The following is a 115,343-nucleotide window of genomic DNA, read 5'->3' on the forward strand; positions in this document are numbered from 1 at the left end:
AATATTTTTTACTCGATCATATTCTCCTTTATATTGTGCCTTTGAGTTTTCTAATACCCTCGGATCCATGTCTTTCAATGAGCTAATAGCTGCTTTCAATACATTATATATAGTTTGGGGTTTAGGACCCGGGGCAACTTTTATTTTTTGCCATGGTAATGGTTCAAGAAAATCACTTTCAATACCAGCAAAAAATAATCGTGAAAAGTTATCTATTTTTCCACGAGGTCGCGGCCCTTTTTCAAACCCCAAAGCATAAATAAGATTTTGAATATCTGTTATTAAAACATCATAAGCCTTCTTTTCTGTCTCAGTCAGAACGTTATAATTACTTTGGCGACTATTAGAAGTTGTTGATTGCCTCTGTTGGGTCCTTTGCTCTCTTTGCCGTTGTTGATGTAAAGCCTCCACTGACCGTATTAGACGCTGATGATTCTCAAATTCCTGAGTGCGTTGAAGTTTTGAAGAAGGGGGGCTTTCTTGCATTGCTCTTGCTAGAACAGTGTCCTCTGTAATTTGTTGAGAAATGTCAGGTTCTATTACTGAAGGTGATTGAACGTCATTATTTTGCTCAGAGTTATCAGAAGTTGCAGCTTTATTATCTTCAATTTTGTTATCTTCTCGCAGATATTGTCGGTTGCTTGCATTAGGATATAAATTTAAATAGTCTTCAACTGCTGATTCAATATTATATCCTTGCACATATTCTTTAATTGGAATTCCAGTTAAAGGACATAACAATGGTTTACCAACTTTAGCTGCTTCTTGCAAAAGCCTATCAATCACTTCTTTTTCATAACATTTGCCACTTGGAACAACAATTATCGGTTCTAAAAAAATTAATTTAGTTATAGGACAAACTAAATAATCTGGTACTTTTAAGTGTTCGTTTATAGGCTCTTGGTTTTTAACTTTATTTTCTTCAGGTTTACTAAGCATATACTTCCTTTAAATTATTATTTGCTCTTAATGCAGGAAATTTAATTAAATAGCAATAATATTTACCATTTTATAATTCAATGCGTATAAAATTTAGGCATAATATAGAAGGAAATTTATATTGTATATACTGTAGTCGCTAAGTTTACACACCTATAATCATAATATGCATTATTAAAATCGACCTCATAATACAATTAATCAGACTTTTTTATATTTTTATGCTATTTAATACCTTGCTCTCAATAATATGTGTTTTTGGGACACATGCCCTCCTTTATACTTCATCTATCAATATATTAGAAATTTGAAATAAACACTTATAATTGGCTCAACTATTTAGCAACTAAATTGTCTCTGCGTAATTATTCAGATTTTGTTGGGCCGCACTCTGTTTAGCCCAACCTACTTACTGCACGGGTGAGTCATAAACAAATTTAGAAGTATTTTGTTTCTATAAAAGAAATTAGAACAAAAATTGCGGATATCAATGATTTTTTTGCAAATATGCTCTTAGAACAAACAAATGGCGTGCTACAACTTGATGAAAATGCAAATCTACAGCTTGCTAAAAGTCGTAATAAAATAAGTCATGTTTTAGCAAAAAAAATTCTGCAAAATCCTGATGAATTCATAAAATCCATCCAAGAATTTATTGAGGAAGTTAGAAAAGATATTAACCGGTCCAAACAAATTACCCTTGATGAAAAGAAGAAACTAGATGATGTGGATCTAAAGCTTCTCAATAGCTCAACCATTCCTCTTAGCTTTCAAGGAAAATTCTTTGGTGGTAGTACAAATATTAATGAAAAAACATACCGCTCGAATCAATCTCTTTTTGCTAATAATGATTTTAAAAAACCAATTAATTCACCAGTACAAATCCAAGGTCAAGATGAATTATTAAATATAACAGCTATGTTACAACAATTTATTGATAGAATCTCTAGTTTAAATAATAAATTCGGATTTACACCTGAAGAGTCATTTACCAACACTTTTACTATATAAATTGCGATTAATTTACCAGGGAGGGTTATTAAATAACAGCAGCTATTTTCATTTTAACTAAGGATTTTCCTTAATGGATTTTTAAAAATTAAGTCGCCATTTTTTGGCATACATTGATGGTCTTTAAGGCGCACTAAATGTAGCAACTATATCACATTTAATTTCAATACAGTTGCTATATTTAGTCTTAAATAGATGTTTCCGAAAGTGGATTAATTCATTTTAGGTCTGACTGCTGATAACGCTTTCGGTGAGCCATCGCCGTACAAATAGGAATTAAGTAAGACTAAGGCGCTTTCAGTTAAAGCGAGTGCCGCTCCAGCCATTCCCAAAACCTTCAACAAAGGCCCGGCTTCGCCAGAATTGGTATATGTTTCAAATGCCTCAATTGACAACAACATAAATCCAGCAGTAAATTGCACCCCTCCCACTATTTGGCCCATATAAGTATAAGCTGAATCATCGCCTTTATTTCTAAAATACCGGTTACCAAAAAATCCAAAAGCACCAATAACCATACCTCCTATACCTGTAACGATATTACCTTTAGTTAAAGGTTCACTTGCTTTGCTTAAAGCATAAAGCACGGCAGGTCCTCTAGTAGCAATTTGAGTATTTAGCTTCCTTGCGTTTTCGTACACATCAGGACTTATTTTATTTGAATCAACTGAATTATCATCCAACTTTTCTTGCTCCATCGTCTCTTTTGGCATCACTTGCTCCTTGTTGACTTTTAGAAAGTACACGATAATATCGTTTTTGCAACACCGCTGTAAGTCTAACCATTATCACTTTACCCTATAAACATTTGATTACGAAGGGCACATATTTTACTGATATTGCTTTTGATCAACCCGAAATAAATAGATAACGTGGAAGAAATTACGGTTTTAGAGCAAACTTAGACGTCAAACCATAAATTCTGACATAGATGGGGTAGCCACCTCAACTTATAAAATTTATCAGATTTTTATATTTTTAATAGAAGTGTTTGTCAGGTTAAGTTTAGTTAAACGATTTTTCTATCTAGAACTGGTTACCATCCTTTTTGAAATTAAGTTTATCTTTCTCTCGGATAGATAATTTGTATGGGTTTTTTAGAACAATCTACTTTCGCAAAAGAAGTTAGAGTATAGGTACGAGCAGATGTAGGACTTAGAATGTCAAAGACAGCAATGCCACGAAGTTATAGATAATTTTTAATTTCACATTTGTAGTTTAGTGCGTAATATCTTTGAAGTCGATGTTTCTTTTTGATCTAATTTTTTTTCTGAGTTTGAAGGATGAAACAGGCTTTTCATTGGAAGAGGAGTTAACAATTGAAAAGTAAACAGCTTAGAGAAGTTTGGGTTATCTTTTGAAAAATGGTCTAGAGGTGTTTTCCCTCGTTTGGTTTTCATACTTAAAGTTGTACGAAGTGCTTTATCGATATCTTTGTTAATTTTTGCCAAGTTTAATAGAGACTCTATAGGGGATGACTGGGCTGCCATCATATGCATGGCATTCCACTGTTGGTCATTAGTTATGGTTAAAGCTTTAGCAATGGATAGGGCTAGTTGTGCATTTTCTCGTGCTAAAATAAATAATTTTTCTAATTCGTCAGGCGCATACCGGGCAACAACTAATAAACAATCCCTCTGAATTTGATTTTCTTGAGATAGCGCAACACTTAATGCTGTTGCCACATCATTGAAGTTAAAGGCTAGCTCGACAATTTTTTGCAGTTGTTTGGGCGCGTGATGAGCAATGACATATAGGCCGCCCCTTTCAAGGAGCTGGATAATATCTGGAATATTTAATTTATCAAAAAAATCAAATTTAACGGGTTTGGTAGCTCTAAAAGAAGCAAGCTCTAAAGCTACTGCTTCACTTTTTAAGCATAATTTAATTTCTTCTACACACTCCTCTGCCGTATCAAATGATTTAGTCATCGTCTCAATGGATTCATGTGAATAATTAGAATCATAAATCAGCCATTTCCCGTCATACTGCACGTTTATTACATGGTTTTCGGCATGTATTAAACAAATATTACCTGACAATTGTTTCTGCTGGCCTTGTAATAAGATGGCAAGCTTAGGTGTTGTAAAAAAACCACCAATAATATCTCGACTTTGAGCTTGTAAAAGCTCGCCATTAATCATCAATTCAAATAATTTTTTATCTGGCTCAAAGTAATGAACTTGTCTAATTTCTGCTGGTAAGAAAAATTCTATGGCTACCTTGACTTGAGCCTGCTCAGTAATAACGGCGTTTAAGACCAGTTCAAACAAATTTTCTAACGTTAATATTCGAACTGGAGCTTTATGGTTTGCAGGTAAAAGATGTTGTAAGTCTATCGTCTGGTCCAGAGCAGCAAAATTTTTAGGTGTCCATGTAGCTACTTGAGCCAGTATAGCTTTCCACCAATTGCCATACCCTGTGGCTGAAAAAGCCCCATCTGCGACTGATAAAGCAAAACATTTGCCTCCTGAGATAAGATAATCCCTTAAATGTTTCGCATGTGCTCTAATTTCATTTTGTTTAACGAGCGTTATATCCGGTGGAAGATTTTGGTTTGCAATGTCTTTGCACCACTGTTCAGCTTTATAATCGAGAAAAAGAGCAAGATTTTCTTTAATAATTCGTTGCGTCATCTTTTCATTTATGGTCATAATTTTATCTAATTATAGACCTTAAATTTAAACTTTCCTTCAAGAACAGGGTTAATTACTTTTGATGTAATCTTTAATTGTTACGCCAGATTATACGTTAAGGATTAGTTAGAAAATCGAAACTGAGCTTGATGCTCTTTTAATTTTTTTCTATCTAATTCTTTATTATTTGAAAAAAAACCTATTAATCTATTAAATTCAATTTTTGCAGAGGACCCAAAGATTATTTCATCATCAGTTCCTATAACTATAGGATCACTTAAATCATTATAAATTGTTGTCACAGGATGGGGCTGTGCTTCAAGATGCCAGTTCAATTTTTTATGACAAGAGGGACATACTTCAATAGGAAGTTCAAGATTAGCAATCTTTTCCTTTTGTTCTTTAGTCAAAAAAATACAATGACCTAAGCGCACTTTTCCATGTAAAGGATTTGGACTTTGCAGTAACTGCGAAGATTTCCACTGCTCAAGGGCAGATAAAATAATATCAGTATCTTGCTTCTCTATATGGCTTTCTGATTCTCCCATATGAATAGCAATAGGAATTTCACTGTTTAAGGCTAAGGTAATAACCTCAGCCAGCTCCCTCCCTGTTAAAGTTCGTTTTACCAGAGGATTTCCTGAAATGTCTAAGCCAATTAAGAGATTATGCGGACTTGTCAGTATTCTCTTAATAAAATGCTTAGCGTCTTTTAAGGTGTGTACTGTTCTATCCAAACTTAATAATCCAACAGCTTTTTTATTGCCAATTCTTTGCCGAGCTAACAATAAGCCAGATTCAAAAGCATCTATATAATCGTCTTCGGTTTTATTTTCCATTGACTTTGGTGTAGTTCTAATTTCAAGATATGTTGCTGTTGAACTTTGAACAACATCCAGCACGCCATTGGAGATGTCATCTAAATTTTTAATAATTTTATGAATTAGCCCAAATTGTTTCCAAATAAGGCCTATTAGATCATCAGAGTAACCATTTTCTGGTTGCAGCTGAGTACGCTCGAGATACTCCGCTTTGATACGTACCAGCTCTTCATAAACATCAAAACAGCCGTTTTTCTCAGCTAATTTTTTTAAAAAATCTAAACTAAAACTGCCGTTAAGATGATTATGTAAATCGCCTGTATGCTTTTTTGTCATTATATCTCTATGATTAAAATTTTTAATTAGCTTTTAAAGGCATTTTTTTGAGAAGAAAATTAATGGGGCGCATTATATGAATATTTAGTTTCTTGATCAAACATCCCTAAATAAAAGTTCATCATCAATAATCTCATTCATTTTTTTGGGGTTTTATTAAAAAAGATGCCTTTCTTTTCCTAGACCGCATTAAAATATATTGGAGATAATACATCAATTTTTTTAAACAACTAGAGCAATCAATACAAAAAGTGTTGCCCTGAATTTCATTTTATGTAAGTATTGCACCGCTATGAGTAAGAAATTGATTTACATAATAAGCGGCATTACTTGCATTATCTTTCTTTTTGCTGGGCTTTACGGTAAGGCAAAAGCGCAAACCAAACTGCTAAATGATAAAAATATAGTGTTTGAATCCCAAGTGATAGAGAATACTGCAAAGATGATTGCCAGCAAAATTTTGGCAAAAATTGATACAGATACCAAGAGAACCCCAGAAACAGTCGTTGTAAAAAAAAGCGTCTCACATAAGCCATCTCCTAAAAAGATTAGTGTAAATAATAAAAATCTTGTTTTAACTTATGTGTCTTTTAAAGACTTGCCAGGCTGGGATAAGGCTAATGTTCAAAAATCCTTATTAGCATTCCAAACATCATGCGAGATGTTCCTAAAAAAATCGCCAGTAGATTCAATTGGAACTCAAGACATTAAATTAAAAGCTCGTGACTGGTATCCAGCCTGTAAAGCTGCCTTGGAACTTGACTCTGTTTCAGAAAATTCTGCAAAAAAATTTTTTGAAGTATGGTTTCATCCTGTTGAATTTGAGCAGAAAAATGGTCCTGTTTCTAGCGTATTTACAGGTTATTACATGCCCAAAATAAAGGGTAGCTTAAAGAAGGAAGGTAAATACAATACCCCAATTTATGGTTTACCAAATCGGAAGTATTTAACCTTATATACTCGCGAGCAAATTGATAAAGGAGCACTTAGGACAAAAGCACCTGTGGTTGCCTGGATCCAAAGCCCGGCAGAACGGCTTTTTCTAGAAATAGAAGGTTCTGGTGTAATTGAATTACCGGACGGTAAAGACCTTTATCTAAATTATGCTGGTGAGAATGGTGCTCCTTATACTTCCATTGCCCAAGTGCTAATTAATAAAGGAATCCTGACACGACATAAAGCTTCTAAAAATGCTATCTTACATTATTTAGAAAATCACCCTGAAAAGGCGAAAAAAATTATTCATGCCAATAAATCTTTTGTTTTTTTCGAAAATGTCAACAGGCCTGCTGCGCTTGGCGTACAAAATATGACTCTTACACCAGGTTATTCTTTAGCTGTAGATAAAAAATGGATTCCAGTTGGTGCCCCTCTATGGTTAGATACAACACGACCTACTATAAAACAACCTAAGGAAAAAAAACTACAACGCTTGATGATTGCGCAAGATATTGGTGGCGCCATTCGTGGGTTCATGCGTGGGGATATTTTTTGGGGATCTGGAAAATTTGCAACATTTTTAGGTGAGCATATGAAAAGTAAGGGACATTACTGGCTTTTGCTGCCAAAACATATTATATAATAGATGTAGCGGCTCTGTTGCCAAAGAGGATGTCGAATAGCTTTTACTTGAGCAATAGGATTTAGGTTAATCAATTATTGTGAAAATATCTTTTTAGGCCTTTTAATCTATACTTATTAAAAATATTGGCCCATAAGTAGATAAAAAATTATATATTAATGAATAATTCGCTTAAGATAAAATAGTTATTAAAATTTCTAGTAAATAAAATTAAATTTTGTATTGATAAAGGATTATCAATGTTTAAATTTTTCTGGCTCCCTTTAGCTTTATTTTCATCAATTTGCTATGCGCAAGAGCGTGAAATTGCCATTACCATGGATGATTTGCCTTTGGTTGCTTCCCAAATGAATACGGAAGCTAACCAACAGCGCTCTAGAGAAAGATTTACTAATATAATAAATACTTTTACCAAATATCATGTTCCTGTTACAGGCTTTGTTATCGCAGGCTCCATAGAAAAAGGGCAATGGGATTTTCTTCAGCAATTTATTAACGCAGGTTTTATAATTGGTAACCATACTTATTCGCACCCTAACTTAAATAAGATAGGTGCCGAAAAATATATTAAAGACATGGACCGTGCTGATAAAATTTTAAGCCCTCTTTTCTCTACGCCTAAATATTTTCGCTATCCTTATTTAGCTGAAGGTAGTAAACAAACGAAACAAAAAATCCTTACTTACCTTAAGGAACATAATTATATTGTGGCACCTGTAACTATTGATAGTAAAGACTTTGAATTTAATGAGAAAGTATATAAAGTTCCATTTCGCTCTCGAGAAAAATTTATTCAAAAAATTAAGTCAAAGTACTTGGCTTATATTTGGCAACAAACGTTAAACGCTGAAAAAAGGTCCAATAAAACTGGGAACAAACAAATTCTCTTAATTCATGCTAATTTACTCAATAGCTATTTACTAGGTGATATCTTAGAGATGTATCAAAAAAATGGCTATAAATTTATAAGCCTTGCTGAAGCGTTAGAAAGTCCTGCGCCATCCCTTATTTTCCCCATAAAAGATAATGAAGTAGAAACACAACCAGAAGAGACCATAAAAATTAAGTTATAATACTTGTAAATTATTCAATAAGCTAGAAGCAAGATAATTGCTATAATTATTTAAGTAATTATCTTTGAATAAAGGGTATGAATCTATTATCTTGCTTAAAAAGTTTTATCACTACAGTAGACTGTGGCAGCTTCGCTGCAGGTGCGCGCAAGCTTTATATCTCTCCCTCGAAAATCAGCAAGCAAATTACCTGGCTTGAAGAGGATTTAAAAGTAAAACTATTTATCCGCTCAACGACTCGACTAACTTTAACTGAACAAGGACAGCTGTTATACCAAAAAACAATAAGGCTTTTTGATAAATTACAAGAAATCAAGTCTATCAGCCAACATAATATTGAGCCTAAAGGAACTATCCAAGTTTATTTTACTGTAACACCCCTTATTCCCTATCTAACTCATTTAAGTATTCAATTCATGAAAAAATATCCGCAAATCAATATCAATATTGTAGTTGGTTCAGAATCAATAGAAATATATAATTATCAATTTGATATTGCTTTTTCATTTGAAAATGTAAAACACCCAAAGCTAACCAATAAGGGTTTTTTTTCTATTCAGCGTCAGCTTTTTGCATCCCCTGCCTATCTCAAACAACATGGGCATCCACAAAATACAAATGATTTATCGAAACATAATTGTTTAATCAACACCTTGTATGGCTTAAATAATAATTGGTTGTTTAATAAAACTGTAGTTAAAGTTGAGGGCAATTTTTTAAGTAATAATGCAACTGTATTAAAACAAGCGGCTATTGATTCTCTAGGTATTATCTGGGCGCCCTTATTTTCAGTGCAGCAAGAAGTATCACAAGGCAAACTAGTTCCCATTTTACCAGAAAGTATTTCACCTCCTATTATGATCTACGCAATTTATCCCTCTGCCATGTTAAATAATAAGAATATTAATTTACTTTTAACTTATTACTATGAGCAAGCATTAAAAGATGGCATAGCTTTTAGCTAATTAAATTAGCAGCTACTATGTTAGACAGTTAAAATAGAAAGAAAATTAACGATTTTAATGTATTTTTTTCCAAAATGGACATTTTTAGTTTCTGAATTGCTATCTTCTCTAATAGTTATATTTTGTTTAAAATACAAACTAACTATTTAATTTTCTATCTGATAGTATGAAAAATTTATCTGAATTACAATTTGAATTTAACTCATTATCTTGGGAATTATATAAGGACGTAAGATATATTAAAAGTAAGGGCTCTAAAGTACCTTCTGAATCTACTATTTCTTCAGTCCTAACTACGTTTTATTCAGAATCATTAATAGTTAGAAATGAAGAAGAAACTATAAGTTACCTAGCGAGGTTAGAAACTAGAATTGATACTATTTTAACAGCACAACCTCAAAGTACTTCGGCAAACGATAGAGTATTTATAGGTTTTTTGTTAGAAAATAGAAATAAAGTGGATATTTTATTTTATAGATCAAGATTTGGCTGGATATATCATAATACTACGGACCAAGAAAATACTTTAGGTAATATATTAAATCCTGCTGAGAAAGGATCAATTGCAAAGGCTATAGGACAAAATTTTTGTAATGAAAATGATTGGTCTGATTTGGCCTTTACTATTCAACTTCGCCTATTTAAAGATGATCCGCGTGGTCCCAAGTTAGAAGCACTTAGAAACGTAGTATTAGAGGCTGATTCTATATCTGCAACTGAGTCACTTATAGCCTATCTTATCGATGTCGGGGCTAACTTAGACTTTCTAAATGAAGAAGGACTTGCCCTACTTCATATCGCAGCAAAAAATGGTTCTTTAGGGATTGTTAATCATTTAATTAGGGGCAGGGCAACAGTAGACTTAAGAGACGAAAAGGGGTTTACTCCACTTTTTTGGGCAGTGCGAAATAAAGAGTTAAGTGTAGTTGAAGCTTTAATGAACGCTGGCGCTGATTGTAATTGCTCAGTTCCAATGTCTATTAATGAATTACAGCGTTTAGTAGCAAATGAATCAAGTCAAGTTAAAGAGCGTATGGGTAACTTTATTAAGCGAAAATCGTCTTTAGTCGGGGCAGCACCTATCTCAATATCATCATGCGAGTTGGCAATTATTTTGGCACATAGCAAAATTATTATGACAGTTATATCGTTAAATTCAACTCCACGAGATCAATTGTTTAAATTACTACCATCATTACCAAATCAATTGCCTGAATTAGCACCATTATCAATAGCAACATATTCTTTTTTATCCCCATCACCAATATCAGGTAAAAGGAAAACGCTTGAGATTAAAGGAAAGGAAGTACCAACAGAACAGCAAAGGCGAAATGGAATGTTTTAAGTATGATAATAAAAATGGGACACTTACAAGTATCAGGAGCCTTTATAATTTTAGTTTTAGATAATCGAAATGGCGGTCAATAATTATAGACGCTTTGCCAAAAAAAGATGGCTCTATACTAAGCGAATTTAGGCAGAATAACTTTGCTATGCAGCTAACGGCCAAATTAAGTATGGTGAGTTAATTTCAAACCGATAATTGCAATAATAATGAGCAAAATGCAAGTAAGGCGGAGAAAGGTAGCAGGCTCGCCAAGAAAGAATAACCCATAAATTACTGTTCCCAAAGCGCCAATTCCTGTCCATATTGCATAAGCTGTACCAAGGGGTATCACTTTTAATGATTGCGAAAGTAGTAAAAAACTTAAAGTCATTGCACCAACTGTCACTAAAGATGGGTAAAGCCTAGTAAAACCTTCTGTATATTTTAAGCCTACTGCCCATACAACTTCGAAAGCACCCGCCAATACCAAATAAAACCATTCCATAATATCTGCCTTAACCGTAAGCACCAGTTTTATTTATAATAGTGCTATAAAAAAATAGCTAGTGTGATAAGTGGATTCCCTTGCTATCTAATTAACATCAAATATTTTGTACAAACCTAGCAATATTACTCTGTTTTACTCCCTTTAATGTAATAAGATGAGGTGCACAATGCCCCCCTTGATAATCTATAGTAGGGCCTATTTGTTTAAAAGGTAAATTATATTTATTTATCATTTTTTCAACCCGCTCAGGCTCCATTACAATTCCCCAAGCTTGTACGCCACGTAAACAACCATCAAGAAAGGTTAATGCCCACATTCTAAGCGCAGATCCGGATTTAATTCCTCGGTAGTCCACCGCAGCAGTACCAACTTCGTCAATAAAACCAGAATTAAATTGCTGTATTATTTTATTTTTTAATTCTTGGGAAAAAAATTCGAATCGTGCTAAAAATGGCGGCAAGCTTTTTCCTTTAATAAAAGAACATGTAACAGCATGGCAATCGCCATGCTCATCAAATCCGCCTATAAATTTTGTTTGATCGATTAAATCGCGATAACCTTCAGCCTCTAAATCGCCATACTGACATTGATTCCATATTTTTTGTTCAAATTGTAAAGCTTTTTTAAAAAAATATTGGTAATTGTTAACAAGGAAATATTGCATGGAAAATTTTTGATCATAAAAGAATAAATGACGTAGAAATTTAATTTGTTGTTGACTCAGTAAACTTTTTTCGAGTTGCTTAGCCATGATACCTCCTAACTAAGTTCCCAGTTAAATTGAACTTACAGATGAACAAAGTGTTCTTTAGCAAATTACTTGTAATAAAATGGATTGTTATCCCAATCAGAGACTTGGTAAATTGCAATTGCTAAAGCACAAGTGTAAGAGCCATCACATCTAGCACCTTGCAGGACAAATTGATCTTCATTGAAAACAATATGACTACGATGCTTCCTTAAAGCTGTCAAAGAGTCCTTTATATCAAGCTTAACTGAAGCCTCGCTTTTACCATGGTGTTCTACAAATAACCCTCTACCATCTTCAGCTTGAATCCAACCAATTCCAGCGTAAACTTCCTCATTAACTGAATTAGTTATTTCTCTGGCCATCACAACGTATAATCTATCACCCCAACTACCTAATCTTTCCGTTATAATACCTTCCTGTTTAATAATTTTTGATTTACTGGGGATTACAGAACTAAGACAAAGTAGATTGTAATTGTTAACTCCGGCGATTGATAAAGCGTGATCGAAAGCTGCAATTTCAGTTGGGCCTGTGCCAACTGCTGTAGTAATAACAATAAACATGCGTTTTTGTCTCCTTTTGATTAAATTTACTACTCAGTATAGTATAAATTTTGTACATTTTATGATTTATTAATCTTGTGGGAGCCCAATTTAAGAATTCGGATAAAGAAGTTCGCTAAAATGCAGCACAAAAATTAGTCTGGTTGGTTTGCATACTTCAGCCAAAAAGATACAAAAAATAATGAAATACGCGAAATACTCCAACTGATTAAACCTAGCGAACCATTATTCATACCTTTTTTAATAAATTTTAACTATCTTCCAGTCGAAGACATGCTACCTGAGAAAAGACTGGCTTCCCTCTTTTAAGAAATGCTCAATGACATCGATTTTTGAATAGATTGAATTTTTTAGTTGAAGTGAATTATTAAGGTTCTTTCGATAGTGAATTAGTGAAAGCTCTTAAAACAAAGGGCGCTGTTGAAAAACAATAAAACGATAAGTGGTTGATAATTTATTTATTCTCCTAAGCTTCAGTATGCCTATTGATTTTAAAGATTACCATGTTTAAAAAAGGACAATTCAATAGGTGGGTATACGGTAATCGAAATGAAGTATACTTCATCAATGAACAGTTTAATATTTACAGTTGAGCTCTATCTACAATTTAACTTTTATTATCTGTAATGGTATTTGCAACACCTCTACCTCTCTTGCCATTATGGAAAGTATCACTTTCCAAATTACTAGCTTCTAAACTAGCCTTTTTCAGTATAAAATTATTACTAAAAGTAATATTTATAATCAATTTACTATGACAACTCCCTTAAAATTATATCAAGCATTAAACCATAGTCCTGATACTGATGGCGTATGCGTAGGTTTTGCGCTACGAGCTATAGAAGCAGGTTTAATTGGGGAGCTTTCTCAATTTGATGAAAGGAATGATTATATTGATAATAAACTAGCTGAAACTTTGGTTGATGAAATCGACTTAGTTAGAAACAAAGTTAGCGCGCTAGCTAGAGCTGGTACTGAGGCGCTCTTCATGTTGAATGAGCAAGAACGCATGCGTCTTGACATTTTAGGTTTTTATGACAGTTTAAATATCTATCAAAATGTAAAAACTTGGTGCTTTTTAGTTGGGCAAACGAATCTAAATCAAAATTACTTTGAAGCAATGTCTGTCATTGCCTCGTCAGACGCTATTTTAGCCCGCGGTGGCCTAGTTACCCTTTATTCTGAAGCATTAATAAAAGATAAAGTAGAAATAATTACTTATTTAATTGAGTTAGAACATGAGCTTAAAAGGGCTTGTATAGACAATAAAGCGCCTCTCGGTTTTCTTCTCGAAAATGAAGATCACGCTGTTGCCTTAATTTATACGCCAAATATTGGCTGGTCCTATCGCGATGTTAGTCAAGACCCGCTCGATGTTGTTGTGGCTAATGATGATCCACTTGATCATGCTAATCATCTATTAGAAGTTGTCGAAGCTATAAGCATGGGATTTGTTCTTTCTGCTAATGCAGAGACTAATACTTATGCCGCTTTTAATATCAAGCTTGTTTTAACAAAAAAGGACTCGCGTTGTAATTTATTAAAAGAAACCCTTACAGCATTCAAACATACGCATGTCGTAACAAAACAACTTGCTTCTCGCCGTGCTAACTCAATTAATTTATTATGGCTTGCTGCGAGTTTTGGTCATGTATCCCTTGTTGAAGAGTTAATCGACCAAGGCACTGAAGTCAATATAGCTGATAGTGATGGTGATACTCCCCTTCTTATGGCTTTAAAAAATCATTATTTACAAGTTGCTAGCTATTTAATAGCTAGTAAGGCAAATGTAAATTTAGCAAATAATGATGGTATCACCCCGCTTCACATGGCTGCGAATTTTGGCCACTTACCCCTTATTAAACAGTTAACCGACGAAGGCGCTAAAGTCAATGTAGTTGATAATGATGGCCTAACTCCACTTCACACGGCTGCGAGAGAAGGACAGGTAGAAATTAGTAAATACTTAATTCAAGCAGGCGCAGACTTATTTTTAACAACTAAACTAGGTAATACACCACTTAGCATAGCAGCTGCAAACAATGATTTAGCAATAGTTAAACGTCTTATCAAGTACTTCATTAAAACCAAGAATGTAGCTGCTTTAAATTTAACGGCTAATGAATATAAAATTACATTACTTCATTTATCAGCAGCAAAGGGGCATTCGAAGGTTGCCCAAGGTCTGATTGAATTAGGAGCAGACGTAAATGTACAAGATTGCAATGGTGCTACCCCGCTGCTTATAGCCGCATTAAAAAACTATTTAGTGATTGTTAAGCACTTAATTAAAGCAGGGGCCAATCTAAATTTAGCAAGCAATAATGGCGCGACCTCACTTTATGTAGCGGCAGAGAGAGGGCATATAGATGTAGTTAAGGTATTGCTAGATGCAGGTGCTGATAGTCATAAGTCCTGTGCAATAAGTGTTGATACATTAGCCAAATTAGCAGAGACTAAACCTCAATACATTCAAACAAGAATAGCATTCCTGCTCAGAAAGTCATCTACGGCTAATACCGTAGCCGTAACACCTTATGAGATAGCAACTATTATGGGTCATACTGATGTTGCAAGTGAAATTGTAAGGAGAATTCACCAACTAAGACTAAATACGGCGCAGCCACCTAGCCTGGGTCTCTTCTTTCAGCCTAACAACGCTCATCCTAATGAATTTTCTAAAAAAAGAAAACAGACTGAGTCGGATATTAAGCAGCTTAGGTCAGGCTAAATTTTAGAGTAAATTAGGGTTAATTTTTAATTAGTGCAGACTATTTTTTTATAGTTATGGCTAACACCGGCCACGTTGCAAATACTATTACAGATAATAAAAGTTAAATTTTAGATAGATCTCAGCTGTGTATTTAACAAGTTGAAAGTCTCAAAAAAGGTCGTTTTGCGAGACTTTCCTAATTATAAAATAATAAGTCAATGATTTTACGATACCTGATTGTTTCTGAAAGTTTGTTCCTTTTACCTGTTTATTATTGAAGCAATTTTGACCAGCTGATTGTAATTGAGAGTTAATAAATAAGCTATGAGCTGCTAGTGCTGAGAGTTCTAGTCTTTTTATAGTAAATACGTCATGAAGAAGTTCAAAGTCAATCCTAACTATTTTGCTCATAAATATACTAAAAATACGCAACACGAAATAAAGTAGTTCCAATATTATTTTAAAATAAAGCTGTACTAAAAATATGCACCGTTAATATTTACTTAATCTTTTCGAATTATAATCATGCAAATTTATCAAAATAAACGCTTATTATGCTGCATCTTCTATTATTGGATTTATATAAGGCATTAATTTATAAAGATATTTCAAATACTCCTTTAGGTTTATGCCAAGGTTTTGCCTTACGCTGGTTAGAGGCTAATTTTCTAGGGGAGGAAGAACGACAGAGATTTGAAAAACGCCTTACATTCATTGAAGACACTCCTCGAGCTCAATTACTTGATAAGCTTAAGCAGGCACAAGCAAAAAAAGGTAAGGAGCTTACTGATGAAGATGAAAAAATGTTGGATATACTCGCTTTTTTCAATAGTTTAGACTTATTTCAATCTCCAACGGAACATAAGAATTTTTTTACTCAGCCTTCTTTTGTAAGTCAACAGGAAATTGAACTCATTTCAACAATAGCGTCTTCATCAATGATTGAAATGAAGGGAGGACTAAAGGAGATTTATTCAGAGTCTAATATTTTAACTAAGGAAGAAATTCATAATTACCTTCTTAACTTAAGTAAAGTACTGGATGAAACATTAAATGATGTTAATACGCCTGTAGGCCTTTTATTAGGGAGTCATTATCATGCTATGGCTTTAAGCTATAGCATTCGCAAAGGCTGGTTATTTCGAGACGTTAACCAGCCGCTGGAAGCAACCACTTTAGACCAAATAGCTGAGAAAATTAAACGAGGTTTTCTTGATACTCACTCATCACCCTATGTGGCTTTCAATACCAGTATTTTTCTTACAGGGGATAATAAGGATAAAGCTAAATTAGAAAAACTAACCCAATTAAGACAAAGCAAGGATATTATTAAGGAGCAGTCTCTACGTCAGTCAAAAGATAATGTAACGTTAGCTTTAATTGCTGCTCAATTTGGTCATTCTACTGTTATTACAACTTTAGCCGAGGCAGGCGTAAATTTAAACCTAGCTAAAGAAAATGGTGAAACACCCGTTTTCGTTGCTGCTCAAAATGGTAAGTCCGATGTAATTACAGCTTTAGCGCAAGCAGGGGCGAATTTAGATTTGGCTCGAGCAGATGGTATGCCCCCAATATTTATTGCTACCAAATGTGGTTGTACTGCGGTTATTAAAGCTTTGGCTAAGGGAGGTGCAAATTTAGATAAAATGACAAAATATAATGTAACTGCAGCCTTTACTGCTGTTGCCGATGGCAATCCTGAAGTGGTTGAAACGTTATTAAAGAATAATTGTAATTTTGAAATTCCATTTGAATCGACGGCACAAGAATTGATAAAACTTGCGATGGGACTAGCAAATATTAAAGAAAATTCACACATTATTCAGCGAATGAACTATTTTTTGCAAGCAAATAAATCAGAACGCGTCAAGTTACTACCATATGATCTTGCCAAGATAATAGGTGATGAGAAAATTAGTAAGCTAATTAAAGAACATTTTGAATTAACAAAAAAATGTGTAGATAAACAGCCTCAGGCTATTAACACTAATTGTTTCTCTACAAGCCCTACTTTTTTCGTTGAAAATAAGAAACCAATAGAAAAACCAGCACAGGAAGAGCATAAGTCTATTGCCAAAATAAGCGGTGGATGATTAAAAATTTATTAATCTTAATAAAAAAGACTCTGTTGCAGTTAATTAAAGAGCTTTATTGTAATTGTAAACAGAGTCAAACTATCAAAAAACGATCGTTTTTCGCTACCTTATGCTCTTTTGAGAAATCCTATTTTTTCCGTGCCATACTTTTTGATACAAACCCCTCTGCTACCCATCATTATACTTCTTCAGCAATATCACAATTTACCAGTTAGCTTGATAAAATAGAGTCTAGTTTCAATTTGCTCTATTAAGTTCTGGCCCATAGTACTGAACCCAGTGGTATTACTCCGACGTTGAATTATTATAATGTTGCTATATTACATTAACTAATATTTTAAAAAAAAGTATAGCTCTAGAGATAAGTAACAGAAAACTTTTACTAAAAGAGTTAGCGTTATTAAGACGACAGGCGGTTGAAAAGGAATTAAAAGGTTAATGCAGGCAAAATCAGCCAAAGAAAGAGCTCACTTATGCATAAAGTAATTATCATAATTTAACGCCAGAGTGATATCACCGTACACATTGCAAAATCGCTTCGCCATGAAAATGACGCCATTTGAAATCTAATGAGTTTTTAAAATCATAGAAAGAACTAGCTAACACTTAGAATATAACCATTATATTTTGCAATATCACCTTAATTAATTTAAGACCTCATGAAGGTTTATTACTTCTAGAAGATTTTTCTACCTGTTTGCAATTAGAACTCGTGTTCGTATCTGATGGAAGTTGAGAATTGGTAAATAGACTATGAGTTGCTAATGCTGAGAGCCTAGATCTTTTTACAGGCAGCTCGTCAGCGCTATTAGAGCTGGGTTGTTCTAATAAAGAAGAAGGTAGGCATGCTGAATTTTTTTGAAATAAGTTAGAATTAACATGATTAGGCATGCATGCCTGTATTACCCGTTTGTTTGTTTGGTTATTTGCGTAGTTAGTTGTTACGGATTGTGGTAAAGATGACCCAGCGTCTTCTTCAACATTTTGAAACCCCTTTAGTAAAGAATCGAACTCTTCATTATCATCCACGATAGGTGGTAATAACTCGTATATATTCATCAGTTCGGATAAGTTCTCTACTACGTTTGTAGGGCTATCTGTTTGTACAACAATATCGTCAAAATTTTCATCAACACCTGTTGTAAATGGCAATGCATAGTCATCTAGGTTTTGGGCTAACGTATCGTTCATATCCGTATGATTCTTGTCCAAAGCTGCTGATGGCTGAGTGGTTAGGTATAGGGCTGAATTTTCATAAATAATAGTGTTCTTACGTATTATCCAATATTTTCTATATATAGGGCCAAGAGCATTTTCTAGCTCGTCTTCTTCATATCTTTTTAAGTTTTGATAAGTTAAGTTAGGATTTATTGTGGCAATTTTTTTTAAATAGTATTGTAAGGTACTGTTGGCAACATTTAACTCTATAGCGGCCTGTATTATAGAACCAGTGTCTTTGATTGCTTTATGAATTTCATTAAAGGGACATTCGCGCGGATATTTTCTAGGTTTCTTGTTACTATTATCAGTTACTAAGGCTAAAGTACTACTAACATTAGTCTCATAGGTTGGGGTGGAAGATGGCTGGGTCAATGTATCTAGAGCAGTATTTTCATAAATAATAGTGTTTTCATACACTACCCAACAATGCTTATATAGAGGACCAAGATGATTTTCTAGCTCGTCTTCTTTATATCTTTTTAAGTTTTTATAACTTAAGTCAGGATTTATTCTAGCAATTTCCTTTAAATAATTTATTAACGTTGCGTGGCAAACATTTAAATCTGCAGCGACCTGTGTTAAAGAACGAGCTTTTTTAATCGCTTTATGAATATCATTAAAGGCGTATTCGCGAGGATGTTTATGCTTAGTATTTTTATTTGTTATCAAAGTTGGAGTATAAATGTCCATTAGTTTATCTAAGGTGTCAATCACATAGGAGTCGTCATAATATTTGATTGATGGGAATTGAGGAGGCATTTGTAAATCTGCATCTTGATAGATAACAGTGTTTTCAAGTATTATCCAAGATTGATTATATATCAGACCTAAAGCGGCTTCTAATTGTTGTTCTGAAAGTATTTTTAAATTTTCGTAATTTAAATCAGGGTTTAATTTAACGATTTTTATTAAATACTCTGACAAAGTGTTTTGGCGAATATTTAATTTTACTGCTGCTTCTGACACACAGTCAGTTTCTTTAATAGCTTTGTGAATTTCTTTAAATGAATATTGTTGAGGATAGTTTTTTTTAGGTAGTTTTAGTGGTTTATTATAGGCATCTTCTCCGCATATCTGAATTAATTCTGCTGGTGGCATATTTTTTAGCGTCCTATAGTCTACCTTATATTTATTTTCTCCATCAGTAATTGCATATTTTAGAAAGTCACTTAAAAATTGGGGTGTTATATTGCTTAACTTCCAACTAACATCAACAGCATACTCAGATTCTCTAATTGCTATATGTATATCGCAAAAATTAAAATCTCTCAATTTATGTGATTTCGGCATTATTATTACTTAAAATATAAATTGATATTTATATTAACATATTGATTAATAATTAGTCAAATATTTGTGCTCGATAAGTACTGTTTTGTGCTCTAAGCTAAAGAAAAGTTGTATTTGATGTAAAAAGCGTCGTTTCTTCATCAAGCTAAGAGCATGGATGCTGGTATTCTCTATAAATAGATGAAATAGTCTCAAAAAGGGTCATTTTTTGAGACTCTACAATTAAATTTATGGTAATAATCTCACTATTTCTTATTAAAAAGAACTTATCCTTAATTAATACTTAAGTTAGTTAATTATCGGCGAAGTAGAATGGAGTTTATCTTCACAATTTTCTTTTATTATTGGATTTGGATTGCCTAAAAATAGGTACCGATTATTAGCATGGCCGGTTTTATTCTCATTAGTTGGCGAGTCTTTAGCTTGCTGGGTAAGGTGTTTTTTTTCTTCTATAATCCAGCATTCAATTTGACTTTTTAGCATAGGAAGTGTCACTACACCATTTTTTAAAACCTGATTATGAAATTCTCGAATATTAAAAGCTTCTTTAAGATGCTCTTTGGCTAAATCTCTTAACCTTTCAATTTCAAATTTACCTAACATATAGGAGGTGGCCTGCCCAGGCAACATAATATATCTATCTACTTCTGCTCCAATAAGCACATCAGAGAGCGTGGTATGTTTTTTAAGGTATGAGATAGCTTCTTCCCTAGTCCAATTCATTACATGAATCCCGGTATCAACTACTAAACGTGCTGCACGCAGTGCTTCATTAGATAACAAACCTAAACGAGAAATATCATCAATAAATAGACCCATTTCATCTGCCAATCGCTCTACATAAAGTGCCCAGCCCTCACCATACCCGCTGTTCCATAAATATTGATTTAATTCAGGCATTCTTTCATCTTCAACTTGCAAGGCCATTTGAAAATGATGGCCTGGAATTAACTCATGAAACAGCGTGGATTCTTGATCAATTCGGTTTATTTTATTAGGCTCGTAAGTATTAATATAAAAAATACCTGGCTCTTTACCATCTTTACTTGGTGGCCTATACTCGCCAGGGGCGCCGGTTTGTGCCTTATAAAGTGGGTATGGGCGAATGACACCTTCGGATTTAGGCATCATATCAAACCAAGCAGATACCTTCTCTTTGACTCTATTAAGCGCTGACAGGTTATAGTCTAATATCTCTTGCTCAGTGGAAAAGGTATTTTTAGAGTCATTCATGACTGATTGAAAAATTTCAAACATAGTACCGTATTTACCAATTTTAGAACCAATATCTTTTGTTTCTTTTTTTAATTTCTCCATATAATTTAAGCCGAGCTCATGTATTTGCTGAAAGCCAATATCTAACGTAGCTTCCTGTTTGACCTTGACTTGGTAAGCTCTTTCTCCTGGAGGTAGAGCAGAAATACCAATTGCAGTTCTGGCCATAGGCAAATATTCATTTTGTAGAAAATCATTAAATTGTTGTAAGGAGGGATTAATTACTGAGTAAATCAGTCTTTTAATTTTTTCTTTAAACGCCCCATTATTACTGCGCTCAGCCATAGAATAAAAGGGAGACTTTTCAATTTCTTCAGTAATGATAAGGTTAATTTGATTTATTACTCTCTCAACGGCTGGCTTAGGCGCAGTAAAACCTTGACTAACGCCTTTCTGTAAGTTAATAATTTGAGCCTTGACAACTTCGGAAAAATTACACCAACGCTTTAAAGCTTTAGTTTGTTGCTCTTGCGTTTCGACTGGCTGAAGATCGGCAACATCAGTCATAAGGACATGCCAACCATCTAGTGGATTTACGTCCCAAAGGTATGTCTTACAAATACGGCTGTCTTTTTTTGCCTCTAAATGTTCCTTTAATAGGGAGTAGCTCACCTGCTCTTCATCATTTAATTGGCTAACATCTATTTGGTTAAGGGCCAATAAAACACGCTCTTCTTCTTGTTCCCATTGCAAAATGCCTGTAAGTGAAAAATCACAAAAGCTATCCAGCTTCGCATCATCTCGATAGTTTAAAAGTGCCTGCTCAGGGAAATGCCTGAAATAATTTGTCTCATATTCTTTAATAAGTGTAGAAAATAATGTCATTATTCTTTCCTTTGATAAATCATCACGCTAGCTTAGCTTATATATGCCTATTCTTCCTTACTAATTTATGGTAAAGGATAAGAAGCTGCCTTTGACTTTAAATTTTAATTAGTTAAAATAGCTCTGTTGCAAAAACACATTTGTTTATAATTTAATCTAACTTGGGTGAATAATAGAATTATAAATGTGTTTGACTAAATTTCTAATCTTCAAATGGTGTCACTTTCATGGCAAATTAATTCTGTGAAATGAAAAACTGTATGTAATGGATTGAAAAAATATTACTTTGAGCGCTTATAAAAATAGATGTTAAGTCTTATAAACGGTCGTTTTTTAAGAAACTATATTCTGTTAACTATTCATGCAAATTTCTATCAGTTTATTACCATTTTTTTAATCTATTGATTTTCTTATTTTTTTTATATGTGAAATTAATAAGTTTATCGTCGGATGATTAATAACAGTAGCCGCTGGCAACGGACAAGTTTCTTTAAGATAATCTTGTAAGCGTGCCTCTAACTCCACGGCCATTAGCGAATCTAAGCCAAATTCAGCAAAATTTTTATCATCATCAATAGAATCTACTTCTATATCTAATATATTACTTAACTCCTCATGTATTTTATCACGGAATTGTTTATCAAAAATGCTTAGACTACACTTTATTGCATTTTCTGTATTCTCTATGTCACTACTAATCTGATCTTGGTCTATTTTATTATCACGCCACAGTATTTTATACTCGAAATTTTTTTCTTCTAAATTTTTCTGTATAACTTTTCTTCTTATCTTGCCACTCGTTGTTTTGGGGAGCGATCGCTGTGGAATGAGGGCAATTTGATATACAGATAAAGAATGATCTTGCAAAACTTGCTCTCTTATGGCCTTTATCACATCATTTAAATCCTGTTCATAGTCCTGTTTATTAATTTCTGCAACAATGGCAAGCTATTCTTGACCGTCATCGTCATTAATTGTAATAGCTGCACAGGCACCATGTTTAATCGCAGAATGGCTAAGTTCAACTGAATGCTCAATATCTTGGATAGTAATTATAACCATGAATAATAATGAGATCTTTTATTCGACCCATAACAAAGAACAGCCCATAAACCAAGATCGCCTGTTCTCAAATAATTTTTTCCATCAGATATTTTAAGGCTTGCTTGAAAACAATCTTTAGTTGCTTGTTATTGATTCCAATACCCTTTTGCAATATTAGCGCTAGATAGCCATATTTCACCGATTTGCTTATCGGTACAAGGGATTTTGGTTTCTGGATTCACAATTAGTAAGTCCTGAACAGCTTGTTCACATGCAACAATAGCTGATACCTTCTCGTCATTAGGTTCTCGTTTATAGACTTGATTTTTTAGAAGTGCTTCCTTATCATAATGACGTACAATAACACCTGGGTGCCCACTAACCATAAGTGTACTTTCAGCTAAGCCGTAGCATGGCATAAACATGTTTTTTTTAAAGCCGCAGCTTGCAAATTACTGACTGAATTCATTGATAATATTCGCCTTAACTGGCTCTGCCCCATTAAGAAAAAAATGCATTGTGCTTAAATCAAGTTGTGTTTTCATTTCAGAGGAAATTTTTTTATTACAAAGCGCATAAGCAAAGTTATGCGCTGACGTGGTGGTTCCTTTAAAATCAGTGATAGCTTTTAACCAAGTAAATGGATTACGTAAAAAAGTAAGTGGAGACATTAGATAAACAGGTTTACCCACAAAGATTGGATATAGAATGCCACCAATTAATCCCATATCATGGTATGGTGGTAGCCAGATGATAATTACTGTGTCTGGTCGAGCCTGATGATATTGATTAATAAATTCTAAATTACTCAAGAGATTTAAGTGACTAATCATAACACCCTTTGAGTGGCCTGTTGAGCCAGAAGTATATTGAAAAAATGCGATACTTTCGGGTTTAATAATTATTTCTTTAAATTCATGTACTAGATTATCTGACAATTGCTCTGTATTAATCCATTTAAATTTATGAAAATCCCATTGAGTTAATTCGTTTGCATTTTTTAAAAAATTTCTCATTAAAGAATTAACAAAAGCAATATTTTTTAAGGCTTTTATGTACTTTAGCTTTTTTATTTGGTCGACAATCTCTCCTTTCGATAAAATAAGCTTAGGGCTTGAGTTTTCAATAACGGCTTGTAGTTTATCTACTAATTTTTTCTCTGCAGGTGGATAAACAGGAACAGCGATAACACCTGCATAAAGACAACCATAAAAGGCGGCAATAAACTCTATTCCCAGTTGATAAATTAATAAAAATCTATCGCCTGGGCTGGCAAATTGTTGAATTTCAAGCTGGGAATATTTAATTTTAGTCTGAATTAGGCAAAGAAAGGAGATTTAACTTTACTTGGCCTAGAGATCCTGAGCAATAAAGAAAGTATATAATACTATAATTACATCTGAGAGCGACGATTAGTCACTAGGAGATGAGGAAAGAATGAAATCTATTAATCCCAATATCGATATTTTGTGTGTAGAAGATGATGAAATTGATGTTCAATCTGTAAAACGTGCATTCAATAAATTGAATTCTAAGCTTAAAATCGCTATTGCCTCAAATGGTAAGCAGGCCCTAGACAAACTCTATGGACAAAATGGTGAAGAAAAAATTTACCCTAAAGTCATCTTATTAGATATCAACATGCCTAAAATGAATGGTATAGAATTTTTACAGGCATTGCGTGCTGACTTAGCTTTTATAGATATTCAAGTTTTCGTTTTGACAGGGTCTTATACCACCAAAGAAAAACTTGCTATGGAGTCATTAAACATACGGGGACATATTATTAAGCCTCTTGAATATAGTGATGCTCTTAATATATTCTGGGCGCTGGAATCTACCTAGAAATCCTTTAAACTCTTATGTTGAACTGTGATATTCATGAGTGAAGTACTGACAGATTATTTCTGACAAATTTAACAAAATTATCGAACTTAGGCGTTTATTAAAATTTTCGACTAATTAATTATCATTTTCTAATCAATTTGCCTATAATTTAACTAATCTATAGCCATAAATTAAAAATGACTCAGCGTATTATAAAAGAAAATCTTGCTCTTTTTCTCGATTACAGAGCAGAGCAGTTATGTAAAGAAATTGCAGCGCAAAATTTACCACGTGAAATTTCTATTGTGAAGCAAGTTGAAATTAGAAGGCATGTGGCCCAATTAAAAGATTTTCTCACCTCCGCAGGTAAATGCTTTGCTTTATCAGTCGCTGAAGCAGCTTTTTCAGAAACAGGATACGGGCCATGGTGGAAAACCATACTTGTACAAGTAGCTACTTGGAAACCAAAAGATTTTGAAGCATTAAACAAAACTGTAGAATTAGATCATCTTTTACCTAAAAATCATCAATCGCCATGCCGAACTTTAACGCTAGGCAATTTATTTGAAATGGTATTAAATGAAGTTGCAACAGAGCATGCTCAGGCTAATATATCTGTCAAAGCTTTTTTACCCGAAGGAATCCATCAAGTTCATTACTTTGATCCCAGTAAAAAAATCTTTGAACTCATGATTAATGGAGAGCTTTTATGGTCTCAGAGCCGAGATATTATTGGCGGTTATTTTCCGACAACAGAACTAGCTGCAATTTTAAAAAACCACCGACAACAATTTCCAGGTAATATTTGTCTTGGACATGGCGAAGATCATGCTATAAATGTAAGTTATAAAAATGGGAAATGGGTTGTATATAACCCTAATTATTCACATGAGACCATTAAGGCAATGACAAAATCTTTTGATACAGAAGAACAATGTGTGGGAGAAATCAAATTATGCTTAAGAAATGAAGCAGTAGCCTTACAATTCGTGTCATTTAGAGCAGATAACCAAGTTAAATTTGATTTTTTTGATAAGCTAAATACTGCAGGAATTATTCAGTTAATAGAAAATGGTGGTTTACATATTATTGCTCGCAACGCGCCCGCACAACTACAAAAAATTATTGAACTAGCTTTTAAAAATCCTGAACTAGCTACAGCTTTAAGCCACGCCATTTTTAAAGAAAATAAAACTCATTGGAGTGGATTATTAGTAATTGCTCGCTACGCACCAAACGAATTAGAAAATTTATTTAGTTTGGCACAAAAAGATGCCTCACTCGCTCTAGGTATTGCTAAGACTTTAACTATTTCAAATAATGAAAAATGGAATGCCTTACATATGATAGCTAGTCAAGCATCTAATGCTATAGAGCCTCTTTTAAATTTAGCAAAAAATAATAATAATATTAATAGAGCCTTACATAAGGCTTTAAGTATGAAAAATAAACAAGGCAATGTACCTATAGATCTTATTTCGAAAAATGACCCTAATTTATCAAAACTTCTTACCTTTCAATTATTAAGCTCCCTTCCAAAGAAAAGCTTTTATAGTTCATCTAATCATGAAAACAAGATAATTCAAAATGAACCACAAAAAGGGGAATTAAATAATCAATGGGATAGATAAGTTTAAAAATATTTAGAAAGCGTTTCGCAAGGAATAATTTTATTCTCTCATGCACGTCAATTTATAGAAATGTACAGACAACTTTATCTTATCACCTTTACCAATCGCCGTTAGCAACGATTGATTTAGTACAAACTTGGAGTGAAACAGATTTTCGTGATGATTTAACGCGTATTACTTGTCCTACGCTTTTCATACATGGAACAAATGATATTATCGTTCCTATTGAAAAATCAGCTAGAATAGCGCCTAAACTCATTCTAAACTCAACATTAATAGAATATGAAGGTGAATGGCATGGACTTATCAATATAGCAAGGCTGCGAGTTGGTGAAGATTTATTAAATTTTATTAATTAGAAAATTTAAGCATATATTTTCTTAGCGGCATGGCCCTAAGTTATTATCAGTTCTACAATATTTAGACACCATCTTTTAAATAAATTTCGAATTGATAATTCTAAAATCGAGGTAAGTCCGAATACCTCCTTCAAGCCTCTATTTCTTTTGCGAAGATTTATTTGAACTTCTTTTTAATTTATCTGAATTTTTATGCGCTTCATTAGGATGTACGGCATTGTGTTCATCTTTACGGCGAGCATCTTGCGATTCATTTTTAAAGCTTTCATTTTTTGACATTTTGATATTCCTTTTATAAATAATTTTTTTCAAGTCTAAACTTAAAGTTAGATGTATTTTTCCTAAAATACAAATTAGGCATCTATCATCCTCTGTAATTAATAACTCTTATGAATTTCACTCAAAAGGCGTTTGCTGCCCTTTTAGAATAGACTTATGCTAAACTCAATTAAATTGTTCATGGTAAGTAAGGAATTACACCCGAAACCGCTCTTAATTTGGCTGATGTCCTATGTATAGAGCCTGAATTTTGACTTAATTTACAGCAAGGCTGGGATCAACCTTTTCTAATGAAAAATTTGAGGCTTGTCAAGTTAATGTAAATAAAGCGCTTATGCTTTTATATAGTTAGGTAATGTACTTATATTTAATTGCTAAAACTGATTTTAATCCTCATTCTGAAAAAAATTACCCTATCTAGTTTGGTATATGCGAAAAGCAATGTTTGCTACCATTAATAAATTAATAATTAAATATATCGTTATTTTTAATATTTGATTGGCTGCTGAGGAGCCAACTATTGATAATGTATCCAATAGGGTTAGAACTATGCCATACTTATAACCAACCGTAAAAGAAAATGCAAAAAATTTGCTCACAAAATTCCTGCCTTTTGAAGCACCATTTGCTATAAATAGAATCAAAAGACCAACGCCTGTTATGATGAAATATCCCCATATATTAACTAAGTCTACAGGAGTTGCTTGTCTCCCGATCATTGATAAACACCGTTGGGTTAACCCTAACGCGTCATACATAACTATAAGGTAAAAATAGACAAAGAGTTGGCTTTCTGACAAAGACCCAGAAAGTATTTTTTCTTTTATAGATTCTGTACTAAAGAAATTTCTTATTTTTAATATCATTATATTTGTCTTTCCTTTGTTTTTTGGTGCTGTTGCAAAAGATATAAAGGCTACAAAAACACAACTTTAAAGCGCAATGCAACCCTACATATAGAATATCGCTTTTTATATCAATTTAGTCGCTTCTTTTGCTCTGTCTCATTGAATATCTAGAGTTAAAGGAGACATATTACTTGGCTCTATAATTTCAGGTATCATATATTTTTTATTTTTAAAAAGCGCATCACGTAAACATAGCGTAGTTTTAATCTTGAATCATGTATACTGCTAGGAACAGCATATGAAGGAACAGGAACGTTTACTTGCTGTATTCTTTTCTATTTTGCTTATTTTATTAGGCAGCACAGTCATTTTTGGCTGGCTCGCGCACATTCCAAAAATGGTACAATTGATTCCAGGTTTAGTTGGGATGGTTTTTAATACTGCTTTATGCTTTATTTTGACCGGACTTTTAATCATCAATTCTAATTATTTTTTTAAAAATCAAAGATTTACTCAAAATATTTTAAGCTCTATTATTTTTTTTATTGCCTTGATAACGTTGTCACAAGATTTGTTTCATTATAATTTAGGAACGGATCAAATAATCATCAAGCCTTGGTTAGAAGATCCTAACCCAACGCCTGGTCGTATGGCACCCAATACCTCTCTAGGTTTTCTACTCATTTCTATTATAGGTTTTATTATGCCTTATGGAAGACATAGGAAAGCTGCCATTATTATTCAATTATTAACTGTTTTAATTCTATTAATTGCCCTATTAGGTTTGCTTGTTTATAGCTTAAAACTTGAATTTATATTTAGGTGGTATAGTTATACTCGGATGGCCGTACATACAGCCATTGGATTTTTAATTGCAAGTTTTGCATGGTGGGCAACTTGGGCTAGCAGCAAGTGGTATAGAGATTTTTACCAGGGACAAGAAGATAAGAAAATCATTTTAATTACCGGCCTTATTTTACTAAGCATTAGTATGATTGCCGGATTAGGGGGTATTGCATGGCTAACATACATGAATATTGCCGCCGTAGAACAAGCCTTACAAGATAATCTGCAAGAGAAAACGAGTATTATCTCTAATGAGATTAACAGTGCCAAACAAACGTTAACGAAAATAGCATTTAATCCACTTTTATTAAATGAAATAAAGAAATCACCTATAAATATTACTCGTTTAGGTGAAGCTTTAAATTATTTAAAACCTAATAATTTAGTAAGGTTTCAATTGAAAGATAAGCAAGGAGAGATTATTTATTCGCAGGGACATTTAAGTAGCGAACCGCCTCTATCTATTCCTCTAAATTTCCCGGAAAAGATAAATTTAATTTGGAAGAATGGCTTTTGGCTCAAAGGGGAATTTATTTTAAATGCTGGTGTGCCTCAATCTAAACTGGCTACGTTTATTGGGGAGGTTCCTTTAACAGGGATTAATCGTATATTTAAAGATAATCAAGTCCCTAATACAAGCAGGGAACTAAGCATGTGTGTCGCGTCCTCTTCTAAATTAGCGACTTGTTTTCCTAATCGATTTACTCAAAAAGTTTTTACCGTCGATTTGTATACTAATTTTAAGCCCTTACCCATGAGTTATGCATTAGCAAGACTTAAAGGTGTTGTTCATGCCAGTGACTATCGGGGTCATCAGGTGATTGCCGTTTATAATTATATTCCTCATATGCCGCTAGGGCTCACCTTAAAAATTGATACGGCAGAAATTTATAAACCTATAGCGCAACAGTTAAAATACGTTCTGCCCGTTGCTATTTTATTTATTTGTGGCAGTTTAATTTTTCTTTATCTGCAGATTTTACCTTTAGTAAGAAAAGTAGTTTTTTCGGAAAAAGAAGCGAAAGAGGCTAGAGAAAGACTAGAGGAAAATGTCGCTTTATTAAAAAAGCGAAACAAAGAAATTTCATTACTCCGTGAATTAAGTGCTCATTTACTTAGCTGCCAAACCTTAAAAGAAGCTTATCGATTAATTGCGAACTGTGCGACGCACCTCTTACCTCATACTTCTGGCGTTTTATATTTATCTTATTCCTCTACTTCTCAAGAATTAATAAGCGTTCTCTGTTGGGGAGATATCAAGTTGAAAATCAAAGCGCTTAAAAAGGATTCTTGTTTTGCTCTAGCTCAACAAACTAGTCGTGTGATAACCAATATAACTGACATCCCAATTTGTGAGCATGTCTCACCTACTGACCTAAGCTATGAGCCTCTTTTTTGTATTCCCTTATCCATACAAGGAACAGTGCAAGGATTGCTTTATGTAAAACAAAATAATAAGCAAAAAATCAATCCCCATGAATGTGAAAATCAAAGAGTATTACTAGGTATATTAAGTGAGCAAATAGCGCTGGGTATTTCTAATATTAAGCTAAGGATTGAGCTACAAGAGCATTCCTTTCATGACCCCTTAACAGGATTATATAATAGACGTTATATGGAGAGCACTCTACAAGATGAGTTATTACATGCCAAACAACATGCCTTACCACTTAGTATCGTTTTATTAGATATTGATTATTTTAAGCGCGTTAATGATCATTTTGGCCATGACGTGGGTGATGCTGTCTTAGTTGCTTTAGCACAACTACTACGCAGCTCTATTCGCTCTCATGATTTTGCTTGCCGCTATGGCGGTGAAGAATTTTTCTTTTTTATGTCTAACTCTTCAAAAGAGGTTGCTATCGAACGCGCAGAACAATTACATAAAAAAGTAGCCAAGCTTAAGTTTCCCAGATACAATTTAGGACCTATTACAATATCAATAGGGATTGCTTCCTATCCTGCCGATGGCGATAACCTAATAGCTCTAATGAAAGCGGCTGACATAGCACTTTATTTTGCGAAGAGTACGGGTCGTAATAAAACAATTAGCTACTCCCCAAAATTACATGAGAAAAAGTTGACCAAATAAAATTTAATGGTATCAGCTATCTGAATGATACTGTTTTGAATAATTTATGTTAGGTAAATTTCAATAATTTACACATTGCCCTAATCTTAATTAAATTGTAGTTAACTCATCTAGTTAACTAATTGCTTAATAAGCACATCATGCTACCATTGCAGGCACAAAGAATTTATTTTAATCACTTAATAATACTGGAGATTTTAAATGCCAATAGCACGCGATATTGTTCAGGCAGCTAAGCGCGGGGATATAGAGACTGTACAAGATTATTTAAAAGCTGGAAATAATGTAAATGAACAGGATAGAAAAGGTAGAACATTACTTTTTTCTGCTGTAAAAAAAGACCAACAGGAAATGGTTAATTTTTTACTAAATAATAATGCAAACCCAACTATAGCAACCGAAGATAACGAAACCCCTTTACATCGCGCGTCTGTCAATGAATTCCTTAATATTATGACAATGCTTCTGAACAAAGGCGCAAATATCAATGCACAAGATGAAGATCAAAACACGCCTTTGCACTATGCTGTAGAAAGAAAAAAAGAAAAGGCAGTCGATTTATTAATTACACACAACGCTGATGCAACTATTCGTAATAACAAGGGACTTACACCATTACATAAAATTTTAGTTATAGAAGGAATGCAATATACACCTGAAGAAATTGGCATGACTTATATTTATGATAAAAAATTGGCTAAAATGTTAGAAGCTATTGATGGACCTGATCATATTTTTTCTAAAAAAACCAACATTGCTCAAACCCTTATTACCAAAGGGAATGCTAAATTAGATATGATAATACATCATGAAGATAGTGATTCATATTTAAACATTTATGAATATGCTAAAGCTCAAGAAGTACCTTATGAAATTCTAGATTTTATTAAAGAGGCTTGGGAGCGTTTTCAACAAGCACAGACTGTAACGCCAGCACTAACAGTATTCTTTCTAATTTAAGCAATATTCAATTAAATAATAAACAAATAGTTGATCGATTAACTAGCCAACAAGAATTTCTACAAACCGAGAATCAACAATTAAAGAATAAAATTACTGAGCTAGAAGATGAAGTGCTAGAATTAAAAGCTAAGCTTCTTTCTTTAGGTGTGGTTGAGAATGACAAGTCACAAAATACACCTGTATCACAATATAAAGGTTCTCTATTTAATTTAAATGCTACACCTAAATCCGATAAAAACTCAACTGATTTAACAGCTATAAGTTCAACCCAATTTCCTAATTAGGCCAATTCGTTGATAAATCTCTATTAAATTTTTTCAAACTTATTTTAAATAGTATTTTGAAATAAGTTTGAGTTTTTTAAATTAATGCTCTAGAAACTAAGGCTTAAAGTTAGACATGTGATTGTCATCCGCTGGAATAGCAAATTGCTTTAAAATGTCATCAACGTTACCGGTAAATGTAGAACCTTTAAAGGTTTGCTGTATTTTAACATCTTGATTGACCGTTCCTGAGATTAAAGGCTTAGACGTGTTATGCAAATTCAAATTTTTATTATTCTTAAGCGCTTCTTCAGAAACCTTTTTCTCATCTAATTCTACATTTGATTTATAAAATCCAGGTTTATACATTAGTACTCCTTTTTAAAAAATATAACATTATCATATCCTTAGATTAATTCCCTTGGTATTCTTAAAAGGTAATTTATTAATCACTTATGCTACCTGCCTTAAAATTTAAAAAATTTTAAGCCTATATTGTTATACCAGTCTTAAAAAAATGACCTTTTAGCAATCAAGCTGTGAATGAACCCTATTTTAATTATCTTCTAGAATAGTTATCTCCATCATATTATCCATTACTTTTTCAAAGTCTGCTTTATAAAAATAGTCTGGATAAGTATCTTTAATATAGAAATTAATCGGCTGATAACGATTATCATAATCAGCTCCATAAATTAATATAACGTGTAAATTATTGCTGTATATTACTGGACGATTATTCATTAGCGATTGGTTTATTTTATGAATTAATTTATCTCTTACTATAAAATGCGTTTGTTCACTGCGTCGCGCGTCTGGATCTAAACCGTTGCCAATATGTTCCTTTCCGTCTTTAGCTATTGCATAAGTGTTCCATGTGCCCTGAGGCAATATTTGTAATGCAAAATCCAATCTACTTAACGTTTGACCATTAAAATGCGTTGTCTCCGGTATATCGTAACCAAAGTATAAGGGTAATAAAGAATCAGTGAGGGCTCTTTTTTGTTTTGGTGTAGTATTATCCACAAAAATAGAATAATACAAATTAGTGTAATTAGGAGGTGAAATCACATCATGATATTCATCATAAGGTAATGCGCCATAATTTTTTAAAAGGTATGCAGCTGATAGTGGCGTGCCTCCTTCTGCCCAACATCTTTTATAAACTTCTGGATTTAAATGATCTTCAATTCCATCAATTTTTAAATCGATTCGATCTTGTAAATTAATGTATTGCATTGCACCACGCGAAATTTCCAACTTAAGATCAGGATGGTTAATTAAATATAATGTTTCTAGCGCATTAAAAAAAGCATAAGACCAACACAGGCAAGTTTCCTTTTGATCGAAACCTCGACTAACAGGGAGGATAATTGTTTTAGTGGTTGTTTTGTAGGTTAAGCGTTCATTATAAATAATCTTATTTTTTAGCTGCTCTGCATCTTTAACCGTACTATGAATAGCAAAACTTGTATTTAGAGTAAAAAAATTAATTGTGAACGCCATTAAAATTGTAATTTTATTTTTATTAATGAACATCCTCATCCTTACTCCTCTATTCCTTTTCATAAATATTTTGATTCGAACCAATTAACCATACTCAACCTAAACAGCCAGTTCTATACGGTATTTGTACCCTATTGTTGTCTATTTAAACTCGCTCCTCAAGTTTTTTAAGCAGAATTTTCCCTATGTTTATAACGCAAGTAAAGCCTATATAAGTTCAATACTTAATAGCCCACCATTACATATAATTAGCAACTAGCTTCGCTAAGAACGAAAATCAGCAACGACAAAGAGGTTTAAGTAAGGATATTAATATATTAAATAATCTTAGCAGCATTGCCAAAAAGGATTTCTTTACAACCCTATTATTAATCGAACTAGACAAATCTACGAAACGCATTTGCCGTCCTAGAGCTAGAATAATAATAGAGTCTAGAGACAATTTATCAAGTAGCTTTTTCTTAATTTAGTTACTATTAATGAGATATTAGTGTTTAAATATTGATCAAATAAGACTATTTATGATACAATTACTCTTATTAAAAGGCTTATATTTAGAAGGTAAGCGATGTCTTCATTACAGATTATAATTCAAAATTTTTATCATAAGAAACTGCGTAAACAAGCAATTGATCACCTTGATGAAAGTAATCAAGTTGTTGCACGGAATTTCAGGGGAGAATATTTAGCGGCTGGGCTAGGTAAATATAAAGACTTTTTAAATGAGCAGAAAAAAGTAGGTACATGGGGGACTTATATAGAAGCAATTGCTTTAGCAGAAAAGTATAATGTTAATCTTGTTGTAACTCCTGTAGCACATGGCATAAAGCAAGAGCCCATCTGTTTATATCGTTCGAATGATTCCGATGCTAAGACAATACATTTATATAATAATGACAACACACACTGGTATGTTGATTCTCAAACACAAGGGGATGGAAACTGTTTATATAATGCCTTTGCGCAGGCACTCTTTAATCTTAAACTTATAAAGCTAGAAGACAATGATAATACGGAGTCATTAAGCTCTATTAAATCAGTTGACGAAGGACCCATACGGGATCTAAGTATATTTAGCAGGAATTATCAAGAAGATGTAAGAGTACAGCAGGAAGCAATTCAATTAGCGATTAGCAAAGCGCCAAAGGCAACAGAAAGAGAACAAGATTTTGATCAAGAAAAGGCAAGAATTGGCAAGCTTTCACCTGAAGAGCAAAAGCAAATTGCAGATGATCATGCCTATGCATTACGAATTGCAAGAGAAGAGGGATTACAGATGGTAGCACCAGATAACTGTAGTTTAAAAACTAAGCTTTAACTATTACCCTAACACTAAATTGTAGTAAGCTTACTAAGCTATTTAGGTAACCTTTATGCTCTCGGAGCAACTAGAGTTTTATCAAATTAAAACTGATATCTTTAATTATAATAATTTACTACCTGGGTAATAACAAAAAGTTAACAACCAAAAAATTCAGAATAACCCTTTTTGGGCCTCTTCTATAGAGTCCCTACTCAAGAAATACTCCGTTATGAAAATTTAAAGTACTCATAAGTGTTTTTAACTCTTTAAGTGAGGAGATCTCAAAAAACGAACGTTTTTTAAGGCTTACATTTTATGTAACTCCCATTTTTAGGAAGCCTTGTAAAATGTAAATTTGGTTGCGTTGCAAAAATAAAGATTAAGTTATAATGGAGTCTAGCTAAGCGAGTCAAACACCACCAAATTAAATATCGTAATAACTACTTAGAAGCTGACTATGGCAAACTTAAATGGCTCATTAATCCAACCTTAGGCTTTCAATCGATGAAAACCGCCTATGCGACTAACAAAAGGTTTGAAATCTTGCGCATGTTTAGGAAAGGACAATTCAATTTCTGGTTAGGTGGCACTAGAATTGAAGTATCCTTTATTAATGAACAGTTCAGAATTTACAATTGAGATCTACCTAAAATTTAACTTTTCTTATCTTTAATAGTATTTGCAACACGGCCGACTTAAGGAAGCACAAATATATGCAAATATTTAAAAGGTATATATATTTATATGAAATTCTTTAAGCAGCAGAAATTTCAACATGCATGAGTATACTATGTTGCTGTAATGAGTCTTATAAGGATATTATCTCTTATAAACTCCAGGTAATTTCCATCCCGACATACCTTTTTAATTTAAACATTTATAGACTATTAAGTATGAAACCTTTAGCTCGAGGACATCTGCACCAAGCAACATTTTTTATCGCTCTTTGTGCATGCACTATACTCATTTTTTACAGTAATGGCGCTCGCGCTATATGCGCTAATATAATCTATAGTTTTAGTCTTATTGGGCTGTATGGTATAAGTGCGCTTTATCATACGCGCATGTGGAGCCGACAAAAATATTTATTACTGAGACGTATTGATCATGCTGCTATTTTTCTTTTAATAGCCGGAACAGCAACCCCTATTTGTTTGCTTAAGTTAACCAATACTTCTGGATTACATCTTTTATCTATCATCTGGTTAGTAGCGGTAATTGGTATATTTATAACGACCAGATGGTCTCACGTGCCCAAATGGACAAGATCGCTTCTTTATGTTGTTATGGGTTGGATTGGAATTTTCTATTATCCCGAAATTAAAGCGTCATTAGATACAACAAATATTCAACTATTAATAATAGGCGGTATTGTTTATACCTTAGGCGCTATAATTTATGCTTTTAAGTGGCCTGACCCTTTTCCTAGTGTCTTTGGATATCATGAAGTCTTTCATGTTTTAGTGGTCGTAGGAAGTGGGCTACATTTTTTTCTTAACTATAATTTAGCAACTTAATTTTATATCTTAATTTCTGGGCTCATTCGGTCTTAGCCTATTTGCTTAATTAATATTTGACTGGAAGGATACTTCCTTGTAATTGCCAACCATCCACATATTAAATTGATCGTTTAAATAGGATGTCAATTATTTAAAGTACTCCTAAACCGAGCTAAGGTTAATTTTTAATTTAGATGTTAATTCGCATTTCTACTTTCTATAACTTAACCCTAATTAGGTAGTAAATTACATAAATTAACAGTTTTTTGGGGGCAACTTATATCTAATCTTCCTAGCTTTTAGATGAAAAAAGAGTTAATTTGAGTTATCTCATAAATTCTACTTAAAATAAGGATAGTTAATGAAAGTATTTCAAAACCTAGTTTTTATTTTTAGTACAATAGCTACAAAATTTTCACTTGCTTGTCCAATTTGCCTGACTGAAACAGGGCAGCAAGTTCGAGATGGTATTTTTAATTCCAATTTTGTGCTTTATTTATTTTACTCACTACTACCCTTCATATGCTTTTTTTTGATCATCTATGCCGCTTATCACGGTAAGATTTCATTTATCAGGGATTAATTATGAATGATAAACAACCTTTATTTGCTGCGGGGCTTCTCCTAGGTATTGGCCTTGGTGGCTTTTTTGATGGAATTGTTTTTCATCAAATTTTGCAAGTTCATAATATGCTTTCAAATATATTTTTCCCAAACACGATCCGCAACCTTGAAATTAATATGTTCTGGGATGGATTATTTCATGCGTTTACTTGGATAAGTACTGTAATAGGTATTTTTTTATTATGGCAGGGATTAAATAATAAAGAAATTTATTCAGGAAAGCATTTCATTGGCCTGTTATTACTTGGTTGGGGGCTTTTTAACATCATTGAAGGAACAATTGATCATCTAATTTTAAAATTACACCATGTCATACAAAGAACTTCATTGGCAGGACAATTTTATTCGGATATAAGCTTCTTAGTTTCTGGTATTGTGCTTGGCTTAATTGGATTAATAATAATTCGTAGAAATAAACAAATTCCTTAAATTATTTTCAAGTTATGTTGAATTCCTAAATTGGTAGATTTAATTAAAGAAGTAATAAAATGAAATGAGCTCGCCTATATTAGAACAGGTGCAAAAAATGTAACTGGGTCGTTTGTAAATAATCTCAAGAAATGACCCGGCCTGTTGCAAAAGGTGAAAGAACTTTACACACTGAGATTGGTATGAGCTAATCAGCAGCTCTTAACTCAGCTGTAATAACTCATGCAAGGTGTATTTAGGAATGAATTAATTAATTCGAATAACTTCATGATAGATAACCTGATTGCGCCAACTCATTTATTAAAGAAAGTTAATCAGCTGTTGATTTTTCCTTTGTTAATGACTTAACTGCACCTTGCTATAGTGCCAATAATGGTAGGCCCTCTATCTCGCCAGAACTGTGTTTTCGTATGTTGCTTATCGGTTATTTTCAATACCTTCAAACCGACGCCTTATAGAAGAAGTAAAATGCAATGTCAGTTACCGTTGGTTTTGCGGGCTAGCGTTGGGCAGTCCCGTGCCGAGTCATTCTTCGCTTAGTCGTTTCTTTAAGCGGTTATCATTTACTATTTTTCAGTCCTTTTTTAATGCAATCCTAAGGCAATGTGAGCAAGCGGGTTTACTTAACAATAAAAGTGTGATGACGGATAGTACCTTGTTTCAAGCGAATGCGTCTCTTAATTCACTTATATCTAAATCAGGCAGTAAAGATGCGAGCCAAGGCGAGCGAGGTGTTAAACTTACTAAACGAACTGTCTCTAATAAAACTCATCAAAGTAAAACCGATCCTAATGCAAGTTTAGCCTTTAAAAAGGGCTCACCTCGCACCTTAAAATATAAAGCGCATGTCTGCACAACGAGCCAAAGTCGCGTTATTTTAGACATTAAAATAACCACAGGTGCTATTCATGACTCAAAGCCTTACCTTAAGCAGCTTGATACTATCAAATCAGGTTTAAACTATGACATTAGTGAAGCCATCGCTGATCGCGCCCATGGTTCATGGGCATATCATTTCAACACTCAAATCAATGGATATCACCACTTATATTCCTTTATTTAATACCCGTAGTGGTACAGCGCAAAGAACCATAACACCTGGCTTTTACTACGATGCAAACAACGATACCTATCGTTGTCCAGCCAATCATAAGCTTAACCCTGGAAAAATATTAGATAATGATTATGTGCTTTACCATTCTAGGGTAAAGCATTGTCGAGATTGCTCAATTAAAACAAGTTGCCAGGCATCTAAAAAGAAAAACCAAGACATTCGAGTAATCTCAAGACATACTCATTTTCACTTATTGCAACAGGTTACATTAGATATGCAGACAGCCTTATTCAAACAGAAACTAGTAGAAAGATTGGCGTAAATTGAAAATGTGATGAATGAGTTGAAAAACTACCATAGGCTTGCAAAAGCACATTTCCGTGGTATTCATAACGGGCAAATACAAGCTTATATGGCCGCTATTGCTATCAATATTAAACGGATAGTTTTTTTCATATGTCATTTCCATTTAATTACCTGCTACCTTTTGCAACAGGCCGGACCCTTTTTGAGATTCTTTTATTGAAAATTACAATATAGATTATGTCAATTTGCATTAAGTGAATTACAAAGGAATATAGAAATCAAAATAATGGAATAGGTTTTATTGAACGCTACAGGTTAGTACAGTATATGATGAAAATTGAGTAAATTATAACTACTATCAATTCTTCAACAGAGCAAAACTATTAATTAACCTATTAGATAATATTTTATACTTTTTGCTCTGGGGGGAATTTGGTAAATTCCATTTCTCACAGAAAGCTGAGATTGCAAGAGTAGCTTGCACTTGTATAGAATTTTTTAGAAAAGTAAGTAAAGTCTAAAATTCACGCGTTATATTTGATCTTATACGGGTATTTTCAAGAAGCAAAAATTTAATGCTTTTTTCTCGTTCCTCCTATGCGATTTGTTTTAACCTTTAATAATTTATAACTTACAAAATACAATCGTGGCTGAAAACAAATGGTTAAATTTGTGTCTTAAATCAATTCTATTTTATATGAAGCGCACTCAGCTGCATCTTTCATTTCAGTCTTAATTGGTGCACCAGGTGAAAACAATGAAAAAAAATTAAAACACGACTTACTTAAGGTAAAAAATTTCTTTGCTTTATCTATTATTGGGATATTAGAAGAAGACGAAGAAGCATGATTATCGTGTAAAGATAACGCCGGCTCTAGGCACGGCTTGTCATTAGGATCAATGAGTAACTCTTTTGTCGCACTTAAGCATAAATCATTAGAAAAGCGCTGTGGAGAAGTTCTTTTTACGAAAATATTTAAAGAACTTAAAAAATCAATTAATTCATTAGTATTACCATCCTCCCAGCTTAGACCATTTTGCTTTTTATTTGAATCGATATTAATTGCATCATGAATAAACACGACTTGATTGGGATGATGTGGGATAGCCATTTGTTCCATGACTGATAACCCCCCGCCCCGAATAACGATACAATTACTACGCACCATTATTGGAGCAATATTAGTATCATTTTGCTTTCCTAAACAAACAATGCGGCTTGCGACACTATCTCGCTCATGCGGCGGATAGCTGGCAATAATAGCTTGAATTTTTTGATAAATATGGTCTTGCAAGCCACCAAAGAGAAAAATTTTATCGTAATTATTTTTTAATAATTCTTGTACATAATCAATAGATGCCTCAGTAGCTACAGAGCTTAGCATGATTGAAGCTACTTTTGCATGAGGCGGTATAACAATGTTATCTATAATTGAATTTGATGTTTGGTTTAGCGAGCTGTTTTCACTATTCAATTCAATCTCTAAGTTAAATTTTTGAGATTTATCAAGATAGTTAATTAAAGATTTATTTTTAAATGCCGCTCGAATCATTGGATTTTGGTGTGGCTTAATATTGTGGATACCCTGAAAGTCTTTATCCTGACCAATAAAAGGCCAAACGGTGGGAAGGTGAAAATTCACGGCGTAGACATGCATTTGCGCCTTTTGATTAGGTGTTAATTTAGCCAATGTACTAAGGAAGTGTTCACAACCTGTCGTAGGTAAGTCGGTTAAATATTGGTGTATAGAAATTGGTGTAAGTAGATGAGTGCGATTTTTATTTTTTTCATTTATATACTTATTATAAGCAATCACTACATCACAAAGAAGACCTAGTTCTGTCGGTTGGGTTGAAATAATTTCGGTATAAGCTTGGCCTTGTTCAGCAGCTTGAATAAGTAAATTAAAAAAATAATTATAAATTTCTTTATAATAAAGTTGCGTGTTTAAATTTTTATGTTTAACTAACCATTTGATGTCATCAAACCTTTCCTGGCGGTGAAGCACATTAACGACAGCAACTGATTCATACCCTTGAGGATGTACATCTAACAAGAAGTCCACGTATGGACGCTGGCGCCCTTGCGTAGGGTTATTAGGATCCTTTTCATTCCTTTCAATTTTTTTCATTTCCTGCAAAAATTGTTTTTCATCAGGTAACTCAAGAACACCAAAAAAATGCAATAGCTTATTGATGAGATAACCAATTCCCGCAATTGAACTTAAATGGATCCATAAACGAACAAGCTTACTTTTAAAAGATTTTGGTTTTCGTCCAATTAATTTTGCTTGATATTGAGGAAACACTACAGGATTGTTAGATGCTTTTAGTGTATCGATAATACCCATCATTGCTGAAATATGCCCTGAGCCACCACTTGACGCAATACACAAAGGACGGCTTATTTTTAAAATCTGGCTATTTTTTGATTGATTAAGTAAAGAAGACGAAGTATAGCTATCAGGCTGTTTACTAATCAGATTAAGTATTTTTTTAAAGCTACTAATAATTATATGATCATGCATAGTTAATGGCTTCCTGCTTTTATTACTACCTTGTACAAAGTTTAGATGTGTGTGGAATGAGGTACTTTATCTGGTATATTTTTAGCTATGTGAAAATAATGCTTTTCACTTAAGCTATTAATCAACTGCTGCTCCTTAGCAGTTAAGGTATAGCCTTTTTTAATAATTCTAGATTTCTTTTTATCCATTAATAAGGCGATAACCACCCAACTATCTTCTACAATACCACCCTTCTGCCTGTAAATATGTATTTCTGGTGAATTTGTATTTAGAACTATATTACTATAAATAAGATACTAGAATTGCCTAAGATCAATAGGCATTTTATAGCTAGAGGTCTAAGGTCGCTCTACTACCTACAACGTACTTCAAGAAGTCAATGATTTCTTTGAACTTGGAGTAAGATTTTATAAATTTAAGGGTAATGTTTAATGGCATGAATGAGGAATAGAAAAACCACAAAGCCAAAACAACAGTAACGATCTTTTTTAAGATACAGGAGGCCCAACATTTATTAAGCTATGCTAATTTCCTTCCCAAAATTCTCTTTGGCAAATTTTATAATATTGTTTTGACACCGTCGTACTCTGATAGTAAGTTTAATTATTTGAAGAATAACAATATTTAGTCTTTATATTATCCTTCCTTTACCAATTCAATTATGAAAAGTAACACTTTATCTGCTTTACTGACTGCAATCAAAATGACCCTTGCAGGTATTATAGCCTGTATATTTTCATTTGTTATTCCCTGGCCCTACGGTTTTTGGGCTGTTATTACCGTGGCAGCAGTAACAAGGCCCGGATTGACTCATACTTCCCTTAAATCTATTGCCCGTGGAGTTGGTACATTGATTGGTGCCATCCTTGCTTATCTATCTGTTTTAATTGCAGGCAACAATATTTTGATATTAATTTTGTGTTTTTTTATCATTATTTCATTGAGCAGCTATCTTTCTCTTCAACGTACATTCATTAGTTATTTTGGGATTATTGTAGGAATTACGGTCATCATCATCTTGTCTATTAATAATAAATCTGAACCCATAATAACCATTATCACTCATCGAGTCTTGGATGTATTTGCTGGAATATTAGCTATATTATTAGTCAACGCCCTCCTTCGCCTTTTTTTCCAAAAAAAAGAACCCATCAAGAAAAATTTGACAGTAGAATTCGTCAGTAACTTAGAGCTGTTATTTAATTGGTCTAAGAATAAGTATTTAACTAAAACTGCTTTAGCAATTGGGCTTACCTCAAGCCTCACTTTTTTGCCTTGGTTATATTTTAAATACCCTGGAGGTTATTGGGTAACAATCTGCTGTTTATTTATTATGGAAGAAAATCTAATCAACGTGAAAGAAAAAATATGGCTAAGATTTATAGCCCATGTATTAGCAGCAATGATTGGTACAATTTCAGCACTTTTAATTGGAAAACATCTTTGGCTTACCCTAATTCCTGTCTCAATAACTTTTTTCTTTTGTGGGTATCTTATGGTTATTAATACTGTATATGGAAAAGCCGCAAATACTCTGGCCATTGCTGTTTGTATTATGCTTCTTACCGACCCACTCGAAGGTATCTCTTTTAAAATAATTGCTATGCGTTTTATTAATACAGTAATCGGTTTAGGCATAGGTTTTGTTTCCACTTGGTTTTTTATATCGAGAAATACAACGCCACCGCATCTTTTGGAACAAAATATAAAATTACGCTAATGTTGTCTCCGCATTCTGTGACGAGTAGTAGCATCTTTAATAATTAAAAAGGGTATTTTTCCCGATTGCGTTACATAAGTTCCTAAATTTTTATAATTTTTTATTCACAATTAATTGACGCTTACAAACGATAATATTTTAAAAATTACAAAGTAGCATAAACGACCATTTCTGATAAAATTTAATATCAATCTTATTATAAGGAGCCATTAATAAATGATACAAAGTCTAGGCTACAAGGTCTAAGAGATAATTTAGAATAAGCAACTATTTTAAAACGCACGTTATTTAAACTAAGAAGGTTAAGTCTTTAGAGGTAATTAAACTTGGTCCTTATAAGAAAGAGTTTCTTGAATGCTCCTCCCCAGTACTTATTGACAAAATGAATTTAAATAACTTAATAATTTCTTAATATTAGAGTGATAGTATGTGCAAAATTTATAGTACACGATTTATCTATGCCTAAATTTTTTGATAATACTACAACTAAACAGAATGATTCGAATAAAGTTGGTAAATCAGAAAATCGTCATGAAAGAGGTGAGACTTCAATCGTTAAACCATCTAAAAAGCAAAAAACGTCTCTGCTGAAGACTCCTTACCCAGACTCTGTTGTTTTCTTTGGAATATTAATGAATACTAATATTTCTTTAAAACCTGAATTTAAGCTCGAAAGAAAAGCAATGCGTTTATTGGAACTCTATCAGCTTCATAATGAATATATAGGAGCGGCGAGGCAGGAAGATTATTTAGTTGAACTCACCTCCCCTTTTGCTTTTAAAAATAGAAAAGATGAACTCTTAGATGGTGAATATAATTTTGTTTTAACATGTGAAAAAGTTCCTAAATTACTTTGTGACCAAACCTTACACCATTCTTATTTAGCTAATGGAAAAAAGGTATTAGCCACCGGTACCTTAGAATTTAAAGAAGGTACTTTAGTAGGAATTACAAATAATAGCGGACATTATCGCCCTTTAAATACAGATATATTCCCAATCATTAAAGCTCTTTACATAGCTAGTGGAAAAACATTAATAAAGTATACAAGTTTCTGCACAGAAAAACCTTTAGTCTATCCTGTAGACGAACTTATAAAAGCTCAAGATTTTTCTTCTGTTCAACCCCTGCAATTTAATGAAATCATTGATATTCACTATGGACAACGTATTACTTTATCAGGATATGATCAATTACCTAACCAAGAAATTATAAATCCACCGAGGAGATTTGGTAAAACCTTAAATAAAGAGCTTGTTAATAAATATAAAAAAATATTAAGCTTATTTGATTCTAGCATTAATAAAACTGAGTTTTTAAATCTGGAAGAAAGACAATTACTGTTAGCTAATATTAAATAAGACGAAACAACGCTGTTGCAAAAAATATAAAAAGCTATAAATATGAAATTATTGGTTAGTAAAAGATAGTTCATTATAAAGACCAATCATTCATTTATTAAATTAAATCTTTTTAAACTAAGCATGCTTTCAACCCCTCATAGCAAAAGCAGTTTTCATCAAGTGAAATTCAAGTTCAGGGTTGAGCATGTGTTTTAATTTTTCGTAGTCAGATTCTAGTTGATATAGTATGGTATTTAATTTGGTGATGTTCTCTATACGTAAGTAAACAACCTTCTGGTCTTAGTTCTCTCTTAGCTTCGGGCCGCTGCAAATGGTATTTTGGTCACCTTTCAAGGTTTATAACAATCAATCCTCTTAAGATTGTTTAGGATAATAGATCTAAAAGAACAGAAATATATAGAGATATTTATTAGGTTTATTTTTAAATTCATGTGTGAAAGGTGCCTAACGAGGCATACCTTCTTTTATATTATTTTTTAGTAACGAGTTTTTAAAATCATTTGTAATTAAAATGGAGATATTGTATTTACTTGAGAATATTGCAAAGAATTAATATTATGAGATGTAAAGAAAGCAAAAGGATTAGCCGTATTTTTGATAAACGGTTTACCTTTATTTTTTATAAATTGCTTAATAGCATTAGCATTACTATTTTCTATCACTTTCTGCTGAACTTGATCTAATTTTGCACCATATTTCATTAATAATTTAAAAATATCTATCCTATCATCTTTTAAAATTAACTTAAGTGAAGCACGCAATACTTTTGATAATAATTTAGAGCCCTTAGGGTGTTTTTGAACAATAGTAAAAAAAATTGATAAATGTTCGAGCGCAATATCTGCGACTCTCATCAAGCCACTTTCAAAAGGGAAAATTATTCTACAAAGTGCTCTTTGTAAAATAACAGCAGAATTTTTCTCCTCTCTTATCCTTTTTAAAATATATTCTACAAGGGGTGAATATGTAAAATATAAAGAATGTAATCCACTTCCATAAAGGAGCTTTAAATTATTTTTACTAAATAATTTTAAAAAATGGCTTTCTAAACTATTACTTTTTTTAGGTACATTGAATTTAACTAATCCTATAGTAATATCATGACCTAATATATTAATAATGGCATGAATAAATTTTCTTTTTGAAGAAAATTTTTGGTGTAATTTTCTGGACAGGCTATCTGGGTCGTATAAATACCATTGCTTTTTTTTTATACTATAACGAATACCAATTGCGTGAGAATGTGACGTCAAAATACAAATAGAATTTTTGACTAACGCAATATTAATGATACTTTTTAAATTTTGATGCGAAAAATGACAACCAATATTTTCATAATATTTAGGTGTTTGGATTACACCTTGATGGATGAACTCAAAGTGTCTAGCTTTTAAATTAAATAAATCAAATTGGGTAGCTAAAAATTTTTCTTTTTCAGATAAACCTTTGTAATCAATATATTCAGGAGTTATGTTATATATATTATGATGAAAAAGAATATAGTTTAAACACCGTTCAAATAATTTTTTTAAAATGACTGGCCCTTTTTCTTCTGAATTAGGTAATACAATTTTATTATTTAAAGATAATCTATTTTCATCCCATGTAGAGATAGCTCTCAATGCTGCTTTCCACCACTTTAATTTGCCTGTTAATGCCATGTATTCATAGCAAACTGACAAACCAAAACAACAACCATCATTTAAACTTTCATAATTATTATAAATACTTGATTCATCTAGGTATCCCAAGACAAGAAGAAACTTTTTAAGCTTATAGTTAATTCTAGATTGAACAAAAGGAGATTCTGGTTCATCTTCATAAAAAAAATGATAGACAGGATTATAAATATAATAATTATAATAAGTAATTAAATTTTCTGAAGTAATCATTCCAAAATGAATCATTGGCTTAACGAGGGCCTCTTTATAAGGAATCTTTAACATTAACTCTTCAGACAAGGATCTTAGACTCAAACGAGAGAAATAATCAAACATATTGTAAGTTTTACATTACCTTAAATTTTTTAAAAATTTATAAATTATTTTTCTACTTTTCATAAAATACGTCAATGAGGGAATTGAAAAAATTAAAAATTAGTAGAAAATTTAATCTGTGTAATCGATACATCCTTTTAATTATTTTCAATTATTAAAATCGATACAATGAACTCAGCTTGTTACTTAAGGTACAATGATAGAAAAATCACTGAGCACTTATCTTATACAGTTAATTAATACTATCTATAGAATGTCCTATTAAAAGAACCTTAATTATATTTAACCTCAACATATCGCCATTAATTAGACTTAACACTTACCTATACAATCGATTAAAGTAATCAAATATATTTTCTTTTTATAAAATTTGAGTGCTTGCAATAAAATTTAAATTAATTATAAGAGCTAATAGTTTGCTCATTCTTTTTTCTATTTGTTCGGCATAAAATTGTGTTAAGCAACTGAATTTATATTGATCAATTTGTATATAAAATATGGGATTGATAATATCTTTATTTTTATAAAATTACTTAGTATTTTCGGCCCTCTTACAAAAACAAGGCTGTAATATGCTATCTGAATTTTGGCATAGTAATCTAATGAATTCTAAAAATCCCATAGAGTTCAAATGGATTTTTAAAACTCATAGATAGAATTAGCTAAATCTACTTAGTATACAACCATCTTATTTTTACAACACTACTCTGGAGGTTGACTCCCCCGGTCTAGGTTTTTCATCAGGAAAAGCTAAATGCAATGCTTCAATACTTTTAGTTACTTTTTCACCTTTGTATTTTCTCGTTGAAAAAAAATAGCTGATAAAGTCTCTTGGCATATTCAGAAAAACTCCTAGGGCATTTTGTTGTGTATAAATTTTACTGAGAATTTCGTCTCCATCTTGCTTTGGTAATTCTTTAAGGTGCTTGATAAGTGCATCGGTCAATTGCTTTCGCCATAAATGCATAACATTAATTTTATATTCTACTAGCTGAAAATCTTGCGCTTTGGTATGCAGTAAAATTTGAATAATTCCTGTCATAGTTTGATGTCGATGTGAAAAAGCCAGATCAAATATAGACCGACAATCGTTATTAAAAAATTGTTCAGAATTAATATGAGGAGCTAGCATCCTGATTAAATTATCATCATTAGCTTGTATTGCTTGTTTAATTGCCAGAGGCAAATTCTGTTTTTTTGCAAGGAACTTAAGTAAATGTTCATCTCCCGTTTGGGCTGCTTCACTTAAGGAATGATTCTTATAAATATCGTTCATATCAAATTGCAATGATTCAAGTAAGGCCAGTAAGTCAGAACGTCCAGACTTAATTGCTATTTCCGCATAATCGCCAGTTGAAAATGCAAAGGTCTCCATTAGGATAGAATCACCACGAGGATTATTTTCTCTATTAAAAAGAATATTTGAATGCATTAATTCTTTTGCTAATTGCTTTGTACTATCCTCGCCCCTAAAAGCTACCCCTTCTATAGGAAGATTCAACCCTGCCAAAGTCCATTCATCTAATTGAGGATTATATTGGAGGCTAATTGAATGCATATTTGCTCCCAGAGTTAAAACAATTTCACGGGATAAGGTTTCATCGTTAGGATTAATGAGTTGAAGTACCTGTAATTTTTTACGAAGGTTAGTGAAATAATCTTGTAACTGAGTAATATTATATTGATTGGAAAGGTAATCTGTACCCAATCCTGGTAGGAGCTGGATGTTTCCTCTTGCTACTAATTCATGAGATGCAGCAATTTGGGCAACAGTGGCAATCGACTCAGTTTGATATAAGGGAGCACTATCATCACTAGTTAACCAACTTCGATTGTTTTGAGGCTCTTGATATAAAGCAACATTACCTAAGAAGGCAAAAATATCATCCATTATCTGTTTTTCTTGATTTGGGCCGCTATCAAATTTGATAAGTTGTGCTTCGAATTCTAAATGTTCTTGGCGTCGTTTTTGCTTCTGTTTATTAGCTGCTAACATGTTATATAGGTGTTGCATTCCTTCGTCATTTTCCCCCATTGCATACAAAGGCTGAATGGGGTGCATTTTTAGTTTTGGTTGTGGTTTTTGAAAAATATTTGTTTCAGATTTTACGACTTGTATATAAGTCTTTAGCCAATCTAAATTAATGGTTGCTAAGCGCTCCAATCGCTCATTAAAATCTTTCAATCTTCCAGTTAATACTGCCTGATGACGAGCTAACATATAGCCCCAGCATACTCCCCGCTCAGTAACTTTATAACCAAGCTCTATCATGATTTTCGTAATATTAACCATGGCCATAGGCGTTTCTACTTAAAAGTTAAATTATAATTAATAATTATAGGTAATAAATGTCTAAATATTAATCAGATTAATTTTTCTGTAGTAAAAATGAGGCCTCTTTACGAAAAGCTGAAGGCTATATTTGCAGATATGACTTTGCTTTAAATTACTGCTTGTTTTCCTGAGGCATCTTTCTTAAAGAAATCATGATTTTGGATTCATTATAAGCCTAAATAAGTCTTGCTAAAGAGTCTCACAAAACGACCGTATTTGAGACTTTTCTTGCTCAGAACATCCTGATTAATTATCGCAATAATAAGCTAGAATCTGATTACTAAAAGTTTAAAAATGTACCGCTTACTCTATTATTAAGGCTTTAAAATTATGCGCATGTTTAGAACAGGACAGCTTAATATCTGGATAGTTGGCAAGCAAAATGAAATTTCATTTATCACCAGTTATTTCACATTTACAGCTGAAATCAGCACTGAATTGATATTTATGCAACTTTTATAATTTCTGCAATATGTCCCATTATAATATTCCCTCCTTTTTATAATTAACTGTTATCACATAAATTAGCTTTTCTAACATCTAGTATGTTAATCTCAAGCCGTTTTTGTATTCTATCAAAAATACTTATTAGGAGCAGCAGAATGAATAATCAAAATAATAATCGTTTTACAACTGGTTTATTTGACACTCGTGAATCAGCGGAAAAAGCTTATGAAGAAGCCATTCAAAAAGGATATAAACCTGAAGAAATTACGGTATTGATGTCTGATGAGTCACGTAAAAAATACTACGACTCTGAATTAGTACAAATGCAAGATGGAAGTAAGGCGATGGAAGGTATGGCAGTTGGTGGTGCTACTGGTGCGGTTATAGGTGGTACACTTGCAGCTATCGCGGCTATGGGCACAAGTCTTATTCTTCCTGGTTTAGGGTTAATCGTTGCTGGCCCCTTAGCTGCAGGAATAGCTGGCGCTGGCGCAGGAAGTGTTACCGGTGGTTTAATTGGCTCCTTAGTTGGTTGGGGTATTCCTGAAGAGCGTGCCAAGTTTTATGAAAAAGGGATTAAATCAGGTGGTATTATTCTCGGAGTAGAAGATAAAGACCATTTAAATTTAGAAAATAGTTGGTCAAAATATCACACTAGTAATATTTAAGTGCAAACAATTTAAGAGAGGCATGCCTCTCTTAAATTAGCTCAAATATAATGAACTATCCTACCATTAAGTTAGCAATTTACTACTGGCTTAGTATTTAAATTGGCTCTGTTGCAAAAAGATTACAGGTAAAAAATCTTAAATTTTGAATAGACCTCAACTGTAAAGCCCAAATTGTCCGTTGATAAAAAAACTCTTTCATTCCATACATCCACTTATTAAATTGTCCTTTTCTACATATTCGCATTACTCAAATAAAGTATCGAAATAATCGCTTGGAAGCGGATCATGATAAGCTTAAATAGCTAATAAATCCTGTTCGAGGATTTCAATCTATGAAGAATACGTACATAACAATCAAAGGATTTGAAATCATATGCATGTTCAAAAAAGGACAATTTAATAAGCGGATGTATGTTATAAGTACCGAAGTCTCTTTTATTAGTGAACAATTCGGCTTATACAAGTTAGATCTGTATAAAATTTATGATTTTTTACCTGTAATCTTTTTTGCAACAGATCCGCCAATCTTTATTGATAATCAGCTTTGGATAAAGAGCTTGTTTAACTAAAATTGACTGAGAGATATTTATTCAAAGTGGGATACAAACGTGCTATTACGCAATTATAAGTAAGGGATATTATTATGCTACAAGAAGAAAAAATTTCCCCGCCAAATAAACTGGAGCAAAACAACACAACAATCTTAGTACCGTATGACGTTATCGAAGTAATAGCATCTAAATACCTTTTTTCAAAAAGGGCAATTCTATACGTAGCTATATGGAACACGGACTAAAATCTCTTTTATTAATGAACAATTCGTAATATACAGTTGAATTCTATCTAAAGTTAAACATGTTTGAAATCTAACTATTTTTGTAGCACTAGTTTATTGCTATATATGACATTTATCTGCCCCACGATCGCTTAATTGCTTAAGAAATTCATTTATAGGTGAACTTAAGGTAGTATACGTTAACGTTTCAAAAGTAATCCATGTATTTTTAGAAACATTTTGATCATTAATTAAATCAAAGTTTGCTGTGAGACTAAGAATTAGCTGAGTACAAAAATTATTAATTAATTCTTTATCCTGCCCATTAAACTGATCTAAAGGCATAGCAGAAAAGATAGCAGGATTTGCAAAAGTTACTCCAGAAAATAACAAAAAAACAGTCACAAGAAATTTATTATACATTATCGCCATCCAAATCAAAGTGGTTATAAATTATAACTATTGATCATAATTATGTCCATAAAATTACTGATTAAATAACATATATGGTAAATAAATCGTTTACTGTCGATTTAATTCTTTGCTCTTTTCACTAGAAAAAAAGAAAATACAATGGCAGTTGGATATATTTGCTTTCGTACCTAGAGGCTAGGTTTAGTCTAATAACTTAGTAAACCTATCAAATTTTACTAACTGAGATATACACAGCTCTCGCTGTTGATCTTAAAGTACAAAATCCATCGGTATGGCTCATAATAAGATAGAAACATAATTTATTTTTACACATTAAATCATGGCTATTAAGTTATAATTAAGCGAATAAAATAATGTCCTTTGACCCTTAAGAACATTACATTCCCTTTTTCTTAGCCTCATAGAGTGCTAGATTTGCTCTAGAAATTAAATCGTTAATACTTGTGTCTTGTTTATTTACTAATATTGCACCGATTTTATTCTTCTTTAATAAGCCATGCTTTTTAGATGATTTAAAATCAGCTCGGTATTTACTTTAAAACGAAGTAAAGGTAGTATCTTGAAAACTGAAACAAAAATCAAGAGAGTCTTTATGACGCATGGTGGTAAACGAGTGGGTGCTGGCCGTCCTAAAGGTAGTGGACGATATGGCGAAAGTACTTGTACGGTTCGTGTCCCCCGTTCGCGCTTAAATGCTGTGAAAGCCTCTTTGTCGACAAGCCCATTAAAGGTCGGTCTTCCTTTTTTCTCAACCACTATTCGTGCAGGGTGTCCTACACCGATTGATGACAGTAGAGAAGAATATATTGATCTAAATACCCATCTTGCTGCTCAACCCGAATCAACATTTTTAGTCACAGCCTCTGGTGACTCCATGATAGATGCAGATATCTATGAGGGTGACATGCTTGTTGTTGACAGCAAAGTAGAAGCTTGCTCAGGGGATATTGTTATTGCAGTCATTCATGGTGATGCAACGGTTAAACGCTTAGCTATTTTAGACCATGAAATTCAATTATTGCCTGAAAATCCTCATTATCAGCCTATTAAATTGAGTGCTGATATGGAATTTAAATTGTTAGGCGTGGTGACTCATATTATTCATCGTGTTAAGTAAAGGAGCCTTGTTATGAAAAGTTTATTTAATTCCCTCTTTAACGCAAAGCACAAGTTAAAAAGAAAAACACTTGCCATTGTTGCTCAAGATAGAAAGGTTATTAACCCTGCCATCGATTGTAAAAAAATAAAAAATCAGGGTAAACCTTAAAAAGTTTACATGAACCAAGAAGTAGCTAATTAAACTATGTAAAAAACAACCTCTTTCGTTTTGCCATAAGTATTAAGGGTAGATTGGCTATGTTTCAAACCAATCTATAATTAAAGACTGTAATCAATTACAAGCGCTCATGTTCGCCAATATTTGGGCGCTTTCCAGTTAAATAAGCGCTAGCATATTTAAAGAGTTGGGTTGCTCTACTTTCTTTTCCCTGCCAATATTCAGCTTGATAGGATTCTACTTTAATTAATGTGACAGAAGGGTCGTCTTTTCCCTGTGGAAACCAAGCTGCTACAAAAGGGTTCCACATTTGTTCGATTAGCTCTTTATCTCTAGCTAAGGAAGCTTTTCCTGAGATAGAGACATACGTTTGAGCTTTTGGGCAGCTAAAGGATAAACAGACGTCGTGATGCTTATCTATTTCGTCTGTCTTCTCCGTAGGATTTTCTGTGAAAAAATAAAAATTTCCGTCAAAGTTTTTTTGCACTAAATGCATGGGTCGAGCTTGTAATACCCCTTCTACATCCGTAACTAACATGGCAACTTCTAAGGGTTTAACTAAATCCCATAAGGTTTTTGCTTCTTCTGACGATAACATAGGTGCTCCGTTATTTATCTTGATTAGATAACTAAGATGGTAACAGATATTTCGTCAAAATAAATTAGTATATTATTTTATTTGTATTTGTGACATTTTATGTCAATAAAATTGACTCAAATATTTGTGTGTGCTAATTTAGATACACGCTTCTATAAAAAACTAACTAGGAAATAAATATGTCTGATTACAACAATACTTCAGAAATGGTTAAAAAAGGAAAAAACTACCTTCATGAAGAAGGGGGCAGATTATTAGAGCAAGGCGCACAAGAAGTAAAAGAGTCTGGTAAAGACTGGTGGGCTTATGTTGAAAGTCACCCTATCCAATCTATGTTTTTTGGGGTTATTGGTTATTTTGCCTTAAAAGGATTACTTAAAAATTAAATTTTAAATAGTCTGTTTATTAAATCTTAATTATTTTCTTATATTGTTAAGTTAAGGCTCAAATGGCTTTAGCTTAGCAATTTTATTTTCTCGTGTTTAATACTAAGCTTCTAAACTGATATTATAATGTTTAAACTAATTTCAAAGTTAAGTTAATAAGGCTTTCTAAAGTAATTAAGTTGCTCAGTCAATACAAAATCTTTAAAGCATTAATTAAAAAAGCTTGGCACCCTTGCCTGTATGGAAATACATGCAGCTAGTATTAGAGTAATTATTAATAAGACTGAATTTTTATAAGCTTATATAAAAAATTCTTAAGAATAGATTAATAAAATAAGGCTCTAACATTAAGAGTCACAGCCTTATAATTAATACTATTAATTGATATAAATAATAAATATCCATGTTCGATGACAGCAAAGTGCTGTCCATTTTTTATCTGATAAAACTAGGTTTTCGACAATCATTTCACAAAGAATCAATTAGTCAAATTTAGAGTAAAAAATTATTAATACATACCAGGCTGGTTATTCTCTTCATGCCCATGTCTATGGTTTTTATCTTCACCGGGAGTACCAAAAAATCTGTTGCGATCTATTATCACAGCTACGGGGGGCACGAGCTTATTGATTTTATCAAAACTAAGTTGACGAGCTTCAAAAACAGAAATTTTGTTGGCAAGAATTAATGGTGTGGCTCTGTACAGTTTATCAATAGATTCCATATTGTAATGACAAGCTTCAAAAACAGAAATCTTGTTAGCCAGAATTAATGGTGTAGCTCTGTGCAGTTTATCAATGGATTCCATATTGTAATGACGGGCTTCAAAAGGCGAGAGTTTATCAGCGAGAATGAGCTCAGCTACTTGACTCATTTTTTCTATTGCTTCAGTGTTTGTTTGACGAGCTTCAAAAACAGAAATCTTGTTGGCAAGAATTAATGGTGTAGCTCTGTACAGTTTATCAATGGATTCCATATTGTAATGACGAGCATCAAAAGGCGAAAGTTTATCAGCGAGAATGAGCTCAGCTACTTGACTCATTTTTTCTACTTCTTCAGTACTTGCTTGTCTAATATCATAAGTCGAAATTTTATTAGCTAAGATTAAATCGTTTACATTGGGTTGATACGATACTTTAAACATAGATACTCCGGTAATTGAAAAATTTACCTATTCTATATAGGGATACATCGAAAAAAGTATTATACAAACTGCTTATATAACTACCTTTTTCTTTTATTGCAAGGAAATTAAGTTTAATTTTCTCTCGGATAGGTAATTTGTATAGGTCTTTTAGTTCGATTTGCTTTTGTGAAGGAAGTTAGATTATGGGCCTGAGCAGATGTGGAATTTATAATATTGTGGACAGTTTAGTGCCGAGGTAATAGTTTCTTTTCCCCTTCTAAAACATGAAAGAAATAGGTTTGATAAAAAAGTATTAATTCAGTGATGTAATATTGCGTATTTTTTTGAGCTTGCTATGGCATAACTTGAGTCGATTGATTGGTAAAGAGATAGTTGCTCCTCATGGATGAGGATTAATCGATGTTAATTACATTTGTAAAATTTACTAGACTTAAGTTTTCCTACTTCTTAAATTTTTATCTATATCTATATTTCATTTTTTTATTAACTGGAGATTCTTCAAACTTATCATCAGTACTCGATTGTGAAGCTTGGAAGAAACCTAGTGTATAATGAGAGGAAACAAATGTATTGGGTGGTGATGTAGAAGTTGGTGTCTTGCTAATAGGTTCTGATTCTACGCTAGCAGGTGATGGGATATTTGAAAGGAAATTAGTGGGGTCTTTAAAATAGTCATACATTTCCATGGCATTAAAATCGACTTCCTCTCTTCTAATTGAATGCTCTAATTCGCTTGATTCCACCTGATGGGTATCAAAATCGTCTATTGCAGATAGCAAGTCGTTTTCAGCACTTTGCCCCTGGGCAGTCCGCGTAATACATTCTAAATTAATTAATTGATTTTCAGAATTGAGTAATTGCCCGCTTACTATTACACCTTTTTTTCGGGTAATATTTTGTAAAGCATTTTCTTCTATAGGAAATAGGTACTTTATGCCTGTGCCAGAATACACCCAAACCCTTTGGCGTTGCCACTGTTTAGCCTTGGTAATCGCTTCTAAAGTTACCCATTCACCTTTGGTATCTCGTAGTTGACCTTTAACTGCTACTCCGTTTACCTTAACGACATTATGCAAAAGACTTGTGTCTACGGGCCCTTTATATACCTGATCAGTCCGTGATAGTAGCCAAACTCTTTGTTTCTCTATAGGCTGGGTTGTTAATTCTAAATTAGCTGATTCTCTTTCATTGCTTTGCAGTTGGTTACTTATTATTGAGCCTTGCTTTTTCTGATTATTTTTTGAAGTTCTTGTATTTATTACAGGCTCTTGGTTTACCATTTCAGCCCTGTATTTGCACAAATACTTTGTTCTTGTAGTACACGGTTTGTAAGTAATTTTAAATTAATTAATTTACCTTCGTTATTTCGTAGTTGACCACTGGGAATTATACCTCTTTTTTTCTTAACATTTTCGGCAGTGTTGCAAAAAATAAGATAATTGTATACTAAGTGGATTTAGCTAATTACTTCTATGAGCTTAAAAAATCCTTCTGATTTCAAATGGCTTCATTTACACGGCGAAGTAACCCTGCAATATGTCCATTGGTATTGTAAATACGGCATCAGCTATAGAGATTTAGAAGAAATGATGGTGGAACGTGGCCTTGAACTAAATCATACGACCGTGTACCGCTGGATTCAGCATTACGTACCTAAGCTTAAAAAACGGCTTGAATGGCATAAGCAACGTTATGCCAGGCGGTGGCACTTGGATGAGACCTATCAGGGTTAAAGGCAAATAGAAATACTTGTATCGAGCCATTGATGAAAGTGGTAACACCATTGATTTTTACTTATCCTATCGGCGTAATGCCAAAGCGGCGAAACGGTTTCTCAAGAAATTGATAAAAAACAATCCTACCTGCGATGTTAGTGTCATTAATACCGAATATTCCCCCACGCATAGAGGAATTTAGTTCAAAAAAAATTCGCCGCTATGGTGAGCAAGACATTAGTCGTCTACAATTCATTCTTTCAGCAAAGAAGGCCGGTTTTACTTTAAAGGAGATAAAAGAGTTATTAGAGCTTGACGCCCAAAATGATCGGGAGCGTGTAAGAGGTATTGCTCAAAATCGGATTGCAAAAATCGATATCCAGATTCTTGAGCTTAAAGAAGCCCGAAATGCACTTTATCATTTAATTAAAGAATGTAAGAAGACTGATTCCAAACCCTGCCCCATCCTCACCGCTTTTGTGCAAAAATAAAGTTATAAAATTTTAGATTAATACTGCGGCATTAATCTATTTTAATTAGCTAGCCAAATTTTAAACAGGTAATTTAAGTCTCAAAAACGACCCTTCATGAGACTAACACTTTTTTATTTATACTAAAGCTCAATTAATTGCTTTTGTGTACTTTTAGTTAAAAGAGAGATTTTAATAAAATGAACCTAAGTTTATCCGTTTGATTTGAAATTATTATCTGGAACTTCTTCCTTCCCATCTACATGTTCATCCTGACTTGAAAATAGTAAATTTCCATTACAAGAATTTGCTCTGATTATAGATAATTTACGCATATCATCTTCCAAAGCATCCCAAGCTTCTGATTGGGTTGAGCGAATTGTATTCACCCTAGGAGAGGAAGGATTATATGGTGTTATAACTGCGCGATATGCTTTAGCAAATTTTATCGCAGCATTAACAACCGGTTGAAGGCTACTATAAGCATTTACTGTTACTTCAGAATCTTTAAAAATACTATGGATACTGTTATCTAGTAAAAAATTAGGGAAAATTGCTTTAGAAGGAAAGGTTAAATTAATGTCCCCATCGTAAATTACTGATTGAACATCTGGATAAGCCTGTTTTATGTCATCTAATATACTTTTAACAAATTTATCTAATTCTAGTAAATAAGTCTGTAATCCTACTGAAGAAGGGTAGTCTTCTTCTTTAAAATTAATATGGATAGTATTAGCATACTCAAAGTCTTTTACTTTAATTTCAGCTAACTTAGAATCAAAATCTGCTAAATTTGCTTTCTTAGCTGATACAACCTGAAGTTTTGCTTGACCAAGCAACTTTTTTTCATCAAGTTTAAGGTCGCTAAAGGCTTTTCCATGCGTTATAAGTATGCCCAATTTTTTTTCAGCTTTATTATAATAAGTTGCAACGATAATTTTCATAGTTAACTCTATCAATAAATATGATTAAATTATAACCATTATTTATTAATAAATTATTAACAAGTATTTGATTCAATAAAAAAAGCTTTAAAAATTAGAAGCTAACAATTTTAGACAAAAATTAAGGGACTCTTTTCTATCTCTAATTTTTTCCCTGCGACTTTACTTTCCAATTTGGGCGTTGCTCGATAAAAATTACATCTAGACGAACTCACAGCATTATTTTTTAAATGTGTTAAATCGTTATCTTCTTCTGGGTTCTCTATAGTTACATCAATATCCCATCTTGTATCAAGGATCCAATTTTGCTTAGAGATATAGGTTTTCAACGGCTTACCAGGTTTTAAATTTAATAGTCCTGTTGCTTTGTCAGCTTGGTATCTATCTATTATTTCTTGGAGTTCTAGGTCTGACAGATTAGAATCGTTCACTAATTGTATTATTGGCTTATATTGATTAGATAATGTTCCTTTTGTATTAAAATATATTGGTAAACTATTTAAATAAATAGTTGAACTAACTTTTAAGTCTTCATAAGAAATATTCCCTTTACATTCGCCAGTAACACCATAAACTTTGGGGTCTTTGATTTCTGTAATATTTAATTCTCTTAAAAAATTAGATAGTATTATTTTAATACCAGTATCATATAAAACACGGTGATTACTACAACCTCGTTCAAAAGCTCGAATAACAATAATATGAATATCTTTTTGATGCATTTTGGCTTCTAACTCAAGAAAAGCATGCGTAAAACTTTCTAGTTCATTAAATTGCAAGAAATGATCCGACTCACTTGAAAGTGCTTTTAAAAGCTGTCCTCTTTTGTTAATAAAAAGAAAAGAGTAACCATGTAACTTTGCTCTTAATTTATTTACAAAAATTGGGCTATTTGATAAAGACAAGGCTTCAATTTTTTTTTGCATAAGTAAAAATGAATGAATTATGAATAGCTTGATTTTACGCGCTGTATTTTTTATTGCAACATAGCCATAATAATTGGCTCTATTGCAATAAAATTTCCACTTTTTGAAAGTAGTATTTTAAAGTTAATTATTAGTTTTTTGGGCTGCGTTGCAAATACTATAACCAAAGGAACAAATACTCTACTTAATGTCAATTTTGAATGGATACTTTCTTTCTTATCATTATTGCACTATAAAATAGATGCTTAGGAAGCTTTTTAAATATTAATTTAAATTAATTATAATCTCCAAGGAAGAGAACAATGAAAATAAAGATAGCAATGCTTTCCACAATAGTTTTAGGATGTTCAACCGTTTTTGCAGATTCGACTCAACCAAAAGTTAGTATTCAACAAGCCCTATCAGCAGCCGAGAAAGCCGGCTATACCGATATTCGAAAAATTGAATATGAGCATGGTCGATGGGAAGTTAAAGGAAAAAATGCTCAAGGTAATAAATTTGAAGTAAAAATTGATGCAACGACTGGTGCTCTTACTAAAGAGGAAGATTAAATAAGATTACTCTAAATTAATCTGCTCGCATCAAATCTATTGATGCGAGACATCACTCAGCCGGGGCCTCAACAAACGAACGTTTTTTGAGGCCCTTTCAGAACCATTCATTACAATTTATTTTCAAAAATAACGGTTTGATTACGTCCTAAATGTTTCGCGTCATAAAGTGCTCGATCTGCTTGATCAATCATTTTTTTCATATCACTATCTTCATTCATTTGAGTAATCCCTGCACTAAAGGTAACAAAAACATTATTAGTATTATTAAAGGAGTTCTGTGAAAACTGCTGCCTTAATTCATCGATTAACTTTTTACTCTGTTTGACATTGGTTCGAGGTAATACAATAGCAAATTCTTCACCACCATATCTGCCAACAATATCTTGACTGCGTGAACGAAGCGTTAATAACGTGGCCAACCTTTTTATAACAACATCACCAAAAGGATGGCCATAGGTATCATTGACTTTCTTGAAGTGATCGATATCAATCATAATTAAAGATAATGAAGCTCCAATCTGTTTTGAATAATCAAGTTCAAGTTCTAGGCGCTTTAAAAAGCTTGAATGATTTAGGAGTCCTGTTAAGCTATTAGTAGACATATAATAATTTAAAACACCAGCACGCTGTGAGCGAGTTCTTACAGCTGAAATGAGATGAGCAGGCGTGATAGGCCTTGTAAGAAAATCATCGCTACCAACACATAAAGTATTTAACTGCTTGCGTTTATCATGTTTTGTAGATAGAAAAATGATTGGTATTTTATTATATTTATTTTCTTGACGTAATACTGATTCCAGCTCCAATCCTGTACATTCAGGCATATAAATGTCCATAAAAATTAAATCTGGTCGGAAACTTTCAAGGTAAGTAAAAATATCCATAGGGTCTGTAATAGATTGAGCGACCATGCCTGCTTGTTTCAAAATTAAAGAATAATATTCTCCAAGTGATTCAGAATCATCAACAATCAAAATTCGAAACGGAATATCGGTTGCAAAGTAACATTTTTGGTTAATCATTTGTATTAAATAAAACATATCCACCGGTTTTTGAAAAAGGCACCGCATGTTAGTCATTTGCAAATAAAATATCGTAATAATCGTTTGGAATCAGACCATGGTAAGCTTAAACGACTTATCAATCCCGTTTTAGGATTTCACTCTATGAAAACTGCTTATGCAACGATTAAAGGTTTTGAAGTCATGCGAATGTTTCGTAAAGGACAATTTAATAGGTGGATGTATGTATCTGACAATGAAAGCTCCTTTATCAACCAATGATTTTATATCTATAGCTGAACTACGCCCTAAACTCATATTTTTAACATCAATATATTTTTTGCAACACCGCCCTTAAGGGCTCGCTAGAAATAAGCATAGCTAAACAACTAAGCGCTGCTTCTCGTACATTATTTTCATTATCCAGTAGTTTCAACTGCGCTTGTTGAAGTAATGGATTGATCTCACTGGGTGGCAAGTTGGGGATAAGCACGCCTAAACTTTTTAGCGCTATCTGTCTTACATTCCTGTCATTATTTGCCAATTTTAATTGAACAGATTGAAACAATCTACTCACTTTACTGGGTGACAAATGGGGAACAAGTAAGGTTAAACCCTTGAGCGCCGCTTCCCGTATTTTCTCCTTATAATCTGCCAGTTTTAACTGAACGGCTTGAAGCAGCCTATCAAAATTGGTATTTGCGTTAAGATAAGGAATCAAGATAGTTAATAATTTAAACGCCTGATAAATTTCCTCATTATGTTGGCTCTTTAATTTAGACTCAATCTCATCCAAAGCGGCATCCATTAACACAAATTCTTGACCCTTTAATTTACCTAGTAGTTGTATTACCGCTAACTTATTTGTTAATTCAAATAAAGGATTTTTTATAAGCCGCAACAAAGTGTTTATGAGGCGATGATGATGGGACTTTGAGAAAATTATAATGGTTAGTGTCAAATGTGTTTGCGAATTCAATAAATTCATGACTAATCGTTGTTGATAATTAACCGCCGCTTTCTCTTGCTTATCTAGTAAGGCAATCGTCGCTAGAAAAGACTGTTGTTTATCTAACATGCCGCACTTTAAATATAACTCTTGAGCGGGCAGCTTTGAATAAATTAAAAGCAATGCATTAGTCGGTAGGGTTGAAAAAAAAGTTAAGGGGGGAAAGCATGATGCTCTTTAAATGACAAAAAAGTGTATTCTAGTAATTTTGAGACTTTTTAAAACAATTATTCTTTTTTTTTGCATTTATGAAAAATCTTTTTAAAACGACTATTTAAAAACCAATTATTATCTGACTATTAAAATAACCTAATCGAAAATATATGTTGCCGCCTAATAAAGAATTATTATTTCTTAACTTTGTATTGTTTAGGTGTATTATATCCTTTGCTTTATTGAAAGCTAACATTGGAATTGTTTTTAAGGATTAATTAATAATGAAGAAAATTGTTTTATCTTTACTCGCATTAAGTAGTGGCGTTGCTATTGCTGGTACCATGGGTCCTGTTTGTGTACCTGGAAATGTTACTGTACCTTGTGAATCTGTAGGGTTTGACGTAGGTATTCACGCTCTGTATCTAAGACCTGCTTTTAATGGCAACCAGTATGCTGATAATTTCTTAGGTTATAATACAAACGGAACATTCTTAGACAAACATGATGACTGGTTATGGGGCTTTAAACTTGAGGGTTCTTACCATTTTGGTACAGGCTCTGATATTACAGCAAGCTGGTATCATTTAAGAGATGATATTGTAACTTCGGGTAATACCTATGATAGCTTAGTCACAGGCAGCACTTTATCATTTGCTTATAATAGAGATACCTATACTTGGGATGCAGTTAACGTTGAATTTGGACAACATGCAGACTTTGGTATGTTTAAAGATGTGCGTTTTCATGCAGGTATTCAATATGTAAATATAAAGCTTCAAGAATATGCCCCAGTCACTATTACTACTACCGATGGTGATGTAATTCCAAACTACAATGATACTACTCAAAAATTTAAAGGTGTAGGTCCTCGTGTTGGTATGGACTTGGCTTATAATTTTAATGATGCATTCAATATTTATGGCAGACTTGCGGGTGCTTTATTAATTGGAGATGTTGATTCACTGGATAAATCGGGTGGCACGCTTCCTTTCTTTAATTCTTCTTCTACAACTATTGTTCCAGAGTTTGATGTTAAATTAGGTGTTGCCTACACTTACAATATGCCAACGAGTAAACTTATTGTTGATGGTGGATATATGGCCACTAACTATTTTGAAGCCTTAACTCTAGTTTCAGGTGGAGTAACACCTTCCACTAGTTATGGGTTTCATGGACCTTATTTTGGTGTTAAATATATCGGTATGATGATTTAAAACTACAATTAATTCTTACATCAATAGACTAAGAGCTGCTCTCCACTTCCTTAAACTTTTTTGATGTAAGATTAATAAATATTCATGATTGTTATTTCCTAGCAAAAACTTAATACAGTAGGATTCATGCTAGGAAAATACAAGCTTTTATAGCAGCTATAGCGTATAATAAGAGGTAAGTAATTCGCTGTTTATACCAATCTAATCATTTTTTAAGTTCAAACGCATAGCATAGCAGCCAACGATAAATGCTGATGTGATCAATTGATAATCTTCGCTCTGCCATCATTTCTTCTAGAACACTATAGCTGAGGCCATATTTATAATACCAACGCACACATTACAGAATGACCTCGCCATAAAAATGACGCCATTTGAAATCGGATGAATTTTTTAAATTCATAGAAATAGCCAGCTAAATTCGCTTAGTAACATCCATCTTATTTTTGTAACGCTCCCAAAAAAAAGACAATTCAATAAGTTAATTGTTGAAACACTATCCGAAGTGTCCTTTATTAGTGAACAATTTAGTTTACATAGTTTAATTAACCAACTCATTGGAAATAAATACAAATGGAGCGCTCCTAGGGGCTCATATCCCCGACACCTTGATCCAAAGCCAAGTAAGTATAAAGATAAAACTATAGCTAATTTTAATTAGTTGCAAAAAAATAATTTTTGTAGCTATAAATTATTTACCTTTTCTTGTGGTTTTAAAGTTACACTCGTCTGCTAATAGCTCTTCTGCTTGTTTTCTTTTAGAGAACAATGAGGAGCTTGCCAAAAAAAAATGGTCCTTATTTAAGCTATGTTGATGAAAATTATGATTTATCGATTTAAGATGGTCTGCAATAAGGTTAGCAATCTCATTATGGCCCATTATTTTAGCAATATCATAAGGCTTCATTTTAACCTGTGTTGAAGATTGGTTTTTTAAAAACTCATGCATACGTTGACTAATTTCAGGACTTTGTTGTCTTTCTGACTCATCAGCTGCAAATTTTACCAAATCATCTATGGTTGATTCAAAAGAAATTTCAACATCACACCTTTTACTTGCTAGTAGTAATTTAACTACATCAACATGGCCCCTTTGCGCTGCAATAAAAGTCGGTGTAGTACCATCTTTCGTGGCTTTATTAATATCAGCTCTTCCTTTAATTAAGGCTGTCATAACCGAAGCATCACCTATTGCCGCAGCAATCATAGCAGCGGTTACACCATCTTTATCGGCTTGGTCAAAATCAGCACCCTTTTCGGCTAAAATAGTAATGAATGATAGGTGACGTAACCTTGCAGCGGCCATCAGAGGAGTTACGCCCTTTATATCGGGCTTATTTAAATTGGCGCCTTTTTCTGCTAAAAAAATAAAGGTCGAAATATAACCAAGTTCTACGGCCAAAGAAATAGGCGTTACCTCGCTTGCATCACCCTTATTTAAATCAACCCCTTTTTCAACTAAAATTGTAAACATTTGAATAAAATTATTTTCTACAGCAATATAAAGGGGGGTTTGACCTTTCGGCGTTGTTCTATTTAAAAAATCTATATCAACAACATCAACTAAAGTTGCCATAAACGCAGTATCATTTTGTTGAGCAGCTAATAAAGCCAATGTAATACCATCCTCACCTTGCCGCAGAGTGAATTCCTTTAATACCTCAGTACTTGGCCCTACAGGAATTAAGTTTTTTAATTCAAAATTAGTAATATTATTGGTAGTTAAGATAAAACTTGTATTAAAAGCAACATAGGGGGATGAATCCTTAGGATTAAGAGCCTTAATGATATTATCAACCAAATTATAATCTATAGCTGTCCTTGTCATCGTTGTTAAAGGCTGATTTATATCACGAAATAACCAACCTAAACTGGCTATATAACTTAATGAAATAGCATGATCATAGCTTGATAGTAAAAAACCAATGGGTTTATTCTTATCCTTTAAATTATTATTTATTAAATAAGCTAATTCATGAAGATAGTTGTAAAGTTCATCTCGTGCTAGAATTTTAGGCTGTAAATAGATTTCTTTTAAATGGCCTTGTGCCTCAATCATAGCAGAAGATGCTATGGGTGAAATAAGGGAAACATCATTTTGATTTAAATTTTGCTCAAATAAGGTAGTATATTTCTCAGGTGAATGAAATAGTTCTAAGCTATCAAAAAAAGCAAGTATGCCGAGTAAGGCGTTATCTTCATCAGAAAGACTTTGCCCTTTTTTAGATTGTGTTTGCTGTATTTTCGCCAACAGTAAGTCAGGTGGTAGGACTTGAATAAGAGCCATACGTAATTCAAAACGTCGAAGCTCTTGCTCGCCTAAAAAAGTTGCTTCTAACCAGCGCAACGAAAAACCATGACACAAGCCTGCCGATTCCTTATAACCTAATAAGTTATGTAAATTTAATAATGCCCTATGCAATGCCATAAGATGATATATGATTAATATTATTGTTTAATTTTAGCACATATAAATTAAAAAATTACTAATGAAAAGCTAACAAGGTTTTCCCTTTTCTACTTTTCTAAATAAAATATTGTTACATTGGAAATTAAAGCTGTTATGGGGTATATTTTTTTAAATTCTTTTATGGAGAACAGCAAAACATTATCTTATGCCTATATTAGACTATGCTTGTAATTTAACTTCTCATAATTTTGATAATATTTGCGACACAACTTTATTGATTTTTAACTGCTCTATAACTGTAACGTGAAAGGGGGAAAACTTTTTCTAAAGAAGCTTATAAAGAACAATTCAACTTGCGATGTTAGCATTATCAATATCCATTAGAATTCAATTTATAATTAAGTTATTAAAAAATGAAAGTATAAAATTGGGGCTACAGGTTGACCGTTTGCAAATAAAATATTGTAATAACCGCTTAGATTATGAGCGCGGCAAGCTTAATTGAATTATCAACCAATAATTTAGAGGCTTTCAGTCTATCAAGACAGCATTTGCAACGATTAAAGGATTGGAAGTCATGCGAATGGTTAGAAAATGGTAATTTGATAAGTGGGTGTATGGCACCTATACAGAGATTTCCTTTATCAATGAACAATTTGACCTATATAGCTACGTTTAATATCTACTTAAAATTTATGACTTTGTAAATTTAATCTTGTTTGCAGCAGAAATAATATTACTGATTATAATACAATTTATTTAATTGACTTAAATATGATTTTATTGTACTATAATTAAACAGTTATTTATAGGTTCTTTATTATGCTCTTAAATAAAGTCCAAAGAAATAAAGCATCAACTACTCATAAGAAAGAACAAAAAAATAAAGTTTGGGTTTATACTAATACTTGTACCGCTTATGAAGGGTCATTGAGTCATATTCCATTTCTAGAAGAAAAAATAAAATGCCAATTTTATAATGAGAAACATGAATTGATTACATTAGAGAAGATTGGTACTACTGCTCATAACAATCGAAAGACAAAGGGGTTACATTTTAAACCTATGGTCGCTAGTACAAAAAGCTATTCATTAGAAGCCCCTATCTATACTAATTTAAGCACACCTTCAATTACTGCTTTACCGGCGATTTTTGTTGATTCTTTTGAAAATGAAAACGCTACTAATAACTATGGCTATTCATCAAATTATTCTACTCAAACACAGAATAATTTAACTCAAGAAATATTGGATATTTCTGAAACAGAACCAGTTTTGGCTGGAAATTATTACGCTGATTCGTTTAGTATTCCGCAAGAGTCAAACAGCACTATGCTTACAGTAAGGACCCGTAGACGACAAAAATTAAACACTGATAATCCTTGTTTTGACAATATAAATTTAAATAATTTGGTTACATCTATTAACGCAGAAGATGATGGAAATTGTTATTCATTCAATGCTTTCAACCAAACAAATAGAATTAACAATCAGCGCCTAGAGACCGCTGGACAACAACTAGAACATAGCTTAGATGTTCACAGTAAAAATTTAAGTGAACTTCAAAAAACTCTAACTTCGCTTAATCCTAATTTAACTTCTGAAAAATTCCAACCCATGTCAATAGAGGAGAATTATTTTTTAAATGTAACTTATTTACCACCAGGCTATCTTAATTATTTTAACGAACCCATTGAAGAATCACCCTATCCTGAATATGACACCGTCTCATATAACTCTACTGAAGAGGTTACGTTAGATGAAGAAACATCCTGTGAAGAAGACGTTAATTTGGAGGCGTTAACCTCCTGGCCAGATGATCTTGTTTTACAAGATTCAACTGATGTTTCTTTTGCAGAAGGAAGCCCAATAGTAGATTACAATAGCAGGCCTAACATTGAGCTTGAGGAAAGTGCTCGACAGTATAAAAACGTGTCTAGTTCATCTTCATTTTCTCAAAGCTTTTTTAATTCGACACATAAAAGATCTTCCCCGGAAGAAGAGACTGATGATAACTATAAGCACGCCTACATGTCTAAAGTAGCAAAATAAGACCTTAGTTAGAGTCTCAAGAAAGGACCCTTTTTGAGACTCTTTAAATGCTTAAAATGCAAGTAGCTTTCACTAAAGTTATTTACGCTAAAATAGTTAACCCTTTATCAGCTACTAAATTTAATAGTTTTAAGGAGGTGCCTCTTGGATGTTTTTCTCCCTGTTCCCATTGGCGAACAGTTGATGGCGATGTGTTTAAATATTTAGCAAAAACAACTTGACTGACTTGCTCTTTTAGACGCAAGGTTTTAATTTCTTGTGCTGTAAAAGATTTAATAGGCGGCAAACATAATACATCAAATTCATGCATTGTAGTAGCATCTACGATGCCAGCATCATAAAGACCTTTAGCAGAGCCATGCACAACATCTAAAATTGATTTTCTCATTTTTCACCTACTCTAATTAGATTGCCAGAATCTAATGCATTTATAATTTCTATATCGGATAAAGAAAGATAAAGTTTGGCTAATTTTTTAAAGCCTTAAGTTCCTTATCAGTAATATTAGCTTTTTTGTTTTTTGCAAAACTATATATAAAAAAAGCTTTATTATTAAATCTAAAGGCAACTATAGTCCTCGCGCCTCCTCGTTTACCTTTATTATCTAGTGGAATTCTTTTTTTATAAACATTACCGCCCAGATTAGCATCAAATAAACCTTTATTCATTTGTGAGACTGCATCTATAAGCACCTGATCGGAAATTTTGTACTCTTGAGCCTATTCAGAAAAAGCATTTATTTTATATATTTCCAAATTTTTCTCTTTTAAATAATTATATCACCTAGTGTTATAATTACAAACAGTTATTAATGCTAAATGGATTTGGTTTAAAATAAAATATATAAAATTTTTAGAATGCAGCTCTTCTATAGATTCCAAAAAGAGAAAATGTAAGTCTCGAAAAAGGAACGTTTTTTGAGACTTTATTAAGTTACAATACCAGCGTACACATTGCAGGATTACTTCGCCATGAAAGTGATGTCATTTGAAATCGGATGGATTTTTAAAACTCATAGAAATAACTAGCTAAATTTGTTTAGTATACAACCACCTTATTTTTGCAACGTCATCCCCATGACTATAGGTAATGCCATTCTTTATTGTGGAATGATAGCTTAGTTTAAATCCGACCTTTCGCAATAAGTTTAATATGCTGCAAATTACTTGGCTAAATGCTTTTTATTAAAAACTTAATTAATTGTAATATAAGAAAGACTTTTTATGAAAAATGTAAAAATAAACTACATAAATCATATTATTAAAAACCCATTACTATGATTTAATGCAGTTAATTTTAATTAAAGAATAGTAATTAATGAAACATCTTAAACAATTTATTTCTCATTTTCATTCAAATAGCCATACAGGTTTTGTCACACTTAAATCATTCAGGAAGGTAGATTCTGCTACTAAAAATCTACATTATATACTACGAGATTATAATCTAAGAGCTTTTGATAGTAGACCTACAAATTGGGATATGCTTGAGGCATCGGAAATAGGTAGAATTAATGACCAGAAAAGATTTCTATCGTATTTAAAGCAAGTTGATAAAATTTTATTAACCCAAGTTTTAAATATAAAAAGTTCAAAAAATATTCTTCTAAACTCTGCAAAGTATGCATACTCAGAACCCCTGATTTTCCTATTACAATATGCTAGCTCTAAAACGTTATGTGAGGTTACAAGGCTTAAAAATAAAAATAATGATAATTTAGTTATCCTTTGTGCTAAACGCCGTGATAAGTCATTTATTTGTTTACTTGATAAAATTGATGATGTTGCTTTAAAAGAAGTTCTATTATTAAGAAATAAAGATGGCCATAATGCCTTAACACTTGCAGCAAAATATCAACCAGAGCAAAGCTTTATACATTTATTAGAAAAATTAGATAATTCATTTTTAAATCAGAAAATTAGTATAGATGATTTATGGGAATTTTTTATGCGTGCAGCGGAATATCAATCAGAAAAAGGTTTTAAGTATTTGTTAGAGAAAATAGATAATAACCTTTTAAATCAGGTCATGAATATTGATAATAACAGCACTCGTTGGAATATTTTAATGTGCGCAGCTCGCTACCAGTCAAGTGAAGCATTTCAAATGCTTATAGAAAAAATTGATAAGAGTTTTTTTAAGTCAAATATCATATATACTTTCAATAAAAATAATGAATCTGTATTATCGTTAACACTAAAACATCAAGATGAAAGCGCTCTCATTCTTTTATTATCTCGTTTAGATAGGCCTACCTTGGAAATAATAAAAAAATGCTATCATGAGCAGAAAATACAAGCTGCTTTAGAAAAATTAGCTTCAATTATCTCTGTCTTAGATAATCCTTACACTTTATTTTCAAGGAAACCTAATGATGTATCTAACGAGAACTGCAACAAAGCGAGATATAATTATATAGCATAAGCTTTTAACTGAATAAACTTGCACATCTTAAACGATAGACTGCCAACTAGTTTTTCTGGCCGTATTACAAATACTATTACCACGGTAGGGAATTATGGCTCTGTTGCAAAAACGATATTCGTTTATAATTTGATTTAACTTAATGAATAATAGAATGACAAAATGCGTTCGACTAAACCTCTAGCCTTTAAATGGCGTCACTTTCATGGCGAATTGATCTTGCAATGTGTACGCTGGTATTGTAAGTACGGCATTAGCTATCGCGATCTAGAGGAAATGATGTCAGAACGCGGTCTTGAACTAAATCATACAACAGCTTATCGTTGGGTTTAGCACTATGCGCCAGAGCTAAAGAAGCGCTAGACTGGTACAAAAGGCGATATTCTAATCGTTGGCACTTAGATGAAACCTACATCAAGGTAAAAGGAGAATTGAAATAAGTTTGAATTTTTTAAATGAATACACCAAAGATTAATCACTTTTCTTTTCTCATCAAATCTGTATTAATACCATTTTCATTGGTTAACTCATTACTATGCTTAAATCTCGAAAAACGACCCTTTTGATAACAAATTAGTATTTGTTGACTTAATCTTATAATGGTGAGCCAGCGTTATATATTGCGAATGTCAGGATAAAATCTCTAAGAAATAATTTTGTAATAAACAAGCACCTCGAAAAATGAAGATTTATTAGATTCCCTTAATTTTACTATTCATTAATACCTACAAATTTGAAATTAATAAATTAATTATCGATACTATCGGGCTGAAATAGCTAAAACGGAGGATGATCACAATAATGAGTTGAATTTTTTTTATCTACCCATTTGTAAATTGGAAAGGATTCTAAATCATTATTTACATAATAATTACCTGTTCATGACTCAAAGCCTTACCTTGAGCAGCTTGATACTATCAAATCAAGTTTAAACTATGACATTAGTGAAGCCATCACTGATCGCGCCCATGTGGTTCAGGGCATATCATTTCAACGCTCAAATCAATGGGTATCACCACTTATATTCCTTTATTTAATACCCGTAGTGGTACAGCGCAAAGAACCATAACACCTGGCTTTTACTACGATGCAAACAACGATACCTATCGTTGTCCAGCCAATCATAAGCTTAACCCTGGAAAAATATTAGATAATGATTATGTGCTTTACCATTCTAGGGTAAAGCATTGTCGAGATTGCTCAATTAAAACAAGTTGCCAGGCGTCTAAAAAGAAAAACCAAGACATTCGAGTAATCTCAAGTCATACTCATTTTCACTTATTGCAACAGGTTACATTAGATATGCAGACAGCCTTATTCAAACAGAAACTAGTAGAAAGGTTGGCGCAAATTGAAAGTTGATGAATGAGTTGAAAAACTACCATAGGCTTGCAAAAGCACATTTCCGTGGTATTCATAACGGGCAAATACAAGCTTATATGGCCGCTATTGCTATCAATATTAAACGGATAGTTTTTTTCATATGTCATTTCCATTTAATTACCTGCTAACCTTTTGCAACAGGCCGGGCCCTTTTTTGAGACGCTTTATTCTCACAATCCCTTATTCTAAATTTCCCCTATTCAGCTTGCCTTTTTACATTACTATTTTTATTAAAACCTATATTATAATCAAAGTATTAAATACCCATTAAAAATAACGTAATTGAGAAGAAGTCATGTTACGATTAATTGGCTATGCTTGCGTAAGCACCCTTAAGCAAAATTTAAATTTACAAGTCGATACCCTCTTAAAAGCGGGCTGTTAGAAAAATCTTATTTTTAAAGATAAAGTGTCAGGCTTAAAAACTGAGCGGCCTGGCTTAACCCAATGTTTAGAAATTTTAGAATCTGGAGATGTGTCGGTCGTTTGGCGACTTGATAGGTTAGGTCGCTTCATAGTGCATTAGAAACACTTATTGAAACCTTAAGAGAAAAAAGTAAGCTTTAAATCATTGTGTGACGGGGCAACTGATACTACGACTGCTTCTGGTAAATTGGTCTTTAATATTTTTTCCTCCATGGCTCAGTTCGAAAGACGACTCATTCAGGAGCGAACTCAGCAAAACTCTCTGCTGCGCAAGCGGTAAAAAGGGAGAATGGCTTAAAAGATATTTCAAAAATCCAGGCAGCGAAACGTATGCATCCAGATAAGGCTTTAGCAATTGAAGATATTTGCAAGGTACTTAATATTTCTAAGCCAACGTTGTATCGATATTTGACTTCATAATAAAAATTAATAATTTCATGGAAAAAATAAATTTAATATTGGCAAGTCAATATCAAAATTAAATGTCTTTCAGTTCTTCCTCATTATAACTATAACTTGGATTTAAATAGTTTTTCTTTTTTATTTATATGGTTGAATCTAATTTAATAACATTATTTGGAAAATTATTAGCCTCTTTTTTTAATAAGAGTAATTCGATTTCTTTTCTCACAGCAAAAAATTTTGATTTATGAATATCAAGATCTTTCTTGCTAAAAGATTCTTTTTCTCCTACAAACTCCATTTTTCCATGACGTATCAAATCGTCTAACTTTTTAAAGAGAAAAATATTTTTAGGTAAATTAATATAGGTAATTCCTGAAGTAACTTCTACTTCTAAAGGAGAATTATTAGAAGAAATTATATCTGGTCTAAAGTTACGTAAGTTTTTAACATAAGAGAGAAAATCATCACTATGTAGAATTGATGCTTTACCTTTAACCCCACGCCAAGGATCAATTATCCATCCATTCCATGTTTTATAATCAGAGCATAGACTATTAAAGTTACGATTAACTATCACAAAACAATGATCGAGAGATTTAAAACGGACGATTTCAATTCGTTTAATTAAATTATCATGCGCTTTAATTGTTTTACTCCATAAAAAATAAAACAAACAATGTGCCAGTATAATACAATTGCCAGATCTTTCACTTCTTGCCTGAATATTGTCTTGAACAAATTTAGAGTATCTTGGTTCTAAATTTTTAAATAAATTTTGCTTCTCCTTATCTTCAAAATAAATATTACTTAAAATATTGACTCTTCTTAATATTTGTTGCCAGTTTTTTTGATTTGGTAATTTTTTATAACTAGTCACAAGACCACTATTGTTATCAGGGGTATGGCTTACAGTTCTATTTAGCAGAAAAAATGGCCATGTTATTAAGTGCTTATCGGTAGGCCATAGTATTGAATTATCGCTACTATCAGTTGTTACATTAAAAGGAGTAAAAGGCTTAAGATTAGAAGAAAATTTAACATTGTTTAATGTATCTCTTAAACAATCTTTTATACGATAAGCTAAATTACCTGTTAATAATTTTTTTGTTTCTTTTGATTTATAATATTGAAATAATTCTTTTTTTGATCTCATATCATCAATTTGTTTTTTAATTTCTCATATTGTATAGTCTTTTTATTATTTTGGTAGTTGTCTACTGTATTAAACGACAACGAAAGATTATTAAATTTAGGGTAGCTCTTAACTTTATAAACCAACTTTTTTATTGGTATATATATTATAGAGCATCAATACTACAACTTAACATTTTAAAGGGTTCCTGTAATTATTTGAGGACCTCATTAATTACGGCAAGGGCTCGCAAGGAAATATCACTTTTATTTTTGCTAAGAGGACCTTTTTTAGCTAAAATATTATTTTTTCAGGAAGTTAGATTAAAGATCATGGCTAGAGAAGGTAAAACAAAAGTGTTAACAGATGCTGAGTTCAAACGACTTTTGGCAGTGGCTAAAGATAGTACATTTGCTATTCGCAATGTAGCGATGATTTATTGTTCGTTTAGCTTAGGACTCAGAGCAAAAGAAATTGCTTCTTTAACCATTACTGATGTTGCTGATAGCCACTACCGATTACTCGACGAAATTTGCCTTAAACGTTCTATGACCAAAGGTGAAAAGCAACGTTATACTTACTTGACTAATAAAAAATTGCGAGAAACGTTACAAGCTTATCTTAATCATTTAAGAGATAATAGCGTAGCTCGTCAAAAACCTTTCTTTCAAACGCAACGCCGAAGCCGTTTTACACCTAATACCTTACAAAGGTGGTTTCGAAAATTATATGATAAAGCAAGAATTTTGGGCGCAAGTTCTCACTCAGGTCGGCGAACCTTTATCACCAAGTTAATTGAGCAAGGGGTGATATTAAAGCGGTATCTCGATTAGCAGGCCACGCTTCGATTGTGACAACGTCTATTTACGTTGATGATAATCCAGATAGACTTAAACGGATTGTGGCCAATTTAGCCTTAATCTAGGAATATATTTTCGATAGTCATTTTTAATGCAGTTAACGAACAACAATCACAAATGCAGTCATAGTCTTATACTCTATAGAGACTACATATCTAAATATGAAGAGCAATTAACTCAGCAAGGTTTCCCATTAATTGAAACAGTCATTGACCAGATTAAAGTGATTCGTTAGATAGAACATATAACTACCGCAAACCTAATAACTTTGCTATGAATTTTTTTACTGGTCCGCGACCTATACCTTGAGACCTAAAACCTAAACAGAAATTTAACAAATTAATCTACTGCACTGATGTTCTTATACCGAGTTGAGATTAAATTATAAATAAATGTCGTTTTTATAGCAAAGCAAAAAGATCTTCGTCCAATTCATGTAAGAAGGTTTAAACAGCATTGTTACAAAATAAAGCTTTAGTGTTTATTAATGAATTTCTTAGCGAAGCTTGCTTATTCATATTTTAAATATCAGAAACTTTTAGGAAAAATACTATTACCTTTATTAATTAAATTGTATAAAAATATTTTTTAACCTTCATGCCAGTTCTACTGCTTCTTTAGTTCAGGAGCAATAGAGCTGAGCCCAGTGGTAAACGATAGCATAGTTATTTGAGTATTTTTATTCTAAATGCATACGACTTACCTTGCTATAAACGCTTGAATGTAGCGGAGATGACTTCTCATCGCACCTCTTGGCGCTTTAAATTAAAATAATAGAATACTAATTGTTTTAATAAGTCAGCTCAACTTTATAGTGCTTAGGACCATCGTAGCAAAAAAGATTAAGCGCTTTTCCCGCCCAGCTTACCAATAATGCCACTTTTTGCTCGGTCGCTCTATCAGTTAAATCAAACAACTGCTGTAACAAATAAATACCTGATGAGAGTACGCGCTTACAAGGTCTACTCGTCTAATAGCAGCCACACTTAGGTCGCTTTAATTCCGAGAGAACCATCTCAAGCAACACTTCCCAAGGTAAATGTTGTCCTAAAATTATGATTTCAGCTCTGAAAGTATAAGTTCAGGGTATGTTAAAAACATTGCTCGCAATAATGAAATAGCTAATACTTGATATGAAAATAATTTAGTCAAGCCGAAGAGATGTATTATTATTCCAAAGATGAGTTATTTTAACATCGATACTGTCTCCTATTATGAAAAATCTGCCAAGATGTTCAAGCTCCTGATAGAGACAAAATATACGATAAGTATACTTATGGTTTGGTTGATCTTGGATTTATCGCACCCTAAATCGGTTTAAATAGCGTATTAATTCAAATGGCTGAAGACTTGACAGCTATTAATAACTCAATGCCGGACTAATATTTAATACTATAAGTATAGATCTTTCTTATTAGAAAGACATGAAATACGTTTATAAATATCTATAGGTCGTTTCTTTTAAAATAAATTTTCTATTAGTAAGAACTTTATAATAAATTTTATAATTAAAATTTATTAGTATGTAAATAATTTATATTGATTAATTTTAAATCATTTATATACTTTTTTTATCAAATAGTATAAAATATATCACTTTAGGTTAATATTTGATATTTATATTATGAATTTATTAGATAACTTAGTGACTTCTTATGCAGGAATGCCAGGAAAATTTGATAACAATGATGATAACAATCAAGCTATTGAACTTTATTATCTCTTAATCAAAATAAACAAGATGTTAACTTTGCAAGTTGACACAATTGCTTATGATGACGAACAAATAGAAAAATTTGATACCTTCTTATCTAGTTATCTTAAAATACTTAATGAAATAGCGCAAAGGCCAATTAAAGGGCCGAGAACACATTTTTTATTATCAAAAAGTTTACCAGCTTTGGATGAGGCATTGAAAGATTTAAAGAAAGCTTTAGAAGATAAAAAAGTTGATTTAGAAAAAGAGAATGACAACGAAAAACTAGAGAAATTAAAAGAGCAAGAGTGCTATGTGACAAATTTTGAAGAAAACTTATTAATTTTTAAACAAAATTTAATGAAAGCAATAGATGGTTCTTCAAAGAGCCTTCAAGTTGAAAGTAATCAAAATGTAGATTTTTCTTTTGGTAACAGAACAGACGTTATCGGAAGAGATCCTTATAATTTACGTGCATTTCTTGAGCAAAATGAAGAACCAAGAATTGAACTTCTTAATCATCTAGCTCCGCAATTAAACACCGAACCTAACTATATACCACACATTTTTCATACTATTTGGCTTGGCAGTGAATGGCCAGCTTTAGGGGTACGAGAAATGACCTTTGCTAATAACACTAAAGGCGCTTACACGATTGATTATTTGGAGGAAAATGTAGCCTCAATTAAGGAAACCAATCCAAATGCTGCGCATTTATTTTGGACTGATAGAGATATTATTCCTGATTCGATGCAGCGCTGGTGTGATGATAGAGGCATTAAAATTGTCAAAATTCAGACCATTTTTCCTTTAAAGGGTGATCCATTAGAAAAAGAGCTATACACGCTTTATCTTAATGAAAAAGCCCGGCAAAGTTATGCAGCAGCAGCTGATATATTAAGACTAATGATATTGCGTGTCACGCCTGGTATTTATCTGGATATTGATATTAAAGTAGAAAGAAAATTGGAGGAAATTGCAGCCAAATATGGCATAAGACTTAATTTAGGAGGGGTTAAATATAGCAATAGCTTTTCTCCTACGAGGGAAGGACTCTGTAATAATGATATTATAATGGCTAATAAGCATGGAAAAGAAACTTTAGATGAGTTTTGTTATGAAGTAATAAAAAAATACCACAAAACATATGCTGAGATCTTTATAAATGATGTTCCAGTGGACTCACATGTGATTCGTTATCAAAAACAATTTAAAGATATTCCTTATTATTACTTGTATAAAACAACTCCAATGTTAACTACAGGGCCGCAAATTATTGGAGAATATTACGAAAATAATAGTCTTAACCGAAATTTTAGCGATCATAACGTTAGTGATGCCCCTTTTTTCATGGAAAATGTACAAACTTGGATAAGGAAAGAAGGAGATGGGTATTCTAATAAAACATTAGCATTTACGTTTGAGAACCGAGAATTAGCAATAAAACATATTGTTACTTATATTTTGTATGATTTAAAAAGAGAGCCTCGGGTTTTACGGCTAGATAATTATAAAGCGCCTCTAGAGCAATATAATATTGGCGATATAGTTATCCAAATATTATTTACACATGCTGGTGATGAACTTAGCGAGATAGAGTCTATTGTAGGTTTTAAGGAATTTTGTAAAGATTCTAATACAGCAGAGGCCGTATTTAATGCTGTAAAAAAAGGGCAGGCACCCAAATTAAACCTTGAACCTCTTCTATTTAATTTAGACAATAGGCAAGTAGCGATCCATCGTGTCGTTACAGATCTACTCCAAGATCTAACAAACGACCCCGGTGTTTTACATCTCGACAAATATCAAGAACTCTTAAAGAAATATAATATTGGGGACGAAGTCGTCCAAATATTGTTTACGCATGCTAATGATAAACTTAAAGAGGTAAAGTCTATCGTAGGATTAGATAAGTTTTGCACAGAGCCTAGTACTGCAAATATTTTAACAAATGCTATGAGAGAAGGTCAGCTACCCGCACTTAATCCTCAGTCATTAAATGATTTTTTTAGAGCACTAGATATTAATAACCTTAAGACTCTTAAAGATAAAACAGAAATTTCTAAAATATATATAAATAATTTAAATCAAATTTTAAATCTTATTGATTCACATACTTATGAGTTAGATGGTAGAGGTGAAAAAATAGGTGAAAAAAATTACTCAATAGGTGCTTTTAGAATAAGAAATATTATTACAATGGCTTTAGCTCATGCGAATGCTGGAAACATAATTTCACATAATCAATATTCTTCTATTGTAAAAGAAGTAGAATTTGACTTATTGAAAAAACGAGAAGTAGACGCTGGTTTTTTTGGCCAAGGTAAAATACATAAATCCACAGTTAATTTATACCAAGAAATAATTCAATCTCTTTATCCAATGGTTAAATCAGAAAAATCTGCTAACTTGGTGAATGAAGCTAATGAATCTTATATTTTTAGTAAAGGACTAGGACCACAGATTTAAATGTGTTTGCTAATTATTTTACAAAATTTGAATCTAAATTAAGATAACTAAGCTAGCAGTGAAATTCAGAGTGACCCAAATTTATAAGACAAATTAAATCGCATAATTTGTTTATTAAATCGGATGTTGTACGAGCCAATTTTTAGTATAGTACAGCCTATCTAGTTGCTTTACATGATTATTTAAGTCAGTTAATACTATTTTCAGGAGCCATCTATTAGAAAAGCCTCTAAACAAAAGTTAATTGCAATGTATAGCTTTTATAGTTTTTTAATTATTTCATTTAATTATTAGAGACTGGGGTAATTAATAGTCAAAACAATTACCTCTTTTCTTTTTTAAATTACTGAACATAAACGACCGGGTATGGAACTACCCCTAACCTACTCGCAAATATCCATAAATCAGTCACTTAATTGTTAATTTATTTAATGTCACCTAAACATTAAGAATCTATTAAATATAAATTATATTGCGTTTTATTGTTTGAGAAATATAAAGATTTATCCTTAATAAGAGCCATTTAGGCTCGTATTGGAAATCAAGCTTTCTCTAACCTATACTTTTAAAAGATTATGCATAAACAATGGGTGGAGGGCTTAGGATGCGTGGAAAGCCTGATAAACCAGAAGGCGGGAAACAAGAAGTAGGCGATGGAGAAGATAACAAATTAGTAGAACAAACATCAATAGGTAAGACCTCATTTAGTATATTTTCAGAACCCTCCTCTGATTCTAAGCAGCAACAATATGATAAAAATGAAGAACTTGTTTTTTGTCCAAACACTAAAGGTTTATCTACTGCTTGGCCTATAGCTTTTTTAATTTCCTTAGAAGCAATTTCTCAACGTTTATGCCTCTCGTTATATGAAATGAAAAATGAGAAAAAATTGACAAGTTGTTTTAGTGTACTTTCTGAGCTTCAGGAAGATAAAGTTAAAGATTTTACTTCAACAGAAATCCAATTTAATGTTAAGGATATTCAACATGTCTTAACTGAGAATCTGGACTTATTATTATTTCTTGGGCTAGATAAGGCAGATATAGACAAAATTGCAAATCTTTTTTGTAATAAACAACCTAATCAAGAGCGTAACTTATTGAAGAATCTATCAGATGCTATTGAAGAAGTAATGAATAACAAAAGCATCTCCACCTCTTTTCAAAGTTTATCTTATAATGCGACATTGATAAATGCTAGATTGCTTAAGGAAGGCAAAATAAATAATGCTTATGAATTAATGATGATATGCGCTGTCCAACGAAGATTAATAGCGGATGTTTTAAAACAAGAATATAAGGATCTTTTTGGTTTATATCGAGATATTCGTGAAACTAAGGAGGAGCGAGCTGTTACTCCCTTATCAGTACCTAGTGGACGATACGAAGATCAAGTTCCATATATAAAAAATTTATTAACAAAATTAAAGGGCATTAGACCAGACGGAGTTTACAGTGAGTATGTTATTTCAACTATCTTCCCCAAGATGATTGTGTTACTAAAACAGGGTGATACTGGTGTGCTACCACTTAATGAAAATTTAGATAATATAGGCACAGGAAATTATAATCTTTATCTTCGTTCTGCTAAATTAAAAGATGTTGAAACTATTCTTCTGCCGCTTAAAGAGATTAATTTAAAAAAGTTACAACTATTATCTGATGAAGATTTCTTCATTGCACTAGGAGGTATTTATCAGGCAATTGCAGATGCATGTCCCTTTTCTCGTGGTTCTGCCTCAATCGCGCAAATGGTTATTTGTTCACTTATGAAAAGCGTTGGGAAACCACTTCTTCCTTTTAGTCAAGAGATAAATATTAATCCAGATATTCTCTCTTCTTTATTATCTAAAGAGGAATTCACCAAGAGCTTTATTGGTTTATTTGATAAGAAGCAATTATCGGAAGGTGATAACTTACAAACTACAGTGGCTCCAAAATAAGAATGCTTATCTTTATAGAGCAGGAACAAGAACAGATGAAAATCATGCATGAGTTGGAACGTATTTCCTAATGATTAAATTTAAATTTTTTAAAATTAAAAACTCCCTTATTAGAGTTATTTAAACTGCTGTAAGCTTCTGATATTTCAAGGGGAGCATTGGCAGCCAAACTTCCATCTTCTTTTAACCAGCCCAATATTACACAAGCAAACCTAGTTCGGTTATTTTTCGCTGCAGCATGTTCTAATATTTTAACTAATGATTCATGTCCTTTAATTGAAGTAGGATGTTTAAAAAATCCAGATTTTTTTTCTTGCATAAGTAATTCTTTATGAGTAGAAAAAAATTTCTTCAGGTGATTTTCTTCTAAACTTGTTTTAGTTAAATCATTACTTAAAATAATTAATGCAGAATTATTGTTATTATTTTGAGCTCGCTCTTTAGACTGACTAATTTTTTGTAGAGACAATAAAGATTCTTCAATTTTTTTAAAGTCGCTAACCGCTTTATCAATATTTGCGCGTTTATCTTCTAACAGTTGTACCATGCATTCTAAAGCTTCATAAATAGTATTTTTATCAATGCTATTTAAACCATCAATATTACTAAATAAATCCTCTAAGATGCCTGCTACACCACTTACGAAATAACTAAAATTATTAACTCGATAAGTGTCATTAGTCCCTCCCCAAAGCTGTACTAATATTCTTCCCATAGAATAAATATCACTTTTGGAGCTAATTTTCCCCCAATTATTTATTACTTCAGGAGCGGAGTATACAGGCGTCCCTGCTCCGCCATTATTAGACTGATTTGTAGCAATACTAAGACCATAATCAATAATATTAACGACCATAGGTGAGCCAAACTCCACCATGATATTAGATGGTTTAATATCCCGATGGATAATATTTTTTTCTATAACTTGTTCTTTTAAAGCTTTTAGTAAGGCCACGCTTAATTGTGCACGTTCCGTAAGTGTTAAAGTTCGGATACCTTCTCGGTCTTCCTTTAAAATTACGCGTAGCTCTTTTCCCTTTAACTGTTTCATCCGGGTAAAACTACAATTTTTTTCCTCTATTATGGTTGGTTTTTTAATTGCAAGATGATCTGCTTTTTTAGAGAAACCATATTCTTTAATCACTGAACTAATTGGATTTTTTTCGGAGTGAAATTGTAATTTAACAACTCTTCGACTGCCATCTTTCTTACTGGTTTTTTTAAAAAAGGTATTATTTTGACTAAACTTTACCGTATTCTTAATTAATTTTATTGTACCGAAAGTGCCTTTACCAATGGCTTGCTTATTGCTAATTACTTCATAACTTATGGAAGCGTTTTTCCCTTCACGTTGATAAATATCATTCTTAAACCGATAAACTACACCATTAAAAGTGTAATCTGTATTTTTTTCCCAATACTTAATACCTTGCTTAGCTTGGCTTTCAAAAAACTTATGTAACTCTTGTGTTTCTTCGGGCGTAAGCTGTCCATTTTTTAAATTAATAAGTTTAGACATTTAAATAAAAAATTATAAATTTACTTTAATTTTAATAAATGAACATTAAGATTGTATTAACTAAACGCTTATATTGATAGTAGAGAACCTTATTTTTATGATTTAAGAAAAGAATTATTTTTGATAAAATGATGAACAGAAAATAATTTTAAAAAACTTTCTGATTATTATTATTATTCTAACCCGAAAATACTCCTACCTCCATAAATCGTAGAGACCTCCCTTTCATGCTCAATGATTTGTTCTATTGGTGGTCCGGTAACAATATATCGTTCTAATTCATATGCTTGTTTATCCAGCTGTTTAATAGCCTCTAATTTTTCAGTTTGACCTAATTTTGCATTTTGAACGGCGGTTTTCAAAACACGGATGGTCTCATCATATACCTTCAAAGGAACAGGAAATGGATGGCGATCTTTGCCTCCATGAGCAATAGAAAAACGCGCTGGATCAGCAAACCGATAGGGAGCGCCATGAATGACTTCAGCTACCATGGCAAGAGCAAGTATTGTTCTAGCACCAACTTTAGGGGTTAGAAGAAGGTCAGCAAAATCTTTAGGGCCGCGTTCAATAGCAGCAGCTATGTTACCATGTAAACGGCGAGAAGAAATATTTTCAGCTTTTAACTCATGGTTTGCAGGCATGTCAAGCTTTCCCTTACTTACAATGAGTGATGAGAGACTATTTTCATATTTTGATGCTTCTTCTAAAATACGTTGAGGAGAAAGCGTCTTTAAAATATCGATTTGTTTTATTCGAGACTCTTTGGCTCTTTCATCGGTTAAATTTATAATATTTCCTTGATTGTGTCCTTCTAATGCCGCATGAGGCGCATCGATAAAACTATTAAGTCCTTCAGATAACCAATGATATCTTCGGGCTTGTTTGTTTACCGTGTTCATGCCCTGCTGAATCACCGTCCATTTTCCTTCATCAGTCACAATAAAACTATGCAAATAAAGATCAAATCCATCTTGGACAGCGGCACTATCAACTTTAGCTACAAGTCGACTTATTTGTGCGAGGGACTGACCGTTAAAACCTACACTGGACGCAATATTCTCAAGTTCTAATGGCGTTTGACGTGAGTATTTACCGCGACCACCGCACACATACACACCCAATTCATTTGCCATCGGCATCAAGCCTCGTTTAAGAGCACCAATAACACTCGTTGTTATGCCCGAGGAATGCCAATCCATACCCATGACCGCACCAAAAGATTGAAACCAAAATGGATTAGATAAACGTCGAAGAAACTCATCCCGGCCATAATGTTGTATGATTGCCTGACTTATAATTGCACCTAATTTAGCCATGCGAGAGGCAAGCCAATTGGGTACTTGACCATAATGCAATGGTAAATTAGCGATACCAGTTTTTTGAACCATAGCTACTTAATAAAAAGCAAAGTAATTAAATTATAGCAACATGCAATATTAATAAACACGAGATCGCCTAAAAATTAATTCTTATATCTTCTCAGCGAATCAATTTTCTTTAGGCCCTAACCAATTTGCAATAGTTTAACGTAATGTCCTAAGCGTAATGGAGTAACGCAATGCTTTTACAGGCGGTATACGATGTTCCCATTCCCAACGAATTTCATCTTTTAAAATATATACAGAACAAGGTTCTAAAATTAATTTGATTTGCTCTTGTTTATTAGTTCTTTTTCTGAAATAGATGATCGTAGGATTTAAAAGTGAAATGCCAATAACTTCCTTAAAAGCCGGAGCATCACGATGCCAATTAATACCTGCGAGAATCGGATATTCAGTTATTAATATTTCATCAATATGATTAGAGGATTTATCTAATAAATTAGCAGCGCTGGTTATTGTTTTTTGGAGAAAAAAAGGCGGTGGCGTTGTGGGTTTAACCGTTCTACTTTCATAATGATAATCTAAGCCAAAATGCACGACTCGGCGTTTAGCCACCTGGCCAAATAAAGACACCTTTTGCCATGATAGGTTTTGAATATGTTGAATTAAGCTTTTTTCTTCCTCTTTACTTATAAAATGCTGAAAATAAGCTAATCCTAAAGTATTTAGATAGTCTGGTGTAGTCATAAAAATATTAAATTCCTTTAAATTTTAAGTATAGACCTAGTACCTAAAAGGCAGAGGCCTAACTATTAGAAAACAAAGGTTCGCAAATTATGATAGGTCATGAAAGTAGGTTGAGGTGGGGTTTTCAATCCATTTTGTAAACTGCAATAAAAATGTATATAACAACTTAATCAGTAATATATCGATTGCACTTTCGACTTAACTTTTATAATAATGATGCTTTTATTTTAAAGACTCTTGAGTAAGAGCTTAAAACTTTTTTTATAACTTTCGCAAGTTCAATTTAACCACACCAAGATGGCTTATGTAAAAAACTATGATTAATAACTTACCTAAAGAAATAAGACTTTACATGTTTTCTTTTTTTACGCGTCAACAGCTAGGTAGACTATCCTCTGTATCTAAACAAACTAAAGAAGAGGTTGAAGATGATTGTCTATGGAAAGAGCAATTTATTACGAAAGATTTACAACAATATTTAGGCCTTTCAGCGAAAGAAATAGTTAAAAAATATAATCCATTATTTCAGTTGCCTAACAATAATTTACTTGCGCGTTTAGCTCACAATCAACTGTCCTTACTAGATTTACAAAAACAATTAAGCGGTTGCGTTGACTTAGAATACATCGATTATAATTTCCCCTTATCTGTTTATTTTGTTGATGCAACTAGGCTTACTACAGTCAATTCAATTTGGGTAACAAGACATGTACAATCTTTAATAAATAAATGCCAAATTCAGTTTCAAGAATATACGTTACACATGAAGCATATTCGTCAATCTCTTTTTACCGCTTATGATTATATTGCGGGGTTTATGGAAGATGCGCTATGCCTTTTCATAAAAGCTAGCTCAATAGAGCAGATAAGGAGTTGCTGTGAACGATTACAAAACTTCTATCATGGTGCAAATATCTTAAATATGATTATTACTCATAAAAAAACATTTGATATTATTATTGAAACACCTCAAAAAAAATTTCAATTTTCTAATAAACATCCTTATTCGTTTTTTGCACAAGAAAATAGACTGTTTCTCATTGATAATATTCAAAAGCGTAAAATTATTTTGGCCGAAAATTTTGAGAAAATAAGAAATCAATTACCAACATTAATTGATTTAATAAATGATGAGCAAGAGTTATCGCAAGCTGAGTTTAAAAGTATATTAGAAGAAATAGCTCAATTCTGCCCAGAAACAGTTAAATCAGAAGATTACTCATTGTTATCTCCACCGCCCATGGTTATTAATGCTACAGACGCTTGTTATTCTGAATTGGTAAGTTTAAAAGATGAATTAAACTATAATATCGTTGGGATTATACCAGGTGATTTTTCATGTAAGAAATTAAGAGCTGAATCAGAAAATGTTGGCTTTATAGGAAAAGAGACTAAATTATTTGAAGTATTATATACATTAACAGAACTTGCATTGCCGCCAAAACCCAAGCATGAGGAAAAAGTACTGGATACCTCTAGATTCTGCCAAATAATTTAGAATAAAGATCATAAATTTATGAGCTGTATTATAAATAATATTCGATATTTAAAGCGCTTTCTTAGAACGAGCCTTAATTAGTTATATTTGCTTCATTCTAACCAACGTCATCTTTATCATAATTAGCATAAACTTTAATTGCTTTCATTTTGTCATCTAAAAGCATTACTTCGGAAGCTAATAATCCGCGATTAATTTTGTAATATATGACAATCGTTTTGGGCGAGGTAAATACATCTAACAATTGGAAATGCAGAGTTGAAAATTTCTTTAATTGCTTAGTAAAGTAATCACGAAGATTATCTTTGCCCTGGACAATACCACGTTCATCACCAAGCACTTTTTGTACCACTGGCGAACAAAATTCGATGGCGTCAGCATAATGGGTCATAATTAAATCTACATCATGTTTATTCCAAGCATCGAGCCAGTCTAAAGCAAATTGCCACGCTATCTTTCTATTAATCATATAAAACTTTCCTCATTATTTCTGGCAGAAAACTCGTAAAGCAGAATGCTTCACATAGGAATGATTTTTTTCAATGTGTGCAATATCTAGAATTTTAAATCGCGCGTTATTTAAAAGTACTTTTAATTCCTGCGCTGTGTAATAAGATAAATATTTTTTGATATCACCCTTATAACGTGTGTCTACCTCAAGTCCTTCGCCAGTACCCTGCTTTAAAGCCAAATAAAAATAACCGCCTTTTTTTAAAATCTTATTTATAGTCATTAAAATTTCAGGAAGAACATTTTTGGGTATATGCCCTAAAGAGCAAGCTGACCATACGCCATCAAATGAGGATTCTGAAAAACTTAGTTCCTCAATATCCATTATTTTGAAAGTAGCTAGTGGCGCATGCTCTTTTGCAATTGCAAGCAATTCAGGACAAAAATCAATACCGGTTACTGTAAATCCCTTCTCTGAAAAAATTTTTGCATCTCGACCAGAACCGCAGCCAATATCTATAATAGTTCCTTTAGGGGGAAGCAAGGATGCTAGTTTGTCAATTGACTGATTTGGTGCAAGCTGCATAACATTTTTGGCAAATTCTTTAGCAGTTAGTTGATAACTTACTTTGGTTATATCTTTATAAGATTGCATTGAGTCACTCATTTTACGCATACTTAGCAAATTTTCTACATCTGATTGTACAGTAAAGAAATTTATAATGACAACTAGCGCTTGTCTTTCCAATCAGAAAAGAACTTGCTAATAAAAGACTAATAAAGGCAAAAGCTAAATGATTTTCTAGTATTCGAGTCCCCTAAACTTTAGTAAGATTAAACTATAATGGAATAATTTGTTTGGGATTTAGGATGATCATATCTTCTTCTTTAGATTACCGAATTGCTGCAAAACGTAAATTACCGCGCTTTTTATTTGATTATATTGATGGTGGTGCCTATACAGAGCAAACGTTGCGGGCAAATATGGTCGATCTTCAGCGCATGTTATTAAAGCAGCGCGTTCTTAGAAAAATCGATAAATTAAATCTTGAAGTAGAACTTTTCAAAGAAAAATTAAATATACCGATTATCTTAGGCCCTGTAGGTCTAACTGGCATGTATGCCCGTCGCGGCGAAGTTAAGGCTGCAAAAGCTGCCGCAAAAAAAGGGATTCCATTTGTCCTATCCACAGTGTCAGTGTGTTCTTTGGAAGAAGTTTCTGCCCAAAGCCCAAAACCTATTTGGTTCCAACTTTATGTCCTTAAAGATCGTGGCTTTATGAAACATGTTCTCGAAAGAGCGCAAGCTGCAGGCATCCATAATTTGGTGTTTACTGTAGATATGCCTATGCCAGGTGCAAGATATCGTGATGCCCATTCAGGGTTATCTGGTCCATTTAGAAAATCTAGGCGAATGTTACAAGTGTTGTTTAAGCCCGAATGGGCTTTACAAGTTGGCATGTTGGGCCGACCGCATAGTTTAGGAAATATCTCAGCTTACATGAACCAACCCATTGGTTTAGAGGATTATATGGGATGGCTAAATAAAAATTTTGATCCCTCTATTAGTTGGGCTGATTTAGAATGGATACGAAATTTTTGGAAAGGCCCTATGCTTATAAAAGGGATTTTAGACGCTAAAGATGCCCGAGAGGCGCTAAAATTAGGTGCTGATGGGATTATTGTTTCAAATCATGGCGGGCGTCAATTGGATGGGGCTTTATCTACGACTAAAGCACTTCCCCCTATAACAGACGCTGTTGGAGACGATCTAACTATTTTAGTTGATTCAGGTATCCGCTCAGGGCTTGATGTCGTTCGTATGCTAGCTTTAGGGGCAAAAGCTGTTTTATTGGGAAGATCATTTATTTATGCTTTAGCAGCTAAGGGACAAGAAGGCGTAGAAAATTTATTGGATATTTTTACTGCTGAAATGCAAATTGCGATGACCTTGACAGGAATTAATTCAATTTCACAAATCAATCAGTCTATTCTTATTCTAGAATAGATGCTGTAAAAATCTAAGCTATAAAACGAATGCTATGCTCTTCGCTTGCCTTAGATTTTATTGGCCATAACTGACCCTTTTAGTAATACTTTATGTGCAATATTTCCTTTAATTTATTTTCTATTTTTAGGTAAAATAACTATACAATAATTCGTTGTAACAAAATTACTTATTTTTAAACTTCATACTTTAAAAATCTTATACTCCCACTCTCATAGCAAATGCTTCATTTGGGTCTGGAGGCATGGCCCCTATTTCTAAATCTAAAACTTTAACTTTTTCTGCAGATACAACATATGGGCAGTTTAAGTGAGTTGCATGGGCAAATAAATTATAATGGCTTTCGACATTTTGTGTTTCAATTAATCCGATTGCTGGATCATAAATAATCCAGGTTCCATCATCCCAAATATCTCGAACAATAATACAATGATCACATTGATTAGTTGTTTTGACACCTAACATAATTATTTTAGATTTCAAATTCTCTTTGTAGTTAAACTTATTTGCGTGGGAAATCTCATCTAATTCTTTAATATCAGAATACAGATTATATAATGCGAGCGTTTTTATAATTGCCTCAGACTGCATTCCTCTTCGTTGAATTGAATTTCCACCAGGATTTAACATCCCGGCTAACTGCCGTTGCTCTATTAATTCTGCAATGAATGTTCTGCGATCAGCTTTTACCTCGGCAGGATGTGATTTATAGCCGAAAACAAATTGTTGGGTGACTAAACGTAAATAAGCTTCATTTACACAGTTATCTTCCCCAATAAGTTTAATAATATTAGCAATACAAGCTACAGCACAGGAAGAAACTCTTTCCTGCATGTAAATAGAATGAGTCTGGCCGCGCGAATCAATAAAATTTTTAAAAGGCATAAAATTTTATTAATAGTAAAGTTGGCTTTTATCTTATCATTTTATTCTTAATAAATTATTAAGTTAGCTTTAAGGCTTTAAAGAGAGTTCCTAAAATTAGGATTTGAGCTCTTAAAACTATAAGTGTAGCCGATTCTGAAAAATAGGATTAATAATATTTTTATTATGCATCAATTACTTTTAGATAAAATAAGTATAATCCCTATTCTTAAACATATTCATTTTCTGATATTCAATATTATTATAATATTTATATCTATCTACATACTGGAACTTTCTAATGCTCATTAAAAAACTTGATAATTTAGATTTTGGTTATAGTGCAGATGAGCGTTTTTTTCATTTAAGTTTGACAGGTTTATTTGATTCAGTAAGAAAAGCAGCAAGGGATGCAGTTTTTGGATTAAATCTTTTGGGTGGGATTTATGCTAGGTGTGAGCATATCTCAGAAATGTATAAATCAGTTTATCCAACTGATAGCGCACAAATTGATATAAGCATTGATCTTAAGGAATTTGATAGAATCATATTGCTTTTTCGTTATTGTAATCAAATTGGTATCAATATTCATCCTGAAGATTTATATACGTTCGATAACGGTGCAATGTACAATTATAAAATAAATGAATCTGCATTTGGTACGGCCAAAGTAGGTTTTTATTTAGCCGCCGCTAAAAAAATCGCCGATGATATGAAAGAGCCTCTGGAATTAAAAGATTATACTTTGCCAACTAATAGAAATTTCTGGTTACAAGAAGAAATAACCTCACATGCTAAAAATGAATACACCGCTTACAAAGAAAAGTGGACAAAAAATTTATCTTTTTTCAAATTGCATCCAGATAATCTTGAGGCAAAACAGAAAGTGATTAAAGCGAGTATCGATCATATTACAACGATTGTAGTAAACATGGTTAATAGTCATCCCAAGAATCCAAACTACTATGATACAAGTATCGGTTGGTATTATTTAAATAACTATGTACATTTACAAGACCATTTGAAAAAATTTCCTGACTTTCTAATGAAGAACCCTAAATACTTTGAAGAAGAATTCTCTTTAATCCGTGATGAAGACATGGGTAAATTTAAGTTGCTTGCCAATAAATATATAAACCTTAGAAAACAACAAGAGGATTTTGATAGCTCCAAACAAAGTATAACAGAGCAGCAATCTAGCAACTACTGTACGTTGCTTTGAAGGCTGGTTAGCTTCCATACGTATTTAAACTTGATTGATTTGCAATGTTTAGCCCAGCTAATGTCTGCCATTCATTTGCAAAGAACCAGCTAATGCATGTTTGGCAGAAAAGTGAGCATAGCCTTGACTAAACAGTGTCTAATCAGGGATTTACTCTTTCTAGTACCCATTAATATAGATAGTATAATAAAATTAAAAAGATCATTTAGAGGTTAACACTTAACTTACACCATCCCTCTATAAGTACCTTTTACCATTTTGCTATATAGCTGCTTCAGGATGACTATATGATTATAATCAACCGCTAGGAACCATTCTTAAATATTGATAAACTTATTTAATGTATTAAGTGAGCTATTATAACAACTCACGATGAAGCAAATAAATTTGCATTCGATTCCTTTATAATGGCGTTTGCGCCAGGAAATGACTATCTGCTTGATCAATAGTTCTCTTCTGACCTCGTATTATTTAATCATTCAGCATCAAAGCAATTTAATTTAAATGATTTAAAATCAAAGTTGCCTAATATAGGAATTTAAAAAGTGAAATTAAGGATATTATTGTTACACCCGATCGTATTACATTTCATGTAAAACAAAACGCATTTTATGTTCCAGAGAATAAACCTGTTATATTAGATGTTATGAACTTCTATAAATTGTTTAATGGCAAAGTCAAGGAATGGCAAATGTGGTTTAATCAAGGTAGTGCTCATGAAAAATTTAAATGCCGCATGAAGCATTTAATTATGAAAATGCTTTTATACCTTGTTTGTCTAGTAACCACTTAAGCCATTGGCCACCTTTAAATTAAATTTAAAGAACTATTAACCAAGGGCTATAATTTTTAATTGCCTACCAACCTAGGTAATAGTAAATGAATTATAAATGTCAGATATCATTAATTATTTTGGCCATATGGATATCGGTCAATAGTCCTTTAAGAGCTAATAATAAGGGTAAAGATCCTTGCCAAAGCTTAAGTACTTCTAGCTATGTAAAAAAAATATTACCTTATACGTCGCAAATTATTGTTATTGATTCAATAGGTGGCATTAAGGCTAATATGACACTTTGCCAACGTCAGGGAAGCATATGGAAACCTATGTTCCTAACCTCTTTTAGAGCCGTTATAGGAAAAAATGGAATAGCCTCAATTGGAAAAAAGAAAGAGAGTGATTTAAAAACACCTGCAGGACTATATCCTATTGGAGAAGCATTCGGCACTAAACCATTGGCGCTTAAAATGGATTATAAATATATTACAGTAAATGATAAATTTATCGATGATGTAAATAGCAGATATTATAATAGGTGGGTATCTGGTTCAAAGAATGCTAAAAGCTATGAATCAATGCTCATAGAACCTTATACTTATGGCGCGGTAATAAACTATAATATGAAGCCAATAATAAAAGGCGCAGGCAGTGCTATCTTTATACATCTATGGCGATCACCTAATACACCAACAGCTGGTTGCATCGCTTTGAATAAAAAGCATTTATTAGAAATGTTGTATTGGCTGGATAAGGCGCAACATCCCTATATTCTTATACATGAAGTTTTAAAAAATTAATGAAAAAGCTATTTAAATACACTTATTACTTTCAATCATCTTAAAAGATTAGGAAATTTAGAACTCCTTCCCCTCTTAAGGAAGTATTTTTAGTTTTTATTATAAGGTAAGTTTTTTTGGTAATGTGCTAAATATTCGTCCTTTTTAAAATAAAATATTTCTATATCAAAAGGAATTTAAACAAAATTATACTTAACTCAAAACATACCAACTATTTCCCGAACTACTACACAGGCTTATCCCCAGAAATTGTGAATAACTTTAAACTTAATATTTTTCTATACTACATAAAATCATGAGGTTCCGTAGTCATTTAGAAACCATCCTTTAATAATATAAATACACTAAAACAAGCCTGCCTCTAGTTTTAACGAAGATTTAAGCTAACAAATTATAAAATATCCATTTTTAATACAAACTCTTAAGGTTAGCTTAATATTTAGTCACTATAATTCGAAACCTTTCAAATTACTTTTCATTTTCATATGACTAAAATTAAAGTTGCTGTAACTTACAGTCCTGAAGTTGGTGGAGTTAGTGTTCTATCACTGAAGGAATCATTTACCTCGGCAAATTTTGAAGTGATTGATGCTGATTATAGAGAAATAATGAGAGCCATACCTCAGGAAGGGTTTACGGAGGCATATGCTACTTCTGAAGGCCGTAATAAGCTTTTTGCCCATGCTAAGTATATGGCTGGACAACTTCTAAATAATGTATCCTGTTTAGCATTATCCGGTAACTCATCAATGATTGATCCTCTTCTATTTAATGAAAATCGCACTACAAATGATCAGTATGATTTTTCGCGAACCATTGCTGAGCTAGCTTTAATCCATGTAGCCACCCAAAGAGGGATGCCTATTTTAGGAGTCTGTGGGGGGCATCAAGCACTGGCTGTTTATAATGGGTGTACAGTTAAGCCGTTAAGCGAAGCTGAACTAGGAAAGCAGAAATTTCGTTCTTATGACAAAATCATTTTCACCATGCAATCTCTTTTAGGTCAAATTTTTAAAGACGAAAAAAATTCATCTTCTGACTCTAAAATGTTGGATAGGGATTTTTTTGGGGCCCATAGACAAGTTGTTAACCAATTAGGTGAGTATTTAATTGTAACAGCTTGGTCAAGCGATAACCAGTTTATTGAAGCACTTGAAGGCGAATATGGTGCTCCCGTCATTGGTACTCAATTTCATCCTGAAGTTACAGTACATGGTTTACCGCCTGATTCAGCTTATATAGGCAGCCAAGAAGACATTCAAATTAGCTTAAAATTATTTCGCTTTTTTTATGATGCAGCTCAAGCCTATGATATTAAAAAAAGTATCCAAACAGAACTAGAAACAGGCGCTAAGAAACTTAAAAAAATAGAATTAAACGTAAGTATAGATAAGCTATCAATCAATGCACATGAAATAAAAAGTAGTATTCAAGCTCAGGACAATATAACGAACAATTATGAAACTGCACAAATTCCTTTCATGGCTGCCAAAGTGAATACACCTGCCAAAATTAATACATCTACTAAAATTCATGCACCTGCTCAAGATGATACACCGGCTAAAGTTAATGCACCGGCTAAAGTTAATGCACCGGCTAAAGTTGATACACCTGCCAAAATCATGCGCAATAATTATGCTACTTTTTGGCAAGAAAAAGAAGTACAGACTTTAAACAGCGTTAATGCACAGCATAAGCAAGGTAACGGGACAATAACAATTCCGTAAGTCCTATTTAAATCTATAGGTTGTGATTTTAATTCCTAAGAAATTTAAAATGACAACCTATATCATTTTATGTATAAACTTTTAGACAAATTAGAATTAATTCTTTTATATTGAAGGTGATACAGGGTTAACTCCTACAATTGCTTTATCAATATATTGATTGACAATTTCTTCTACTTCCTTTTGATAAGTTCTAAATTCGCTTTCTGATTTTGGATAAGGTAAAAGCCCAATTAACACTTCTGCTTTATGATAATAGCAATTATCATCTTTCAACATTTCATTGATATGCCAAAATATATCATCTGGCAATTTACTGCAAATTTTTTCAATAAGTCGCTTTTCTTCAGTTTCTACTGTGGTTTTCGATACAAATTTAGCTTCAGAATTAAAAAAACGATATAGGGGATTAGTTTGCGGGGTTCGAGTTAATCTAGCTAATTGTTTATCTCTAAAACAAGTGACTTTATTAAATAAATCTTGGGTCGTGACTTTATTTCTAAACCATTCGGGTAGTAATGCAGTTATACGATCAAAATCAGCTGAATTATTACTAGCAATAATAATATATTCTAAGGTTATACAGCCAGCAAATACATCCTTTCCTATTGATCTTATACTAACTGGTATTTCCAATGTATGTAAATTATTACAACCATAAAATGCCCAATTCCCAATAGAGGTTACACCATTAGGAATTACTAATTTGCGCAAATCAATGCAATTTTCAAATGCACTCTCACCAATTAAGGTGATTCCTGCAGGAAGGTGAAAAACACCATCAGAAGTAATATTATCTTTGGTTACTCTTAAGAATGTTTTACTATCTATGTTTAACTGCATTTCCTACCCATAAGAATATGAGGCAACATAAATTAATTTTTGTACCTCTTCTTTAACAAAAAAATTAAGAAATATTAAAAAAATCCTCAATATTATTTTAATGAAGCCCCTGATTGGAATGGACTATATTAACTAAAATAAATTAAACAAATACGGTGTTATTATAACCTAGGTAATAATTCAAATGAAATAACTATTACTAATTAGTCCCCCTGCCTACGCAGGGAGAGTCAATTAAATAAGTGAAAATAATTATGCATCCGCAGAAGCAGCCAGCATCCAGCGAGCTTTTTCATGGGCAGCAATTCGATCACTAAGTAATGTTACAGTCCCCTCATCTGCGTGCTCTTGTGCTATCTTAAGAGATTGGTTTAAATCCTTAATTAAAGTTCCATTGTCTTGGGCCAATTCTTTTACCATTTCATTCGCCAAACGGTTTGAATCTCCATCTTTTACCCGCTTTAAGCGATTAAATTCATCAAATGTGGCAGGTGCTTTATGTCCTAATATTAAAATACGCTCAGCTATTTCATCTACTGCTTCTGCAAGCTCTTGATATTGATTTTCAAAAAGCTCATGTAATGCCTTAAATTGCGCCCCCCGTACATGCCAATGATAATTTTGGGTTTTCAGATATAAGGCATACGTATCTGCTAATAATATAGAAAGCTGACTAATTACTTCACTCATGTCAATCTCCTTAATATACGTTAATGATGAATTTAAGCATAGAACAAATAAATGATATTTAAAAATCAATTATTTATATTATTATCATTGGAGATATTTATAATTTAAGATTAAAACCTAATAAATAAATACTCTCTTTTCTGCCATTCAAAGAATAAAATCTTTTCTTTAGTAAATAAGGATACTATTCAATCTATGATTAATGGCCTAATTTTAAATAAGGGTAGGATAGGCATTTTTGCAGGAATAGTATTACCTATAGGAGAATTAGAAAGCTTAAATCCATTGCTATTGTCACCCTAAATAATAAATATCAAGTATAATAGATTTTTTCATCTTTTAATAAGAGCTAGATAATGGATGAACAACTTTATACTATTCCAATTACGGATTTAAATCAGATTAGTAACACTAATCAACAAACAAGCTTACAAGCGCTTGAAACTGGAAAAGTTATTTATTTTCCTACTTATTTCTTTGATTTCTCAAGTGTTAATAATTTATTAACCGAAACTATTTTAGATGGCAAGCGGAAAAATATTAGTTTTGATTATCGCACAAAAAATTTAAGTGGGGTTAAAAAGCAAGGACCTAGTTCATTTAAATTAAAAACTGAGCTAAGAGAGTTTATGCAACAATATGCTACTTTTGCCAGAGTACTAGTTAATACATTATTGCCTCAGTATCGCGCTCACCTACAGTGGGGCAGAACTAGCTACAGGCCAGCGCAAATTTTAGGCCGCTCTACCTCTAAACGAAAAGATGATACAAGATTACATGTAGATTCTTTTGCTTCTACCCCAGTTAATGGCTTAAGAATTTTACGTGTTTTTTGTAACATTAATCCTTTTGGGGAACCGCGTGTTTGGCATCTAGGAGAACCTTTTGAACAGGTCATGCAACGCTTTGCCAAGCAAATCCCAAACTATCGAGCATCCACAGCAAAATTATTAAAGCTCATTAAAGCAACTAAAACGCTACGCTCAGCTTATGATCATTATCAATTACAATTGCACGATCGCATGAAATTAGATGAAAGTTATCAACAAACTGTGAAAAAGACCTCTTTTGATTTTGCTGCTCAAAGTACATGGCTAGTATTTACCGATCACGTTTCTCATGCAGCATTAAGTGGCCAATTTCTCTTAGAGCAAACCTTCTATTTACCCGTTTTGGCTATGGCTAAGCCTGATTTATCTCCCCTTAAATATTGGGAACGTGAAAAATCAGCTCAGTTGGCGACTTTATAATTATTACTTATAAAGCCTATATTAAGAATACTTTTTCTCAATAATAGTTTGATAAAATTGCTGATTGCTTGGTGCTGCCGTATGCACATTTTCAGCCACAGTTTTTATCAAACTTAATTGCTCTTTAGCCGATTTATCTTTACTTTTTAATAAGTTATAGATTATTGCTACGCCCTTAGGAACTAGCTTTTCGGTTCCATCCTCAAAACATATATTTTCACCACCGCCATTAGATATAAAGCTATAATCTTCAACTTTAAAAGAGGTTATTTTGATCAACTCCTCAATAGATTTTAAACGTTCTAAGTGTACCTGGTCTTCTTCAATAGTTTCTTTAAGTGATCTTTCTTTCATAAAAAAATTATAAATTAGTGAAACCTATAATTAATTATAATTGCTAGTAGAAAAAAAAAGTTATTTTTTGTTAAAATTTTTTATTAATTTTACAATTGTAATTGCTTAACATCTTTTCTGGCTTACTTATAATGGTAACATTACTATAAAAAAACCAATTTCTAATAATTTACTTACCTTAGGCAGTCAGTATTTTTTTTTAATCTAATCCTTCATATTAAAATAATTATATTGTTTAAATCTAATTCTTAAATTATATTTCTGGGTCATTGTGAATTTATTTAAGGCGAAAGTTATGAAGGTAAATGGTTTATACAGTACCCTACAATATAAGTTAGCTCAACAGCCTGATTTTAAATTAAAAAATCAAATTATACCCCATCAAGATGTCACACTAAATAATAAAAATTATTATCGGCTTGCTCTGCCTGTTAATCAATTTAAATTAAGCGAAAATTGGTTACTTAATGAAGCTCATCTTAGTATTTATGAGGAATTAGATCATAAAAACCCTGTTTTAGGGCCAAGCCATTTTACAGCAATATGGGAAAATAAAGAAGGTGCAGCTTACCGCTTACATATCTTTTTAGATAATAATGATGTTTTAGCTTGCCACCCAACATGGGATTATATAGACGCATCAGGACAATTTATTAAAGCAGAGATGCCTGCTGAATTAGAAAGTTTAGTTCAAATTGTTCTGCAGCTTGGTTTGCCCTATCTTCAGCAATTACGCCAAGAACAGGGTATTATCGTTCAATCATTGGAAGCAGAGAATGCAAAACTTGAAAAGACACTACAGCAAATGTCAGCAAACTTACCACAAAATCAAGCGCTATACTTAGAACAGGTGGCAAAAATTAAACCTATTCTCAATGAGTTATATCAAATCACAAGCCATGTTAAGTGGTATCGGTTACAAAATTACTTTAATAAATTCGCAAGAGCGCTTATTAATCAATTTAATACAGAAACAGTCTCATCTACTGACGATCGAGAGGATTTTTCAGAACCTAAATCTACTCCCGAGAGTTCAATTCAAAATTCCTCTAATTTACAAAAAACATCAAAAAATCAAAAAATTGTAGAGCCCAAATTACTTTTTAACGAAATTCTCGCTATTTATAAAAATTTTTCCAGGCTTAAGCAAGAAGAGGATCAAATCAATCTCATTAATATCCTTAATAACAAAATTAATTTATTCGATTTAAATAATTGGATTTTATCTTTTGCAGAGATTGAAAAATTAAAGCAAATTGAAACAGATATTGAAAAAACAGCCTTTCCTTTATTACAAACCGCTCTGGTTACCAACCAATTTGAAAAAGCTCAATCGTTACAGTCTTTTTATTATTTGCTAAATTCAAATATTTATGCTTTTAGCTTAAAGCAGCGTAATTTTAAATTGTTGGATTTTCTTATTAAGAATCTTCATATTCCAGTTAATAACTATAAATTTATGGTCGTTAATATAGACTATCCTAATGCTTTGACTTATTGTATGCAGGAACGCAACAAAGACAGTAATTTGATAAACTGCTTTGCTGAACTTATTAAAGGTGGCGGTAATTTAATGCTACCGATTTCTACAGGCCAGGCACCTATAGCCCATATTATTTTATCTAGTCAGCCAACTCACCCTTTATACTCGGCCTTAGAAAATACTGCAAATTTAACGCTTGATAATAAAGCATTTTACCAACGACTCATCTCAGCTATGCAAGCTTATAAAAAGCAAGTTACAGACCGAAAGGAACTTATTAAAATTGATAAGGCTATTTCAATTTATCAGCAAATGCTGAACGACATTAGCCTTTCTAAACAACTTTTTAATAGCTCAACTAGAAAAACATTCAGAGAATTGGGGCAAATTGTCACCCAAATTACCTCATCATCTTTAATAACTCAATTACAATTAGATCCCGATATTATCAATGCAAAATCCAGGATGGAGATGCAAGTCCAAATGCTGTTGCAAAAATTTAAAAGAAATCGACGCAATCATTTAAATCTTCCTATAAATTCGATACTACAGGCAGATTTTAAAAAAATTCAAGAAAATTTATTAACTTTTGAACAAATTGATTGTGATTATGAGGAGCTGAAAGAAGCAGCACTTAATAATTTTCAACTGATGGCAGAATTATTTAATGAAATTGATAATCTATTTGATATTACCCAGGAATTGCGTTCCAAAGGGATGTTTATAGGTAAAAGAAATAAACAAGTTCATCAATTAATTAGAAACAAAGAAGAAGCCGAAAGTAACATAAAATCCCTTGTAAAACAGCTACCCTTAAATATATTAAAGGAATTGGATTTACCTGCAGACAAGGAATTAGCGGAAATCTTAAAACAAGCACAAGATTTACAGGCTAAGCTAGCTAATCTTAATCAACAATTAAATAAGTTTGGTTTTTTTAACAAGGAAACTAGTAGTAGTGTTGTCAGCACATTCAACGAAGATAAGGAAGAAATGAAGAAAGAGTCTGAATTATCTGATTATATTCTTTCTTAACTAAAGTGGAGCATCATTTAAAGAATAACAATAATCTGATTATTTAGAGCAAAAATAAAAAACCCGCCAAAGGCGGGTTCTTATTTTGGGTTGGAAAAGGCTTACATCATACCGCCCATGCCACCCATACCGCCCATGCCGCCCATAGCACCAGCGTCCATAGCACCAGCATCACCTTTCTTAGGTAAATCAGCAATCATGCACTCTGTAGTAAGCATTAAGCTAGCAATAGATGCAGCATTTTGTAATGCGGTACGAGTTACTTTAGTTGGATCTAAGATACCAAACTCAATCATATCACCGTATTCACCAGTAGCTGCATTAAAGCCAAAGTTATCTTTGCTTTCAGACACTTTGTTAACAACTACAGATGCTTCATAACCAGCGTTAGAAACGATTTGACGTAGAGGTGATTCGATAGCACGACGAAGGATATTAATACCCATATCTTGGTCTGCGTTATCACCTTTTAATCCGTCTAAAGCTTTTTGAGCACGAATTAATGCAACACCACCACCAGCAACAATACCTTCTTCAACAGCTGCGCGAGTTGCATGAAGAGCATCTTCAACACGTGCTTTCTTCTCTTTCATTTCAACTTCAGTTGCAGCACCAACTTTAATTACTGCAACACCACCAGCTAATTTAGCAACACGCTCTTGTAATTTTTCGCGATCGTAATCAGAAGTTGTTTCTTCCATTTGAGCACGAATTTGCGTAATACGCGCATTGATATCTGCAGCTTGGCCTTCACCATCAATGATAGTAGTATTTTCTTTAGTCACTACAACACGTTTTGCAGTACCTAAGTCTTCTAAAGTAGCAGCTTCTAGGCTCTTACCAATTTCTTCAGAAATAACTTGGGCATTCGTTAAGATAGCAATATCTTGTAACATTGCTTTACGACGATCACCAAATCCAGGTGCTTTTACAGCACATACTTTAACAATACCGCGCATGTTGTTAACAACTAATGTTGCTAATGCTTCACCTTCAACATCTTCAGCGATAATCAATAAAGGACGGCCAGATTTCGCAACACTTTCTAAAACAGATAACATATCGCGAATAGTAGAAATTTTCTTATCAACTAATAAAATAAATGGATGCTCAAGCTCAGCACTCATGTTTTGTTGATTATTAATAAAGTATGGAGAGATGTAGCCACGATCAAACTGCATACCTTCAACAACAGATAATTCATTGTCAAGACCGTTACCATCTTCAACAGTAATTACACCTTCTTTGCCAACTTTTTCCATCGCTTCAGCGATAATTGCACCAATTGCTTCGTCAGAGTTTGCAGAAATAGTTCCTACTTGTGCAATTGCCTTGCTATCTTTACAAGGTTTAGACATTGACTGTAATTGCTTAGTAATAGCAGTCACTGCTTTATCAATACCACGTTTTAAATCCATTGGATTCATACCAGCAGCAACAGCTTTATGACCTTCAACCATAATTGAACAAGCTAATACTGTAGCAGTTGTTGTACCATCACCAGCAGCATCAGATGTTTTAGAAGCAACTTCTTTTAACATTTGAGCGCCCATGTTTTCAAAACGTTCTTCAAATTCGATTTCTTTTGCAACTGATACACCGTCTTTAGTAATAGTAGGTGCACCGAAAGAACGCTCGATAACAACATTTCGACCACGTGGGCCCATAGTTACACGTACAGCGTCAGCTAACCCATTTGCACCAGCAAGAATTTTTTGACGTGCTGAGTCACCAAAACGTAATTCTTTAGCCATTTAAGTCTCCTATAATTCGTTTGCTTACTTTTCGATTACACCGAAGATATCTTCTTCACGCATAACGACTAATTCTTCACCATCTACTTTAACTTCTGTACCAGAGTATTTACCAAACAGAACAATATCATCAATCTTAACAGCTAATGCACGAACATCACCATTATCTAAATATTTACCTGCGCCAACCGCAATAACTTTTCCACGCATAGGTTTTTCTGTAGCGCTATCGGGAATGACAATACCACCAGCTGTGGTACGTTCTTCTTCCAGACGACGAACAACGACTCGATCGTTCAAAGGACGAATTTTCATACTTCTCTCTCCTGATTGGTTAATCACCTATAATTTTCAGATTACTCTGACCTTTTAGTAATCCACATAAGGTATGAATTACCGATGACAGCCATATGGGGGCAAATACAATTATTTCAAGGGGAAAAGATAAAAAAATTTTGGTTTTTTTACTGCGCGCACTACAATGGACAACTGTATAGTAATCTTTCAGAGGTATTTATGAAAAAATGGCTTTTATTTACCTTAAGCTGCCTATTTTCTATTCTTTGCTTTGCAGAACCTCTACCGGTGAAAGACATCTTTCAAGTGCATGTAAGCCGCCTTAATCCTAACCAATTTTTAATTAAATGGGATATTAAACCTGGGTATTTTTTATACAGCGATCGAATTAGTATCAATGTACCCGATAACAGTAATGTTCAATTAGGTGATATCCCTTTCCCACCTACTTTAACTAAAACTGATTTACAAGGTAGAACCTATACCATTTACCGCAATCAACTAACTCTTTCTATTGGCGTTTTAGGTAAAGAACCCGGGGAAGCACTTATAAATCTACATTATCAAGGTTGCGCAGACGACGGTTTTTGCTATCCACCGCAAACTAAGAAAATAAAATTAACGATTGCAAAGGATTTATCTTTAAGTAGTGCTGAGTTATTTCAAGATAATAATTTAACTGAAGATAATCCTCCCTTGACTGAAGAAAATAATACTAATTTTGATTCCATTTTTTATAATCACAATCTTGTGATGACGCTGCTTACTTTTTTTGGTTTCGGATTATTATTATCCTTTACACCTTGTATTTTACCTATGATCCCTGTTCTTTCTGGAATTATTGTGGGCCATAGTAAAACGATAACTACAGGTAAAGCATTTCGTTTATCGTTGAGCTACGTGTTAAGTATGTCAGTAACTTATGCCCTAGTAGGTGCACTTGTTTCCCTACTAGGAAGTAACCTACAAATTATTATGCAATCACCCTGGGCAATTGGCTTTTTTAGTCTTCTTTTCGTTTTATTGTCTTTGTCTATGTTTGGCTTTTTTGAACTAAAGTTGCCCGTTACTTGGCAAAGTAAATTAGCACAATTAAATCGCCGGCAAACAAGTGGCCATTATTTAAGTGCAGCTATTATGGGTTGTTTATCGACATTAATATTATCGCCTTGTGTAACAGCACCTTTAATTGGTGTCCTTGGCTATATTGCTAACACAGGCAACGTTGTGTTTGGTAGCTTAAGTTTATTTTTCTTAAGTTTAGGAATGGGAACACCGCTCATTTTAATTGGTACTTCTGCTGGCCGCTTATTACCAAAAGCAGGTCTTTGGATGAACACAGTTAAATCTTTTTTTGGAGTTTTATTGCTAGGTGTTGCTATTTACCTGTTAAGTAGGGTTTTACCTGGCATCTTCAGTATGGTCTTATGGGCAACTTTGTTTATTTTTTCTGGTATTTATCTAGGTGCTTTAGTCCGTGCAACTACTAATTATACAAAATTCTGCCAAGGGCTAGGCATCATCCTTCTCGTTTATGGATTATTGATTTTAGTTGGTGCAAGTATGGGAGGAACTAACCCCTTACAACCTTTATCATCCTGGTCTCAAGCAAAAGAAAATAATGAGATTGGCTATCAACCAGTTAAATCAATTGGAGAAATTGAGCAAGCCATTGCAAATGCAAATGCCCAAGGCAAACCAGTGATCCTTGATTTTTATGCTGATTGGTGCGTAACTTGCCAATTTATTGAGGCTAATGTCCTACAAAATCTAGAGGTTAAAGCCCTTCTAAAAAATTTTGTTGTTTTAAGAGCTGACATTACTGCCAACAATACAGCTAATCAGGCGCTAATGCGTAAATATAATGTTGTTGCTCCACCTACCTTTTTATTTTTTAATAAAGAGGGTGATGAGCTAGAACATTCCCGTTTAGTAGGAGAAATGAACAGTCAGACTTTTATTAAACGGTTACAAAGTGTACAAGCACAAGCGAGCCTAGAAAATTAGTTTATAGAAACTCATCAAAAATCGGTAAAAAAACCGCCTAAAGTTTAAGGAGGAGGAACTTGCTGCGGCTGCGGCACACCAGGCTCCATTATTGTACCAGGTTGAATAGTTGTTTCAGACGGAGTGGTAACTGGCATTTGCAAGTTATCTACGGGCTGAGCAGGCTGAATAACCTCTTGTTGTTGAAGTTGTTGAGGTTCGCTAGGCACATTATTAGTAGGAGTCATTATCTCTGTAGGTTGATTTCCAACTGGCATGCCAGGCTGTATAGTCATTTCTCCAGGTGCTGCTGGATTAGTTTGTAGTGAGCTAGGCTGATTTATTACTTCCTGAGGCTCAACAAGGCCAGGTTGACTAGGCTCTGGCGTTGTTGTAGTTCCTGCCGGGACGGTTGTATCCATTTGATTAATTTGTGGTTGAGTCACTGGCTCTGGTTGTATAGATTCATCAGCTGAATTTACATTATCTTGGCTAACACCAGGTTGGATAACTTCTTGGGGTTGCTGAAGTTCTTCAGGCTGAATAGTTTCTTCCTTAGAAGGCGCGGTATTATTCTGTTCAATATTGGGATCAATTACTTCTTCAGAACCAGTCCCTTCAGATTGTGCAGGGGCTTGTCCAGTAGGTTCGGTTACAACGGGTTGGGACTCTTGCTCCTGTATACTATCTTGAGATTTTATATCGCCTGGCTGCTGGCTATCAGGTGCTGTTATTACATCAGGTTGTGTTGCTGTATCAGGCTGTTCAGTTGGTTTAACATCAGTAGGTGTAGGGACCTCCTCAGGCTGAGTGATAGCAGGCTGTTGAGCAGGCTTATCTGTTACCTCGGCTGGTTGAACAATATTATCTTTTTGCTGAACGTCAGTTTTATTATCTTTAATATCGCCATCTTCCGATTTCATATTGTTTTCATTTATTAATTTTGGCTCTTCTTCTGGCTTAATGACGTTTATTTCACTACTACCTGTTTGTGGTGTTGCTTCTTTTGCGGGCTGCAAGTTTTGCAAATCTTCTGTTGCCAACGGTTTGCCTGGATCTTTATTTAATAATTTTTGCTCTTGAATAAAAGGAGCCGGTGGCGCAGGTGGCGGCGTTATAGCAACAGCCGGTTGATTTTCAATAGCAGATGCAGGTTGTGCCGTTTTTGTATCTGCACTCCCTAATAAGCTTTCAGATTCAGGGGCGATAGCTGCAATCGGCGTTTTGGGAGCCTTTATAATTTGTGCAGCAGGAACATCAATTAACGCTTGACTTACAGGCCTTGAAGATACAAATGCCTGCACTGGCACAGCGCTTATAGCATTGTTAATATTTAAATTCTGATAATTAATAACCGTATTAGGATTATTATAAATAGTCGTCAGATAATTCTGATTAATATAGGTATTACCTAAATTAAGCTGAGTAAAGTAAGTCTGACTAACTGGATAAGGTGGAATATATACATCCCCAGGACCTAAAGGGAACCAAGCTATACCTCGTCTTCCAGCAGCAAGGTTGAGGGAGTAGTTGCGACCACCTACAAAAGCAACGAGCGCAGGTGCATAAATAGGCTCAATATTGGCAGGGCCTGGAACCCAAATCCAGCGTCTTTCTGCAAAAGCCCAGCGGCCATAATGAAAAGGAGCAAATCCCCAAGGTTGGTCATCAACCCAGGTCCATCCCCAAGAGCGAACCCAAGTCCATTGACCCACTCGATAAGGCGCCCAGTCAGTGCTTATGCGATTCGGAACCCAAGCCCGGCCATATTTTTTAGTTACTATCCACTTACCATAATAAGTAAGATCTTCATAACCTATCATAGATGTAGAAACATATGTTTTAACTTTTATAAAGCGTTCATCACGCGCTATACTCCATCGATCAAAGCTGTCAGTTGGACCAATGGCTGCACATTGAAAGCGGCCTAAATTCATGCCCCAAAATTTACAAATACGTCCCAAAGTCATCTTATAAGCATTTTTGCGGCCATAAACGATTGCACCTCCCTTACGCACAGTAACCATAGTTGCCTGTTTAGTTACATCAATTCGATAATAACCAGGCTGGCGAATCACAAAAGCTAGATTTGGCGTGTCAATTTCATAAAATTGTTGAGGCTTAATATAACGTATGCTTAAGATTAAAGTACCCTGGGTAAGTTTAAATTGGCCAACCGTATTATTAAGATTTAATATTTTCATATAAGTTTGGGGGCCTTGCCTAAGCGCACTTAGCCCCAGTTGAAGTTCAGTCTTAGAGTCTAAATCTGTCCAAAGACTATCCCCTACAATAAGAGGCCTATTTAATTTAGCTTTCACCCAACGATTTGCACCAGCAGGAAGAAAACTTACTACATTATCCATAAAACTGATACGAGCAACCCGATTAGGTGGATCAGCGAACGTGATATTAGCCACAGACATAGCTATTAAGATAAAAAAAGAATATAAAAATGGCCATTTTTTCATAAACCAGATCCTTGTATTAAAATCTTAAAATCACACCTAATGTCTTTAAGTTAATGTTTATTATAAATAATTTATTTTTTTAAAATAAATTGTTGTTGATTAATTTTTTTACTAAATCTTATTAAGTATGGGCTTAATTTTATTTTTTTACATTGCTATATAGGCAAATAATTAACAATTTGATAAACAAACGTAGGTTGCTGCCAGCTTAACTTACTTCGTGCTAGCCTAAAAATGGATACCCGCCTTCGCGGGTATGACAAAAATCTTAGTAGCCAATACTGTCATACTCACGAAGGCGGGTATCTATCTGCCAAATTTTAGCAGGAGTAGGTTTGGATAATCATCGCGCAGCCCAACATCTTCAGTTATAAGGTTTAGCCTATTCATAATTTGTTGGGCAGCACTTCCTTTAGCCCAACTTACCCTTACTTAGAAATTTAAATACACAAAATTAAGAGAAAAATAGTTTTGTAAAATAGACATCTTTAGACTAAAAAAGATATAATTATCCACTTTTTTTACAAGAAGCCCATTTAATATAGGCATTTATAGAGCTATTGAGTTAGATGAATCATAAAGTAGGTTTTGTTAGTCTAGGCTGTCCTAAGGCATTAGTTGACTCTGAAAGAATTATCACCCAACTCCGCGCACAAGGTTATGAGTTGGTCTCCACTTATCAAAATGCCGGTGTCGTTGTTATTAATACCTGTGGATTTATAGACGCTGCAGTGAAAGAGTCACTTGAAACCATTAAAGAAGCTATGGCTGAAAATGGCCGTGTTATTGTAACTGGCTGTTTAGGCGCTAAAGCGGATGTAATCCGAGAAGCTTGCCCAGAGGTACTTCATATTAGTGGCGCGCATGCTTATGAAGAAGTAGTCAGCGCTGTACATCAACATTTACCACCGCCTAAAGATCCTTTTACCCAGCTTATACCACCCCAAGGAATTAAATTAACCCCAAGGCATTATGCTTATTTAAAAATTTCTGAAGGTTGTAATCAAAAATGTACTTTTTGTATTATTCCTACTATGCGTGGGAAACTACAAAGTTATTCTTTAACGCAAGTACTTACTGAAGCGCAACGACTCAAAGAAGCAGGCGTCAAAGAAATTTTAGTTATTTCGCAAGATACCAGCGCTTATGGTATAGATACACGGTATCAATCGATAGAATGGCAAGGTAAACAATTAACTACCCGTTTTTATGATCTGTGTCAACAACTTGGTGAGCTTGGTATTTGGATTCGTCTCCATTATGTTTACCCCTATCCGCATGTCGATGAAATTATTCCCTTGATGCGTGATGGCTTGATTCTGCCTTATTTAGATATTCCCCTTCAGCATGCTAATGCCCGCGTATTAAAAGCGATGAAACGTCCTGCTAATCGAGAAAATACACTAGCACGAATTAATAATTGGCGCGAAATCTGCGCTGAGATTACATTACGCTCAACTTTTATTGTTGGCTTTCCAGGTGAAACCGAAGAAGAATTCGAGGAATTACTCGATTTTCTTAACGAGGCAAAACTTGATAGAGTTGGTTGTTTTAAATACTCACCTGTTGAAGGTGCCAAAGCAAATGAATTAATCTCCCCTATTTCAGATGATATCAAAGAAGAGCGTTATCATCGTTTTATGCAAGTTCAAGCTGAAATTAGTTATCAAAAATTAAGAAAGAAAATTGGTTCGCGGCAAACTGTTTTGATTGATGAAATCACACCCGAACATATTATTGCCCGCAGTAAAAGTGATGCCCCTGAAATAGACGGCTTAGTGTATTTACCTCCTAACAATAATTTAGCAGTTGGGAACTTCGTGGATATTAATATTGTCGATAGTGATGATTATGATTTGTATGGCGAGTTTGTATAATCTTCTTTGAAAAGCTAGGTAGTCTAAAAAATTGTATTATTAACAATTAGAATACCTCAAGCTCTTTTATGTAATTATAGTCCTGCTAGATAGGCCACGATTTTTAGCCTTATTTGTATAGCCAATCTGAATAAATATCTGATTTCAATTTAATCAATTTATTAATAATTTGTTTACAATGGATTGTTATAATGAAAAAAGTTAATATTTTGGTGATTTAAAAATGTATTCTCGTTCTGAAGATTTACCTCAAATTCCTTCTCAGTCTATTAGCAGAGATTCCAAAAGTACTAATAATGATAATTCTGTAAAAAAAATAAGTTTTTAAATACAGATCCTTTTGCTTATATAATTTTAACAAAAGAGGGTACAGTATTAAAAGCTAAGTGCTTTAGAAGCCAAAGAGAAATCCCTTTTATACCAACAGAAGAAGATATAAAAAATAATAAAGGTTTAAAGTCTATCTTTATCGCTTATGAAGGAGGGCTTAGTGATGGAAACAATGAAGAAGTAATAGCTAAACCTGTGCAAATTCTAATTATGCGTAGGATGTATTGGACTATTGCAAGTCTCCATACAGATACACATCAAATTGTTATTGAAGAGTTCAACCTCGAGCGTATGCTTAATGATTGTAGGATTATTTTAAAAATCAAGAATACAAGCAAAGAATATCATTTGATTCTAAAAAAAAGTAAAAATGAAGAAGGAGCAGATGAAATAGATTATCTTTATAGTGGTGAAGTCGCTTACACACCAACTATTGTTGCAAAAAAGGAATTATCTATCTTACAGGGTAAGGAACTTAACTATTTGGTATTTGATTTTCAAGGTACAAGAACTACTGTGAACTTCAGGGAAGAAAATAGTCCATCATTAGAAACGTTTATTCCTATAAAACGCATTAAATTTAGTCCTGAACATGATAAAATTTTACAAGATAGAATAAGTACTCCTGAAAGGAGAAAAGCATTAGAAATAAAGGCTAAGCAATCTCAGGAAGACAACAGCGATCAACCACTAAACCCTATCAAAGGTAGTGTATCTAAACAAAATGATATTTTTCTCACAGTAAGTTTTCTGAGGGTAAATTAGAGGAAGAAGATATCACAACACCACATAAAGAGGAGCTTGCTTTAAGCGCTATGATAACTTCTCCTGTGGAAGAAGTTAGTCAACCTAAAATAACAGATACAAACAATAATAACTATTCTTCATCAAGAACGATTTTTCAAAAAAAGAGTACTTCTTCTCCTAAAGAGTGCTTAACACCAAACTCTCTTTATAAAAGAAAGCATATAGAGATATCAAAAGAAGCTGAGCAGCCTAAAGAAGAAAGTGGCGAACTTTCTCCTTCAAAACTTATGCAGCGTCATGGTGTATTTCAACAAAAGGACACTACTTCGGCTGATAATCCAGTTTCTGAATTAGCTAATAAATCTAATAACCTATAAGATTCGGGTATGCGCTAAATCAAAAACACGGCTTCTGGAAATTGAATTCTATTAAATACAGTAGATATCGTCTTTAAATTAAGCAAAATTTTAATTAAAAGGTTGCTTATTTAAAACGGTATCTACTTATAAAATAGTTTTAATGAAAGTTAACAATAGATAAAACTTCCTTACATTTATCTTGGGAATTTATAACTTCAGAAGAAGCTAAAATATTCTGATGTAATATTTTATGGTAAAATTTATAAGCACTAGTAAGTATCTTAAATACCTCAGATTCAATTACCTTACAGTCAGCTAGTTTTTTAATTAGGCTCAATGTATTAGTTTCTCTACTTAGTTCTTGTATCGGATTTGTAAGAACAAGAAATTGAACAAAAAATTCTAGATCGATTAAGCCACCCGGCGTATATTTAATTTCATCCTCACCTTTAAGATGTCGATTTATTTTTTGGCGCATGGCTTTTATCTCCTTAAAAACCCATTCCTTAGGCCGTTCAATCAATAATATATTCTGTTTTAAATTTTTAAATTGAGAATGAATAGTTGTATTGCCAAAAATAACACGCGCCCGAATTAATGCTTGATGCTCCCAAAGCCAAGCCTGATTTTGTTGATAGTCGATAAATGATTTTATAGCACTTACTAACAATCCTGCTTCGCCTGAAGGTCTTAAACGAGTATCTACTTTATAAAGAAGTCCAGATTGCGAACGAGTTGTTAGCATATGCAAAATTTTCTGGGTAAGGCGTGTGACTAAACTTTCTTCTTGTAATTGATTATCATAAATGAATACTAAATCTAGGTCAGAATTATAATTCATTTCCTGACTACCTAATTTACCATAAGCAATAATAGCAAAATGCGATTTGAGCTCTGGAATTTGTGGGTAGCGCTTACCTAACTCTATAAAGGCTAATTTAACAACTTGTTCAACAATAACTTCAGCGACTAGGGAGAGAAAATGTGCACTTTGTAAGGCTGTAACTGTACTCTGCTGTTCAGCCCGAGCAATTAACAGCCAATTAGTCAATTTAAATTGCCGTAATATTTCCTCTTGTAGTTCAATATCATTACTTTCTAATAACTTTTTTTGTAATTGCTCTTGTAATTGTTTACGTGAAGCTGGCTGCCATTCTTGCCCTTGATCTAATAAAATTTCTAATAAAAATGGATGGTTAACTAATAATCCTCTAATAAAAGCACTATTATTAAACCAGATAAATAATTCTCTTAATGCCTGTGGATTTTCAGTAAATAACGTTATATAAGCACTGCGAGTTACTATGTTTTCTAACAAATGAATTACGTTTAACAGTACTTCGCCAGTATTTGCTACATTGGCAAGTTCTCTTAAAAGTAACGTCATAAATCGATCAAGTCTTAAGCGGGCTGCTTGATTAAGCCGCCGACAGCGAGAGCCATGTCTGAAATTAGATAACAATTGATAACACCGTTCTGCATCTTGATAACCTAAACTAGCTAAAAGATTAATAGCCATGGTACTTTCAGCATGACCTTGCCAAACATTATTTAACTGGGAATCCAATAGCTTGTCATTATTATCGTAATCAATTGCCTGCTTTAATACAGAAAGGAAAAGATGACGTATGATTTTTCTAAATCGCTGCACTATTTTTAATAAAGAATCCCAACTAGCAAAACCCATAGCCAAGGCTATTTTAGCTTGCTTAATAGGTTCTGTAGGTAGTGCATGTATTTGCTGATCATTTTCACTTTGTAAGCAGTTTTCTAGTTTTCTTAAAAATAAATAAGCTTGTTTTAACACATCTGTTCTGGAAAAAAGTTTTTCTTCTTTTAAGGCTGAAAGTGCGTTTACCAAATTGGTTTGTTGTAATCGGGGTAGACGTCCGCCTCGAATTAATTGGATACTTTGGACAATAAATTCAACTTCTCGAATACCCCCAAATCCCCTTTTTATATCATCTAAGGTGGGATTTAACTGCACCTCACGTTCGATCATCGCTTTCATACTGCGCAAAGATTCTATGACACTAAAATCAATATAACGTCTATAAACAAAAGGGGTAATTAATTTTTTAAACCATTGAGCACGTAAAGCAGGGGAAGCGCTTATTAAGCGTGCTTTTATCATAGCATAACGCTCCCAATCCCTTCCTTGTTCTTGATAATAGGTTTCCATAGCAGCTAGTGAGGATACAAGTGCGCCACTCTCCCCATTAGGTCGCAATCTTAAATCTACCCGAAAAACAAACCCATCTTCTGTTACATTCTGCATCAACTGAATAAATAGCTGGACTACTTTAGTAAAGAAATACTGATTATCAACATGCTGCTCTCCATTAGTATAGCCAGATGCCGAAAAGGCCATAATTAAATCAATATCAGAGGAATAATTTAATTCCTGTCCTCCTAATTTACCCATGGCTAAAACATAAAGGTCAACTAGGTTGCCTGCTTCATCTTTTGGATGACCATACCGATTTGTCATTTCCTGCTTACAGTAATTTAAGGTGAACATAATTAAAGCATCAGCACAATCTGACCAAGACAGCATTGTTTCTTCAACCGTTGCTAGTCCACTTAACTCACGCAACAGATGTCTTAGAAAATGATAATGTCTAAAATTACGAATAAATTTATTAAAAGGCTGGTTTGTTTCTGTATATAACTGCTGCAAAGAGTTCTTATAATCAATAAAATTAAGTTGCTTTTGCCAATCATCTTGAGTAAGTAAATAGTTTAGAGTTTCAATTTGCTTACCAGCATAATTACTTACTGCGAGTAACGTTTTTACAACCTCGCGCAATGGATGCTCTAAATTAGAAAAATATTTATCAAATAAGATGTAATTAGATTGTAATAATTTGGGAATAGTTAACACACTTAACCTTTCAATTTTAGTAATAGACCTTTTTTCGACCAGCTTTGACCATCTAGGGTAGTTTGGAAAGAGGTCTAGTTAATTTAACTAATCATAATCATACTTGCAGTAAAAATTAAAACGAACCCCTAAAATTTTTGATAAACTCTAAACTTAGTACCTATAGCTGATTAAAGCTATACTGATAAAAAATAACAAGGGTAATTATTATGAAAAGGATTTTAATTTTTACACTACTAATATGCATTAATATTTTCACTTTTGCGCAAGATACTACACCTTTACGAATAGGCGTTGATAACTTTTATCCGCCCTATGTCATGCGAGCTGGCAATAATCAAGTTTTTGGCTTTGATATATCCATCATGGAGGGGGTTTGCCAGTTAATGAATAAAAAATGTATTTATTATCCAATGCCCTTTACAAACCTCTTAAGTAAAGTTGAACAGGGTGAATTAGATGCCGCTGTTGGTGCAATTACAATAACGCCCGAGCGAGCTTCACATGTCTCTTTTTCTATACCTTATTTAAATAGCCAAGCTCGATTTTTAAGTAACAAAAATGTTAAACCTGATTCTTTTAATCTAGCTACCTTAAAAAATTACAATATTGGCGCTGTTAGAGGAACTATTTTTCCTAGATTACTTAATTCATTGGGCATCGCAGATTCCCGAATTACCCTATACGATAGGTTTGATTTCATGATTGATTCTTTGGGGGATAAAGAAATAGATATTGCAATTATGGATAATGCAAGTGCAATAAATTGGCAGGAGCAGTCATCGAATGTATTAATAGCGCTAGGCCAGCCTTTTAATTATGGTTACGGCATAGCAATTGCAATTAATCGCAATAAGACAGAGTTAATTAGTGAAATCAATGGGGCATTAGAAAAATACTTAAAAGGGTCAGATTATAAGAAAAATTATGATAAATATTTAAGCTATTTTTGAAACCTTGGTTAACTTTTTAATGCTGAAATTTTAATTAACTTCCCTGTTAAATTACTTACAGCACCAAACAGCTATTTATTAAAGAAAAATAAAATTTATTTATATTTTAATGTAGAGTTTGGCCATTTACCAAACATCGAGTAATAACCTTCCTAGTGACAAAATCACCTTGCGCCTCACCATAAGCTGTTTTAAAGTGCTCCGCTAACATAATTACCCAATTAGACAGCCTAAAATTCATTCGTTTTTCTTCAGGGTTTACAAACAGCTCAAATAAACCTAATGATTCGCTATTATTTTGGCTGGCATATTCTTCCATAATTTGCTCTGCTACATAAATGTCTTTTTCTCTGGTTGGCCAATTTTTATTCATAACCCCCCCTTTCTCTATTCTGTAGGCCATTTTATTCTAAACGTTATTTAAATGGGGGCAAATAGTTAAATTACAAGTGAGGAAGAATTTAATAGCTAATTTTATTTAAATAATAGACCTCTTGCCTAACCTGTGTATTTTATGTAAGTGCAAGGCGCAAGTGTTTCGAGGAGCGGAGTTTACATGCAGTAAATGAGCACCGGAGAAACACTTGTAACGCAGCAATCACATAAAAGAGGTAGGTTAGGCAAGAGGTCTAATAAATTGCTAACTTATTGTTGCTCTATTGAACGTTTTACCCTTAATTCATATTTAGGTTTACTAAGAGTAGGCTCCTGCCAAAGTGTAACTAATAAAACCATTATAATAGGACCTAAGAATAGCCCTAATAATCCAAGGGTTTCAACGCCACCTAAAATACCAAATAATACAGCTAAAAATGGAAGCTTAATGGCGCCACCTATTAAAACAGGTTTGATGAAATGATCAGCAACAAACATAACAATAGTGCCCCAAATAACCACAACAATAGCTGCAATCAACCCACCAGAAGATAATAAAACTAAAGCAACAATAATAAATACAAGAGGCACAACAAAGGGGATCATAGCTGCAAAGGCTGTAATAAAACCAATTAAAGTTGGTGCGGGCAAACCCACAAGCATGTAACAAAATCCCATTAATACACCAACCCCTAAACCAACAACGACTGTACCATTAACAACTGAACGTAAAGCAGAAGGAAGACGATCAGCATAGCGATACCAGCGATTACCTAGACAAAATTTTCCTATTTCATTAATTTGTGTATGCAACTTTTCACCATCTCGGTAAAAGAAAAATAAGGTAAGCATGGTAAAACCAACTTGAAAACCGCGATGAGCTAAGTTAATGCCAATTTGTTTTATATAATAACTTGCAGGTGTTAAGGACAAATGCATATTAGATAATAGACTTCGTACATTGCCTGGCTGCCCTACATTATTATTCCAGTAATTAACTAATTCATTATTTATAATAGGAAACTGCCTGATAAAATTGGGAGCCTCGCCACCATCACGATTAATCATTTGTAAATAATTAATAAAAACTTGTAATTCTTTTACCAGTAATCCAATTAACCAACTTAAAGGTAGTAAAAATAATAAACTTAATACTGTTGTAAATAATAAAGCAGATAAATTGTCATGCTTACCAAAAAAGGTACGCCAGCGTTGGTATAAAGGATAAGTAGCTATTACAATAATGCCTGCCCAAACAATAGAAGGTATAAAGCGATGAATAATATATAAGCTTAAGCAGATAATGCCTAATGTTAAGCCAATATTAATAAGTTCTTTATGATTTTCATTCATAGTAAGCGTTTACGCCCTATTCAAAAAAAGCTGTATTTGACACATTTTCGCTCAAATCCAACCTTTTACCAAGATTCAAACATACTCAACAGATACCATTCATAGGCTAAAAGTCCAAGCTAAACCTTTTAGAATAAGACATGCTGGCACTGCTGCTAATATGTCATCAAGCATCACACCTAATCCACCTTTTATTCGTTTTTCAATAAATGAAATAGGAAATGGTTTCCATATATCAAATAAACGAAACAGAATAAAACCTGATAGCATCCAAAAAAAGCCTATGGGTGCACCAGCCATGGTTAAAAGATAACCTACAACTTCATCCCAGACAATACCACCATAATCATCTACACCTAAATCCTTAACTACTTTACCACTGACATATATGCCAAGTATAAAAAATAAAAAAATAATAAATAGATAAATGGGCAGCGAATAATTATTAATTAGCAAATATAATGGTAAAGCAGCAAGCGTTCCCCAAGTGCCAGGAGCAATCGGTAGCAAACCAGTCCCAAACCCAAAAGCAACAAAATAAACTGGATCCTGCCAAACTCGAAATGAAAACCTATTTACAATCATATTTTCTTCCTAAAAGTGACTATAACCACAAGAACTTATGGTTTTTAATTGTCCATCGTAAAGACCTCTCAACCCTTTTTCGTTTTCTATTATACCAATTGGATAACAGTTTAATTTATATTCCTTTAAAGCTTGCAAAAAATCATGACGTCGATTAGCAGGTATAGTAAAGCATAATTCATAATCATCCCCGCCTTGTAAGACCATCTGAATTGCTTTTTTTTCCTGATATTTTTTTACTAAAGGATGAATGGGGATAGAGTGTAGATCTAAGTATGCGCCGACATTGCTTTCTGCACAAATATGATTAAGATCGCCGCTTAAACCATCTGAAATATCAATTGCTGATGTTGCATGTGCTCGCAGTAAAGGAATTAAATCTATTCTAGGTTTAGGATATTGTAATTTATTTAATAATTGTGAAAAATCCAAAGCTTCTAATTCATTTTGATGATCTAAAAATTTAACAGCTTGCGCTGCAGCACCTAACTCACCCGATACCCAGATTTCATCACCTGGCTTTGCGCCTGACCGTCTAATTGCTTTGCCTAATGGCGTTAAGCCATGAATCGTGAGTGTCAAACTCAATGGGCCTCGGGTTGTATCACCGCCAATTAAGGTAATATTGTACTGCTTTAAAGCAGCATGTAAGCCCTCAGCAAAACGTTCTAACCACTTTAAATCTAAATCAGGCAACGTTAATGCCAGTGACATCCAACATGGCTCTGCAGCCATAGCAGCCATATCACTGACATTGACCATTACAGCTTTCCAGGCAATAGCATATGGATCCCAGCTGCTTAAAAAATGAACTTCTGCAACTAAAGTATCTGTGCTGACTAATAAGTGATAGCCAACTGGCACTTCTAAGCAGGCAGCATCGTCACCAATTCCAAAAACAACATCTTGGCGAGTAACAGCTCTTTTTTTAAAAAATGAATCAATTAATTCAAACTCGTTCATGATTTTAAATTAATTTCAGCACTACGTACCTGCTGAGCTAATTTATTAAGTACACCATTGACAAATCGGTGTCCGTCTTGAGCACCATATTCTTTAGCTAACGAAACTGCCTCATCTAGAACGACACGATAGGGAATCTCTGGAC

Annotated in this window: 97 protein-coding genes and 6 pseudogenes (2 of these 103 cut by a window edge); 52 read left to right on the top strand and 51 right to left on the bottom strand. The window is 33.1% G+C overall.

Going from position 1 to position 115,343, the window contains the following annotated elements:
* Positions 1-939 carry the 5' portion of a U-box domain-containing protein gene (locus DYH30_RS10785; protein WP_115331668.1) on the bottom strand. The gene continues 180 nt to the left of window position 1, outside the view, so 939 of the gene's 1,119 nt are visible here — the first part of the coding sequence; its start codon is at positions 937-939; its stop codon lies off the left edge, out of view.
* Between the two features lie 507 nt (positions 940-1,446).
* On the opposite strand from DYH30_RS10785, the gene DYH30_RS10790 reads away from it, so the two are divergent.
* Positions 1,447-1,950, top strand: a complete 504-nt coding sequence (locus DYH30_RS10790; RefSeq protein ID WP_115331669.1) for a hypothetical protein — start codon at positions 1,447-1,449, stop codon at positions 1,948-1,950.
* A 212-nt stretch (positions 1,951-2,162) separates the two neighbouring features.
* Here the strand turns inward: DYH30_RS10790 and DYH30_RS10795 are convergent, their stop codons facing one another.
* The 3 genes from DYH30_RS10795 to DYH30_RS10805 form a co-directional block, all read right to left on the bottom strand.
* Positions 2,163-2,663, bottom strand: a complete 501-nt coding sequence (locus DYH30_RS10795) for a hypothetical protein (protein WP_242604661.1) — start codon at positions 2,661-2,663, stop codon at positions 2,163-2,165.
* A 492-nt stretch (positions 2,664-3,155) separates the two neighbouring features.
* Positions 3,156-4,604: a hypothetical protein gene (locus tag DYH30_RS10800; protein ID WP_115331670.1), complete on the bottom strand. Its 1,449-nt coding sequence runs from the start codon at positions 4,602-4,604 to the stop codon at positions 3,156-3,158.
* Between the two features lie 104 nt (positions 4,605-4,708).
* On the bottom strand, positions 4,709-5,743 hold the full coding sequence (locus DYH30_RS10805) for an amidohydrolase family protein (protein ID WP_115331671.1): 1,035 nt from the start codon (positions 5,741-5,743) through the stop codon (positions 4,709-4,711).
* 292 nt (positions 5,744-6,035) lie between these two features.
* On the opposite strand from DYH30_RS10805, the gene mltA reads away from it, so the two are divergent.
* The 4 genes from mltA to DYH30_RS10825 all read left to right on the top strand — a co-directional run bounded on the left by mltA (position 6,036) and on the right by DYH30_RS10825 (position 10,708).
* Positions 6,036-7,325 carry a murein transglycosylase A gene (gene mltA, locus DYH30_RS10810; protein ID WP_115331672.1) on the top strand — a complete coding sequence of 430 codons (1,290 nt, stop codon included), beginning with the start codon at positions 6,036-6,038 and terminating at the stop codon, positions 7,323-7,325.
* 239 nt (positions 7,326-7,564) lie between these two features.
* Positions 7,565-8,398: a polysaccharide deacetylase family protein gene (locus tag DYH30_RS10815; protein ID WP_115331673.1), complete on the top strand. Its 834-nt coding sequence runs from the start codon at positions 7,565-7,567 to the stop codon at positions 8,396-8,398.
* Positions 8,399-8,475: 77 nt separating this feature from the next.
* Complete coding sequence (locus DYH30_RS10820) at positions 8,476-9,363, top strand: LysR family transcriptional regulator (protein ID WP_115331674.1); 888 nt, start codon at positions 8,476-8,478, stop codon at positions 9,361-9,363.
* Positions 9,364-9,529: 166 nt separating this feature from the next.
* Positions 9,530-10,708, top strand: coding sequence for an ankyrin repeat domain-containing protein (locus tag DYH30_RS10825; RefSeq protein ID WP_115331675.1), 1,179 nt, complete (start codon positions 9,530-9,532; stop codon positions 10,706-10,708).
* A 166-nt stretch (positions 10,709-10,874) separates the two neighbouring features.
* On the opposite strand, the gene sugE is transcribed toward DYH30_RS10825, so the two are convergent.
* The 3 genes from sugE to DYH30_RS10840 all read right to left on the bottom strand — a co-directional run bounded on the left by sugE (position 10,875) and on the right by DYH30_RS10840 (position 12,512).
* Entirely contained in the window at positions 10,875-11,195 is a 321-nt protein-coding gene (gene sugE / locus DYH30_RS10830) for a quaternary ammonium compound efflux SMR transporter SugE (RefSeq protein WP_115331676.1), read from the bottom strand.
* A 97-nt stretch (positions 11,196-11,292) separates the two neighbouring features.
* Entirely contained in the window at positions 11,293-11,949 is a 657-nt protein-coding gene (locus DYH30_RS10835; protein WP_115331677.1) for a lysophospholipid acyltransferase family protein, read from the bottom strand.
* Positions 11,950-12,014: 65 nt separating this feature from the next.
* Positions 12,015-12,512 (bottom strand): pyruvoyl-dependent arginine decarboxylase, encoded by a 498-nt coding sequence (locus DYH30_RS10840; RefSeq protein ID WP_115331678.1) that lies wholly within the window; start codon positions 12,510-12,512, stop codon positions 12,015-12,017.
* 754 nt (positions 12,513-13,266) lie between these two features.
* Here DYH30_RS10840 and DYH30_RS10850 point away from each other — a divergent pair.
* The gene (locus DYH30_RS10850; protein ID WP_115331679.1) at positions 13,267-15,243 is read left to right on the top strand and encodes an ankyrin repeat domain-containing protein; all 1,977 of its coding nucleotides are present in this window, start codon (positions 13,267-13,269) and stop codon (positions 15,241-15,243) included.
* A gap of 536 nt (positions 15,244-15,779) precedes the next feature.
* Positions 15,780-17,318, top strand: coding sequence for an ankyrin repeat domain-containing protein (locus DYH30_RS10860; protein WP_115331681.1), 1,539 nt, complete (start codon positions 15,780-15,782; stop codon positions 17,316-17,318).
* Between the two features lie 660 nt (positions 17,319-17,978).
* Here the strand turns inward: DYH30_RS10860 and DYH30_RS10870 are convergent.
* From DYH30_RS10870 to DYH30_RS10890, 6 genes are all read right to left on the bottom strand, one after another.
* Positions 17,979-19,832, bottom strand: a complete 1,854-nt coding sequence (locus DYH30_RS10870; protein ID WP_115331683.1) for a hypothetical protein — start codon at positions 19,830-19,832, stop codon at positions 17,979-17,981.
* A 288-nt stretch (positions 19,833-20,120) separates the two neighbouring features.
* Positions 20,121-21,932 carry a DUF885 domain-containing protein gene (locus tag DYH30_RS10875; protein ID WP_242604660.1) on the bottom strand — a complete coding sequence of 604 codons (1,812 nt, stop codon included), beginning with the start codon at positions 21,930-21,932 and terminating at the stop codon, positions 20,121-20,123.
* Positions 21,933-22,325: 393 nt separating this feature from the next.
* Positions 22,326-22,826, bottom strand: coding sequence for an acyl carrier protein (locus tag DYH30_RS10880; RefSeq protein ID WP_160116198.1), 501 nt, complete (start codon positions 22,824-22,826; stop codon positions 22,326-22,328).
* Positions 22,827-22,880: 54 nt separating this feature from the next.
* Positions 22,881-22,994, bottom strand: a complete 114-nt coding sequence (locus DYH30_RS18580; RefSeq protein WP_147285959.1) for a fatty acyl-AMP ligase — start codon at positions 22,992-22,994, stop codon at positions 22,881-22,883.
* A gap of 128 nt (positions 22,995-23,122) precedes the next feature.
* Positions 23,123-23,401: an AMP-binding protein gene (locus tag DYH30_RS18645; protein ID WP_115331686.1), complete on the bottom strand. Its 279-nt coding sequence runs from the start codon at positions 23,399-23,401 to the stop codon at positions 23,123-23,125.
* 27 nt (positions 23,402-23,428) lie between these two features.
* Positions 23,429-24,313 (bottom strand): AMP-binding protein, encoded by an 885-nt coding sequence (locus tag DYH30_RS10890; RefSeq protein ID WP_115331687.1) that lies wholly within the window; start codon positions 24,311-24,313, stop codon positions 23,429-23,431.
* A 100-nt stretch (positions 24,314-24,413) separates the two neighbouring features.
* On the opposite strand from DYH30_RS10890, the gene DYH30_RS10895 reads away from it, so the two are divergent.
* Entirely contained in the window at positions 24,414-24,821 is a 408-nt protein-coding gene (locus DYH30_RS10895) for a response regulator (RefSeq protein ID WP_115331688.1), read from the top strand.
* Positions 24,822-25,000: 179 nt separating this feature from the next.
* Positions 25,001-26,434 (top strand): hypothetical protein, encoded by a 1,434-nt coding sequence (locus DYH30_RS10900; protein WP_115331689.1) that lies wholly within the window; start codon positions 25,001-25,003, stop codon positions 26,432-26,434.
* 497 nt (positions 26,435-26,931) lie between these two features.
* Here DYH30_RS10900 and DYH30_RS18135 read toward each other — a convergent pair whose 3' ends face one another.
* Positions 26,932-27,072 carry a hypothetical protein gene (locus DYH30_RS18135; protein ID WP_165482112.1) on the bottom strand — a complete coding sequence of 47 codons (141 nt, stop codon included), beginning with the start codon at positions 27,070-27,072 and terminating at the stop codon, positions 26,932-26,934.
* Between the two features lie 413 nt (positions 27,073-27,485).
* Entirely contained in the window at positions 27,486-27,938 is a 453-nt protein-coding gene (locus DYH30_RS10905) for a hypothetical protein (protein ID WP_115331690.1), read from the bottom strand.
* 280 nt (positions 27,939-28,218) lie between these two features.
* Between DYH30_RS10905 and DYH30_RS10910 the strand changes: the two genes are divergently transcribed.
* The 3 genes from DYH30_RS10910 to DYH30_RS17980 all read left to right on the top strand — a co-directional run bounded on the left by DYH30_RS10910 (position 28,219) and on the right by DYH30_RS17980 (position 32,105).
* Entirely contained in the window at positions 28,219-30,858 is a 2,640-nt protein-coding gene (locus DYH30_RS10910; protein ID WP_115331691.1) for a sensor domain-containing diguanylate cyclase, read from the top strand.
* Between the two features lie 201 nt (positions 30,859-31,059).
* Complete coding sequence (locus DYH30_RS10915) at positions 31,060-31,818, top strand: ankyrin repeat domain-containing protein (RefSeq protein WP_115331692.1); 759 nt, start codon at positions 31,060-31,062, stop codon at positions 31,816-31,818.
* Entirely contained in the window at positions 31,755-32,105 is a 351-nt protein-coding gene (locus DYH30_RS17980) for a hypothetical protein (RefSeq protein WP_115331693.1), read from the top strand. Before DYH30_RS10915 ends, DYH30_RS17980 begins: the two co-directional genes overlap by 64 nt.
* Positions 32,106-32,201: 96 nt before the next feature.
* Here the strand turns inward: DYH30_RS17980 and DYH30_RS10925 are convergent, their stop codons facing one another.
* Both DYH30_RS10925 and DYH30_RS10930 read right to left on the bottom strand, forming a co-directional pair.
* Positions 32,202-32,453 (bottom strand): hypothetical protein, encoded by a 252-nt coding sequence (locus tag DYH30_RS10925; RefSeq protein WP_115331694.1) that lies wholly within the window; start codon positions 32,451-32,453, stop codon positions 32,202-32,204.
* 186 nt (positions 32,454-32,639) lie between these two features.
* A complete protein-coding gene (locus DYH30_RS10930; RefSeq protein ID WP_115331695.1) occupies positions 32,640-33,623 on the bottom strand; it encodes a hypothetical protein in 984 nt (327 codons plus the stop codon).
* A 535-nt stretch (positions 33,624-34,158) separates the two neighbouring features.
* Between DYH30_RS10930 and DYH30_RS10935 the strand changes: the two genes are divergently transcribed.
* The 7 genes and pseudogenes from DYH30_RS10935 (at position 34,159) to DYH30_RS18815 (ending at position 38,821) form a co-directional block, all read left to right on the top strand.
* Positions 34,159-34,908 (top strand): OTU domain-containing protein, encoded by a 750-nt coding sequence (locus DYH30_RS10935; RefSeq protein ID WP_115331696.1) that lies wholly within the window; start codon positions 34,159-34,161, stop codon positions 34,906-34,908.
* 378 nt (positions 34,909-35,286) lie between these two features.
* Positions 35,287-35,532, top strand: a pseudogene (locus DYH30_RS10940) (DDE-type integrase/transposase/recombinase); the annotation flags it as partial.
* A gap of 254 nt (positions 35,533-35,786) precedes the next feature.
* Positions 35,787-36,410 (top strand): PAQR family membrane homeostasis protein TrhA, encoded by a 624-nt coding sequence (gene trhA, locus DYH30_RS10945; protein ID WP_160116199.1) that lies wholly within the window; start codon positions 35,787-35,789, stop codon positions 36,408-36,410.
* Between the two features lie 567 nt (positions 36,411-36,977).
* Entirely contained in the window at positions 36,978-37,445 is a 468-nt protein-coding gene (locus DYH30_RS10955) for a DUF2243 domain-containing protein (RefSeq protein ID WP_115331700.1), read from the top strand.
* 377 nt (positions 37,446-37,822) lie between these two features.
* Positions 37,823-37,941, top strand: a pseudogene (locus DYH30_RS18805) (transposase); the annotation flags it as partial.
* Between the two features lie 21 nt (positions 37,942-37,962).
* Positions 37,963-38,508 carry a transposase gene (locus tag DYH30_RS18810; protein WP_479724374.1) on the top strand — a complete coding sequence of 182 codons (546 nt, stop codon included), beginning with the start codon at positions 37,963-37,965 and terminating at the stop codon, positions 38,506-38,508.
* Positions 38,477-38,821: a hypothetical protein gene (locus DYH30_RS18815; protein WP_479724373.1), complete on the top strand. Its 345-nt coding sequence runs from the start codon at positions 38,477-38,479 to the stop codon at positions 38,819-38,821. The genes DYH30_RS18810 and DYH30_RS18815 overlap by 32 nt, the downstream gene beginning before the upstream one ends.
* A 661-nt stretch (positions 38,822-39,482) precedes the next feature.
* Here the strand turns inward: DYH30_RS18815 and DYH30_RS10965 are convergent.
* Entirely contained in the window at positions 39,483-41,333 is a 1,851-nt protein-coding gene (locus DYH30_RS10965; RefSeq protein ID WP_115331701.1) for a hypothetical protein, read from the bottom strand.
* Between the two features lie 661 nt (positions 41,334-41,994).
* Between DYH30_RS10965 and DYH30_RS10970 the strand changes: the two genes are divergently transcribed.
* Together DYH30_RS10970 and DYH30_RS10975 are read left to right on the top strand one after the other, a co-directional pair.
* Positions 41,995-43,053, top strand: a complete 1,059-nt coding sequence (locus DYH30_RS10970) for an FUSC family protein (RefSeq protein ID WP_115331702.1) — start codon at positions 41,995-41,997, stop codon at positions 43,051-43,053.
* 458 nt (positions 43,054-43,511) lie between these two features.
* Positions 43,512-44,414 (top strand): hypothetical protein, encoded by a 903-nt coding sequence (locus DYH30_RS10975; RefSeq protein ID WP_115331703.1) that lies wholly within the window; start codon positions 43,512-43,514, stop codon positions 44,412-44,414.
* Positions 44,415-44,923: 509 nt separating this feature from the next.
* Here the strand turns inward: DYH30_RS10975 and DYH30_RS10980 are convergent.
* The gene (locus DYH30_RS10980) at positions 44,924-46,363 is read right to left on the bottom strand and encodes a hypothetical protein (RefSeq protein ID WP_115331704.1); all 1,440 of its coding nucleotides are present in this window, start codon (positions 46,361-46,363) and stop codon (positions 44,924-44,926) included.
* Between the two features lie 745 nt (positions 46,364-47,108).
* Positions 47,109-48,713: a hypothetical protein gene (locus DYH30_RS10985; protein WP_115331705.1), complete on the bottom strand. Its 1,605-nt coding sequence runs from the start codon at positions 48,711-48,713 to the stop codon at positions 47,109-47,111.
* 638 nt (positions 48,714-49,351) lie between these two features.
* Between DYH30_RS10985 and DYH30_RS10990 the strand changes: the two genes are divergently transcribed.
* Entirely contained in the window at positions 49,352-49,864 is a 513-nt protein-coding gene (locus tag DYH30_RS10990) for a hypothetical protein (RefSeq protein ID WP_115331706.1), read from the top strand.
* Between the two features lie 898 nt (positions 49,865-50,762).
* Here the strand turns inward: DYH30_RS10990 and DYH30_RS11000 are convergent.
* Positions 50,763-51,065 carry a hypothetical protein gene (locus DYH30_RS11000; protein ID WP_115331707.1) on the bottom strand — a complete coding sequence of 101 codons (303 nt, stop codon included), beginning with the start codon at positions 51,063-51,065 and terminating at the stop codon, positions 50,763-50,765.
* A 571-nt stretch (positions 51,066-51,636) separates the two neighbouring features.
* On the opposite strand from DYH30_RS11000, the gene DYH30_RS11010 reads away from it, so the two are divergent.
* Positions 51,637-52,194, top strand: coding sequence for a LexA family protein (locus DYH30_RS11010; RefSeq protein ID WP_242604727.1), 558 nt, complete (start codon positions 51,637-51,639; stop codon positions 52,192-52,194).
* 12 nt (positions 52,195-52,206) lie between these two features.
* Positions 52,207-52,344 carry a hypothetical protein gene (locus DYH30_RS17985; protein WP_160116200.1) on the top strand — a complete coding sequence of 46 codons (138 nt, stop codon included), beginning with the start codon at positions 52,207-52,209 and terminating at the stop codon, positions 52,342-52,344.
* Positions 52,345-52,471: 127 nt separating this feature from the next.
* Here the strand turns inward: DYH30_RS17985 and DYH30_RS11015 are convergent, their stop codons facing one another.
* Complete coding sequence (locus DYH30_RS11015; protein WP_115331709.1) at positions 52,472-52,951, bottom strand: pyridoxamine 5'-phosphate oxidase family protein; 480 nt, start codon at positions 52,949-52,951, stop codon at positions 52,472-52,474.
* 179 nt (positions 52,952-53,130) lie between these two features.
* Between DYH30_RS11015 and DYH30_RS11020 the strand changes: the two genes are divergently transcribed.
* Positions 53,131-53,337, top strand: a complete 207-nt coding sequence (locus DYH30_RS11020; protein WP_115331710.1) for a hypothetical protein — start codon at positions 53,131-53,133, stop codon at positions 53,335-53,337.
* Between the two features lie 508 nt (positions 53,338-53,845).
* On the opposite strand, the gene DYH30_RS11025 is transcribed toward DYH30_RS11020, so the two are convergent.
* Both DYH30_RS11025 and DYH30_RS11030 read right to left on the bottom strand, forming a co-directional pair.
* Complete coding sequence (locus DYH30_RS11025; protein ID WP_115331711.1) at positions 53,846-54,481, bottom strand: hypothetical protein; 636 nt, start codon at positions 54,479-54,481, stop codon at positions 53,846-53,848.
* 458 nt (positions 54,482-54,939) lie between these two features.
* Positions 54,940-55,764, bottom strand: a complete 825-nt coding sequence (locus DYH30_RS11030) for a hypothetical protein (protein ID WP_115331712.1) — start codon at positions 55,762-55,764, stop codon at positions 54,940-54,942.
* A gap of 306 nt (positions 55,765-56,070) precedes the next feature.
* Between DYH30_RS11030 and DYH30_RS18315 the strand changes: the two genes are divergently transcribed.
* From DYH30_RS18315 to DYH30_RS11040, 3 genes are read left to right on the top strand one after another with little or no spacing between them, the layout of a single operon-like run.
* Positions 56,071-56,217, top strand: coding sequence for a hypothetical protein (locus DYH30_RS18315; RefSeq protein WP_242604801.1), 147 nt, complete (start codon positions 56,071-56,073; stop codon positions 56,215-56,217).
* 16 nt (positions 56,218-56,233) lie between these two features.
* Positions 56,234-56,401: a transposase gene (locus tag DYH30_RS18320; protein WP_242604800.1), complete on the top strand. Its 168-nt coding sequence runs from the start codon at positions 56,234-56,236 to the stop codon at positions 56,399-56,401.
* The gene (locus tag DYH30_RS11040) at positions 56,352-56,690 is read left to right on the top strand and encodes a MerR family DNA-binding protein (RefSeq protein WP_115331713.1); all 339 of its coding nucleotides are present in this window, start codon (positions 56,352-56,354) and stop codon (positions 56,688-56,690) included. Before DYH30_RS18320 ends, DYH30_RS11040 begins: the two co-directional genes overlap by 50 nt.
* Positions 56,691-56,881: 191 nt before the next feature.
* On the opposite strand, the gene DYH30_RS11045 is transcribed toward DYH30_RS11040, so the two are convergent.
* Positions 56,882-57,613: a hypothetical protein gene (locus tag DYH30_RS11045; protein WP_115331714.1), complete on the bottom strand. Its 732-nt coding sequence runs from the start codon at positions 57,611-57,613 to the stop codon at positions 56,882-56,884.
* 110 nt (positions 57,614-57,723) lie between these two features.
* The gene (locus DYH30_RS11050) at positions 57,724-58,539 is read right to left on the bottom strand and encodes a hypothetical protein (protein ID WP_115331715.1); all 816 of its coding nucleotides are present in this window, start codon (positions 58,537-58,539) and stop codon (positions 57,724-57,726) included.
* Between the two features lie 302 nt (positions 58,540-58,841).
* On the opposite strand from DYH30_RS11050, the gene DYH30_RS11055 reads away from it, so the two are divergent.
* Positions 58,842-59,090 carry a PepSY domain-containing protein gene (locus tag DYH30_RS11055; RefSeq protein WP_115331716.1) on the top strand — a complete coding sequence of 83 codons (249 nt, stop codon included), beginning with the start codon at positions 58,842-58,844 and terminating at the stop codon, positions 59,088-59,090.
* A gap of 110 nt (positions 59,091-59,200) precedes the next feature.
* Here DYH30_RS11055 and DYH30_RS11060 read toward each other — a convergent pair whose 3' ends face one another.
* On the bottom strand, positions 59,201-60,163 hold the full coding sequence (locus DYH30_RS11060) for a GGDEF domain-containing response regulator (protein WP_160116201.1): 963 nt from the start codon (positions 60,161-60,163) through the stop codon (positions 59,201-59,203).
* Positions 60,164-60,169: 6 nt separating this feature from the next.
* Here DYH30_RS11060 and DYH30_RS11065 point away from each other — a divergent pair.
* Positions 60,170-60,376 (top strand): annotated as a pseudogene (locus DYH30_RS11065) (DDE-type integrase/transposase/recombinase); the annotation flags it as partial.
* 46 nt (positions 60,377-60,422) lie between these two features.
* On the opposite strand, the gene DYH30_RS11070 reads toward DYH30_RS11065, so the two are convergent.
* Positions 60,423-61,172 carry a hypothetical protein gene (locus DYH30_RS11070; protein WP_115331718.1) on the bottom strand — a complete coding sequence of 250 codons (750 nt, stop codon included), beginning with the start codon at positions 61,170-61,172 and terminating at the stop codon, positions 60,423-60,425.
* 368 nt (positions 61,173-61,540) lie between these two features.
* Between DYH30_RS11070 and DYH30_RS11075 the strand changes: the two genes are divergently transcribed.
* Positions 61,541-62,473, top strand: a complete 933-nt coding sequence (locus DYH30_RS11075; protein WP_115331719.1) for an Lpg1974 family pore-forming outer membrane protein — start codon at positions 61,541-61,543, stop codon at positions 62,471-62,473.
* Between the two features lie 208 nt (positions 62,474-62,681).
* Here the strand turns inward: DYH30_RS11075 and DYH30_RS18705 are convergent.
* Positions 62,682-62,810 (bottom strand): annotated as a pseudogene (locus tag DYH30_RS18705) (IS6 family transposase); the annotation flags it as partial.
* Positions 62,811-63,164: 354 nt separating this feature from the next.
* On the bottom strand, positions 63,165-64,901 hold the full coding sequence (locus tag DYH30_RS11080; RefSeq protein ID WP_115331720.1) for an ankyrin repeat domain-containing protein: 1,737 nt from the start codon (positions 64,899-64,901) through the stop codon (positions 63,165-63,167).
* Positions 64,902-65,705: 804 nt separating this feature from the next.
* Between DYH30_RS11080 and DYH30_RS11085 the strand changes: the two genes are divergently transcribed.
* A complete protein-coding gene (locus DYH30_RS11085; protein WP_115331721.1) occupies positions 65,706-66,935 on the top strand; it encodes a hypothetical protein in 1,230 nt (409 codons plus the stop codon).
* Between the two features lie 82 nt (positions 66,936-67,017).
* On the opposite strand, the gene DYH30_RS11090 is transcribed toward DYH30_RS11085, so the two are convergent.
* Together DYH30_RS11090 and DYH30_RS18325 are read right to left on the bottom strand one after the other, a co-directional pair.
* Positions 67,018-67,323: a helix-turn-helix domain-containing protein gene (locus DYH30_RS11090; RefSeq protein WP_115331722.1), complete on the bottom strand. Its 306-nt coding sequence runs from the start codon at positions 67,321-67,323 to the stop codon at positions 67,018-67,020.
* A 79-nt stretch (positions 67,324-67,402) separates the two neighbouring features.
* Positions 67,403-67,603 (bottom strand): type II toxin-antitoxin system RelE/ParE family toxin, encoded by a 201-nt coding sequence (locus DYH30_RS18325; protein ID WP_242604787.1) that lies wholly within the window; start codon positions 67,601-67,603, stop codon positions 67,403-67,405.
* Between the two features lie 649 nt (positions 67,604-68,252).
* Here DYH30_RS18325 and DYH30_RS11100 point away from each other — a divergent pair.
* The 5 genes and pseudogenes from DYH30_RS11100 (at position 68,253) to DYH30_RS18335 (ending at position 71,588) form a co-directional block, all read left to right on the top strand.
* Positions 68,253-69,359, top strand: a complete 1,107-nt coding sequence (locus DYH30_RS11100; protein WP_115331723.1) for an ankyrin repeat domain-containing protein — start codon at positions 68,253-68,255, stop codon at positions 69,357-69,359.
* A gap of 162 nt (positions 69,360-69,521) precedes the next feature.
* A pseudogene (locus tag DYH30_RS11105) lies at positions 69,522-69,790 on the top strand (IS6 family transposase); the annotation flags it as partial.
* 574 nt (positions 69,791-70,364) lie between these two features.
* The gene (locus DYH30_RS11115) at positions 70,365-70,721 is read left to right on the top strand and encodes a transposase (RefSeq protein WP_115331724.1); all 357 of its coding nucleotides are present in this window, start codon (positions 70,365-70,367) and stop codon (positions 70,719-70,721) included.
* 430 nt (positions 70,722-71,151) lie between these two features.
* Positions 71,152-71,448 (top strand): annotated as a pseudogene (locus tag DYH30_RS18330) (recombinase family protein).
* Positions 71,449-71,498: 50 nt separating this feature from the next.
* Positions 71,499-71,588 carry a helix-turn-helix domain-containing protein gene (locus DYH30_RS18335; protein ID WP_242604788.1) on the top strand — a complete coding sequence of 30 codons (90 nt, stop codon included), beginning with the start codon at positions 71,499-71,501 and terminating at the stop codon, positions 71,586-71,588.
* A gap of 124 nt (positions 71,589-71,712) precedes the next feature.
* Here DYH30_RS18335 and DYH30_RS11125 read toward each other — a convergent pair whose 3' ends face one another.
* A complete protein-coding gene (locus DYH30_RS11125; protein WP_115331725.1) occupies positions 71,713-72,726 on the bottom strand; it encodes a hypothetical protein in 1,014 nt (337 codons plus the stop codon).
* Between the two features lie 311 nt (positions 72,727-73,037).
* Here DYH30_RS11125 and DYH30_RS11130 point away from each other — a divergent pair, with 311 nt between their 5' ends.
* From DYH30_RS11130 to DYH30_RS11140, 3 genes are all read left to right on the top strand, one after another.
* Complete coding sequence (locus tag DYH30_RS11130; RefSeq protein ID WP_242604789.1) at positions 73,038-73,538, top strand: tyrosine-type recombinase/integrase; 501 nt, start codon at positions 73,038-73,040, stop codon at positions 73,536-73,538.
* A gap of 1,651 nt (positions 73,539-75,189) precedes the next feature.
* Positions 75,190-77,730 (top strand): glycosyltransferase, encoded by a 2,541-nt coding sequence (locus tag DYH30_RS11135; RefSeq protein ID WP_115331726.1) that lies wholly within the window; start codon positions 75,190-75,192, stop codon positions 77,728-77,730.
* A 604-nt stretch (positions 77,731-78,334) separates the two neighbouring features.
* Positions 78,335-79,672, top strand: a complete 1,338-nt coding sequence (locus DYH30_RS11140; RefSeq protein ID WP_160116202.1) for a hypothetical protein — start codon at positions 78,335-78,337, stop codon at positions 79,670-79,672.
* Between the two features lie 67 nt (positions 79,673-79,739).
* On the opposite strand, the gene DYH30_RS11145 is transcribed toward DYH30_RS11140, so the two are convergent.
* From DYH30_RS11145 to DYH30_RS11155, 3 genes are all read right to left on the bottom strand, one after another.
* Entirely contained in the window at positions 79,740-81,191 is a 1,452-nt protein-coding gene (locus DYH30_RS11145) for a protein kinase domain-containing protein (RefSeq protein ID WP_115331728.1), read from the bottom strand.
* Between the two features lie 173 nt (positions 81,192-81,364).
* A complete protein-coding gene (locus DYH30_RS11150; RefSeq protein ID WP_115331729.1) occupies positions 81,365-82,582 on the bottom strand; it encodes a DUF763 domain-containing protein in 1,218 nt (405 codons plus the stop codon).
* A gap of 135 nt (positions 82,583-82,717) precedes the next feature.
* Positions 82,718-83,263, bottom strand: coding sequence for an alpha-ketoglutarate-dependent dioxygenase AlkB (locus DYH30_RS11155; protein ID WP_115331730.1), 546 nt, complete (start codon positions 83,261-83,263; stop codon positions 82,718-82,720).
* A gap of 316 nt (positions 83,264-83,579) precedes the next feature.
* On the opposite strand from DYH30_RS11155, the gene DYH30_RS11160 reads away from it, so the two are divergent.
* The gene (locus DYH30_RS11160) at positions 83,580-84,761 is read left to right on the top strand and encodes an F-box protein (protein WP_115331731.1); all 1,182 of its coding nucleotides are present in this window, start codon (positions 83,580-83,582) and stop codon (positions 84,759-84,761) included.
* A 97-nt stretch (positions 84,762-84,858) separates the two neighbouring features.
* Here the strand turns inward: DYH30_RS11160 and DYH30_RS11165 are convergent, their stop codons facing one another.
* A complete protein-coding gene (locus DYH30_RS11165; protein ID WP_115331732.1) occupies positions 84,859-85,230 on the bottom strand; it encodes a nuclear transport factor 2 family protein in 372 nt (123 codons plus the stop codon).
* Positions 85,231-85,245: 15 nt separating this feature from the next.
* Entirely contained in the window at positions 85,246-85,866 is a 621-nt protein-coding gene (locus DYH30_RS11170) for a class I SAM-dependent methyltransferase (RefSeq protein ID WP_160116203.1), read from the bottom strand.
* A 215-nt stretch (positions 85,867-86,081) separates the two neighbouring features.
* On the opposite strand from DYH30_RS11170, the gene lldD reads away from it, so the two are divergent.
* A complete protein-coding gene (gene lldD / locus DYH30_RS11175; protein WP_115331734.1) occupies positions 86,082-87,218 on the top strand; it encodes an FMN-dependent L-lactate dehydrogenase LldD in 1,137 nt (378 codons plus the stop codon).
* Between the two features lie 198 nt (positions 87,219-87,416).
* On the opposite strand, the gene DYH30_RS11180 is transcribed toward lldD, so the two are convergent.
* Positions 87,417-88,103: a hypothetical protein gene (locus tag DYH30_RS11180; protein WP_115331735.1), complete on the bottom strand. Its 687-nt coding sequence runs from the start codon at positions 88,101-88,103 to the stop codon at positions 87,417-87,419.
* Between the two features lie 280 nt (positions 88,104-88,383).
* Between DYH30_RS11180 and DYH30_RS11185 the strand changes: the two genes are divergently transcribed.
* The 3 genes from DYH30_RS11185 (at position 88,384) to DYH30_RS11195 (ending at position 92,609) form a co-directional block, all read left to right on the top strand.
* A complete protein-coding gene (locus DYH30_RS11185; RefSeq protein WP_115331736.1) occupies positions 88,384-89,304 on the top strand; it encodes a hypothetical protein in 921 nt (306 codons plus the stop codon).
* Between the two features lie 879 nt (positions 89,305-90,183).
* Positions 90,184-90,882 (top strand): L,D-transpeptidase family protein, encoded by a 699-nt coding sequence (locus DYH30_RS11190; protein ID WP_115331737.1) that lies wholly within the window; start codon positions 90,184-90,186, stop codon positions 90,880-90,882.
* 485 nt (positions 90,883-91,367) lie between these two features.
* Positions 91,368-92,609, top strand: coding sequence for a gamma-glutamyl-gamma-aminobutyrate hydrolase family protein (locus DYH30_RS11195; protein ID WP_115331738.1), 1,242 nt, complete (start codon positions 91,368-91,370; stop codon positions 92,607-92,609).
* Positions 92,610-92,714: 105 nt separating this feature from the next.
* Here DYH30_RS11195 and DYH30_RS11200 read toward each other — a convergent pair whose 3' ends face one another.
* On the bottom strand, positions 92,715-93,452 hold the full coding sequence (locus DYH30_RS11200) for a leucine-rich repeat domain-containing protein (RefSeq protein ID WP_115331739.1): 738 nt from the start codon (positions 93,450-93,452) through the stop codon (positions 92,715-92,717).
* A 252-nt stretch (positions 93,453-93,704) separates the two neighbouring features.
* Positions 93,705-94,142, bottom strand: a complete 438-nt coding sequence (locus DYH30_RS11205) for a Dps family protein (RefSeq protein WP_115331740.1) — start codon at positions 94,140-94,142, stop codon at positions 93,705-93,707.
* Positions 94,143-94,498: 356 nt separating this feature from the next.
* On the opposite strand from DYH30_RS11205, the gene kdoO reads away from it, so the two are divergent.
* Positions 94,499-95,392 carry a Kdo hydroxylase KdoO gene (gene kdoO / locus DYH30_RS11210; protein ID WP_115331741.1) on the top strand — a complete coding sequence of 298 codons (894 nt, stop codon included), beginning with the start codon at positions 94,499-94,501 and terminating at the stop codon, positions 95,390-95,392.
* Positions 95,393-95,413: 21 nt separating this feature from the next.
* Here the strand turns inward: kdoO and DYH30_RS11215 are convergent, their stop codons facing one another.
* Positions 95,414-95,746: a hypothetical protein gene (locus DYH30_RS11215; protein WP_115331742.1), complete on the bottom strand. Its 333-nt coding sequence runs from the start codon at positions 95,744-95,746 to the stop codon at positions 95,414-95,416.
* 295 nt (positions 95,747-96,041) lie between these two features.
* Here DYH30_RS11215 and DYH30_RS11220 point away from each other — a divergent pair, with 295 nt between their 5' ends.
* Complete coding sequence (locus DYH30_RS11220; protein ID WP_115331743.1) at positions 96,042-98,264, top strand: serine--tRNA ligase; 2,223 nt, start codon at positions 96,042-96,044, stop codon at positions 98,262-98,264.
* Positions 98,265-98,365: 101 nt separating this feature from the next.
* Here DYH30_RS11220 and groL read toward each other — a convergent pair whose 3' ends face one another.
* Together groL and groES are read right to left on the bottom strand one after the other, a co-directional pair.
* Positions 98,366-100,018, bottom strand: coding sequence for a chaperonin GroEL (gene groL / locus DYH30_RS11225; protein WP_115331744.1), 1,653 nt, complete (start codon positions 100,016-100,018; stop codon positions 98,366-98,368).
* Positions 100,019-100,042: 24 nt separating this feature from the next.
* Positions 100,043-100,333, bottom strand: coding sequence for a co-chaperone GroES (gene groES / locus DYH30_RS11230; protein WP_115331745.1), 291 nt, complete (start codon positions 100,331-100,333; stop codon positions 100,043-100,045).
* A 201-nt stretch (positions 100,334-100,534) separates the two neighbouring features.
* On the opposite strand from groES, the gene dsbD reads away from it, so the two are divergent.
* Positions 100,535-102,322, top strand: a complete 1,788-nt coding sequence (gene dsbD / locus DYH30_RS11235; protein ID WP_115332565.1) for a protein-disulfide reductase DsbD — start codon at positions 100,535-100,537, stop codon at positions 102,320-102,322.
* A 44-nt stretch (positions 102,323-102,366) separates the two neighbouring features.
* Here the strand turns inward: dsbD and DYH30_RS11240 are convergent, their stop codons facing one another.
* On the bottom strand, positions 102,367-104,772 hold the full coding sequence (locus tag DYH30_RS11240) for a DUF6600 domain-containing protein (RefSeq protein WP_115331746.1): 2,406 nt from the start codon (positions 104,770-104,772) through the stop codon (positions 102,367-102,369).
* 569 nt (positions 104,773-105,341) lie between these two features.
* Here DYH30_RS11240 and rimO point away from each other — a divergent pair.
* From rimO to DYH30_RS11255, 3 genes are all read left to right on the top strand, one after another.
* Positions 105,342-106,649, top strand: coding sequence for a 30S ribosomal protein S12 methylthiotransferase RimO (rimO, locus tag DYH30_RS11245; protein WP_115331747.1), 1,308 nt, complete (start codon positions 105,342-105,344; stop codon positions 106,647-106,649).
* Between the two features lie 540 nt (positions 106,650-107,189).
* Positions 107,190-107,744, top strand: coding sequence for a hypothetical protein (locus DYH30_RS11250; protein WP_131740752.1), 555 nt, complete (start codon positions 107,190-107,192; stop codon positions 107,742-107,744).
* 50 nt (positions 107,745-107,794) lie between these two features.
* Positions 107,795-108,103, top strand: a complete 309-nt coding sequence (locus DYH30_RS11255; RefSeq protein ID WP_115331749.1) for a hypothetical protein — start codon at positions 107,795-107,797, stop codon at positions 108,101-108,103.
* A gap of 139 nt (positions 108,104-108,242) precedes the next feature.
* Here the strand turns inward: DYH30_RS11255 and glnE are convergent, their stop codons facing one another.
* Positions 108,243-110,969 (bottom strand): bifunctional [glutamate--ammonia ligase]-adenylyl-L-tyrosine phosphorylase/[glutamate--ammonia-ligase] adenylyltransferase, encoded by a 2,727-nt coding sequence (glnE, locus tag DYH30_RS11260; protein ID WP_165482192.1) that lies wholly within the window; start codon positions 110,967-110,969, stop codon positions 108,243-108,245.
* Between the two features lie 209 nt (positions 110,970-111,178).
* Between glnE and DYH30_RS11265 the strand changes: the two genes are divergently transcribed.
* A complete protein-coding gene (locus DYH30_RS11265) occupies positions 111,179-111,922 on the top strand; it encodes a transporter substrate-binding domain-containing protein (protein WP_115331750.1) in 744 nt (247 codons plus the stop codon).
* A gap of 106 nt (positions 111,923-112,028) precedes the next feature.
* Here the strand turns inward: DYH30_RS11265 and DYH30_RS11270 are convergent, their stop codons facing one another.
* The 5 genes from DYH30_RS11270 to nusB form a co-directional block, all read right to left on the bottom strand.
* The gene (locus DYH30_RS11270; protein ID WP_115331751.1) at positions 112,029-112,295 is read right to left on the bottom strand and encodes a hypothetical protein; all 267 of its coding nucleotides are present in this window, start codon (positions 112,293-112,295) and stop codon (positions 112,029-112,031) included.
* Positions 112,296-112,567: 272 nt separating this feature from the next.
* Entirely contained in the window at positions 112,568-113,650 is a 1,083-nt protein-coding gene (locus tag DYH30_RS11275; RefSeq protein ID WP_115331752.1) for an AI-2E family transporter, read from the bottom strand.
* Between the two features lie 99 nt (positions 113,651-113,749).
* The gene (locus tag DYH30_RS11280) at positions 113,750-114,235 is read right to left on the bottom strand and encodes a phosphatidylglycerophosphatase A family protein (protein WP_115331753.1); all 486 of its coding nucleotides are present in this window, start codon (positions 114,233-114,235) and stop codon (positions 113,750-113,752) included.
* A 9-nt stretch (positions 114,236-114,244) separates the two neighbouring features.
* On the bottom strand, positions 114,245-115,198 hold the full coding sequence (thiL, locus tag DYH30_RS11285; protein WP_115331754.1) for a thiamine-phosphate kinase: 954 nt from the start codon (positions 115,196-115,198) through the stop codon (positions 114,245-114,247).
* A protein-coding gene (nusB, locus tag DYH30_RS11290; protein WP_165482193.1) for a transcription antitermination factor NusB crosses the window boundary here: on the bottom strand, positions 115,195-115,343 show its final stretch. The gene runs 292 nt beyond the window's last position; only the last 149 of its 441 coding nucleotides appear in the window; the start codon falls outside the window, past its right edge — the gene reads right to left on this strand; the stop codon is at positions 115,195-115,197. Before nusB ends, thiL begins: the two co-directional genes overlap by 4 nt.

This window comes from Legionella busanensis (assembly GCF_900461525.1).
Lineage (GTDB): Bacteria > Pseudomonadota > Gammaproteobacteria > Legionellales > Legionellaceae > Legionella_C > Legionella_C busanensis.

Bases quoted from the DNA above. Each gene is read 5' to 3' on its own strand.
- DYH30_RS11100 (WP_115331723.1), top strand. From the start codon at position 68,253: ATGAAACATCTTAAACAATTTATTTCTCATTTTCATTCAAATAGCCAT.
- DYH30_RS18815 (WP_479724373.1), top strand. From the start codon at position 38,477: ATGGATATCACCACTTATATTCCTTTATTTAATACCCGTAGTGGTACA.
- DYH30_RS11255 (WP_115331749.1), top strand. From the start codon at position 107,795: ATGATAACTTCTCCTGTGGAAGAAGTTAGTCAACCTAAAATAACAGAT.
- DYH30_RS11030 (WP_115331712.1), bottom strand. From the start codon at position 55,764: ATGGTAAACCAAGAGCCTGTAATAAATACAAGAACTTCAAAAAATAAT.
- DYH30_RS18335 (WP_242604788.1), top strand. From the start codon at position 71,499: ATGCATCCAGATAAGGCTTTAGCAATTGAAGATATTTGCAAGGTACTT.
- DYH30_RS11115 (WP_115331724.1), top strand. From the start codon at position 70,365: ATGGGTATCACCACTTATATTCCTTTATTTAATACCCGTAGTGGTACA.
- DYH30_RS11185 (WP_115331736.1), top strand. From the start codon at position 88,384: ATGCTCATTAAAAAACTTGATAATTTAGATTTTGGTTATAGTGCAGAT.
- DYH30_RS11080 (WP_115331720.1), bottom strand. From the start codon at position 64,901: ATGGCATTGCATAGGGCATTATTAAATTTACATAACTTATTAGGTTAT.
- DYH30_RS10975 (WP_115331703.1), top strand. From the start codon at position 43,512: ATGCCTAAATTTTTTGATAATACTACAACTAAACAGAATGATTCGAAT.
- DYH30_RS10905 (WP_115331690.1), bottom strand. From the start codon at position 27,938: ATGATATTAAAAATAAGAAATTTCTTTAGTACAGAATCTATAAAAGAA.
- DYH30_RS11215 (WP_115331742.1), bottom strand. From the start codon at position 95,746: ATGAAAGAAAGATCACTTAAAGAAACTATTGAAGAAGACCAGGTACAC.
- kdoO (WP_115331741.1), top strand. From the start codon at position 94,499: ATGGATGAACAACTTTATACTATTCCAATTACGGATTTAAATCAGATT.
- DYH30_RS10870 (WP_115331683.1), bottom strand. From the start codon at position 19,832: ATGCCGAAATCACATAAATTGAGAGATTTTAATTTTTGCGATATACAT.
- DYH30_RS18580 (WP_147285959.1), bottom strand. From the start codon at position 22,994: ATGGTTATAATTACTATCCAAGATATTGAGCATTCAGTTGAACTTAGC.
- lldD (WP_115331734.1), top strand. From the start codon at position 86,082: ATGATCATATCTTCTTCTTTAGATTACCGAATTGCTGCAAAACGTAAA.
- DYH30_RS10850 (WP_115331679.1), top strand. From the start codon at position 13,267: ATGACAACTCCCTTAAAATTATATCAAGCATTAAACCATAGTCCTGAT.
- DYH30_RS11195 (WP_115331738.1), top strand. From the start codon at position 91,368: ATGACTAAAATTAAAGTTGCTGTAACTTACAGTCCTGAAGTTGGTGGA.
- DYH30_RS10985 (WP_115331705.1), bottom strand. From the start codon at position 48,713: ATGGCCATGGTTAATATTACGAAAATCATGATAGAGCTTGGTTATAAA.
- DYH30_RS11090 (WP_115331722.1), bottom strand. From the start codon at position 67,323: ATGAGAAAATCAATTTTAGATGTTGTGCATGGCTCTGCTAAAGGTCTT.
- DYH30_RS10970 (WP_115331702.1), top strand. From the start codon at position 41,995: ATGAAAAGTAACACTTTATCTGCTTTACTGACTGCAATCAAAATGACC.
- DYH30_RS10900 (WP_115331689.1), top strand. From the start codon at position 25,001: ATGACTCAGCGTATTATAAAAGAAAATCTTGCTCTTTTTCTCGATTAC.
- DYH30_RS11250 (WP_131740752.1), top strand. From the start codon at position 107,190: ATGCGTAGGATGTATTGGACTATTGCAAGTCTCCATACAGATACACAT.
- DYH30_RS10795 (WP_242604661.1), bottom strand. From the start codon at position 2,663: ATGCCAAAAGAGACGATGGAGCAAGAAAAGTTGGATGATAATTCAGTT.
- DYH30_RS10835 (WP_115331677.1), bottom strand. From the start codon at position 11,949: ATGGCTAAGCAACTCGAAAAAAGTTTACTGAGTCAACAACAAATTAAA.
- DYH30_RS18325 (WP_242604787.1), bottom strand. From the start codon at position 67,603: ATGAATAAAGGTTTATTTGATGCTAATCTGGGCGGTAATGTTTATAAA.
- DYH30_RS10875 (WP_242604660.1), bottom strand. From the start codon at position 21,932: ATGACATTATTTTCTACACTTATTAAAGAATATGAGACAAATTATTTC.
- DYH30_RS18645 (WP_115331686.1), bottom strand. From the start codon at position 23,401: ATGTTTATGCCATGCTACGGCTTAGCTGAAAGTACACTTATGGTTAGT.
- DYH30_RS11050 (WP_115331715.1), bottom strand. From the start codon at position 58,539: ATGCAAAAAAAAATTGAAGCCTTGTCTTTATCAAATAGCCCAATTTTT.
- DYH30_RS11130 (WP_242604789.1), top strand. From the start codon at position 73,038: ATGGCTAGAGAAGGTAAAACAAAAGTGTTAACAGATGCTGAGTTCAAA.
- DYH30_RS11160 (WP_115331731.1), top strand. From the start codon at position 83,580: ATGATTAATAACTTACCTAAAGAAATAAGACTTTACATGTTTTCTTTT.
- DYH30_RS10930 (WP_115331695.1), bottom strand. From the start codon at position 33,623: ATGTTCATTAATAAAAATAAAATTACAATTTTAATGGCGTTCACAATT.
- DYH30_RS11055 (WP_115331716.1), top strand. From the start codon at position 58,842: ATGAAAATAAAGATAGCAATGCTTTCCACAATAGTTTTAGGATGTTCA.
- DYH30_RS11265 (WP_115331750.1), top strand. From the start codon at position 111,179: ATGAAAAGGATTTTAATTTTTACACTACTAATATGCATTAATATTTTC.
- DYH30_RS10990 (WP_115331706.1), top strand. From the start codon at position 49,352: ATGAATAATCAAAATAATAATCGTTTTACAACTGGTTTATTTGACACT.
- DYH30_RS11040 (WP_115331713.1), top strand. From the start codon at position 56,352: ATGTTAGTGTCATTAATACCGAATATTCCCCCACGCATAGAGGAATTT.
- DYH30_RS11140 (WP_160116202.1), top strand. From the start codon at position 78,335: ATGCGTGGAAAGCCTGATAAACCAGAAGGCGGGAAACAAGAAGTAGGC.
- DYH30_RS10790 (WP_115331669.1), top strand. From the start codon at position 1,447: ATGCTCTTAGAACAAACAAATGGCGTGCTACAACTTGATGAAAATGCA.
- DYH30_RS17985 (WP_160116200.1), top strand. From the start codon at position 52,207: ATGAAAAGTTTATTTAATTCCCTCTTTAACGCAAAGCACAAGTTAAAA.
- groES (WP_115331745.1), bottom strand. From the start codon at position 100,333: ATGAAAATTCGTCCTTTGAACGATCGAGTCGTTGTTCGTCGTCTGGAA.
- DYH30_RS10965 (WP_115331701.1), bottom strand. From the start codon at position 41,333: ATGCATGATCATATAATTATTAGTAGCTTTAAAAAAATACTTAATCTG.
- DYH30_RS11070 (WP_115331718.1), bottom strand. From the start codon at position 61,172: ATGTTAGATAAACAACAGTCTTTTCTAGCGACGATTGCCTTACTAGAT.
- DYH30_RS11280 (WP_115331753.1), bottom strand. From the start codon at position 114,235: ATGATTGTAAATAGGTTTTCATTTCGAGTTTGGCAGGATCCAGTTTAT.
- dsbD (WP_115332565.1), top strand. From the start codon at position 100,535: ATGAAAAAATGGCTTTTATTTACCTTAAGCTGCCTATTTTCTATTCTT.
- DYH30_RS11085 (WP_115331721.1), top strand. From the start codon at position 65,706: ATGCTCTTAAATAAAGTCCAAAGAAATAAAGCATCAACTACTCATAAG.
- DYH30_RS11275 (WP_115331752.1), bottom strand. From the start codon at position 113,650: ATGAATGAAAATCATAAAGAACTTATTAATATTGGCTTAACATTAGGC.
- DYH30_RS10815 (WP_115331673.1), top strand. From the start codon at position 7,565: ATGTTTAAATTTTTCTGGCTCCCTTTAGCTTTATTTTCATCAATTTGC.
- mltA (WP_115331672.1), top strand. From the start codon at position 6,036: ATGAGTAAGAAATTGATTTACATAATAAGCGGCATTACTTGCATTATC.
- DYH30_RS11145 (WP_115331728.1), bottom strand. From the start codon at position 81,191: ATGTCTAAACTTATTAATTTAAAAAATGGACAGCTTACGCCCGAAGAA.
- DYH30_RS11150 (WP_115331729.1), bottom strand. From the start codon at position 82,582: ATGGTTCAAAAAACTGGTATCGCTAATTTACCATTGCATTATGGTCAA.
- DYH30_RS11205 (WP_115331740.1), bottom strand. From the start codon at position 94,142: ATGAGTGAAGTAATTAGTCAGCTTTCTATATTATTAGCAGATACGTAT.
- DYH30_RS10955 (WP_115331700.1), top strand. From the start codon at position 36,978: ATGAATGATAAACAACCTTTATTTGCTGCGGGGCTTCTCCTAGGTATT.
- groL (WP_115331744.1), bottom strand. From the start codon at position 100,018: ATGGCTAAAGAATTACGTTTTGGTGACTCAGCACGTCAAAAAATTCTT.
- thiL (WP_115331754.1), bottom strand. From the start codon at position 115,198: ATGAACGAGTTTGAATTAATTGATTCATTTTTTAAAAAAAGAGCTGTT.
- DYH30_RS18315 (WP_242604801.1), top strand. From the start codon at position 56,071: ATGATGGTGGAACGTGGCCTTGAACTAAATCATACGACCGTGTACCGC.
- DYH30_RS11165 (WP_115331732.1), bottom strand. From the start codon at position 85,230: ATGATTAATAGAAAGATAGCGTGGCAATTTGCTTTAGACTGGCTCGAT.
- DYH30_RS11060 (WP_160116201.1), bottom strand. From the start codon at position 60,163: ATGCGGTGCCTTTTTCAAAAACCGGTGGATATGTTTTATTTAATACAA.
- DYH30_RS10925 (WP_115331694.1), bottom strand. From the start codon at position 32,453: ATGTATAAACCTGGATTTTATAAATCAAATGTAGAATTAGATGAGAAA.
- DYH30_RS11240 (WP_115331746.1), bottom strand. From the start codon at position 104,772: ATGAAAAAATGGCCATTTTTATATTCTTTTTTTATCTTAATAGCTATG.
- DYH30_RS10805 (WP_115331671.1), bottom strand. From the start codon at position 5,743: ATGACAAAAAAGCATACAGGCGATTTACATAATCATCTTAACGGCAGT.
- DYH30_RS11180 (WP_115331735.1), bottom strand. From the start codon at position 88,103: ATGCCTTTTAAAAATTTTATTGATTCGCGCGGCCAGACTCATTCTATT.
- rimO (WP_115331747.1), top strand. From the start codon at position 105,342: ATGAATCATAAAGTAGGTTTTGTTAGTCTAGGCTGTCCTAAGGCATTA.
- DYH30_RS11045 (WP_115331714.1), bottom strand. From the start codon at position 57,613: ATGAAAATTATCGTTGCAACTTATTATAATAAAGCTGAAAAAAAATTG.
- DYH30_RS11170 (WP_160116203.1), bottom strand. From the start codon at position 85,866: ATGCAATCTTATAAAGATATAACCAAAGTAAGTTATCAACTAACTGCT.
- DYH30_RS10825 (WP_115331675.1), top strand. From the start codon at position 9,530: ATGAAAAATTTATCTGAATTACAATTTGAATTTAACTCATTATCTTGG.
- trhA (WP_160116199.1), top strand. From the start codon at position 35,787: ATGAAACCTTTAGCTCGAGGACATCTGCACCAAGCAACATTTTTTATC.
- DYH30_RS10860 (WP_115331681.1), top strand. From the start codon at position 15,780: ATGCTGCATCTTCTATTATTGGATTTATATAAGGCATTAATTTATAAA.
- DYH30_RS11015 (WP_115331709.1), bottom strand. From the start codon at position 52,951: ATGTTATCGTCAGAAGAAGCAAAAACCTTATGGGATTTAGTTAAACCC.
- DYH30_RS10820 (WP_115331674.1), top strand. From the start codon at position 8,476: ATGAATCTATTATCTTGCTTAAAAAGTTTTATCACTACAGTAGACTGT.
- DYH30_RS10800 (WP_115331670.1), bottom strand. From the start codon at position 4,604: ATGACCATAAATGAAAAGATGACGCAACGAATTATTAAAGAAAATCTT.
- DYH30_RS11220 (WP_115331743.1), top strand. From the start codon at position 96,042: ATGAAGGTAAATGGTTTATACAGTACCCTACAATATAAGTTAGCTCAA.
- DYH30_RS10895 (WP_115331688.1), top strand. From the start codon at position 24,414: ATGAAATCTATTAATCCCAATATCGATATTTTGTGTGTAGAAGATGAT.
- DYH30_RS11020 (WP_115331710.1), top strand. From the start codon at position 53,131: ATGTCTGATTACAACAATACTTCAGAAATGGTTAAAAAAGGAAAAAAC.
- DYH30_RS10840 (WP_115331678.1), bottom strand. From the start codon at position 12,512: ATGTTTATTGTTATTACTACAGCAGTTGGCACAGGCCCAACTGAAATT.
- DYH30_RS11270 (WP_115331751.1), bottom strand. From the start codon at position 112,295: ATGAATAAAAATTGGCCAACCAGAGAAAAAGACATTTATGTAGCAGAG.
- DYH30_RS11135 (WP_115331726.1), top strand. From the start codon at position 75,190: ATGAATTTATTAGATAACTTAGTGACTTCTTATGCAGGAATGCCAGGA.
- DYH30_RS11000 (WP_115331707.1), bottom strand. From the start codon at position 51,065: ATGTATAATAAATTTCTTGTGACTGTTTTTTTGTTATTTTCTGGAGTA.
- DYH30_RS11190 (WP_115331737.1), top strand. From the start codon at position 90,184: ATGAATTATAAATGTCAGATATCATTAATTATTTTGGCCATATGGATA.
- DYH30_RS11200 (WP_115331739.1), bottom strand. From the start codon at position 93,452: ATGCAGTTAAACATAGATAGTAAAACATTCTTAAGAGTAACCAAAGAT.
- DYH30_RS10980 (WP_115331704.1), bottom strand. From the start codon at position 46,363: ATGTTAAAGATTCCTTATAAAGAGGCCCTCGTTAAGCCAATGATTCAT.
- DYH30_RS10915 (WP_115331692.1), top strand. From the start codon at position 31,060: ATGCCAATAGCACGCGATATTGTTCAGGCAGCTAAGCGCGGGGATATA.
- DYH30_RS11025 (WP_115331711.1), bottom strand. From the start codon at position 54,481: ATGTTTAAAGTATCGTATCAACCCAATGTAAACGATTTAATCTTAGCT.
- DYH30_RS11075 (WP_115331719.1), top strand. From the start codon at position 61,541: ATGAAGAAAATTGTTTTATCTTTACTCGCATTAAGTAGTGGCGTTGCT.
- DYH30_RS10935 (WP_115331696.1), top strand. From the start codon at position 34,159: ATGTCTTCATTACAGATTATAATTCAAAATTTTTATCATAAGAAACTG.
- DYH30_RS11155 (WP_115331730.1), bottom strand. From the start codon at position 83,263: ATGACTACACCAGACTATCTAAATACTTTAGGATTAGCTTATTTTCAG.
- sugE (WP_115331676.1), bottom strand. From the start codon at position 11,195: ATGGAATGGTTTTATTTGGTATTGGCGGGTGCTTTCGAAGTTGTATGG.
- DYH30_RS10910 (WP_115331691.1), top strand. From the start codon at position 28,219: ATGAAGGAACAGGAACGTTTACTTGCTGTATTCTTTTCTATTTTGCTT.
- DYH30_RS18135 (WP_165482112.1), bottom strand. From the start codon at position 27,072: ATGTCAAAAAATGAAAGCTTTAAAAATGAATCGCAAGATGCTCGCCGT.
- DYH30_RS11125 (WP_115331725.1), bottom strand. From the start codon at position 72,726: ATGAGATCAAAAAAAGAATTATTTCAATATTATAAATCAAAAGAAACA.